This is a genomic window from Lysobacter sp. 1R34A (assembly GCF_051217035.1).
In the GTDB taxonomy this organism is placed as follows: Bacteria; Pseudomonadota; Gammaproteobacteria; order Xanthomonadales; family Xanthomonadaceae; genus Lysobacter.
The window spans coordinates 57672-161312 of sequence record NZ_JBPKJP010000003.1; the positions used below are offsets into that span (position 1 = coordinate 57672).

90 protein-coding genes and 1 pseudogene are annotated in these 103641 nt (G+C 68.9%); 50 read left to right on the plus strand and 41 right to left on the minus strand.

Annotated elements, in window-relative coordinates:
- Positions 1-169: 169 nt before the first annotated feature.
- Positions 170-742 carry a hypothetical protein gene (locus ACSAMQ_RS02110; protein WP_435394059.1) on the minus strand — a complete coding sequence of 191 codons (573 nt, stop codon included), beginning with the start codon at positions 740-742 and terminating at the stop codon, positions 170-172.
- 337 nt (positions 743-1079) lie between these two features.
- On the opposite strand from ACSAMQ_RS02110, the gene ACSAMQ_RS02115 reads away from it, so the two are divergent.
- On the plus strand, positions 1080-2876 hold the full coding sequence (locus ACSAMQ_RS02115; RefSeq protein WP_435394060.1) for an alpha/beta fold hydrolase: 1797 nt from the start codon (positions 1080-1082) through the stop codon (positions 2874-2876).
- 308 nt (positions 2877-3184) lie between these two features.
- Positions 3185-3718 (plus strand): hypothetical protein, encoded by a 534-nt coding sequence (locus tag ACSAMQ_RS02120; protein ID WP_435394061.1) that lies wholly within the window; start codon positions 3185-3187, stop codon positions 3716-3718.
- Between the two features lie 250 nt (positions 3719-3968).
- On the opposite strand, the gene ACSAMQ_RS02125 is transcribed toward ACSAMQ_RS02120, so the two are convergent.
- Positions 3969-4169, minus strand: a complete 201-nt coding sequence (locus ACSAMQ_RS02125; RefSeq protein WP_435394062.1) for a hypothetical protein — start codon at positions 4167-4169, stop codon at positions 3969-3971.
- Between the two features lie 187 nt (positions 4170-4356).
- Positions 4357-4833: a YybH family protein gene (locus ACSAMQ_RS02130; RefSeq protein ID WP_435394063.1), complete on the minus strand. Its 477-nt coding sequence runs from the start codon at positions 4831-4833 to the stop codon at positions 4357-4359.
- A gap of 634 nt (positions 4834-5467) precedes the next feature.
- Here ACSAMQ_RS02130 and ACSAMQ_RS02135 point away from each other — a divergent pair.
- From ACSAMQ_RS02135 to ACSAMQ_RS02160, 6 genes are all read left to right on the plus strand, one after another.
- Complete coding sequence (locus ACSAMQ_RS02135) at positions 5468-6409, plus strand: lipase family protein (protein ID WP_435394064.1); 942 nt, start codon at positions 5468-5470, stop codon at positions 6407-6409.
- A gap of 125 nt (positions 6410-6534) precedes the next feature.
- Positions 6535-6825, plus strand: a complete 291-nt coding sequence (locus tag ACSAMQ_RS02140) for a putative hemolysin (protein ID WP_435394065.1) — start codon at positions 6535-6537, stop codon at positions 6823-6825.
- Positions 6826-7077: 252 nt separating this feature from the next.
- Positions 7078-7617 carry a hypothetical protein gene (locus tag ACSAMQ_RS02145; protein ID WP_435394066.1) on the plus strand — a complete coding sequence of 180 codons (540 nt, stop codon included), beginning with the start codon at positions 7078-7080 and terminating at the stop codon, positions 7615-7617.
- 154 nt (positions 7618-7771) lie between these two features.
- Positions 7772-8266 (plus strand): hypothetical protein, encoded by a 495-nt coding sequence (locus ACSAMQ_RS02150; RefSeq protein ID WP_435394067.1) that lies wholly within the window; start codon positions 7772-7774, stop codon positions 8264-8266.
- 218 nt (positions 8267-8484) lie between these two features.
- Positions 8485-9276 carry a DUF1570 domain-containing protein gene (locus tag ACSAMQ_RS02155; protein ID WP_435394068.1) on the plus strand — a complete coding sequence of 264 codons (792 nt, stop codon included), beginning with the start codon at positions 8485-8487 and terminating at the stop codon, positions 9274-9276.
- A gap of 110 nt (positions 9277-9386) precedes the next feature.
- Positions 9387-10277 carry a LysR family transcriptional regulator gene (locus tag ACSAMQ_RS02160; protein ID WP_435394069.1) on the plus strand — a complete coding sequence of 297 codons (891 nt, stop codon included), beginning with the start codon at positions 9387-9389 and terminating at the stop codon, positions 10275-10277.
- Here ACSAMQ_RS02160 and ACSAMQ_RS02165 read toward each other — a convergent pair.
- Positions 10274-10906 carry a TetR/AcrR family transcriptional regulator gene (locus tag ACSAMQ_RS02165; protein WP_435394070.1) on the minus strand — a complete coding sequence of 211 codons (633 nt, stop codon included), beginning with the start codon at positions 10904-10906 and terminating at the stop codon, positions 10274-10276. The two genes, ACSAMQ_RS02160 and ACSAMQ_RS02165, sit on opposite strands and share 4 nt — an antisense overlap.
- Before the next feature lie 67 nt (positions 10907-10973).
- Between ACSAMQ_RS02165 and ACSAMQ_RS02170 the strand changes: the two genes are divergently transcribed.
- Positions 10974-11402, plus strand: a complete 429-nt coding sequence (locus tag ACSAMQ_RS02170; protein WP_435394071.1) for a VOC family protein — start codon at positions 10974-10976, stop codon at positions 11400-11402.
- Between the two features lie 73 nt (positions 11403-11475).
- On the opposite strand, the gene ACSAMQ_RS02175 is transcribed toward ACSAMQ_RS02170, so the two are convergent.
- The 3 genes from ACSAMQ_RS02175 to ACSAMQ_RS02185 all read right to left on the minus strand — a co-directional run bounded on the left by ACSAMQ_RS02175 (position 11476) and on the right by ACSAMQ_RS02185 (position 13298).
- Complete coding sequence (locus ACSAMQ_RS02175; protein ID WP_435394072.1) at positions 11476-11772, minus strand: hypothetical protein; 297 nt, start codon at positions 11770-11772, stop codon at positions 11476-11478.
- A gap of 149 nt (positions 11773-11921) precedes the next feature.
- Positions 11922-12785 carry a DUF1684 domain-containing protein gene (locus ACSAMQ_RS02180; protein WP_435394073.1) on the minus strand — a complete coding sequence of 288 codons (864 nt, stop codon included), beginning with the start codon at positions 12783-12785 and terminating at the stop codon, positions 11922-11924.
- Positions 12786-13004: 219 nt separating this feature from the next.
- Positions 13005-13298, minus strand: a complete 294-nt coding sequence (locus tag ACSAMQ_RS02185; RefSeq protein ID WP_435394074.1) for a cyclic-phosphate processing receiver domain-containing protein — start codon at positions 13296-13298, stop codon at positions 13005-13007.
- A 163-nt stretch (positions 13299-13461) separates the two neighbouring features.
- On the opposite strand from ACSAMQ_RS02185, the gene ACSAMQ_RS02190 reads away from it, so the two are divergent.
- From ACSAMQ_RS02190 to ACSAMQ_RS02205, 4 genes are all read left to right on the plus strand, one after another.
- Positions 13462-14604, plus strand: coding sequence for an alpha/beta fold hydrolase (locus ACSAMQ_RS02190; protein WP_435394075.1), 1143 nt, complete (start codon positions 13462-13464; stop codon positions 14602-14604).
- Between the two features lie 144 nt (positions 14605-14748).
- On the plus strand, positions 14749-15363 hold the full coding sequence (locus ACSAMQ_RS02195; RefSeq protein ID WP_435394076.1) for a hypothetical protein: 615 nt from the start codon (positions 14749-14751) through the stop codon (positions 15361-15363).
- A 161-nt stretch (positions 15364-15524) separates the two neighbouring features.
- A complete protein-coding gene (locus tag ACSAMQ_RS02200; protein WP_435394077.1) occupies positions 15525-15833 on the plus strand; it encodes a PAAR domain-containing protein in 309 nt (102 codons plus the stop codon).
- A gap of 517 nt (positions 15834-16350) precedes the next feature.
- Positions 16351-17682 carry a hypothetical protein gene (locus ACSAMQ_RS02205; protein ID WP_435394078.1) on the plus strand — a complete coding sequence of 444 codons (1332 nt, stop codon included), beginning with the start codon at positions 16351-16353 and terminating at the stop codon, positions 17680-17682.
- 224 nt (positions 17683-17906) lie between these two features.
- Here ACSAMQ_RS02205 and ACSAMQ_RS02210 read toward each other — a convergent pair whose 3' ends face one another.
- Positions 17907-19271, minus strand: coding sequence for a S41 family peptidase (locus ACSAMQ_RS02210; RefSeq protein ID WP_435394079.1), 1365 nt, complete (start codon positions 19269-19271; stop codon positions 17907-17909).
- 132 nt (positions 19272-19403) lie between these two features.
- The gene (locus ACSAMQ_RS02215) at positions 19404-20537 is read right to left on the minus strand and encodes a linear amide C-N hydrolase (RefSeq protein WP_435394080.1); all 1134 of its coding nucleotides are present in this window, start codon (positions 20535-20537) and stop codon (positions 19404-19406) included.
- A gap of 353 nt (positions 20538-20890) precedes the next feature.
- Between ACSAMQ_RS02215 and ACSAMQ_RS02220 the strand changes: the two genes are divergently transcribed.
- Positions 20891-21328 (plus strand): hypothetical protein, encoded by a 438-nt coding sequence (locus ACSAMQ_RS02220; RefSeq protein ID WP_435394081.1) that lies wholly within the window; start codon positions 20891-20893, stop codon positions 21326-21328.
- 95 nt (positions 21329-21423) lie between these two features.
- Positions 21424-22989, plus strand: a complete 1566-nt coding sequence (locus tag ACSAMQ_RS02225; protein WP_435394082.1) for a PhoPQ-activated pathogenicity-related family protein — start codon at positions 21424-21426, stop codon at positions 22987-22989.
- Positions 22990-23108: 119 nt separating this feature from the next.
- Here the strand turns inward: ACSAMQ_RS02225 and ACSAMQ_RS02230 are convergent, their stop codons facing one another.
- A complete protein-coding gene (locus tag ACSAMQ_RS02230) occupies positions 23109-24089 on the minus strand; it encodes a chitinase (RefSeq protein ID WP_435394083.1) in 981 nt (326 codons plus the stop codon).
- Positions 24090-24571: 482 nt separating this feature from the next.
- On the opposite strand from ACSAMQ_RS02230, the gene ACSAMQ_RS02235 reads away from it, so the two are divergent.
- Together ACSAMQ_RS02235 and ACSAMQ_RS02240 are read left to right on the plus strand one after the other, a co-directional pair.
- Positions 24572-25213 carry a hypothetical protein gene (locus tag ACSAMQ_RS02235; RefSeq protein WP_435394084.1) on the plus strand — a complete coding sequence of 214 codons (642 nt, stop codon included), beginning with the start codon at positions 24572-24574 and terminating at the stop codon, positions 25211-25213.
- A gap of 152 nt (positions 25214-25365) precedes the next feature.
- A complete protein-coding gene (locus ACSAMQ_RS02240; RefSeq protein WP_435394085.1) occupies positions 25366-25710 on the plus strand; it encodes a RidA family protein in 345 nt (114 codons plus the stop codon).
- Between the two features lie 55 nt (positions 25711-25765).
- Here ACSAMQ_RS02240 and ACSAMQ_RS02245 read toward each other — a convergent pair whose 3' ends face one another.
- The 5 genes from ACSAMQ_RS02245 to ACSAMQ_RS02265 all read right to left on the minus strand — a co-directional run bounded on the left by ACSAMQ_RS02245 (position 25766) and on the right by ACSAMQ_RS02265 (position 31528).
- Positions 25766-26596 carry a gamma-glutamyl-gamma-aminobutyrate hydrolase family protein gene (locus tag ACSAMQ_RS02245; RefSeq protein ID WP_435394086.1) on the minus strand — a complete coding sequence of 277 codons (831 nt, stop codon included), beginning with the start codon at positions 26594-26596 and terminating at the stop codon, positions 25766-25768.
- 37 nt (positions 26597-26633) lie between these two features.
- Complete coding sequence (locus ACSAMQ_RS02250) at positions 26634-27764, minus strand: carboxylate-amine ligase (protein ID WP_435394087.1); 1131 nt, start codon at positions 27762-27764, stop codon at positions 26634-26636.
- A 129-nt stretch (positions 27765-27893) separates the two neighbouring features.
- Entirely contained in the window at positions 27894-28754 is an 861-nt protein-coding gene (locus ACSAMQ_RS02255; protein WP_435394088.1) for an AraC family transcriptional regulator, read from the minus strand.
- 338 nt (positions 28755-29092) lie between these two features.
- A complete protein-coding gene (locus tag ACSAMQ_RS02260) occupies positions 29093-29914 on the minus strand; it encodes a hypothetical protein (RefSeq protein ID WP_435394089.1) in 822 nt (273 codons plus the stop codon).
- Positions 29915-30466: 552 nt separating this feature from the next.
- Positions 30467-31528 (minus strand): oxidoreductase, encoded by a 1062-nt coding sequence (locus tag ACSAMQ_RS02265; protein ID WP_435394090.1) that lies wholly within the window; start codon positions 31526-31528, stop codon positions 30467-30469.
- A 194-nt stretch (positions 31529-31722) separates the two neighbouring features.
- Here ACSAMQ_RS02265 and ACSAMQ_RS02270 point away from each other — a divergent pair, with 194 nt between their 5' ends.
- Complete coding sequence (locus ACSAMQ_RS02270) at positions 31723-33003, plus strand: MFS transporter (protein ID WP_435394091.1); 1281 nt, start codon at positions 31723-31725, stop codon at positions 33001-33003.
- Between the two features lie 30 nt (positions 33004-33033).
- Here ACSAMQ_RS02270 and ACSAMQ_RS02275 read toward each other — a convergent pair whose 3' ends face one another.
- Positions 33034-33720 carry a TetR/AcrR family transcriptional regulator gene (locus tag ACSAMQ_RS02275; RefSeq protein ID WP_435394092.1) on the minus strand — a complete coding sequence of 229 codons (687 nt, stop codon included), beginning with the start codon at positions 33718-33720 and terminating at the stop codon, positions 33034-33036.
- 76 nt (positions 33721-33796) lie between these two features.
- Between ACSAMQ_RS02275 and ACSAMQ_RS02280 the strand changes: the two genes are divergently transcribed.
- Positions 33797-34153, plus strand: a complete 357-nt coding sequence (locus ACSAMQ_RS02280) for a darcynin family protein (RefSeq protein WP_435394093.1) — start codon at positions 33797-33799, stop codon at positions 34151-34153.
- 50 nt (positions 34154-34203) lie between these two features.
- Here ACSAMQ_RS02280 and ACSAMQ_RS02285 read toward each other — a convergent pair.
- Positions 34204-34695 (minus strand): annotated as a pseudogene (locus ACSAMQ_RS02285) (YgjP-like metallopeptidase domain-containing protein); the annotation flags it as partial.
- Between the two features lie 79 nt (positions 34696-34774).
- Complete coding sequence (locus tag ACSAMQ_RS02290) at positions 34775-36601, minus strand: extracellular catalytic domain type 1 short-chain-length polyhydroxyalkanoate depolymerase (protein ID WP_435394094.1); 1827 nt, start codon at positions 36599-36601, stop codon at positions 34775-34777.
- Between the two features lie 186 nt (positions 36602-36787).
- Between ACSAMQ_RS02290 and ACSAMQ_RS02295 the strand changes: the two genes are divergently transcribed.
- Complete coding sequence (locus ACSAMQ_RS02295) at positions 36788-37339, plus strand: hypothetical protein (protein ID WP_435394095.1); 552 nt, start codon at positions 36788-36790, stop codon at positions 37337-37339.
- Positions 37340-37418: 79 nt separating this feature from the next.
- Here the strand turns inward: ACSAMQ_RS02295 and ACSAMQ_RS02300 are convergent, their stop codons facing one another.
- On the minus strand, positions 37419-38897 hold the full coding sequence (locus tag ACSAMQ_RS02300; protein WP_435394096.1) for a phospholipase D-like domain-containing protein: 1479 nt from the start codon (positions 38895-38897) through the stop codon (positions 37419-37421).
- 411 nt (positions 38898-39308) lie between these two features.
- Here ACSAMQ_RS02300 and ACSAMQ_RS02305 point away from each other — a divergent pair, with 411 nt between their 5' ends.
- From ACSAMQ_RS02305 to ACSAMQ_RS02315, 3 genes are all read left to right on the plus strand, one after another.
- The gene (locus tag ACSAMQ_RS02305) at positions 39309-39494 is read left to right on the plus strand and encodes a DUF6229 family protein (RefSeq protein ID WP_435394097.1); all 186 of its coding nucleotides are present in this window, start codon (positions 39309-39311) and stop codon (positions 39492-39494) included.
- A gap of 242 nt (positions 39495-39736) precedes the next feature.
- Positions 39737-42574: a type 2 lanthipeptide synthetase LanM family protein gene (locus tag ACSAMQ_RS02310; protein WP_435394098.1), complete on the plus strand. Its 2838-nt coding sequence runs from the start codon at positions 39737-39739 to the stop codon at positions 42572-42574.
- 50 nt (positions 42575-42624) lie between these two features.
- Entirely contained in the window at positions 42625-43845 is a 1221-nt protein-coding gene (locus ACSAMQ_RS02315; RefSeq protein ID WP_435394099.1) for a glycosyltransferase, read from the plus strand.
- 677 nt (positions 43846-44522) lie between these two features.
- On the opposite strand, the gene ACSAMQ_RS02320 is transcribed toward ACSAMQ_RS02315, so the two are convergent.
- From ACSAMQ_RS02320 to ACSAMQ_RS02330, 3 genes are all read right to left on the minus strand, one after another.
- The gene (locus ACSAMQ_RS02320; protein ID WP_435394100.1) at positions 44523-44951 is read right to left on the minus strand and encodes a hypothetical protein; all 429 of its coding nucleotides are present in this window, start codon (positions 44949-44951) and stop codon (positions 44523-44525) included.
- An 81-nt stretch (positions 44952-45032) separates the two neighbouring features.
- Entirely contained in the window at positions 45033-46457 is a 1425-nt protein-coding gene (locus tag ACSAMQ_RS02325) for an MFS transporter (RefSeq protein ID WP_435394101.1), read from the minus strand.
- Positions 46454-47449: an NADP-dependent oxidoreductase gene (locus ACSAMQ_RS02330; RefSeq protein WP_435394102.1), complete on the minus strand. Its 996-nt coding sequence runs from the start codon at positions 47447-47449 to the stop codon at positions 46454-46456. The genes ACSAMQ_RS02325 and ACSAMQ_RS02330 overlap by 4 nt, the downstream gene beginning before the upstream one ends.
- A 71-nt stretch (positions 47450-47520) precedes the next feature.
- Between ACSAMQ_RS02330 and soxR the strand changes: the two genes are divergently transcribed.
- The 4 genes from soxR to ACSAMQ_RS02350 all read left to right on the plus strand — a co-directional run bounded on the left by soxR (position 47521) and on the right by ACSAMQ_RS02350 (position 50607).
- Positions 47521-48000 (plus strand): redox-sensitive transcriptional activator SoxR, encoded by a 480-nt coding sequence (gene soxR / locus ACSAMQ_RS02335; RefSeq protein ID WP_435394144.1) that lies wholly within the window; start codon positions 47521-47523, stop codon positions 47998-48000.
- A 102-nt stretch (positions 48001-48102) separates the two neighbouring features.
- Entirely contained in the window at positions 48103-48612 is a 510-nt protein-coding gene (locus ACSAMQ_RS02340; RefSeq protein ID WP_435394103.1) for a DUF1993 domain-containing protein, read from the plus strand.
- A 524-nt stretch (positions 48613-49136) separates the two neighbouring features.
- Positions 49137-49691, plus strand: coding sequence for an Ig-like domain-containing protein (locus tag ACSAMQ_RS02345; RefSeq protein WP_435394104.1), 555 nt, complete (start codon positions 49137-49139; stop codon positions 49689-49691).
- A gap of 625 nt (positions 49692-50316) precedes the next feature.
- Positions 50317-50607 (plus strand): DUF6916 family protein, encoded by a 291-nt coding sequence (locus ACSAMQ_RS02350; protein ID WP_435394105.1) that lies wholly within the window; start codon positions 50317-50319, stop codon positions 50605-50607.
- 136 nt (positions 50608-50743) lie between these two features.
- On the opposite strand, the gene ACSAMQ_RS02355 is transcribed toward ACSAMQ_RS02350, so the two are convergent.
- From ACSAMQ_RS02355 to ACSAMQ_RS02370, 4 genes are all read right to left on the minus strand, one after another.
- Positions 50744-51295, minus strand: coding sequence for an N-acetyltransferase family protein (locus tag ACSAMQ_RS02355; protein ID WP_435394145.1), 552 nt, complete (start codon positions 51293-51295; stop codon positions 50744-50746).
- 49 nt (positions 51296-51344) lie between these two features.
- A complete protein-coding gene (locus tag ACSAMQ_RS02360) occupies positions 51345-51875 on the minus strand; it encodes a phage tail protein (RefSeq protein ID WP_435394106.1) in 531 nt (176 codons plus the stop codon).
- Positions 51876-51906: 31 nt separating this feature from the next.
- Entirely contained in the window at positions 51907-52437 is a 531-nt protein-coding gene (locus ACSAMQ_RS02365) for a phage tail protein (protein WP_435394107.1), read from the minus strand.
- A 64-nt stretch (positions 52438-52501) separates the two neighbouring features.
- On the minus strand, positions 52502-53032 hold the full coding sequence (locus ACSAMQ_RS02370; protein WP_435394108.1) for a phage tail protein: 531 nt from the start codon (positions 53030-53032) through the stop codon (positions 52502-52504).
- Between the two features lie 388 nt (positions 53033-53420).
- Here ACSAMQ_RS02370 and ACSAMQ_RS02375 point away from each other — a divergent pair, with 388 nt between their 5' ends.
- A complete protein-coding gene (locus tag ACSAMQ_RS02375) occupies positions 53421-60020 on the plus strand; it encodes a putative Ig domain-containing protein (RefSeq protein WP_435394109.1) in 6600 nt (2199 codons plus the stop codon).
- A 252-nt stretch (positions 60021-60272) separates the two neighbouring features.
- Entirely contained in the window at positions 60273-60923 is a 651-nt protein-coding gene (locus tag ACSAMQ_RS02380; RefSeq protein ID WP_435394146.1) for an HD domain-containing protein, read from the plus strand.
- Between the two features lie 211 nt (positions 60924-61134).
- On the opposite strand, the gene ACSAMQ_RS02385 is transcribed toward ACSAMQ_RS02380, so the two are convergent.
- Entirely contained in the window at positions 61135-61446 is a 312-nt protein-coding gene (locus tag ACSAMQ_RS02385; protein ID WP_435394110.1) for an HPF/RaiA family ribosome-associated protein, read from the minus strand.
- A gap of 207 nt (positions 61447-61653) precedes the next feature.
- Between ACSAMQ_RS02385 and ACSAMQ_RS02390 the strand changes: the two genes are divergently transcribed.
- The 4 genes from ACSAMQ_RS02390 to ACSAMQ_RS02405 all read left to right on the plus strand — a co-directional run bounded on the left by ACSAMQ_RS02390 (position 61654) and on the right by ACSAMQ_RS02405 (position 64210).
- Positions 61654-62397 (plus strand): sulfurtransferase, encoded by a 744-nt coding sequence (locus tag ACSAMQ_RS02390; RefSeq protein WP_435394111.1) that lies wholly within the window; start codon positions 61654-61656, stop codon positions 62395-62397.
- Between the two features lie 169 nt (positions 62398-62566).
- Positions 62567-63196: a hypothetical protein gene (locus ACSAMQ_RS02395; protein WP_435394112.1), complete on the plus strand. Its 630-nt coding sequence runs from the start codon at positions 62567-62569 to the stop codon at positions 63194-63196.
- A gap of 191 nt (positions 63197-63387) precedes the next feature.
- Positions 63388-63750, plus strand: coding sequence for a hypothetical protein (locus ACSAMQ_RS02400; RefSeq protein ID WP_435394113.1), 363 nt, complete (start codon positions 63388-63390; stop codon positions 63748-63750).
- Between the two features lie 31 nt (positions 63751-63781).
- On the plus strand, positions 63782-64210 hold the full coding sequence (locus ACSAMQ_RS02405) for a hypothetical protein (protein ID WP_435394114.1): 429 nt from the start codon (positions 63782-63784) through the stop codon (positions 64208-64210).
- A gap of 75 nt (positions 64211-64285) precedes the next feature.
- Here ACSAMQ_RS02405 and ACSAMQ_RS02410 read toward each other — a convergent pair whose 3' ends face one another.
- Entirely contained in the window at positions 64286-65581 is a 1296-nt protein-coding gene (locus ACSAMQ_RS02410; RefSeq protein WP_435394115.1) for a TIGR03862 family flavoprotein, read from the minus strand.
- 148 nt (positions 65582-65729) lie between these two features.
- On the opposite strand from ACSAMQ_RS02410, the gene ACSAMQ_RS02415 reads away from it, so the two are divergent.
- From ACSAMQ_RS02415 to ACSAMQ_RS02425, 3 genes are all read left to right on the plus strand, one after another.
- Positions 65730-67445, plus strand: a complete 1716-nt coding sequence (locus tag ACSAMQ_RS02415) for a serine hydrolase (RefSeq protein ID WP_435394116.1) — start codon at positions 65730-65732, stop codon at positions 67443-67445.
- Between the two features lie 514 nt (positions 67446-67959).
- Complete coding sequence (locus ACSAMQ_RS02420) at positions 67960-68586, plus strand: cold shock domain-containing protein (protein WP_435394117.1); 627 nt, start codon at positions 67960-67962, stop codon at positions 68584-68586.
- A 503-nt stretch (positions 68587-69089) separates the two neighbouring features.
- Positions 69090-70403 carry a PQQ-dependent sugar dehydrogenase gene (locus tag ACSAMQ_RS02425; RefSeq protein ID WP_435394118.1) on the plus strand — a complete coding sequence of 438 codons (1314 nt, stop codon included), beginning with the start codon at positions 69090-69092 and terminating at the stop codon, positions 70401-70403.
- A gap of 27 nt (positions 70404-70430) precedes the next feature.
- On the opposite strand, the gene ACSAMQ_RS02430 is transcribed toward ACSAMQ_RS02425, so the two are convergent.
- The 3 genes from ACSAMQ_RS02430 to ACSAMQ_RS02440 all read right to left on the minus strand — a co-directional run bounded on the left by ACSAMQ_RS02430 (position 70431) and on the right by ACSAMQ_RS02440 (position 79567).
- The gene (locus tag ACSAMQ_RS02430; protein ID WP_435394119.1) at positions 70431-71003 is read right to left on the minus strand and encodes a hypothetical protein; all 573 of its coding nucleotides are present in this window, start codon (positions 71001-71003) and stop codon (positions 70431-70433) included.
- A 213-nt stretch (positions 71004-71216) separates the two neighbouring features.
- Positions 71217-73568, minus strand: a complete 2352-nt coding sequence (gene pbpC, locus ACSAMQ_RS02435) for a penicillin-binding protein 1C (RefSeq protein ID WP_435394120.1) — start codon at positions 73566-73568, stop codon at positions 71217-71219.
- A gap of 80 nt (positions 73569-73648) precedes the next feature.
- Positions 73649-79567, minus strand: coding sequence for an alpha-2-macroglobulin (locus ACSAMQ_RS02440; RefSeq protein WP_435394121.1), 5919 nt, complete (start codon positions 79565-79567; stop codon positions 73649-73651).
- 328 nt (positions 79568-79895) lie between these two features.
- Here ACSAMQ_RS02440 and ACSAMQ_RS02445 point away from each other — a divergent pair, with 328 nt between their 5' ends.
- From ACSAMQ_RS02445 to ACSAMQ_RS02455, 3 genes are all read left to right on the plus strand, one after another.
- Positions 79896-80048 carry a hypothetical protein gene (locus tag ACSAMQ_RS02445; RefSeq protein ID WP_161786141.1) on the plus strand — a complete coding sequence of 51 codons (153 nt, stop codon included), beginning with the start codon at positions 79896-79898 and terminating at the stop codon, positions 80046-80048.
- Positions 80049-80096: 48 nt separating this feature from the next.
- The gene (locus ACSAMQ_RS02450; protein ID WP_435394122.1) at positions 80097-80567 is read left to right on the plus strand and encodes a hypothetical protein; all 471 of its coding nucleotides are present in this window, start codon (positions 80097-80099) and stop codon (positions 80565-80567) included.
- Positions 80568-80776: 209 nt separating this feature from the next.
- Entirely contained in the window at positions 80777-81763 is a 987-nt protein-coding gene (locus tag ACSAMQ_RS02455; RefSeq protein WP_435394123.1) for an LLM class flavin-dependent oxidoreductase, read from the plus strand.
- Positions 81764-82902: 1139 nt separating this feature from the next.
- Here the strand turns inward: ACSAMQ_RS02455 and ACSAMQ_RS02460 are convergent.
- The 4 genes from ACSAMQ_RS02460 to ACSAMQ_RS02475 all read right to left on the minus strand — a co-directional run bounded on the left by ACSAMQ_RS02460 (position 82903) and on the right by ACSAMQ_RS02475 (position 85447).
- Positions 82903-83373 carry an FKBP-type peptidyl-prolyl cis-trans isomerase gene (locus ACSAMQ_RS02460; protein WP_435394147.1) on the minus strand — a complete coding sequence of 157 codons (471 nt, stop codon included), beginning with the start codon at positions 83371-83373 and terminating at the stop codon, positions 82903-82905.
- 138 nt (positions 83374-83511) lie between these two features.
- Complete coding sequence (locus tag ACSAMQ_RS02465) at positions 83512-84063, minus strand: SRPBCC family protein (protein ID WP_435394124.1); 552 nt, start codon at positions 84061-84063, stop codon at positions 83512-83514.
- 43 nt (positions 84064-84106) lie between these two features.
- Entirely contained in the window at positions 84107-84538 is a 432-nt protein-coding gene (locus ACSAMQ_RS02470; protein WP_435394125.1) for an ArsR/SmtB family transcription factor, read from the minus strand.
- A 90-nt stretch (positions 84539-84628) separates the two neighbouring features.
- Entirely contained in the window at positions 84629-85447 is an 819-nt protein-coding gene (locus tag ACSAMQ_RS02475) for a helix-turn-helix domain-containing protein (RefSeq protein ID WP_435394126.1), read from the minus strand.
- Between the two features lie 144 nt (positions 85448-85591).
- Between ACSAMQ_RS02475 and ACSAMQ_RS02480 the strand changes: the two genes are divergently transcribed.
- Both ACSAMQ_RS02480 and ACSAMQ_RS02485 read left to right on the plus strand, forming a co-directional pair.
- Positions 85592-85996, plus strand: coding sequence for a hypothetical protein (locus tag ACSAMQ_RS02480; RefSeq protein WP_435394127.1), 405 nt, complete (start codon positions 85592-85594; stop codon positions 85994-85996).
- A 222-nt stretch (positions 85997-86218) separates the two neighbouring features.
- Entirely contained in the window at positions 86219-86863 is a 645-nt protein-coding gene (locus tag ACSAMQ_RS02485) for a hypothetical protein (RefSeq protein WP_435394128.1), read from the plus strand.
- 39 nt (positions 86864-86902) lie between these two features.
- On the opposite strand, the gene greB is transcribed toward ACSAMQ_RS02485, so the two are convergent.
- The 3 genes from greB to ACSAMQ_RS02500 form a co-directional block, all read right to left on the minus strand.
- Positions 86903-87418: a transcription elongation factor GreB gene (gene greB, locus ACSAMQ_RS02490; protein WP_435394129.1), complete on the minus strand. Its 516-nt coding sequence runs from the start codon at positions 87416-87418 to the stop codon at positions 86903-86905.
- A 10-nt stretch (positions 87419-87428) separates the two neighbouring features.
- The gene (locus ACSAMQ_RS02495) at positions 87429-87926 is read right to left on the minus strand and encodes a copper resistance protein NlpE (protein ID WP_435394130.1); all 498 of its coding nucleotides are present in this window, start codon (positions 87924-87926) and stop codon (positions 87429-87431) included.
- 128 nt (positions 87927-88054) lie between these two features.
- Positions 88055-89590, minus strand: a complete 1536-nt coding sequence (locus tag ACSAMQ_RS02500; protein WP_435394131.1) for a helicase HerA-like domain-containing protein — start codon at positions 89588-89590, stop codon at positions 88055-88057.
- Positions 89591-89853: 263 nt separating this feature from the next.
- Between ACSAMQ_RS02500 and ACSAMQ_RS02505 the strand changes: the two genes are divergently transcribed.
- From ACSAMQ_RS02505 to ACSAMQ_RS02520, 4 genes are all read left to right on the plus strand, one after another.
- Entirely contained in the window at positions 89854-91431 is a 1578-nt protein-coding gene (locus tag ACSAMQ_RS02505; protein WP_435394132.1) for a transglycosylase SLT domain-containing protein, read from the plus strand.
- Positions 91432-91630: 199 nt separating this feature from the next.
- Positions 91631-92320 carry a lysoplasmalogenase gene (locus ACSAMQ_RS02510; protein WP_435394133.1) on the plus strand — a complete coding sequence of 230 codons (690 nt, stop codon included), beginning with the start codon at positions 91631-91633 and terminating at the stop codon, positions 92318-92320.
- A gap of 106 nt (positions 92321-92426) precedes the next feature.
- Positions 92427-92891, plus strand: coding sequence for a hypothetical protein (locus tag ACSAMQ_RS02515; RefSeq protein WP_435394134.1), 465 nt, complete (start codon positions 92427-92429; stop codon positions 92889-92891).
- A 76-nt stretch (positions 92892-92967) separates the two neighbouring features.
- Positions 92968-94743 (plus strand): XVIPCD domain-containing protein, encoded by a 1776-nt coding sequence (locus tag ACSAMQ_RS02520; protein ID WP_435394135.1) that lies wholly within the window; start codon positions 92968-92970, stop codon positions 94741-94743.
- A 67-nt stretch (positions 94744-94810) separates the two neighbouring features.
- On the opposite strand, the gene ACSAMQ_RS02525 is transcribed toward ACSAMQ_RS02520, so the two are convergent.
- From ACSAMQ_RS02525 to ACSAMQ_RS02535, 3 genes are read right to left on the minus strand one after another with little or no spacing between them, the layout of a single operon-like run.
- Positions 94811-95803, minus strand: coding sequence for a hypothetical protein (locus ACSAMQ_RS02525; protein ID WP_435394136.1), 993 nt, complete (start codon positions 95801-95803; stop codon positions 94811-94813).
- A 38-nt stretch (positions 95804-95841) separates the two neighbouring features.
- Positions 95842-96690, minus strand: coding sequence for an archaetidylserine decarboxylase (asd, locus tag ACSAMQ_RS02530; protein ID WP_435394137.1), 849 nt, complete (start codon positions 96688-96690; stop codon positions 95842-95844).
- Positions 96687-97334, minus strand: a complete 648-nt coding sequence (locus ACSAMQ_RS02535) for an SCO family protein (protein WP_408950096.1) — start codon at positions 97332-97334, stop codon at positions 96687-96689. The genes asd and ACSAMQ_RS02535 overlap by 4 nt, the downstream gene beginning before the upstream one ends.
- 505 nt (positions 97335-97839) lie before the next feature.
- On the opposite strand from ACSAMQ_RS02535, the gene prmB reads away from it, so the two are divergent.
- The 5 genes from prmB to ACSAMQ_RS02560 form a co-directional block, all read left to right on the plus strand.
- A complete protein-coding gene (prmB, locus tag ACSAMQ_RS02540; RefSeq protein WP_435394138.1) occupies positions 97840-98769 on the plus strand; it encodes a 50S ribosomal protein L3 N(5)-glutamine methyltransferase in 930 nt (309 codons plus the stop codon).
- Positions 98770-99420: 651 nt separating this feature from the next.
- The gene (gene aroC, locus ACSAMQ_RS02545) at positions 99421-100536 is read left to right on the plus strand and encodes a chorismate synthase (protein ID WP_435394139.1); all 1116 of its coding nucleotides are present in this window, start codon (positions 99421-99423) and stop codon (positions 100534-100536) included.
- Positions 100523-101569, plus strand: coding sequence for a 2-hydroxyacid dehydrogenase (locus tag ACSAMQ_RS02550; protein WP_435394140.1), 1047 nt, complete (start codon positions 100523-100525; stop codon positions 101567-101569). Before aroC ends, ACSAMQ_RS02550 begins: the two co-directional genes overlap by 14 nt.
- Positions 101570-101671: 102 nt before the next feature.
- A complete protein-coding gene (locus ACSAMQ_RS02555) occupies positions 101672-102694 on the plus strand; it encodes an aspartate-semialdehyde dehydrogenase (protein WP_435394141.1) in 1023 nt (340 codons plus the stop codon).
- Between the two features lie 353 nt (positions 102695-103047).
- Positions 103048-103641 (plus strand): type IV pilus assembly protein FimV (locus ACSAMQ_RS02560; RefSeq protein ID WP_435394142.1); only part of this gene is annotated, 594 nt, incomplete at its 3' end.

The window sequence follows — 103641 nt, forward strand, 5'->3', positions numbered from 1 at the left end:
GAATCGAAGCCGGCGGCCACCCGGGCGCTGGCGCCGCCGGCCGCATCGGAAATGCGGCGGCCTGCATCGGGGCGCCGGGTGCGAAATCCGGATCGCCGACGAGGCAAAGGCGGCCGTGGCCGCCTTTGCGCAGTGCTTCCCGCGGATCGGTCCGCCGCCTGAGTTCCGATTACGGCGGCAGCTTGGTCCCCTGGTCGGCGATCGCCAGCCACTTGCGGCCGTCGTGGGTGTAGGTGACGCCGGTCAGGGCCTTCTGGCGATAACCGATGCGCGGGATCTCGTACACGGTTTCGTACAGGATGTAGGCCGAGTTGCAGCCGTCGACAACGCGATGGCGTTCGGTCCAGCTCCACTTGGCTTCGCGGTTGGTGAAGTGGCTGGCGAGCGCGGCCATGATCGCGTCGAGGCCGATGCGCACGCCGCCGCTGTCGAACACGGTGATGGCGCGTTCGTCGTGGACGGCGCGGAAGGTCTCGGCGTCGTAGTCGCGGAAGGATTCCATGTCCATGCGCTGGGCGATGTCGAACTGGCGGGCGCAGATCCGGGTCAGGATGTCGCCGACCCAGCCCGATGCGGCGGCTTGCGGCGCGGCGCTTGCAGATGCGTCGCTTGAAGGTGGGGCGCCTGCAGTTGCGGCGGGCGCAGAGCCGGCGGCGAACGCGGTGCTGGCGGTGGACAGGGCGAGCAGGGATACGGCGATCAGCGCCGAGGTGCGGGCGGGGCGGGGAGTGCGGTGGGTCATCGTCTTGTCTCGGTGGTTGGGACGACGGCGACCTTAGGCGCGCCGGCGGTTCCAATGCAGGCCCAATCGGTCGACGAGCAATGGAGCCAATTCGCGACGCGCGAGGACGATGGTGAGCGATTCGTTCGGGCCCGGGCTCGCACTCGCACTCGCGCGCGTCGAGCGCGGATTGCCGGCTGCAGCGTATTTACTGCGCGTTCGCCGCGTTCCGGTTGTTCCATCCGTGCGCTTTCGACCGACCGTTCTGACCGGAGTCCGCCGGCTTCTTCGTTGAATGAATCGGCGGGCTCGATCGGCGAGGACGCGGAGCCGCATCGTTACTCAGCCAGGGGGCGGGATGAACGCGCAAGTCGGGGAGCGTCCGCGGACGCTGGTGGTATTGCTGCACGCCTACATGCATACCGCGGCCAGGCTCGAATCGGTACAGGCGCTGGTTCGCGCCACCTGGCCGGACGCGGAGATCTACTGTCCCCAACTGCCGACCTCGCGTTTGTCGATGGCCGACCCGAACCGGATCGTTGCCGGCCTGCTCGCCGAGATCGATCGCAGATACGCCCAGGCGCAGGCCCAGGACGCGCTTTACGGCTCTATCGTGCTGGTCGGACACAGCCTCGGCGCGTTGTTGGCGCGCAAGCTGTATGTAGTGGCCTGCGGTGAGGTCGAAGGCGCGCCGTTCGAAGCGGAGTACCGGCCGGCCACCGTCGACGAGGCCGCGCCGGTTCCGGCGCGGCCCTGGGCCGGCTGCGTGTCGCGGATCGTGCTGTTGGCCGGCATGAACCGCGGTTGGCGGGTGTCGCATCATCTCAGCCTGGTAAACGCGCCCATCTGGAGCCTGGGCGCCTTGCTGTGCCATGTCGTCCACGCTGTCAGCCGGCGCTGGCCCCTGATCTTCGGTTTTCGCCGCGGCGCCGAATTCATCACTCAGCTGCGTATCCAGTGGCTGCTGATGAGACGCCGGGCCAGCGGCGCCGGTGCGTCCCGGCAGGGCGAGACCCGCGCACCGGCGGCGCCGGGCAGCGCCCTGACCATCCAGTTGCTGGGCTCGCGCGACGACATGGTCGCGCCCGAAGACAACGTCGACCTCGTCTCGGGAGGCGATTTCGTCTACCTCGACGTGCCGCACTCCGGACATGCCGACATCATCGACATGGCCGACCCGATCGTCGGCGCGGGCCGCACCCGCGCCTTCGTGCTGGCCCTGCAGGCCGACCTCGCGCAGCTGCAGCGCGAAGCCGTGGTGCCGTCCGACGAGCGTTTCGCCGCGCCCGACGAGAGCATCGAGCGCGTGGTCTTCGTCATGCACGGCATCCGCGATGTCGGCTACTGGACCCACAAGATCGCGCGCCGGATCAAGCAGCGCGCCGGCGACCGCCTGGCGACCTGGGCCACTGAGACCTCCAGCTACGGCTATTTCCCGATGCTGCCGTTCCTGTTTCCGTGGTATCGGCGGCAGAAAGTGGAATGGTTGATGGATCAGTACACCGAAGCGTTGGCGCGTTATCCGAACGCGAGGTTTTCCTACGTCGGGCACAGCAACGGTACTTATCTGCTGGCTCGCGCGCTGGAGCTCTACCCCTGCTGTCGGTTCGAGCGGGTGGTGTTCGCCGGCAGCGTGGTGCGCCGCGACTACGACTGGCGGCGTTTCCTCGGCGGCCCACAGCCGAGGGTCCGCGGCGTGCTCAACTTCGTTGCCACCGGCGACTGGGTGGTGGCGTTCTTCCCGAAGTTCTTCCAGCTTTTCAGGCTGCAGGACCTCGGCAGCGCCGGTCACGACGGATTCGTGCTTTCGCAGCCGGATACCGGCGTCAGCCAGGTGACTTATGTCAAAGGCGGGCACGGTGCGGCGATCGTCGAATCGGTATGGAACGTGATCGCCGGCTACATCATCGACGGGCGCGTGGACATGGATGAGATCCAGCCGGTGCCGCGGCGGCAGAACCGGCTCGTCAAGCTGCTCGGTCGCTGTCCGCCGCTGGTGTGGCTGGCGTTGATCGCCTTGGCGTACGCGCTGTGGCAAGGCATCGCGCTGGCGATCGGCCTGTTCGGCCTGGCGCCTTCCACCCAGGCCTTCGCCACCGGCTTCTCGTTCGCGCTGTATCTGTTGCTGCTGTGGCTGGTGGTGACGCGGGTCTAGCGAGCGGTTGGGGCTCAACGGCCGGGCTTGCCCAATCGGGCGGCAATCGCCGCGCCGGCTGCATCGGCGTCGCTGTCTTGCCCGTCGAGTTACCATGTGCCGCGGTCGCTGGTTGGTTTCCCTCCGCGACGTTCTCGCTCGCGCATCGTCCGCTCGCACCGATCCCGTCCGCCGGGTCTTCCCGGCAGCACAGCGCGTGTCGGCGCACGGTACCATCCAGGCCGCGCATGCCTTACTCCGAGCTCCAAGGCGGCGCTTCGGCGGCGCTTCGCATCGGAAGCACCTCACCTCAACAAAAGGACATTGTCTTGAAGAAATTTTATCGCTTCGCGTCGATTTGCCTGTTGGCCTTGCTCGCTGCGGCCTGCAGCAGTGGAGGGCGCACCACCCTGACCGCCGAGGAATACCTGCTGCAGAACGTTTCGGTATGGAACTCGGCGAGCACCCCGGCGGTGCGTTGGCTCGGCGGCGATCGCGCCGAGGAATTCAGCCAGGTGCTGCAGCAACGCAAGGGCATGAGCCGCTATCAGCCGCAGTTCGCCGGCCTGCGTCGCGAACTCGCCGCCAACACCACCGTGACCCAGGCGTTTCCGCCGCCGGAGGATGCCGCCGCCCTGCACGCGAGCATGCTCGACTATCTCAAGAGCGTCGACGCCGCGTTCGCCAAGCTGGAAGAAATGGGCAAGCTGCCGGACGGCTACAGCGACCAGCAGTTCGGTTCGCTGAGCGCCGACATGGAGCGCCTGATCGGCGAGGTGGACAGCAAGGCCATCGCCTGGAAAGCGGCGCAGAAGGCCTACGCCAAGCAGCACGGCATCGACTTGCGCGAAACCGGCGGTTGACCGGAGCGATGGGTGCATCGGGTGCCCATCACGGCGCTGAGTCACTCTGCGATGCAGGCGCACTGTGTAAAGAAAGGCCTGTCACTCGGCGGGCAGGCGCCCAATAAAACAGGCCCGCCATTCGGCGGGCAGGCGCCCCGATAAAGAAAGTCGCGCCATTCGGCGGGCAGGCACCCCGATAAAGAAAGGCCCGCCATTCGGCGGGCAGGCACCCCGATAAAGAAAGGCCCGCCGTTGGCGGGCCTTGCATTCAAGCGCTGTGGCAGGGCTTGGAGCACCAATAGCAGCCGTTGCTCTGGGCGAAGTGGCGCTTGGCGGCGACCACCGCCGACTGGCAGTGCAGGTGATACCCCAGCTCCTGTCTGTTGAAAGGCACGAACGGGCAGTCGGAGCGATGCACCTCGTGGTCCCCGTTCGGCTGTGCGTTGCGATTGACGTAGTACACGTACATGGCGGCTTCTGCGATCCCGTGGCATTCCCGAATGCCTGGATACCTCTCCGGCATCGCAATGCCTGCGACGACGAGTCGCCCAAGCCCCGGGGTGTGAGCCGGGTCCGTAACCGAGTCGCACCGCAGCGCGCCGCCATGCCGGCCTCATCCCTCATGCGGCCGGCCCCGCCGGTGCCTGCCGACTTCGTTACGGGTTAGCGATCGGCGTGGTGGTGTCGGCGCTCAATCGCCATTGGCCGCGCACCCGCGCCCAGTTGGCCACATCGATCGCGTGCAGGGTGATGCCGGCCGAGGGGACGGTGAACTCGATGCGGTCCACGACCACGGCGCTGGAGCACTGGCTGATGGTCTGCGCCAGCAGGGTGCGCTTGAACACGTACTCGTTCGCCATCACCGCACGATAGAAGGCGGTGATCGCCGGCTTGCCGTTGAGCACCTGGCCGAGGCTGTTGACCTGGACTGCATCTTCGGCGAAACCGGCCATGAAGCGATTGAGGTCGCGCCGGGCGAAGGCATCGCCGAGCGCTTCGGAAGTGCGTTCGAACTCGCGTTCGCATTGGCGATGCTGCGCGGCCATCGGGTCCTGCGCCGCTGCGGCGAGCGGAGTCAAACCGGACAACGCGAGCGTCATGCCGAAAGCGGCCATCGAAGTACGAGTTTTCATGTTCGGTCCTTGCGGTGTGGTTGGAGACTGAACGTTATCGAAGGCCTCCGAGCGAGGATGTACCCGGATCGCGAATGGATCTGCCCAAGTTGCTCAATGCGTGATGCGTTCTGTCGCGTGGCGAGCGGGCGACGGAGAGTTCGTCTGTCTGTGGTGCATGAGGAAGGTCTGTTCTCGATCGCGAAGTCGGTCGTGACAGCAACTGCACACCCCGCGTTGCAGATCCTTGTCTGCGTCCGGCTATGCGGGAGGCTTGCCCCTTCTGCGAAGCGGACGCGGTTTCAGGCGGCATCGGCATAGGTTTCCGTGCTGCCGGCTGGGAACTGCTCGCACCCTTTGCCAGGACTCGCCATCCGAGGAGCACTTACCCTTTATTTGGGGCAGGGGGCTGCTCGTGATCGAGAAATCGACCGCACCACAACCCGCGATAAGGCCGGCGCTCGCGCCGCTGAGGCCGCGCCGCATGGCAGACCGCCATCTTGAAATCTTGAGGTCCGTCACGATTCGAATGGCCGGCTTCTCGCCACGGCGAGGGTAGCGGCGACATCTTGGCCGGTCCTCGGGCCCCATTGCGTGCTGTGGTGGCGAGAGCGGTGCGCTCGACCGCTCGCATTGCCTACCGAGAGGAACTCCGATGACTGCCACCGACGCATCCGCCCAGCCGGCGCTCGACGCAACGCTCACGATCGCGCTTGCGGTCGCTTCCAGGGCCGCTTACGACTATTACCAGAACCAGCCGTTCCAGTCGCCCGACGGCTACCAGCAGATCGACGCCTGGACCGGCTGGGACGCGTTCCTGGTCGACGGGTCGGAAGAGAAGTACGGACTGGTGTTCCAGGCCATCGCCGATCCCGGAACTATGATCTTCGCGTTTCGCGGCACCGACTCGGACATGGACATCTACGAGGACATACGTTTCCTCACCACCGAATTCGTGCCGAGCAGCGGTACGGTCGCGCCCACGCCGCACGTCGCCTCCGGCTTCTACAGCATCTACGACGACAAGGGCGGCGCGATGAGCCAGTCGATGCGGCAGCAGTTGTTCGCCCTGCTGGCCAACTACCAGCCGAGCCAGCTCTACGTCACCGGGCACAGCCTGGGCGCCGCGCTGAGCCAGTTGTTCTCGCTCGACCTGGCGATCAGCCAGCCGATGAGCGCGACCAATATCAACTTCGCCAGCCCGATGGTCGGCACCAGCGACTGGCAGACCGCCTACAACGCCACGATTCCGCCGGCGAACAGCATCCGCGTCTACAACTACTGGGACTACGTGCCCACCTTGCCGCCGAGCGATCTGGGCTTCCATGCGGTGGGTTCGGCGTTCCAGACCGCTTTCTACGTCAAGGGCGAGTGGTTTCCGCACGAGCTGTCGCGGCATTCGGTGGTCAACCTGACCACGGTGCTGAGCCATGCCCTGCCGGCGCAACCGCAGCAATGGGTCGGCGAGTTTCCCGATTTCGTCGAACCCACGTGGACGATGCTGAGCCAGCTGCCGCCGGCCGGCGGCGACGTGAGTTGGGTCGACAAGATCGGCGAACACATGCGTTTCGAGCGCTCGCTGCGCGCGGCGGCCTGAGCGCTCGCCAACCGGCGGGCAGCGCGCCCGCCGGGTCCATCGGCAGCCTCGACCGCACTTGGCGTCTTGACCGGGCCTTGTCGGGCGCCGGGTATAGTGAACCCCCGTTCCCGAAGGCCCTCGCCATGCGCAACCTGCCTCGTTTCACCCTGTTGCTGACCGCCGTTATGGCGTTGGCCGCCTGCGCCATGCCGTCGGAAAACCCAGCGGCCGATACCGCGGCCACGGACCGGACTCCGCCCAAGATCGGCATGCCGAACCCGGCCTCGGTGCATTGCAAGGATCTCGGCGGCACGCTGGAGATCCGCACCGGCAAGGACGGCGGACAGTTCGGCGTATGCACCTTGCCCGACGGCAAGGTCTGCGAGGAGTGGGCGTTGTTTCGCGACAAGAAATGCGTGACGCCGACCGAGTAGGCACGACCGGTCGGCATCGGTGAGCCCGCGCCGGCCGGCACCGGCATGGGAGCCGGCCCGGGCGCGGACGCCCGGACGATCCCTATCCAAGCGGGTCGACCGGTCGGACGCGGAACACGGCGTCGCACGGTTACCGACCGCAAGCCGATTGGATCGGATGCGGCGGCGCGCTATCGTAGCGGCGAAGGATCGTCCGCACCGGCCCAGGGAGAGCGCCCGATGTTCCGTACGAATGCAACCCGTCTGCTGTGCGTGGCGGCCGTCCTGCTGATGGCGCCGCCTGCGGGTCACGCGCTCGAGAAGGCGCGCCTCGACGCAGCTGTCCAAGCGCATCTGGCTTTGTTTTCGACCGACGATATCGTCGAAGAACGTTTCGCCAGTCGCGCCAGCGCGACCGACCTGGACGGCGACGGCGCCGAAGAAATCCTGTTCCTGGCGACCGCGCGCTGCGTCGGCGCCCATTTCGATTGCCCCAACGAATTGGTGCTCCTTGCCGCGGCCGCGAACGAACCGGCCGAGGCCGGCAAGCGCGTGGAACCGGACGTGCTCGCCGCGGCCCGAACCGGCTATCGGCAGGCCGGCGCCGAGCAGATTCCCGGCGATGTCCGCGCCATACGCGTCTCGAAGGGAATCATCGAGGTCGTCTTCCAGGTCGAGCAGGATTCGCCGATCTGCAAGCGCTCGTTCTCGACCGAAAGGGGTAGACAAGCCACCACGCATTGCCCGGCCCCGGGCCGCTATGAGCGGCGGTACCGTTGGAGCGGCGGCAAGTTGACGAAAGTGTCGTCTTGACGGCTGTTCCGATCCGGCCGCAAGCCCAGAGTAGGAGCTGCGCAAGCTGCGACCGCGGCAAGGCGCGCGGCGGCGTTTGGACTTGGGACCGGAATCGTCATGCTCGCGCCTTGCGCCGTTCCTGCGCCGGGGCGCCATGAGCCGGTTCGGATGGATGCTGGCGGCATTCGCGCTGATGCCGATGGCGGTGCAGGCGCATGTCGACCGTGTGCTGCATCTGCGCTCCGACGGCAGCGTCGTGGGGGTTCCGCCGCGGTTCGGCCCGATCGCTCTCGATCTGCGGTTTCCCCGGAACCAGCCGCCGCTCGTCGCGCTCAGGATCGGCCCGCACGGCATCAGGCTGCCGAACTGCATCGCCAAGTTGATCGCTTCGCGGCGCCGCGAAGACATCGAACTGAGCGGTTCCTGGTATCACGAACAAAGCAGCCTTCCGTATTACATCTCGGTCGACTTCTATGCACCGGGCGTAAAGCATGAGCGACTGTCGGTCAACCCACACGTCAACGTGCTTTTCAGTCTGCACGATGCCCGAGTCCTCTCGGTCAGCGAACTGAGGTCGGGTTGGTTGTGGTTCGGCCAGAGCTATCGCCGATTGGAGCCCGAGCAACTGTGCCGCAAGCACGAGCTGCGTTCGGCGCGGTTGCCATGAGCCGCCGCCGTATGCCGCCATCGCTGGTCCTGCAAGCGCGTCCCGAGGGCTTGCCCGGGGCGATCGGGCATGGCGCGAAGCGCTGCGCGCTTGCGGCATTGCTTGCGCTCTGCACGGCCTGCAATGGAGCGGGCGATGAGGCGCCGACCGAGCGTGGCGGAACCGGCAAGAACCCCGCGGCCCAGCAGAGAGGGTCGACCGAGCCGGCCCCAGTCGAGGTGTTCGAGACCGAGCACTACGCGATAGCGACCACGGCAACGCCGGAACAGACCCAGGCGATCGGTGCCGCGGTGGAAAGCTTGCATCGCGCCTACAGCGACTTCTTCGCCAACACGCTCGGCGCCGAACCCAAGCCGGGCCGCCTGCAACTGCGCCTGTATCGCAACCGCAGCGAGTTCGTCGCCCACAACCGCAGCCTGCCCTGGGCCGAGGCCTATTACCGGGCGCCGATCTGCCACGCTTATTACGCGGGCAGCGGGCAGAACCCGTATCACTGGATGGTCCACGAGGCGACCCACCAGTTGAACCACGAGGTCGCCGGCTTCAAGAACCGGCGCTGGATGAACGAGGGGCTCGCGACCTATTTCGGTGCGAGCCGGATCGACGACGGCCGCTTGCGTCCCGGCACCGTCGACCCGACGGCTTATCCGATCTGGTGGCTGAGCCGGACTCGGCTGAGCGGCGATCTTCGGCGCGACATCGAGCAGCGGCGCTGGATCCCTTTGCGCGACTTGCTCGCCGATACCGGCCCTGAGATCGGCCGTTACCTCAATCTTTATTACGTCGAGTACTGGAGCCTGAGCCATTTCCTGTTCCACTACCGCGGCGGCCAATACGCGCAAGGCTATCGGGCCCTGATCCGCGACGGCGGTTCGCCGGAAGCGTTCGAACGCCGGATCGGTCCGATCGAGCATGTGCAGGAGGAGTGGTACGGTTATCTGCGCGACAAACAGGCCGAAGCCGCTGCGCCGGCGCAGGACGAAGCTTGGTTCGTGCCCGCGCGCGGGTAGCGTTCCGAAGCCGTCGCGTGCGGTTGCTACACTCCGCAGTGGGGCTCGACTCGCCGCCCGCACCCGACTCGCCAGCCGCAACGCCCTGTTCTTACTCATACGGAGCCGCGATGGCCCATACCCGGATCAATCTCGGTTCGCTGAAAGTGTTCGAGGCGGCGGCGCGTGCGCTGAGCCTGACCCGCGCCGCCGAAGAGCTCAACGTCACCCAGGCCGCGGTCAGCCAGCAGGTCCGGCAGCTCGAAGCGCAGTTGGGCGTGGAACTGTTCCGGCGCTTGCCGCGCGGGCTCGCCCTCACCGATGAAGGCCTGGCATTGCTGCCGGTGCTGCAGGAAGCCTTCGATCGCATCGACGGTGCGCTCGACCGGGTCGGCGACGGCCTGGCGCGTGAAGTCGTGCATGTCGGCGCGGTCGGCACCTTCGCCAGCGGTTGGCTGTTGCCGCGCCTGGCCGATTTCACGCATCGCCATGCCGCGGTCGACGTGCGCGTGAGCACCCACAACAACCGCGTCGACCCGGCCGGCGAGGGCCTGGATTACGCCATCCGCTACGGCCGCGGCAACTGGCCGGGCATGGAAAGCCGCTTCCTGATGCCCGCGCCGCTGGCGCCCTTGTGCACGCCGAGCCTCGCCGCGCAATTGCGCGGCCCGGCCGAGCTGTCGCGTTTTCCGCTGCTGCGTTCCTACTTCGTCGACGATTGGCGCCTGTGGTTCGAAGCGGCGCGGGTCGTACCGAAGGGGCCGGTCAACGGCCCGATCTTCGATTCCTCGCTGACGATGGTGCAATGCGCCTTGCAGGGGCTCGGCATTGCCCTGGCGCCGCCGGCGATGTTCGCGCGCGAACTCGCCGAAGGCCGGTTGCTGCAGCCGTTCGAGCCGATGCTCGACGCCGGCGGTTATTGGCTGACCCGGCTCGCCCTGAAGCCGGCCAGCGCCGGAGCCACCGCCTTCGCGGCCTGGCTGGAAGGCGAGTGCGCCCAGCAGACCGGCGATACCCGCTAGCTTTCCGACTTGCGCTTGCGCGCCGTGTTTTCGTCGTTCTTGCCCAGCACTCGCTGCAATAGCCACAGCATCGCCGCCTTGACCGCCTCGGGGTCGCCGCCGGCGTCGATCTCCAGCGCGGCGCGATCGAAGGCGGCCGACAGCAGCTTGGACAGGGCGTCGATCGAGACTTCGCCGCCGCCGACTGCGGCGGCGAGACCGGCATGCAGGGTCTCGGCCGCGTTGGACTCGTCGATCGCCGCGATCTCGGCCAGGCCGAGCACGGCCGGACCTTCCAGCAACAGCAGGCGGGTGCGGCCCGGCACGGCCATGGCCCGCAGATAAGCCTCGCTGCCGGCGATCAGCGCCTCGCGCGCGCTCAGCCCGGCCGGCGCCGAAGCGACGATGTCGTTGCGAACCGCCTCGGCCTCGCGTTGCAGCACGTGCCGGAACAGGTCGCGCTTGTCGGTGAAGTGGTGATAAAGCGCGCCGCGGGTGATGCCGGCCGCGACCGACACCTCCGGCGTCGAGGTGTCGCCGTAGCCCTTACTGACGAACAGCGCCCGCGCGGCCTCCAGCAGGGCATGTCGGGTCGCTTCGGTGCGTTCGCGGTTGGAACGGGGCGATCGGGGCGGATGGGTTTGTTGCATACATACAGCCTGTATGTTAATTTGAAATTGCATACAGACTGTATGTCGATTTCAGGAGGCCGACAAGATGAAAGTCACCAGCTATTACCCCGTCATCATGACCGACGACGTCGCCGGTACCGCCGCGTTTTACCAGGCGCATTTCGGCTTCGCGCCCCTGTTCGAGGCCGATTGGTACGTGCATCTGCAGTCGGCGCAGGACCCGTCGATCAATCTGGCCGTGCTGGACGGGCGCCACGAGACCATCCCCGAGTCCGGACGCGGCCGGGTCGGCGGCTTGCTGCTGAATTTCGAAGTCGAGGATGTCGACGCGGTCCATGCCCGGTTGCAGGACGCCGGCCTGCCGATCCTGTTGAGCCTGCGCGACGAAGCGTTCGGCCAACGCCACTTCATCACCCGCGATCCCAACGGCGTGCTGATCGACATCATCAAGCCGATTCCGCCGAGCGCCGAGTTCGCCGAGCAGTACCAGGCGAGCGCCTTGCCGACGGCGTGATCGTGCGAGCGATGCGATCGAGGCTGAGCCGCGGAATACGGCTTCCACCGGCTGAGATCGCAGCGGAGACGGCCTAGCGGCTTCGGCGCCCCCTCCACGCTGCGATCAGCAGCGCGACCCCAACCGCCGCCAGGGCGATGCCCATGGGCAGTGCATACGGCCCCGGCGTGGGCACGACCTGCCAATAGGTATGGCTGGCCGATTGCGTCAGCAGCATCGGCCGATTGCCCAACACGTGGGCGAGGATCGCGCTCGCACCGAGCGCGGTCAGTACCGCGCCGGACAGGGCCAGGAGGATTCGCCTGATCAGGCGGGGTCGGCGTCTCGATGTCTGCATGAGCGGTTGCATGGCGACACTGGAAACCCGCATGAGAGCCCCCTCCATCGAGAGGGGACGCAGGGCTCGCTTTCGCCGGATCGGATATGGACGGCAAGCATAGCCGTTCGTCGGACTTACGCGTCGACACCAGGCCACGCGTATGCGCGACCGCGGCCGTTACGAAGCTGCAGGACGCGCACTCACTTCAGCTGCGGCGGATACATCTCGCCGTACTTCAGCTCGGTATCGACGAAAGTGGTGAGGTTGATCGGGCAGTTGTAGTACTCCGAGTGCGCGCACAGGAAGCTGTAGAGCATGTTCAAGTTGAGCGTCATCGCGGACGGCGGTTGGCCGGCCGGGAAGTGCGTCTCCAGCGAGCGGCCGCCGCCGTAGGTGGTCTTCTTCGAGGTCTTGTCGGTGAAGAACAGCAGGACGTGGTTGATCTTCGTCCAGTCCTTTTCCTTGTTGAAGGCGCGCAGCTTGTAAGTCTTGCCGTGCAGCGGCAGCTCGACATCGCCGACCCAGTACATCAGGCCGGTGTGGTTGCGCGAGTCCAGATGGCTCACTCCGACCGGCGCGCTCTTGCGCGTGAAGGTCGCCGCGACAACGCCCTTGGGGTCGTAGGGGAAGAAGCTCAGGCTCTTGAAGCGCTGGGCCGGCAGTTTCGGGTTGTACAGCCAGGCCTTGATCGATTTTTCGTAGACGGTGCCGCGCACGATCAGTCCGTTCGCCAGGGTCTGCTGCTGGTCCTTGGCCTTCAGCAGGTCGACCTCGGCGAACCCGGGACCGCGCAGCAGGGCGCGGCCGTTTTCGTAGGAGACGCTGACCCGGTCCTTGCCGCCGGCCTGTTCGGCCCAGCGGATGTCGGCGGGCGCGCGCGCCGCTGCGAGGTGCACGGCCTCGCCGGGATCGACCACGGCGACGTCCTGGATCGCGTACATGCCGGTCGGCCCGCTGGCGTACTGGGTGATCCCGGCGCGGAAATCGTCCCAGTCCTTGCGCGGATCGGCGATCGCGAGGGCAGGCAGGCCGAGCAACAGGATCGAGCAGAGCAAAGAGCGCATGGCGGGGTCCTGGGGAGCGTGAACGGGCGGTTGGGGACAGCGCAGGCTAACGCGGCAAAGTGGCCGTGTGTTGCGCCATCTTGATGATTCGACGAACGGGGAGGGCGCGAATCGACAAGGGCGGTGCGCGCACGGCCGGCGATGTTGGATGGACGGGGGCTCATCCCGTACTGGACAGGCCCCGGCCGTCGCGAGGCGGGACGGAGACGCGATGTCGGTTCAAGCCTGGCTGGCGCGCCCGATCGCGCGGATGCCGGCCTCCATGCGCAGGCGTGCGGACGGATTTGCGGCGTGCACGCCGATCGCCGGCGGCCGGAATCCGCGGGTGACCGCCGCTTCTTCTATCCAGACGATCACGTCGTAGCCAGTGCCGCGCGCGTCGTCGCCGAGGTCGTGATCGAGGCTGATCTCGGCGACTTCGCCGGTTTCGATCAGGGCGGTGGCCTCGTCGGGCCAGAACACGGGCCCCCGTCCTTCCGGGGTGACGCGCTCGTCGTCGAGGTACGTACGCATCGTGGCGGGCCTTGGAAGTCAGCGGCCATGCTGCCACGGCGCCGCGTTGCCGGAAACGTTTTGCCACTGCAACCGCACCCGGCTCCACCGTATCCCTTGCGCCGGCCGCGCGAATTGCGCGCGCTTGCCGCAGTGCGGCGAAATCACCGTGGAGACCTCCGAAATGCTTAGCGATTGGCACAAACAAGCGAAGACCTGGATCGTCGCGGCCGCCCTGGCCGTGATCGCCGCCCCCAATGCCGCAGCGCAACCGGCGGCGAAGCCGGCCAGTCGCGCCGAGGCGACCCGATTGATCGCCGATCTGCGCCGGATCGTCACCCCGGAAGGCGTGGAGCGCAGCGAGGCGGTGAAGATCGGCGGGATCGAGCAATGGGTGACGATCCGCGGCGTCGACAAGCGCAATCCGGTGCTGTTGATGCTGCACGGCGGGCCGGGCTTCGTGGAAATGCCGTACAGCTGGTACTTCCAGCGCGGCTGGGAGGACTATTTCACGGTCGTGCAGTGGGACCAGCGCGGCGCCGGCAAGACCTATCTGCTCAACGATCCGGCCAAGCTCGAACCGACGATGACGCGCGAGCGCCTGGTCGAGGACACCGAGGAGATGGTGGCCTGGCTGCGCAAGGAGTTCGGCAAGGACAAGATCTTCCTGCTCGGCCATTCCTGGGGCAGCGTGCTCGGCCTGGAAGTCGCCCAGCGCCGGCCGCAGTGGCTGCATGCCTACATCGGCCTGGGGCAGGTCACCAACTCGCCGGAAAGCGAGCGCCGCGGCCTGAAGTTCGCGCTCGAGCGCGCCCGGCGCGACGGCAATGCCGAAGCGCTGCGCGAACTCGCCGCGATCGAGGGCTATGCGCAGCCCGGCCGGCCGCTCGCGCTCAAGGACCTGTACGTGCAGCGCAAATGGCTCGGGCATTACGGCGGCGCCCTGCGCGGCCTGCAGGGCTACGACACGGTCTCGGCCGCGGTCGCGCTGGCGCCGGAATACAGCGATGCCGAGGTCGCGCGCATCTGGGAGGGCAACGAGTTCTCGGAAAAGCGTTTGCTGACCGAGGCGCTGCAGCGCGACTACAGCTCGGTCGTGCGACTGGACTGCCCGGTGATCCTGTTCAACGGCCGCGACGATTACAACGTCTCCTCCGAACTCGCGGCCGAATGGTTCGGGCGCCTGCAGGCGCCGTCCAAGCAACTGGTCTGGTTCGAGCGGTCCGCGCACGTCATGTTCACCGAGGAGCCGGGCAAGACCCTGGTCTCGCTGGTGCGCTATGCCCGCCCGATCGCCGAGCGGGCCGGAGATGCCGCGCCCGAATGAGCGCTCGCGCACGGTTCCGGACATTGGCGGGCGGCCGGTTGTCCTCCTGATCCGGCCTGGCGGCGTTACCTGGAGGATACGCCGCCAAGGCGGCGTGCCCTTCCGCTTCGGGGCCTCGCCGCCCCCACGCCGCCGAGCCCGCCCATGTCGCCTTTGCTGTCCGCCGAACTCGCCTGGTACGTCACCGGACGTTTCTATCGCACGCCCGCCGGTTCCCTGGCCGATTACGGGTATTTCCTGCACCTGTCCGGCATCGAGGGCGCGCTGTTCTGCGGCGCGGTCGGCGAAACCACCGCGTATTTCACCTTCGCCGCGCGGCCGTTCGTCGCTCCGGACGTCGACAACGGCGCGCTGACCCTGGGGCTGGACCCGGCCGGCGAATTCTCGGTGTATCTGCAGCGCGAACCGGCCGGCGATTTCGACCGGCCCGAGTCGTTCGCGCAGGGCGAACGCATCGCTACCTTCCGCCGCACCGGGCTGGTGGTCGGCACCACCCTGGCGGCGCAGATCGGCGCGACCTCGACCTCGGTGTTCGCCAACAACGTGTTCAGCGCGCGCCTGATCGACAGCGCGCCGTTCGAGTTCGGCGGCCGCCGCTACGACTTCGGCAACATCCTCGGCGGCGTCACCCAGTTCGGCACCGCCGCGACCACGCCGATCGCTTTTCCGGCGACGCCGCCCGCCGTGCCGGTCTACGACCTGGTGCTGCCGTTCACCGGTTCGGCCATCGCTCTGTCGACCGCGCAGCCGGAACGGTGAGGGTAGGCGCCGTTCGAATGCTCCTGCGGATCCTGGGCAACACCGTTCGACATGACCTGTGTCCGGCAACGGGTGACCAGCGGTCGCGCGGCGATTCACGCCGCGATCGTTACGCCGTTTCCTTGGCTGAGGTCTGACGGAGTCGAGAGCGGAGGTGGGCGATGGTTCGGCATTGGATAATGGTCGGCGACACGACCAGCTGTGGCGGCACGGTACTGACCGGTTCGGCGCCGGACCGCCCCGGCGGCTTCAGTTGGGCGCGCGTCGGCGACGAAGTGCACTGCCACGAGCACGGTCTGACGATGATCCTGACCGGCGATCCGACCCATCGCGTGGAGGGCCGCCCGGCCGCGCGCCACGGCGATTTCTGCCTGTGCGGCTGCATCCTGATTTCCCTGCGCCAGGTACGTTCGATCGTCGAATCCGAACGCGGCTACGGCTTGATGCCGTACGGGCCGATGACGGATTGAAGGGCGCAAGGGCGCTGCAACCGCAGTTCCCGCACAGCGAGCTCGTCTTCGACCCGGCGGCTTCGGCCGCGCCACGCGAATCTTGGCGGGCGGTTGCATCGCGTCGAGGCGAGCGGCTGCGGCTTGGGCCGGCCTGAGTTGCGCCGCCTAAGGGTGGGAGCGGCGCGAGCCACGACCATGGCCTACGCCTGCAACATGCACAATGCCGAGGCGGCGTCGCAACCCACTTGCGTCGTGACCCAATACCGATTCGCACGAATTCCGTGACATTCGTCGCGCCGGTTTTTTGATGCGGCGCATCTCGGGTTCACCGCTTCGTCATGCGCATAGCCGGCGGCTATCGCAGCTATCGAATAAAACGATTTAACCCGCCCGCGTACGAGGTCTAGCCTCGGAGGGAGCGCCGTGTCCGCGGTGCCGGCAGCGACGCCTTCCACTATCAGGGAGCAAGACCATGAGCCAGCAGAAGTCTCCACGGCTTCGGCCACTGTGGCTGTTATGCGCATGCGCGCTCGGCGTGTCCGGCATCGCGCTGGCGGCCGATCCGCCGAGCAGCTACATGCCGGTGGTGATCAAGGAAACCTTCGCCGCGATCAAGTCGCGGATGGAACGCGACAAGCCGGCGGTGATGCAGCGCCATCGCAGCCTGCTCGAGCAACGCTACGATTTGGGCAACAAGCCGGTGCGCGGCGTGACCATGTCGGGCGGCAAGCCGGTGCAGGGCGGGGTGCGCGCGCGGCTGCCGGCGGGCACCACCTGGGAAGAGCTCGGCGCGATGAGCCCGGAACAGATCCGCGAGCGCGGGCTGTTTCCGGCCGGGTTCCTGCCGCTGCCGCATCCGAATCATGCCGAAGGCGGCATGGTGTTTCCGCAATTCCACATCGATGCGATCAAGCGCGCCGAACAGCGCGACCTGACCCGCTTCGACCTGGATTTCGACCTGCCCGATCATCTGCTGCCGGATTTTCCGGCGCCGATCTTCCTGACCACGCGGCCCGACCTCGGCGATGTCTCCAAGGGCCAGTTGGTGACGATCAACAACTACTTCGAGCTGTTCAACGGGGTGTTGAACCCCAAGCAACTCGAAGGCCTGCGCCTGCTGGTGACGCCGTTCGCGCAGCAACAGTTCAATCAGACCGAGGACCGGCGTTCGGCCTTGCCGAGCCGCGGCATCGCCTGCCTGGACTGTCACAGCAACGGCCATTCGGTCGCGGCGACGCACCTGGTCGGCGACATCCGGCCGCAGCCGTTCCGGCACCGCATCGACACCCCGACCTTGCGCGGCGTCAACATCCAGCGTCTGTTCGGTTCGCAGCGGGCCTTGAAGTCGGTCGAGGACTTCACCGAGTTCGAGCAGCGCGCCGCGTATTTCGACGGCGACCCGGTGATCGCGACCAAGAAGGGCATCAACATCCTCGATCGCGGCCACCAGGTGCACGCGATGGGCGAGTTCCAGGCGCTGCTGGATTTCCCGCCGGCGCCGAAGCTCGATCTGTTCGGCCGCCTCAAGCCCGATGCCGGCGAGGCCGAGAAGCGCGGCGAGGCGCTGTTCTTCGGCAAGGCGCAGTGTTCGGCCTGCCACACGCCGCCGTATTACACCGACAACAGCATGCATAACCTGCGGGTCGAGCGCTTCTTCAAGCCGCACATGATCAACGGCCGCTTCGCCAGCGCCGACGGGCCGATCAAGACCTTCCCGCTGCGCGGCATCAAGGATTCGCCGCCGTACCTGCACGACGGTCGGCTGTTGACCCTGGAGGACACGGTGGAGTTCTTCAACGTCGTGTTGCAGACGCGGCTGGAGAAACAGGAGAAGGAAGACCTGGTCGCGTTCTTGCGCCAGTTGTGATCGGGCGCAGAGCGTCGGCAGCCCGGCCGGAGGCGGATGATAGGGGTCGCCGGTGCGGGCTGCGACGCTCTGCACAGGCAACAAACGCGGAGTCGGCGCGGTTGTGAATCCGCCGCGTTCAACGACGGCGCGCGGCGCGATGCCGCGCGTCGCCGGTCATGGGTGCGCAGATCCTTCGCGACGAGATCGTTCGTGCGACGACCGTCCGGGCCGCAGCCGCGGCCTCAGCGCCGGTAGCGATTGCTGCTGCCGTCCGGGCGCAGGGTTTCCAGTGCGGCGACTCGGCCGTCGCGGTCGCGCTCGAAGCGCACGCGCAGGCTCGGGTCGCCGACGACGTAGAACAGGTCGCGCTCCAGCGCCGCAAGCGGCTGCTGCGGGCGTTTGCCGTTGCGCAGATACAGGCGGCCGGCCTCGGCTTCGACGCGCATGCGATCGTATTGGCCGGTGTAGTCGGCGTGGACCAGGGCCGGTGCGGAGGCCGACTCGGCGCGCACCGCATCGAGCGCCCAGCGCGTATCGGCCGCATCGCCGCCACGCAGGCCTTGCTTGAGCAGGCTTTCCAGGGCCAGCGTCTGCGCTGTGCGCAAGGCCTCGCGTTGCGGTACGGCGACGTCGGGCGCGATGCCGCTGCCCTCCCAGTTGCGATGGGTGATCGGGCTGGTCGGCGAACCGGTCGCGACGAACACGCTGAAGCCGTTGCCGGCGTCGATCTCGGCCCCGGGATTGGCGGCGCCGGCGCTGGTCTCGCCGATCACCGTCGCGCGGCCGACGTTCCTGAGCGTATACACCAGGGCCTCGGCGGCCGAAGCGGTGCGCGGGCTGGTCAACAGGTACAGGGGCACGTCCAGCCGCGGCGTCGGGTACCAGTCCGACGGTGCCTCGGAGGTGCTTTCGATGCGATCGCCGTCGCGCCAGCGGAAACGGCTATAGATGTCGGCGCCTTTCGGGGTGAAGGCGCTGACCAGATAACCGACCGAGGCCGGCGAGCCGCCGCCGTTGTCGCGCAGGTCGATGATCAGCGCATCGGTGGAGGCCAGCAATTGCAGCGCCGCCTCAAGCGCGACGCGCGCCGGCGCGCGCGGTTCGCCGAAGCGGAAGTCGGCGAACTCCTTGAGGTCCAGATAGCCCAGGTTGCCGGGCAGGATCTCGACCCGATGCACGCCGTAATTGCGGCGGCGCGCGTAGTCCACGGGTTCGGCGAGGTTCGGTCCCGCTCCGATGCGCACGCGCGGCGCCGGGCCGGGGCCCGGGCGCGAACCCGGACGGGCCGCCTGCGCAGGCCCTCGCTGTTCGGGCGCCAGCCAATTGACCCGGAAATGGCCGTCGTGGGACTTGATGCGCTCGGTCAGGGCGGTGGCTAGGTCGCGCGGGTCGGTGTAGCGGTCGAACTCGCCCTGGGCCGCGGCCCGGCGCAGGCTGTCGCCGATCTGCGCCGCGCGCTCGACGTCGTAGTAATGGTCCTGGATGCTGCGGGCGACGTCGGCGACGGTGTCGCGCGGCGTCGCCGCGGCGGCATGGGCGGTGCCCGAGAGGCACAACAGCGAGAGCGGAACGAGCAGGCAATGAATCAGACGCTGGGCGATGCGCATGAGGGTCTCCGGAGTAGGCCGCCGCGACGCAGGGTTGCGCTGCGGCGGACGGCGAGGGGCCATGTCTGCGTGGATGCTGCCGGGCGCCGATGCGTCGCAGGCCGGGCCCGCGACGCTTGCCGCCGCCCCCGCTCAGGCGAAGCCGCTGCTGACGTCGGTGTACCAGGTGCTCGACCCGGGCATGATCGGGATCGATTTGAGCTCCTTGGGTTTGACGCTGCCGCCGCCGAAATCGACGGTGGTCAGGTCGACCATCTGCAGGCTGCTGTTGAAGGCGCTGCTGAAGTAATAGGCGAAGTTGCTGTGATCGCGCACCACCTGCCACATCGTCCAGTCGCCGACGGTGGGGTGGATGGACGGCGGCTTCGCTTTGATCAGGGCCGTGCCGTAAGGCGTGGCCTGGATCATCTGCACCATCTGCATGGCGACGTTGACGACGGTCTGGCTGCTGTCGGTGGCGCCGGCCTTGGGCGCGGTCGGCAACCAGCCGGCGCCGTCGGAGGGCAGCAAGTGGAAGCCCTTGCGGAAGGTCGCGGCCTTGACGAAGCGCGAGGCCGACATGATGTCGCCGGGCAGGCCGAGCAGGCCGCTGCCGACCGGCGGGCCGGCCTTGGCCGAGGTCGAGGTGCCGTTGCCTTCGACCCTGAGGTGGTCGTAGCTGGCCAGGTTGGTGCGCTGCCAATCGTAGGGCGGCGCATTGGTCAGCACGCCGTCGCTGGTGGCGCCGTTGTCGTAGTCGGGCGGATAAATGTTGGTGGCGCCGTCGATGAATTCGATGACGACGCTAGCGCCGCTGGAGTCGGTGACTATGAAGTGCAGCGGCAGGTAAGTCTTGGCAGTGCTCGGCGGGCCGACGATCTCGACATTGGGCAGAGCCAGGAGCAAGTCGGCGACGCTGGAGAACTGGCTCATCGCCCAGGCGCCGAGATCGGAGAATTCCAGGGCGTCGTGGGCGCCGCCGTGAGCGCTCGGGTATTGCGTGCCCGGCAACCACAGCGCCGCGCAGGACAAGCCGACTTCGTTGATGCCGTCGACGAAGCAGGCGAATTCCGGCATCGACTGCGGGTCGGCGATGCCGACGAAACCGTAGGTGCCCGTCCACGAGTGCGACCGGTTGGAGAACAGGGGGAACTGCTGTTGCGCGGGGACGCGGTACAGGTTGCTCGCCAGCGTGCCGGTGAGTTCCATGCAGCGCGCGGAGAGGTATTGCACGGTATTGCTGGAGGCCGGGACGGCCGGAACGCCGAGCAGGAAATTGGTGCACATGGTGATCTCCTTGGCCATGAGCTGAGCGGATGGATGATCGGATCGCATGGGTCGCCCGACCGTCGCGACCTTCGCAGGCGAAGGCCGGCGGCCTTCGTGCGGCTCTTGTACTTCGCGATGAGGCCCGCGGTTGCGACAAGCCGCGCAGAATCGACGGTCGCGGCTGCAGGCCGGCGACCGCTCGTCGTCCGGTCGCATCGTGCCCATCCCGGCGGGGCCGCTCGGCGGCGATCGCGCCCGCGGCGGGCGCAACCGTTGCTTTCGGCACTCGCGTACGGTTTTAGCGCCGTGCACGATCGCGGCATGCCGAACCGCGCCGTCTTTCTCGTCCGTCCCGCCAGGCCCGAGGCCGCATGAGCTCGCAGCTCTCGCAACCCTGGTTGTTGTTCGCCGCGCTCCTCAACGCGCTGGCGGCCTTGGCCCATGTCGCGGTGATCTTCGGCGGCGGGGCCTGGTACCGCTTCTTCGGCGCCGGCGAAGCCATGGCGCGCATGGCCGAGGCCGGCCGCTCGTATCCGGCCGTGCTTACCGCCTGCATCGCGCTGGTGCTGGCGATCTGGAGCGGTTATGCGTTGTCGGGCTCGGGCCTGGTCGCGCCGTGGCCCTGGGCCAGGCCGGCGCTGTGCGCGATCACCGCGGTGTATCTGCTGCGCGGGCTCGCGGTCGTGCCGATGGCGGTGGCCTCGGTGCCGCAGCCGGCGACCCCGTTCTGGTACTGGAGCTCGGCGATCTGCTTCGCGATCGGCCTGGTCCACCTGGTCGGATTGGTCGGCGCCTGGCGCAGCCTCTGAGCCGCGCGGTCGGCCGATCTCTGCGCTGCCGCACAGGTCCGGCCCGGGTTTGCGTTTAGGCTGGGCGCCGAGACGGCAGGCGAGGGCTGTATGCGATGAACCGAGCGACGGATCGAGCGACAGATCGAATCACGGACCGAACCACGGGTCGTGCCACTGTTCTTGGCGTTCGACGGGCGACGGTAGGGCTGCTCGGCTGGTGTCTGGCGGCGATACTGCTCTCAGCGGGCACGACCGCCGTCGCCGCGGACTCAACAGCGGACCCGGCAGCGGCGTCGCACGGCGCCGGCCAGCGCATCGATTACAGCGAAGTCTGGCCGGATTATCGGCAGCGGCAAGCGCGCGTGCCGCTGCGCTACGAAAGCCTCGGCAACACGCCGCTGGAAGGCGTGGAGAAACGCAGCTTTCGCCTGGCGTCGCAGCGCTGGCCCGAAAGCGGCGGCGCCGTCCCGCCGGAATGGACGCATCGGGTCGATATCTATATTCCCGAGGTGGCGCGGCCGAAGTCGGCCCTGCTGGCGATCAACAACGGCAGCAACCGCGCCAACGGCAACGACCCGGTGCGGCCGCCGAGCGATTTCGACGAAGCCCTGGCGCTCGAAGTCGCGCGCAGCACCCACACCATCGTGGTCTCGGTGTCGGACGTGCCGAACCAGTACCTGACCCTGCCCGCAGAGACGGTCGCGAAGAAAGAGGACGTGCTGGTCGCCGCGACCTGGCGCCGCTTCCTCGACGAGCCGGCCGCCGACACGACCTTGCCGCTGCACCTGCCGATGGCCGAAAGCGCGGTCAAGGCGATGGACCTGGCAGAACGCGAACTGCGTGGTTGGCGGGTGCGTTCGTTCGTCGTCACCGGCGCCTCCAAGCGCGCCTGGGCCGCATGGCTGACCGCGATCGGCGACCCGCGCGTGGAGGCGATCGTGTCCTATGTCATCGACATGCGCATCGAGGCCCTGATCGAACACATCAATCGCAGCTACGGCGGCGGCTGGCCGATCGCCTTGCAGCCCTATCACCAGGAAGGCATCACCACGCGCTACCGGCAGCCCGGGTTCGACGACCTGATGAAGATCGAGGACCCTTACGCCTATCTGCGCACCCGGCATCGCCAGCGCCTGCGCATCCCGAAGTACCTGGTCAGCGCCAGCGGCGACGATTTCTTTCCGCCCGACGCGCAGCGCCTGTATCTCGACGATCTCCCCGGCGCCACCAGCCTGCGCGCGGCGCCGAACGCCGATCACGGCGGCGTGCGCCGGCACATGCGCGAAACCCTGATCCCGGCCCTGCAACGCTGGGGGCGCAACGAATCCCTGCCGAGCGTGCGTGCGCGTCTGGCCCGGCGCGGCGGCCAGTTGCGGCTCAGCGCGCGGACCTCTGAGCGGCCGGTCAGCGCCAGGCTGTGGGTCGCCGACAATCCGAACGGCCGCGATTTCCGCTACGCCTGCGGCATCCGTTATCGCGAATCGCCGTTGACCCCGACGCGCAACGGCGCCGACGCCGTTTTGATCCAGCCCGCGTCGGGCTGGTCGGCGGCCTTCGTCGAATTCGCCTTCGCCGACGGCTTCGTCGCCACCACGCCGGTGCACGTGTATCCGGAAACGACCTTTCCGCAGCGACCGCCGCCGAACGGCAGCGGCGCGTGTTCGATGGTGCCGCAATAGCGCCGCACTGCTGCGCCGCGTCGATGGCGTCTCGCAAGCGCGGTTCTTCCGGCGCCGCAAGGTCCGGCCGCGCGCGTCAGCGGCGGCCGGACCCGGCATCGATCAGGACGCGGCGGCGATCAACAGGTGAGGTTGTTGCCCGGCGGCACGCCGAGGATCGCGGCGAAATTGCGGTAGTAGGCGCCGCGGTTGAGCATCTGCTGGTGGCCCACGCCGCTGGCGTTGCATTCGATGCCGCCGTTGATCGCGCGGATGGTCTCGCCGAACGCGCGCAGATTGACCATCGCCTGGTGCGGTGTGTTGCTGGCGCCGCCGCGCTGGGTCATCCAGTACCACAGCGCGGTCTGCCAGGCGATCGCGGCATTGGTCGCGACCAGGTCCGGGTTGTTTAGCAGGTCCAGGCCGAGCGCGTTGCCGGCGGCGGCGTAGTTGTAGTTCCAACTGAGCTGGATCGGCCCGCGGCCGTAGTACTGCTTGTTGCCGCAGGTGCCGGCCGGCGCGCAGTAATGGTTCCAGTTGGCCTGGTTGAGTTCTCGGATGTGCACCAGCCCGCCGGTTTCCTGGTTGACGTTGGCGAGGAAGGCCGCGGCTTCCTGGCGGGCGATGGTGTCGCCGCCTTCGTGGGCGAAATTCGGATACGACTTGATCGCCGCGACCAGGCCGGCATAGGTGTAGAAGGGATTGCGGTTCGGGAACATCTGGTTGAACTGGGCCTGGGTGACGATGAAGCCGCCGCCGCCCGGCGGGCTGGTGTCGTCGCAACTGGTCGGCTGCCAGTACCAGGTGCTGATGGTCGGGTCGGTGCCGTCGCTGCCGTTGCTGCCGACGTTGACCAGCTTGTAGTACCGGCCGTCGGGCAGATATTTCACGACGGTGCCGAGCGGGTAGTTGATGCCGCGGCTCCAGTCGACATAGCTGCAGGCGGCGCTGGGCCCGGCCTGCGCAATTTCGCTCCTTGCGGCGGACAGGTCCTGTGGCGCTGCCTGCGGTGCGGCGAAAACGCTGTGGGCGCAGAGCAGGGCGGCGACGGCCCAGGCGCTGCGGTGGGGCTTGCCGCGAATCGCGGTCGGGTGGGGCACGGTCGGGTGGGGTGCGTTCATACGTATCCTCGGTTGTGGACTCTCGGTCCCCCCGGGGTACGCACGCGGTCGATCCGGATGCGAGGCGTTGGATGCGGCTTGCTTATGGTTATGGGCGCTGCCTCGGTCGGGCGCCGTCGCTGCGGCCGGTGCGATAGCCGGCCGTTCCCGGGTCAGGCAGGGGCCGGTCAAGGCCGCGTGCGGGTGGCGACGGTCGCGAGCGACCTGCGACCGACTGTAACGGTGCGGTCGCCGGCGAATCCGGGACGCGGTCGCGAAACGCGGCCAGGCCCGGCCGGCGCTCGTGCGCGAGCGGCCGAGGCGCGACCGCGGTCCCACTTGCGTTGCGATGCGGCAACCGTTCCGGGCCGTCGCGGGGTATAAAGCGGTCGGGGCGGCCAAGGCCCGGCCGATCGATACGGGCCGTCCTCACTGCACGAGGTGATGCGATGAAACGTGGCGCAAATGCAGTTCGCGCGGTTGCCGCAGTTCTCTGCGCGGCGATGTTGACGACGGCGCTGAGCGCCTGCGACGGCCAGGCCGAGCGCGAAGCGGCGCAGAAACCCGCGCGCGCCGGCGTGCCGATCGACCGCAACGCAACCGCCGAACGCTTGGCGAAGATGCGCGGCCAGGCGATCGCCGGCGACCAGGTCGCCCTGCACCAGAACGTCGAGGCGCTCGATCGCGACCTGCGCCGCGCGATCCGCCTGGTCGACCCGGCCCGCCGGATCGATCGCGAGAATGCGCGCATCGCGGCCAAGAGCGTGGCCGGCGTGCGTTCGGCGGTGTGGGTCGACGACGAAAACCTGTTGGCCATCGTCGACCGCAACGGCCAGCGCAGCTACGGCACCATCGATGCGATCTGCACCCGGCTCGAGCCGATGGGCGACACCCTCGGCGTGGTGGTCAATCTGCAGAGCGGCGCGGCCCAGACCGGCGACGAACTGGAAATCCTCAGTCGCAACTGCCAGCTCAAGCCCGGCGAACGCGCGGTGGCGCAGGCGCACCGGCAGATCGACGTGCTGCCGCCGGACGTGCGCGCCCAGCATCGCGCGAATGCCGACGCCGCCCTCAGCGGCCCGGACCGCAGCGGCGAGCGCGAGGAAAGCCAGCGCATCATCGAGGCCAGCACGCCGGAGCTGTAAACCGCCTAGTCGCGCGCGACGGCGCTCCTGGCCGGTCGGCGCCGATCATCCGCCGGGCCGTGGTTTCGAGCCGGCCGCCGGAGTGAGACGGCGTGCGTGTTCGCGGCGCCGCTTTGACCGACAATGGCCGCCTTACCCACGGGAGGTGATGCATGATCCAGCGATTCGACGTCGGCGCGCGTTTGTCGGAAATGGCGATCCATAACGGCGTCGCCTACCTGGCCGGACAGGTGCCCGACAGCGAGGACCTCGACATCGCCGGGCAGACCAGCGAAACCCTGGCTTCGATCGATGCCTTGCTCGCGCGCGCCGGTACCGACAAGACCCGCATACTGATGGCGCAGATCTTCCTGGCCGACATGGAGGATTTCGCCGGCATGAACGCAGTGTGGGACCGCTGGGTCGCGCCCGGGCACACGCCGCCGCGCGCGACCGTGCAGGCGCCGCTGGCCAATCCGAAATTCCGCGTCGAAATCGTGGTGACCGCCGCGCTGTAAGCGGCGGCTCGCTCGCGACCCTCGCCGCCATCGCGCGGCGCGGTCGCCATTCGAATCAGGGGGCGCCCGGCCCTGCGCCGGCCGCACCTGCTTCGGCCTGCTCGCGTTTGCGCGCCGCTTCCATGAAAGCCATCAGCAGGGGCCGTCCCGGCAACAGGTCGGGAAAACGCTGGTCGTGGAATTCCGGGTGCCATTGCACGCCGACCACGAAGCCGCTGCCGGCGCTGCGGATGCATTCGGGAATGCCGTCTTCCGACCAAGCTTCCACTTCCAGGCCCTCGCCGAGGCTCTTGATGCCCTGGTGGTGGATCGAATTGACCTGGGCCTGCGCTCGCGCCTGCGGGTACAGCTCGGCGAACCAGCCGCCTTCGCGGATCCGCAGCGAGTGCGCGTGCTCGTCGTAGCGCGCCGGAATGTAGTGCTGGCTGCGGGTGGCGCCGCCGTCGACCAGGTCCTGGTACAGGTTGCCGCCGTGGGCGACGTTGATCAACTGCATGCCGCGGCAGATGCCGAGCACCGGTTTGCCGGCCTCAATGAAGGCGCGCAGCAGGTTCAACTCGAAGCGGTCGCGCTCCGGATCGGTCGTCATCAGCATTTCGCTGGGACGCTCGCCATAGGCCTGCGGGTCGATGTCGGCGCCGCCCTGCAGGATCAGGCCGTCGAGCGAACGGGCGTAATCGCGCACCGACAAGTCGGTGGCCTGCACCTCGCCGAGCGCGTCGACGGTCGGGATCATCACCACCAGCGCACCGCTCGACATGACCCAGTGCGCCATCGATTGTTCGAGGTATTGCAGGGTCTTGTTGCGGAAACCGTACGACGGCGGCAGGTTGCGCATCAGCCGCGGCGACAGGCCGATCAGCAGTTTGCGGGCGGGCGCGGGCATGGCGGGTTCTCGGTCGTGGGCGGGCATCGTCGCAGCCTCAGGCAGCGGGTACGGTAGTGTGCAGCAGCCAGTCGACCACCGCCTTCAGCGCCGCCGTGCGGCTGGCGCCGCCGTCGCGTTGCTGGCGGTACAGCGCCAGCTGCGCATGCGCGCTGGTGCCGCGCGCCAGGATGTCGTCGATCGAGGCCAGGGCCTCGACGCAGTCCAGCGCCTGCGCGTCCTCGCGGCACAGCTCGCGCAGGCGTTGCAACTGGGCCAGGGCCGGTTCGGTGTTGCCGCGTTCGTCGATGAACTCGGCTTGCAGGCCGAAGCGCTTGGCGCGCCAGCGGTTCTCGTCGATGATCCGGCGCACGCCGGCGTTGCAGGCCGGCGCCTGTGCCGGATGCATGACCAGATGGCGCATCAGGCAGCGGTACAGGGCCGCGATCGCCAGGCTGTCGTCCAGGCGGGTGCAGGCATCGGCGATGCGCAACTCGACGGTCGGATAGTTCGGCGAGGGCCGGATCGCCCACCACAGCGAACTCGCATCGGCGATCGCGCCGGCGCGCACCAGCACCGCGGCGAAGGCGTCGTAGTCGGCCTCGCTTTCGAAGAAATCCGGAATGCCGGTGCGCGGCCACTCGTCGTACATCGCCTGGCGGTAACTCATCAGGCCGGTGCGCAGGCGGTCCCAGAACGGCGACGAGGTCGACAGCGCCAGCAACAGCGGCAGCCACGGCATCGCCCGATTCATCACCTGGACCCGGTCGACATCGTCGGGCAGTTGCACGTGCACGTGCAGGCCGCAGACCAGGCTGCGCCGGGCGACGATCTGGAAGTCCTCGACCAGTTGCCGGTAGCGCGGCTTGTCGGTTTCGGTCTGTTCGCGCCAAAGTCCCAACGGATGAGTGCCGGCGGCGAGCAGGGCGAGACCGTGTTCGTGGGCCAGTGCCGACAGACCGCGGCGCAGCTCGCCGAGTTGGCGCCGGGCCTGGCCGATGTCGCACAGGATCGGCGAGGCGATCTCGATCTGCGCCTGCAGCAGTTCGCTTTCGATCGATTCGCCGAACTCGGCGCGGGCCCGCTTCCACAACCGCGGCGGCACCTGCGAGGCCAGCAATCGGGATTCCGGGCGGACCAGGAAGAATTCTTCCTCGATGCCGAAACTGTAATCGCACTGCGCGCTCATCGCGGATCATTCCGCGACTGCGACCGGATCGATGTCGTCATGCGCCCAAGGTAGCGCCCCGGATGTAAGCGCGAGTTGAAGACAGGCGGCCGGCGCGCGGCCGCCTGTGTCGGGACTACGTGCGCGGGCTTACTTCAAGGGCAGGCAGATCGCGGTCTTCCATTCGGCCGGCGGCAGGCTCGAGGGGTCGTTGAGGTATTCCTCGTACACCGGCGCGTCGCCGGCTTCCTCGAAGCTCGCCGGCAACCATTGGCAGAACAGCCAGTCGTAGGCGCGGTGCAACTCGTTGTAGGGGCCGGTGTGCACGACCACGGCATGGCGACCGCCGGCGATCTCGACCCAGCGCATGCCTTCGCCGAGTTCGATGCCGCCGGGCGCGGTCAGGCAGGCGTCCGAACGCAATTGCTCCTGCGGGGTGTCGGCCGGGCTGTCGTAATAGATACCGAGGTAACGCGTGTCCTGATGCATCAGCCCGCGCGGGCCGGCCCAGGCGTACAAGGCGTTGAAGGTGTCGCCGATGGTCTGGTAATCGCCGGTGTGCGGCAGGGCGACGGTGCGGATCGGGGCGAGGGTGGCGATTTCGGCGCTGTACATCAGGCTCTCCAGGGTCGGGTCGAAGGCTGCGCGCGACAACGCGGGCAGGGCGGCACGACGCTTGCGGAACGCCGCCGGCGCACAGGCGTAGGTGGCGCCGAATGCGCGGGTGAATGCGGCCACGCTGCCGTAGCCGGCGCGGCTGGCGATCTGGCCGATGCTGTGTTCGCTGGTCAGCAGATCGTTGGCGGCGCGATGCAGGCGCAGCCGGCGCTGGGTGCTGGCAATGGTCTCGCCCATCAGGCCGTGATAGACCCGGTGGAAATGGAACGGCGAGAAATGCCCGGCTTCGGCGAGCTGCGCCAGCGTCAGCGGCTGGTCGAGCCGGCTCGACATGAAGGCGACGACCTTCTCGATGCGGGCGCTGTAGTGGTCGAAGGTGCTGCTGCGGTTCAAGCGGGGCTCCGGTGGCGTCGTGCTGCGCCAGTGTGGGCCGGCGGACTTGATCCAGGTTGCGGATTTGCCGGAAGCGCCGAGCTCGCGGCAGCGGTGGGCGCGACGGGCAAGGTGGCGAGGCGCCGCCTGCGGTGCGGTTGCGCATCGCTGGCGCAGGACATTGCCATGCGGCGAAGGGAGTGGCCAGCCAGGCCGTAATTGGCGTGCGTGCGGTGGCCGGCCACGGCGAAGCTCGCGCGCCTTTGATGGTTGCCGGGGAAAGTCCGCGTGGGCATGACCTCCGCACCGGCATCGGTGCGGAGGCGCGACGAGGCTCTGCCCAGCTCGTCGTCCGGCGATTACAGCTCGTCGATGGTGACCGCAGTGACCGGGCGGGTGGCGTTGACGCTGATGACCGAGGGGCTGGCCGTGGCTTCCACGCGCACCGCGACCAAACCGAGGCCGCCGACCGACACGCTGCCGCCAAGTTCGAGCAGCGCCGGCTGGTGCGTGACCAGCACGTTGCGGCTGCCGACGCCGGCCGCCCTGGACTGATTGAGGATCAGCGAGCCGCCGACCGGTACGGCGATCGGAATGCCGAGTACGGTCAGGCGCAAAGTCGCGCCGATCGGCACGGTGAAGTCGCGCGGCAGCGGCGAGGGCAGGTCGACGATGTCGCCGCCGCCCAGGCGCACCCGCGCGACCGTGGTGCCGGCCTGGCAGTGCAGGCGGGTGCTGCCGGACAGCGAATCGCAGGACAGCGAGCCGCGCACGCCTTCGGCGGTGACGATGTCCTGGATCAAGCTCACTCCGGCGGCTTCGGACGCGCCATCGAGCGCGGTCGCCCCGGTCGCCAGCGTGTAGTCGGCGCTTTGATGGGCGGCGGCGAGTTTGATCACGTCGACGATGCCGAGCAGCCCGAGTTCGATGTCGGCGACCGAATTGTCGTCGCTGCCGGCGCTGCTGCGTTGGGCTTGGCCGACGCAGGACAGCGGCAGGGTGGTGGAGAGGCCGAGCACGCTGACCGTCACGCTGCCGCCGACGCCGCAGGCGCGGACCGCCGCGCTCGACACTTCGCTGCTTTGCGCGGCGGCCTGTTGCGCGAACAAGCCCAGACTCAGGGCGCAGGCGAGGGCGCCCAGGCGAGCGGTCCGGATCGCCGGATAAACATGCTGATTCATGGTGATTCCCCTAGCGTTGGATGAAGACGCGGATGGCGTCGCGGCGACGCGCGGTGCGGCGCCTTCGACGGCGGACGCCGTCCTTTCATGACGGCGGTCTATCCCCCCGAACCAAAGCGCGGCCTGGCTTTGCGCCAGTGCCTTTCGAGTGTGCGGCCGGGTCGGAACCTAGTGCTTGTGCGCCAATGTCGGCACGTCCGGTGGCCGGGCAACGTCTCCGGCCGATCCGTCGCGCGACCGCATCCGGGCTCGGCGCCTCGGCCCTGAACGCCGCTGCGCCGCACTGGATGCGCGCTCAGAGTAGGAAAGCGGGCCGGCGCGAAACCATGATGCGAAGCGCAATAGCCGGCGGGCTTAAGTCCGCTTTGCTGTTCTGCGATCAGGTCGGCGCTTCGATCGTGCGCGCGCCGCGCCGGCCGGTCTGCGACGCTTGCGCATCGCGCCTACGGTTTCGCAGCGATATCCCATGCGGGCGCGTCCGGCAAACCGGAACATCGCTGCATTTGTTGCCGCTGCGGCAGCGATGTTTCCGCAACAGACAAAAACGCGCGCTCAGCCGAAACCGACGCGCTCGCTGTCGCTCAGGGCCGGCACGGTGGCGCGCCCGGTCGCCGCCGATGCCACCGCCGCTTCCAGCACCGCCATCACCGCGATCGCCTGCGCCGGCGTCACCGGGTTCTGGCCGTGGCCGAGCAGCGCATCGCGCACCGCCATGTAGTAGCGGCGCTGGTCGCCGGCCGGCGTCGGCAGACGGCGGCAGCCGTCGGCGTCGTGCAGGATCAGCTCGTCCTCGTCGCGCCCCCAGTCGGCCGCACCCGGGCGCAGGCCGGACAGCAGTTGCGCTTCCTGCCGGTCGGCCAGGGTCTTGACCACGCTGCCGCGGGTGCCATGCACCAGGAAACGCGGACTGCCGCCGGCGGCGAGCATGCTGCCGTGCAGGATCACCCGGCGCGTGCCGTATTCGAGCACCGCATGCGCCCAGTCGCTGACCTGCGCGCCCGCGCGCTGGGTCGCCAGGCTGGCGATCACCCGCTCGGGCAGCCCGAACAGATGCAGGGCCTGGTCGACCAGATGCGGGCCGAGGTCCCACCACAGCCCGCTGCCCGGGCCGGCCTGTTCGCGCCAGCGCTCGCGCACCTGCGGCCGGTAGCGGTCGATATGCGATTCGAAATGCGCGACCTCGCCGATCAAGCCGTCGTCGATGACCTGCCTGATGCCGAGATAATCGCTGTCCCAGCGCCGGTTCTGGAATACCGACAGCAGGCGGCCCTGGTCTGCGGCCAGTGCGGACAGCTCGCGCGCCTCGGCCAGGTCGAGGGTGAAGGGCTTGTCGACCACCACGTGCTTGCCGGCGCAGAGCGCGGCGCGGGCGAGCGGGGCGTGGCTGTCGTTCGGCGTGGCGACGACCACCAGGTCGGCCCGGCCATCGGTGGCCGCGGCGAACGGGTCGGCGAGCACCGCGACGTCGGCGTGGTCGGCCTGGACCTTGCCGGCATCGCGCGAGCCGACCACGCTCAGGCGCAGGCCCGGCGTCGCCGCGATCAAGGGCGCGTGGAAGGTCCCGCCGGCGAAGCCGTAACCGATCAGGGCGACGCGGATGGGGGATTCGCTCATGGGCGGGACTCGTGCGGGGGATGGCGACACCTTGCCGGATCGGCGCGCACGGGACCACTGGGCGTTCTGGCTGGAGGGTGTGCGCCCCGTGTGCGCAGGCCATGCCGGAGTCGGCTGTCCGCGCCTGGCAATGCTGCTCCCTGCGGGCGCCCGGATCGGGTAACAATTCACCGGTCCCCAAGCTGGAACACGCAATGAGCGCAGCAGCACCGGCGTCCGCCAATTCTCCGTCCCGCGTGCTGTTCGCCAGCCTGATCGGCACCACCATCGAATTCTTCGACTTCTACATCTATGCCACCGCGGCGGTGCTGGTGTTCCCGAAGTTGTTCTTCCCCTCGGCCGACCCTGCCTCGGCGACCCTGCAATCGCTGGCGACCTTCGCCCTGGCGTTCTTCGCCCGGCCGGTCGGTTCGGCGGTGTTCGGCCACTTCGGCGACCGCATCGGCCGCAAGGCCACCCTGGTCGCGGCGCTGCTGACCATGGGCCTGTCGACGGTGGCGATCGGCCTGTTGCCGACACACCAGAGCATCGGGATCGCCGCGCCGATCCTGCTGGCGCTGTGCCGTTTCGGTCAGGGCCTCGGGCTCGGCGGCGAATGGGGCGGCGCGGTGTTGCTGGCGACCGAGAACGCGCCGCCGGGCAAGCGCGCCTGGTACGGCATGTTTCCGCAGCTCGGCGCGCCGATCGGGTTTTTCCTGTCGACCGGCATCTTCCTGGTGCTGACCGACAGCATGGGCGACGAGGCCTTCTTCGCCTGGGGATGGCGGGTGCCGTTCCTGGCCAGCGCGGTGCTGGTGTTCGTCGGCCTGTGGGTGCGGCTGCGGATCAGCGAGACCCCGGCGTTCCAGCGCGCGATCGACCATCACGAGCGCGTGCGCCTGCCGATGTTCGAGGTACTGGTCAAGCATCCCGGCGCCTTGGTCGCCGGCACCTTCGCCGCGCTCGCGACCTTCGTGCTGTTCTATCTCATGACGGTGTTCGCGCTGAGCTGGGGCACCTCGCAGTTGGGCTACTCGCGCGAGCAGTTCCTGCAACTGCAGCTGGGCGGCGTGCTCTGTTTCGCCGCGACCATCCCGTTGTCGGCGATGTTCGCCGATCGCCGCGGCCGGCGCCTGGCGATGATCCTGTCGACCGTGGCGATCATGCTGTTCGGCATCGGCTTCGCGCCCTTGTTCGCCAGCGGCAGCGCCTGGGGCACCCTGCTGTTCCTCGGCCTGGGCCTGGGCATCATGGGCCTGACCTACGGGCCGCTCGGCACCATCCTCGCCGAGATGTTCCCGACCCCGGTGCGATACACCGGCGCCTCGCTGGCGTTCAACCTGGCTGGGATCTTCGGCGCCTCGCTGGCGCCCTATATCGCGACCTGGCTCGCCGGCCGCTACGGTCTGGCCTACGTCGGTTATTACCTCGCCGGCGCCGCGGCGCTGACCTTGATCGCGTTGATGGCGGTGCGCGAGGAGCGCAGCGGGGTCTGATCCGGACTCGACGACGGACGCCGGGCGCGGTCACCCGGCCGGCCGGAGCGATTCGGTGCGCTTGCGCGTCTTCGCCGTCGCTTCGGCGGCGCGCGGCTGGCCCAGATAGCCGAACACCGCGTGCAGCACGCGCCTTTGCAGCGGCGCGGCCTCGGTTTCGCCGCGTTCCCCAGCGGCATCGACGAGACTGCGGACGATGGCGATGGCGTCCAGGGCGAGCAGCTCGGCCGAGGTGGCGCCGTCGCCGGCGACGGCCGGCGCGTCGGGCCGTCGCAGCAGGCCGAGCACGCAGGCCTGCGCGGCGCGGTCGACCTGCAGATCGCGATCGCGCATCGGCAGCCGCCGCTCCTCGAAATCCAGCAGTCTCGCCAAGGCCGGCCGGTGCAACTGATGGGCGATCGCCGCGCGTACCAGGGCGACGACGCCGTCGGCATAGCTCGCATGGTTCGGCACCGCGGCCAGATCGGCGAGCAGGGTGGCGGTCTCGCGGTCGATGAGCGCCGCCGTCAACGCGTCCTTGTTGGGGAAGTACTGGTACAGCGAGCCGATGCTGACGCCGGCGCGCTCGGCGACGGCGTTGGTGTTGTACGCCGGCAGGCCGCCGCGCTCGAGAATGCGAGCCGCCGCTTCCAGGATCGCCGCAACGGTCTCGGCGGCGCGGCTTTGGCTGGGCTTTTTACGGGGTTTGAGGCTGATTTTGCGGCGCGGCGAAGGCATGGCGAATGCGAGTAGTTAATGTGAGCAATCGCTCATATTGTGTTCCCACTTTCCCCGCAACGCCAACGAGAACCTCATGAGCGAACGACAAGAGACTTTTCCCCTGACCGTATTCATGCTGGTCAAGACCCAGCCGGAATGGCTCGGGTTCGACATCGACACCCGGTTTCGCTTGCTCGAAGAATGGGTCGTCCCGATCCTGCGCAAGCACCGCGACGAGGTCAGCCTGCGCTTCTACGACATCGAGTTCTACAGCGCCCGAGTCACCGATCTGTGGCAATGGCAGGCGCGCAGCCACCACGCCTACGAACTCGTGGTCGAGGCGCTGCGCGAAACGCCGTTCTGGGATCGCTATTTCTCGATCGTCGAGATCCTGCCGGGCGTCGAGAACGCCTATGCGAGCAATTACGGCCGCGCGCCGCTCGCGGCCTGAGCATCGCTGTCGTCGGATCCCGGTGCGGCGCCGCTGGCGCGCTTGGTCGCGGCTTCGAGTTCGAGCTGGGTCAGGTACAGGCGCAGGTCGAACTCGTGCTGGTGATAGTCCGGGTCCATGTGCGCACACAGCTGGTAGAACGGCTTGTCGTGGTCGCGGTGTTTCAAGTGGGCCAGCTCGTGCACCGCGATCATCTCGAGGAATTCGGCCGGCGCATCGCGGAACAGGGTGGCGATGCGGATCTCGCGCGCGGCCTTGAGCCGACCGCCCTGGACCCGCGAGATCGCGGTATGGGTGCCCAATGCATGCCGCACCACGTGCAGCTTGTTGTCGTAGATCACCTTGTTGAGCGGGTCGCTCTTGCGCATGTAGCGGTCCTTGATCTCGACCACGTACTCGAACAGGGCCTTGTCGTCGCGCACCTGGTGGCGGCTGCCGTAGCGGTTGCGCAGCACTTCGCCCAGGCGCCCGCTGTCGATCAGCGCACGCACCTGGTCGAGTACGCGCTCGTTGTAGCCGCGCAGGTAGCGAAGGTCGTCCATGCGCCAACGATACGGCAAACCCGTCTTGGCTCGCGAGACGGGGGTGCGGGGCGCTGCGGCGCCGGTGCTGAATTGGGACTCAGGGCCGGTATTCGACCCGCAATTTCGCGCTCGCGCCGTGGTCGATCCACAGGTAGTGGGTGGCGCCCGGCGGCTGCTCGAAACGCAGGCGCAACTGGGTGCGGCCGCCGCGGTTGAGCGCAGTCAGGCCGGCCGCGCTGAAAGCAGTGCTGGTCTGGCGGCCGCCGCTGAAGCGCGCGAGTTCCGCCACCGCCGTTGCATCGGCGGCGGCCGAATAGTCGCTGGCTTCGATGGTGCAGGCGCCGAAGCAGCCGCTGCGCGCATCGACCAGCAGGCGATTGGCGGCCGGCTGGCTCCAGGGATCGCCGTAGGCGCTGCGGTAGGCGACGCTGAGCGAGGCCGCAACCACGGTCGCGCCATCGGGCAGGGCCGAGGTATCGAACGAGAGCAGGCTGCGGTTGTGTTTGCCGTCGCTGCCGCGGCCGATCGCCAGGCCATAGCTCGCTTCGAGTGTGCCGACCGCGGCGGCGCTGGCGTCGGCATTGGCCTTGACGTAGCCGTCATTGGCTTCTTCGTTGTCGAATTCCATCACCAGGGGCGGTCCGCTGGTACCGCCGCTGACCTCAACCTGGACTGCGAGCGAGACGGCGGTGTTGCCGGTCACGTCCTCGGCGCGCGCTTGCAGATGGTGGATACCGTTGCTGGCGGTGCTGCTGTCCCAGCTCGCCGCATAGGGCGCTTCGCCATCGCTGGCGAGCAGCGCGCCGTCGATGAGGAAATCCACGCGCTCCACGCCGACATCGTCGCTGGCGTTCGCGCCGAGGGCGACCACGCCGCTGACCGAGGCGCCGTCCGCCGGCGAGGTCAGCGCGACCTGCGGCGGATTCGGGTCCAGATCGTCCAGCCCCCAGAAGCGGCCGATGTAGTAGCTCGAACACAGGTTGACATCGAGCACGTAGGCGCCGGCCGTGCCGCACTGGCTTTCGCCGCTGCCGGGGTCGACCGGCGTGCCGTGGCCCATGCCGGTGATCGAGTAGGTTTCCACGCGCGACTGTCCGGCGGCATCGCGATACACCTTGTGCGGATAGCCGGCGACGTTGTCTTCGACGTCGGCGACCGCGTCGATGCCATGTACGTTGGTCCATTGCTGCAGACTTTCGGCTTGATTGGCCGGACGCACGACGTAGTCGGCGTCGCCGTGCCAGATCGAGACGATCGGCCAGGGGCCGGCGTGGCTGCTCGCTGCGCGCACCTTGTCGCCCCATTGCGCCGGCGTCAGGTCGGTGCCGGGCGACATGCACGAAAACGCCGCGCTGGAGCCCAACGCGCAGCGGTAGGGTATGCCGGCGACGATGGCGCCGCCGGCGAACACTTCGGGGTAGGTCGCCAGCATCACCGCGGTCATGGCGCCGCCCGAGGACAGGCCGGTGATATAGACGCGGTCGGCGGCGCCGGCGTGATCGCTGCGCATGCGCTCGATCATCTGCCGGATCGACAAGGCCTCGCCCTGGCCGCGCGTGCTGTCGCCGCTCTCGAACCAGTTGAAGCAGGCGTTGGCGTTGTTGGCGCTTTGCTGCTGCGGCAGCAGCAGGGCGAAATGCCAGCGCTGGGCGAGCGACTCCCAGCCGGTTTCGGCGTCGTAGCTCGCCGCGCTCTGGGCGCAGCCGTGCAGGGCCACGACCAGGGGCGCATCGGCCGGCAATCCGGGCGGCACGTATTTGTACATGCGCAGATTGCCCGGGTTGCTGCCGAAGCCGGTGACTTCGGTCAAGGCCAGCGCCGGCGCCGCCGCGCACAGCGCGCCGAGGGCGAGGGCGAAGCCGGCGATGCGTACGGCCGCGCGATGCGAACCCGGGCTCATGGAGGGACGGTGCAAAGCGGACATGCGATCGACTCCCAGGCCGGCAGCGAGTCCGGCGTGGCCGCAGTGAGCCACCGCGGGCCCGCGCGCGCCATCGTCCGATGGGGCACATTGCGCTGCAGCACGGGGCGGGGCCACCGCGTCGCGGGCTGGCGATGCGGCCGCGGGCCGCGATCGCGCGGAGGCAGACGCCGATCCGGAGCGGTGCACATGCACTACCTGTCTCAAGACTTGGCGTGGGCGATCGACGGCTTGCCGCCGTTGGCCAAGCCGCATTTCCTTGCCGCCATGCTCGCCGCGGGCGAAGAACATGCGCCGGTGCTGGCCGAATACCCGCAGGCGCGGCATGAAGATCCGGAGGCGTACTACCTCGGCTTGCGCGGTATCGGCGCTCTCGACGAGGACCTCCACGACCTGCTGTTCGCGCATTCCTTCCGCGAGCTGGCCTGCGGCGCCTGGCTGGCGGCCTTGGCGCCGCAACCGTCGTATCGCCCGCACTTGCTCGAAGCGCGCGCGCTGGATGCCTTGCCGAGGCCCACGGTGCCGTTGCGTCGCGCACCTGCACCGTCGCTACAGCAGCGTCTGCGGGAAGAGGACCAACGCATCCTCGAGCTCTACCGTCGCGAAGGCAGCGCCGCGGCGCTGGCGGCGATGAGCGGCAGCGCTACGGCGTTCTATCGCATGGACTATCCGGCCTGGCATCGCCTCGGCTGTCCCGGCCTGGAGGAATTCCTGGCCGGTCAGGGCGGCCGCGACGCTTGAATTCGCTGCACGGCGCGGTTGCCGACGGCCGCGACCGCACCAGGGCGAGGCGTTCCCGCGCCTTCGTTCGTTATCGCCGTCAGTAGCTCGACAGCCCGCTGGCTTCGCCGAAGCGGTACCACAGCTTGCGCCGGCCGGATTCGTCGGCGTAGCGCGGGTAATCGACGCTGATGCCGCGGCCGTCGCCGTTGCCCCAGCTCTGTTCGAAATAGGCGGCGGCCCGGCGCGCGACCGGCGCGTCGGACTCGGCCACCACCCGCGCGCTGGTTTCCAGGTTGTAGTCGTCGAGATTGCGCCGAGTGTAGTTGGCCGAGCCGGCGATCAGGTCGATGCGGCCGTCGCGGGCGGTCTTCAACAGCAGCTTGGCGTGGCATTGCTCGCCATGGGTGTCGCACCAGCGCAACGGCACGCCGGCCGCGTGCAGTTCGCTGGCGACCTGGCGATTGGGCACGCCATCTTTCTTGCGCCCGAACGCATCTTCGTTGGGGTCGAGCAGCACGCGCACGCCGACCCCGCGCTTGTGCGCAGCGACCACCGCGTTGACCAGGCCGCGATGGGAGAAATAGAACACCGCGATATCGATGCGGTCGCCGCCGCGCGCGCCGTCGATCGCGGCGAGCAGTGCGTCGCGGATACGGGCTTCGGTCAGCAACTGCACGCGCGGCGCCGACGTGGTGTCGACGATGCTCGGCGGCGGCGCGGCCACCGGCAGGCCGGGCGGCCAGCGGCCCTGCGACATCGCCACCACCGCGCGCTCGCTCATCAGCACGTCGAGCGCGGCGGCGCCGCGAAAACGCAGGGCGATATTGCCGTGGCGGCTGCTGCCGTCGTGCGGGTTGGCCGAGGAAATCAACGCGGTCCAGCCGTCGCCTTCGTCGACGACCAGGGTCTTGCGATGATTGGCGTTGAGATTGAACAGGGCGAGCCAACTGCGCAGGGTGACCTTGCCGGGCCCGAACGGATTGGCGAGCCAACCGCCCTGGGCATCGTTGTCGGCCCAGGCGCAGCACAACTGCCACAGGCCCGACCAGGCCGGGTTGGGCGTGCGCAGGCGGCGCAGGTCGGTGATCACCACCTCCACGCCGGCCGCGCGCAAAGCCTGCAATTGCGGCGATTCCAGACCGCCGTAGACGGTGTTGATCGGGTCGGTGATCAGCACCGCCTGCAACTGCGGCACGGCGCGCTTGCGGGCGATCAGCGCCGCGCTGAGTTCGCTGCTGAGGCGGCGGTGGCGCGGGCTGGCGGCATCGCCGCCGAAGTCGTTGAACAGGAACAGGTCGGCGACCACGCCGCGTCGGGCCTGGCCGATCAGGCGCAGGGTTTCGTCGAACACCTGCTGTTCGCTGTGGCCCTGCCGGTCGGCGTCGACCCAGGTGACGTCGGTCAGCAATTCGACCTGGTCGGCCGAGCGCAGCGGCCAGTGCTGGGCGATGCCGGGCGGCAAGGGCTTGTAGACGTGGTAGACGCTCGCCGCCAGCCAGGCCAGCGCGAAAACGGCGAGGGACGAGCGCAGCCAGCGGCGTCGGCGGGGAGCGGGCGGATCGAGTTCGATGTTCAAGCTATTCCTATTGGCGGGCGCCGTGTATTTCGTGACGAAGTTATAAGACTGGGCATGCGCGTTCGCAGTCGCGCGGCATCGACGCGGCACGAAGCCGGGATTGCCGCCGCGACGAAGCGGACGAGGCGGGATCCACCGCGGTCCAGACGACGTTACCGCGGTTGCGTTCGCGCAATCGATGGTGCATTGCAGCGTCGTAACTGACAGTTGACACCGACCGGTCCGAGCGCGCAGCGTGTCCGCGCGGAGTTGAGGCGTCGGAGTTCGATGGCGGCACGATCGCTCCGGAGCAAAGGGCTTCGCTTACGTTCGACGTCAACGATCGGGACCGGGCTAGCGCGGACTTCGATGAACGGATGTCCGGGATGGACTGTGACCGATTTCACTTATGTTGTGAACAAGGAGAGGTTTATGCAACAGATCGACGACATCGTTTCGGGCTGGCTGAGCGGTGCGGAAGGCGGCATGGAGAATCCCGCCGGTCCGCTGTACATCGAAGGCACGTCCGCGACCGAAGCCGCGTTGACCGACAGCAGCCTGCCGCTGTGGACGCGCTGCAGCAGCTGTAGCGCTTCCAGCGGCGGCCAGTGCTGCTAAGCCGTAGCTGAGCTGAACGCCTCGCTCCCGGCGGAAGTCGGGAGCGAGTTTCGCAGGCCGCGGCGCTATCAGGTTCGCCGTCGCCGTCACCCCACGACCGCAGTCGGGCCTCGCCGCAGCCGCGCCGCTGCGCGCGCGATAACCTCGTCGCCGAGCGCCGGACGACGGCCTGCCGTCGCGCGCATGCGCGCCGACCGGTCCGTGCATGCTACCCATCGATCCAGGCAGGACGCGTCGAACCGATGAGCGAAAACCGTAGCGGCGAATCGTTTTTACCGATCATCGAAGCCTTCACCCTGGACGCGCGGCGCGCTTTCGCCGCGAACCTGGACACCCTGGCGCCAGGCTTGCACCGCGACGAGATCGCCTTGCTGCGCGCGGTCGGCGAGCAAGGCCTCAACGACAACGCCCGGCTCAAGCTCAGCCGCACCCTGTTGCTGGAACTGCATGCGGCCAAGCTCGGCGGGCAACTGGAGGCCGACGACGATGCCGGCCAGTTCGCCCGGTTCATCGCACTGGCCACCCAACCCGAGTTCGACCCCCATCTGCGCCGGCGCTATCCGGCGCTGCACGAGCGCCTGCGCCGTTCGCTGGAATTGCAACGGCTCGCGCTGGAATCGTTGGCGGCGCGTTTCGCCGCCGATCGCGGGGCCTTGTCGGCATTGCTCGGCCGTCCGGCCGGGCGCCTGCTCGCGGTGCAGCCCGGCGAGGGCGATCTGCACGACGGCGGCCAGACCGTCGCCCGCCTGACGCTGGAAGGCGGGCGGGTGATGTACAAGCCGCGCTCGCTGAACATCGACCTGGCGCTGGACGCCTTCCTCGCCCGGGTTTTCGCCGACGATCCCTTGCGCATCCGCGTACCGCACGCGCTCGACCGCGGCGCCTACGGCTGGGCCGGCTTCGTCGAGCACCGCTATTGCGAGGGCGACCACGAACTCGCCGGCTTCTATCGGCGTCTCGGCCATTGGCTGGCGGTGATGCAATTGCTCGGCGGCACCGACATCCACCAGGAAAACCTGATCGCGGCCGGGCCGGTGCCTGTCGTGATCGACGTCGAGAGCCTGTTCGCGGTCGAAATCGAGCCGCCGCCGTCCGGACGCGGGCAGGCCTTCGATCTGGCCTCCGAGTTGATCCGCACCTCGGTGCTGCGCACCGGCATCGTGCCGTTTCGCGCGCCGGCGCTGGGCTTCGGCGGCATCGACTTGTCCGCGGCCGGCGGCTTGCCCGGCGAGCAGCCGCAGATCCGCGTGCCGACCATCGCCGACGAGGGCACGATGCAGGCGCGGCTGCAGGTGGTCAGCGCCGATTTCGGCCAATCGCAGAACCATCCCAGCCCGCATCCCGACGTGTCGCGCTATTGGGACCGCATCACCGACGGCTTCCTGGCCGCCACCGAGCGCCTGCGCGCGCTCGATGCGCAGGATGCGCTGGCGCCGCTGCTGCAGGGCTTTCTCGGCTGCCGGGTGCGCGACATCCGCCGCCCGACCCAGGCCTATGTCGAGATCATGCGCATGCTCTGGCATCCGGCCTCGTTGCACGACGAGCCCAAGGCGATCGAGCGCGCCCGCGACATCCTGGCGCGCAACGCCGCGGTGCTGCCGATCGCGCCGTCGGCGCCGGCCGAGATCGACGGCGAGATCGACGACATGCGCCGCGGCGACGTGCCGATCTTCGTCGCCTCGCTCGACACAGCGCGCATCGAGGAGGCGCTGCTGCACTGGCGCGGCATGCGGGTCGAGCTGGAAGAGCTGACCATCCGCAGCGCGCTGGTCACGGTCGACCTCAACCAGCGCCTGGGCCGGAACGAACGCGTGCGCAGCGACGTCTTCGCGCGCAATCCGCATGCCGAACACCTCGACGCGCGCCGTCGCGCGGCGGCGGCACGCGCGGTCGAACAACTGCTGCAACTGGCGGTGCGCGGCCGCGACGGCACGGTGACCTGGATCAGCCCGGTGCTCGGCGACACCGGGTGGGTGACGCGCCCGCTGCAGGCCGACCTCTACACCGGCCTGGGCGGGGTGGCGCTGGCGCTGGCCGGCTATCTGCACGAGGTCGGGCAGGGCCGCGCCGACCCGGTCGAGGGGACCGAGGCCGCGCTCGACGGCGCCATCGCGGTGATGCGCGCGATCGAAGCGCAGGATCGGCCGAGCACGGTCGGCGGCATGATCGGTTTCGGTGCGCAGATCTGGACCTGGGTCGCGCTGCACGATCTGCTGCGGCGGCCGCAGATGCTGGCATGGGCGGTCGAGCGCGCCGAGGCGATGGCCCAGGCCGGCTTCGACGGCGACCAGTACCTCGACCTGCTCGAAGGCGCCAGCGGCGCCATCGTGCCCTTGCTGCAGCTCGCCGAGGTCGACGCCGACCCGCGCTGGCCGGCGTTGGCGGCGCAGGCGGCGCGCTACATGGAAGCGCAGGCGATCGTCGACGACCGCGGCGCACGCTGGCCGTCGACTATCTTCGCCGAGCCGGTCGGCGGTTTCGCCCATGGCGCCAGCGGCATCGGCTGGGCGTTGACCCGGATCGGGCTCAGCGACGCCGGCGACGCCCGCGACCGCGCGCGCTGGCTGGCCTTGGCCGAACGCGCTTTCGCCTTCGAGGACAGCCTCTACGACGATGCGGCCGGCAGTTGGCTCGACGCGCGGGTCCCCGAGGAGCGCCAGTTCCTGCACGCCTGGTGCCATGGCAGCGTCGGCATCGGCCTGGCCGCGAGCGATCTTTACGCCCGCACCGGCGCCGAGCAGCACCTGCGCACCTTGCGCCGCGCCGCCGCCGCGGCCGGTCGCGACGGCTGGGGGCTGGGACATACGCTCTGCCACGGCGATCTGGCGCTGTGGGAACTGTTGACCCGCGCCGCGCGCCTGGACCCGCAGGGCAGCGCCCAGGTCGACCCGGTCGAGCACAGCGCCCAGATCGTCTCGGCGATCGAGGAGCATCGTGGCGCGGTCGGCAGCCGCGCCCGCGACGCCTTCACCCCGGGGCTGATGACCGGCGTGGCCGGCGCCATCCACACCCTCAACCGCATGCACCCGCAGTGCGGTCTGGCTTCGCCCTTGCTGTTCGAGCGGCACGCGCCGGCCTGACCGGCGCAGCCGCCACAAATCCGTCATCGGCGGGGCCTAGGCTGGGCAGGATGAACATCCTGATGCTGTCGGACGTGTACTTCCCTCGGGTCAACGGGGTGTCGACCTCGATCCGGACTTTCGCCCAGTCGCTGGCGCGCAGCGGGCACGCGGTGACCTTGGTCGTGCCCGACTACGGTCCGGGCAGCGGCCAAGAGCTGCACGACAGCGACGAATTCGAAATCGTCCGGCTGCCGGCGCGGGTGATCTTCTTCGATCCCGAAGACCGCCTGATTCGCGCGCCCGAACTGCGCAGGATTCTGCCGCAACTGGCGCAGCGGCACTGGGACGTGATCCACATCCATACCCCGTTCCGCGCCCACCGGCTCGGCGTGCAACTGGCGCAGCTCAGCGGCCGGCCGACGGTCGAGACCTACCACACCTACTTCGAGGAATACATCGGCCACTACCTGCCATGGGCGCCGGCGCCGATGCTGCGCTTCGTCGCCCGGCGGGTGTCGCGGATGCTCTGCCACGGCGTCGATCACCTGATCGTGCCCACCGCGCAGATGGTCGAGGTGCTGGACCGCTACGGCGTGACCACGCCATCGACAGTGTTGCCGACCGGCATCGACCTGGACGAATTCGCCCATGGCGACGGCTCGCGTTTCCGCGCCGAACACGGGATCGACGCACGGCGGCCGACCATCGTCACCGTCAGCCGGCTTGCGGTGGAGAAGAACATCGCCTTCCTGCTGCAGGTGGCGCGCCGTCTGGTCCCCGATTTCCCCGAGCTGATGTTCATCATCGCCGGCGAAGGCCCGGATGCGGAGCGGCTCAGGCGGCTGTCGAAAGAGTACGGCCTGGATCGCAACGTGCGCTTCTTCGGCAACCTCGACCGCCGCACCAGCCTGCTCGACGCCTATCGCGCCGGCGACGCCTTCGTATTCGCCTCGCCGACCGAGACCCAGGGATTGGTGCTGATCGAAGCGATGGCGCTCGGCGTGCCGATCGTCTCGACCGCGGTGATGGGCACGGCAACGGTATTGCGCGGCGCACGCAGCGCCGTGGTCAGCGAGGAAACCGTCGAGGCCTTCGCCGGCCATGTCGCCGAGGTGCTGCGCTCGCCGCAATTGCGCGCCGAACTATCGGCGGCCGGCCCGCTCGACGCACGCGCCTGGAGCACCGAAGGCCTGATGGAACAAGTGGTGGCCCTGTACCAGCGCCTGGCCCAGGCCAAACCTGCATCGACGGCCACAACCTCGACTGCGGCGACCGAGCTGTCGCGCTAGCCCCTGCGCAAGACCGAGACCGCCCGGTCGCAGCTCACGCCGCTCCTACAGAGTTCTTGTGGTTGCATGGCACCTGCCGCGGCCGTAAAGATTTTGCCGCAGCTGCGGTTGCGGTTGCCGTTGCTGTGCGTCGCCTCGCACTAGCGAGGCAAAAGAAGACCCGTAGGGCGGCCCGCAGGGATGCGGGCCGTTTTTCATCGGGACAGGGATGTCCCGTATGAAAAATCCCTGCGTCGGCACCGCTCATGCGGGCTTGTGATTCAAAACAAAGCATTTTTCTTTGGTTACCTTTCTTTTGTTGCTTATGACAAAAGAAAGTAACCCGCCCGTTTACGGGCGGAAGCTTTGGGTTTGATTTAGATCCTGATCTTCCACGAGGAATGCGTCGCGAGACCGTAGCAGCGATGTCGTGACTCACGTCGCTCCTGCCGGGCACACCCAAAGACGACGCGACATTGCTGCATGGCGGTCGCGGCTTGCGCCGCTCCTACCCTGGCGAAAGCGTGTCGCTTCAGGGAATGGCGGCGGCCTTGCCATCTCTGCGCGTCCCGCGGTCGCGACTCACGTCGCTCCTACAGGGTGCCTGCCGTTATCGCCGCACGAGGCCGTGGCCGTAAGAATTTTGCAGTTGCAGTTGCAGTTGCAGTGCAGTTGCCGTTGCTGTGCGTCGTTTCGCACTAGCGAAGGCCATCGAAGACCCGGAGGGCGGCCCGCAGGGATGCGGGCCGTTTTTCATCGGGACAGGGAGGTCCCGTATGAAAAATCCCGGCGTCGGCATCGAACGCGCGGGCCCTTGATTCAAAAAGAAGCATTTTTCTTTGGTTACCTTTCTTTGTTGCTTTAGACAAAAGAAAGTAACCCGCCGCTTTAGTGGCGGAAGCTTTGGGTTTGATCTTGATCTTGATCTTGATCTGAATGAGAAAAGCGCCGCAGCCCGCCGCAACGATGTCGCGGCTTGCGCCGCTCCTACCCCGGCAAAAGCACGTCGCTTCAGGGAATGACGGCGGCCTTCCCATCTCTGCGCGTCCCGCGGTCGCGGCTTGCGCCACTCCTACCCTGCGAAAGATCACCGCTTCGGTCGATAACGAAGGCGTTGCGAATTCCACGCATCCCTGTCGCGGCTCACGCCGCTCCTACAGGAAGTCAATGAGCTGCATTGCCAGAGCGAATGCGCGACCAAAGCGCGATCAAAGCGCCGCCTCGGTCACCCGCACCCGCGCCGCCAACACCAATCCCAACAAAGCCAGACCGAGCGCGATGCCGAACCCACACAGATAAGCCAGCGAGTGCGAACGCGTCATCAGCGCGGCGAACAGCGAGCCGCCGATCGCCAGCGCGGTGGCGGTGAAGATCGCATCGCCGAGGTGCAGCGCCGAGGAGTTCACGCCCTGCTGCTCGGGCGGCGACAGTTCGAGCATCAACACCGACAGGGTCGGGTAGATCATGCCCATGCCGAGGCCGGCGACGATCCAGCCGGCGACGCCGAGCGCGACCGGTGCTTGCGGCCATACCAAGGCGGCGATCGCGACCACGCCGAGCGCGACCATCGCCATGCCGGCCTGCAGGAAACGCTGCGGCGACGCCGCGACCGCGGTGCGTCCGCGATACCAGGAACCGCTCGACCAGCCGACCGCGCCCAGCGTCAACACCAGCCCGGCCCAGGTCGGCGACAGGCCGCGTTCCTGCGACAGCAACAGCGGGATGTAGGCCTCGGTAAGGAAGAACGCGCCGGCGCCGATGCCGCGCAGCGAGACCACGGTCGGCAGGCCGCGCGCTGCGCGCAGAGTGCCGCGCGGCAGCAGGCGCGAGGCCGCCCAGGCCAGCGCCGCAAGCGCGGGAACCAGCACCGCCGCAGCCGCCCAGCCGCGTTGCTGGCCGCCGTAATGCAAGGCCAGAAGGCTGGCCGTCGTCAGCAAGGCCCACAGCAGGCGGGTGCGCTGATCGTGGCCGGCATCGGCGGCGCCCGCGGTCGGGCCGAGACGACGCAGCGACGGCAACACCAGCCACGCCGCCAGCATCGCGACGATCGGCACCGACAAAAACACCCAGCGCCAGCCGGCGTGTTCGACGATCGCGCCGCTGATCGCCGGGCCGACCACCGCCGGGACCACCCAGGCCGCGGCGAAGGCGGCGAAGATCCTCGCCCGCAGGTGCGGCGGATAGACCCGGCCGACCACCACGTACAAGGCGACCGAGATCAAACCGCCGCCGAAGCCCTGGACCACGCGGCCGGCGATCAGCCACGGCATCGACGGCGCCAGGCCGGCCGCGATCAATCCCAGGGCGAACCAGGCGATGCCCTGGCGCAGCGGCGCGTCCGGGCCGCGCGCGTCGGCCCAGCGGCCGGCCGCGACCATGCCGACCACGCTCGCGGTGAGGGTGCCGCCGAAGGCGAGCGCATACAGCGCCAGGCCGTCGAGCGCGCGGGCGACGGTCGGCATCGCCGTGGTCACCGCCAGCGCTTCGAACGCGACCAGGGCCACCAGCGCAACCGCGCCGATGGTCAGGCCGCGGTAGCGCGGGGCGTACAGGCTTTCCGGTATCCCTGCCGGCGACGCCGGGTTGGAGGGCGCGGCGGCGAGTGCGGGGGCGAGGGCGTCGGCGTCGTTCATGCGCTGTGCTTCATCGCCATGGCTTCGTACACCATCAGCACCACCTTGCCGCGGCCGTGGCCACGTTCGACCGCGCGATGCGCGTCGGCGGCGCGGGTCAGTGGAAACATCTCGCGCACATGCACCAGCAGGCCATGGCGCACGTGCATGGCCATCAGCTCGTGCAGGTGCGCGCGGCTGCGCTGGCTGCGCAAGGTACGCAGGCCGAGGCGCCGGGCCTGGTCGGAATCGGACAGGGTGGCGATGCGCGACGGCGCCGCGCCGAGCGCAAGCCAGCCTTCGTGAACTTCGCTGCCGAGCGCGTCGAAGATCGCGTCGACGCCGTGCGGCGCCAACGCGCGCGCCTGGTCCAGGCCCTGGCGGTCCTCGAGCACGGGTTGCGCGCCGAGCGAGCGCAGGTAATCGTGATCGTTGGCGGCGGCGCTGCCGATCACCTGCGCGCCCCATGCGCGGGCTAGTTGCACCGCGACGCTGCCGATGCCGCTGGCGGCGCCGTGGATCAGCACGGTGTGGCCGGGTTCGACGCCGAGCACGCGCAGCGCGCCCAGCGCGCTCTGGCCGGTCGAGGGCAGGGCGCCGGCGACCGCCCAGGACATCGTCTCGGGCTTGTGCACGACCTGTTCGGCCGGCACGGTCAGCACCTCGGCATAACTCATCGCCAGCGCCCAGCCGAGCACTTCGTCGCCGACTTCCAGATCGCGCACGCCGGCGCCGACCTGGTCGACGATGCCGGCGAACTCGTTGCCGAGGCGGCGCGGAAACGCCTGCCCGGCGTCGCTCGCAGCAAGGCCGCGGCGCAGGGCGATGTCGCTGGGGCGCACGCCGGCCGCGCGCACGCGGACCCGCACTTCGCCGGGGCCGGCCTGCGGCATCGGCAAGTCGATGGCGTGCAGGACCTCGGGCGCGCCATAACGGTCGAATACCACCGCCTTGACCTGGCCCAGGCCGGCGAGGGAGTCGGGCGTAGCTTCACAAGCGTGGGGGAGGGCCATGGCTTGACGTCGAAATGAGACCGGATGCAGCATAGAACCTCAATATAAGTTGAGGTCAATAGCCGATGAGCATGACGATGGAGCTGACCGTGGGCCAAGTCGCGGAACGCTCGGGGGTGGCGGTGTCGGCCTTGCATTTCTACGAATCGAAGGGGCTGATCCACAGCCTGCGCACTGCCGGCAACCAGCGCCGCTACAGCCGCGACACCTTGCGCCGCATCGCCATCATCCGCGTCGCCCAGCGGGTCGGCATGCCGCTGGCGACGATCCGCGAGGCGCTGGACACCTTGCCCGATTCGCGCGTGCCCACCCGCAGCGACTGGTCGCGGCTTTCGGCGGCCTGGAAGGACGAGCTCGAACAACGCATCGCCAACCTGACCCTGATGCGCGACACCCTCGACCAATGCATCGGCTGCGGTTGCCTGTCGATCGACCGGTGCCGGTTGGCCAACCCCGACGACACCTGGGGCGAACAGGGCGCGGGCGCGCAACGTTGGGCGGCGGCCCTGCGGCAGGCCAAACCTCGCCGCCGCGCCAGATCGCCGGTCTGAGCTCGCGACGGCCTGAGCCGAGCCTGCCCCCTCGGTACGGCAGGGCGGCGGACACGCCGTCGTCGTACCATGGCGGCTTTCCCCTGCACGAATCCCCAGACCATGCCCATTTCGATGTATTCCGCGTCCGTCCCGGTGCTCAAGCAGATGCTCGGCAGCCTGGCCGAGATCCTGGCCCGTACCGAAGCCCACGCGACCGAACACAAGATCGACCACGACGCCTACCTGCAGGCGCGCCTGTTTCCGGACATGTTCCCCTTGCTGCGCCAGGTCCAGATCGCCTGCGACTTCGCCAAGGGCGTGAGCGCGCGCCTGGCCGACGTCGAAGTACCGGTGTACGACGACAAGGAACGCAGCTTCGCCGAACTGCAGGCGCTGATCGCCAAGACCATCGCCTTCGTCGACGGCCTCGAGCCGGCCCTGTTCGAAGGCGCCGAGGACCGCGAAGTGGTGCTGCGCCCCGGCACTCCGAAGGAGCGCCGCTTCGGCGGGCACGACTACCTGATCCATTACGGCCTGCCGCAGTTCTTCTTCCACGTCACCACCACCTATGCGATTCTGCGCGGGCTCGGCGTCAACATCGGCAAGCGCGATTTCATGGGAAAGTACTGAGGTAAGGCATAGTCGCGAGCCCGGCCGCCGGCGCCGGGCGCCGCAACCCGAATCGCCCCCGAAGGCCCGCATGCGCGGGCCTTCGTCGTTTGCGATCCGGCCGCCTGAAGGCCTCGCACCTCCGGGGTAGGAGCGGCGCGAGCCGCGATTGCGTTGCCGTGCGCTCGAACGCCACCCTCAGCGAGCGCGAATCGCAACGCTTGCGACGCCGCCATGTCTTATTCGACGCACTGCCTTGCGTAGCGGCTTTCGACAGTCGCACCTGTCCGCGAATCGCGGTCTTCGCCGAAAGCAGCCCAACTCTCCGGAAGGAATTTCGACCCGCGTCGCTCGCCGTCTCGGCCTCTGCGACGCCCGCCTGGGATCATGCTTTCCCGGTGGCGACAGGAGGTCGCAAGCGGGTCCGGACAGGGCGAGGCAGGAAGCACCATCCCCGCGCCGTCGCGATCGAACGGCGATCCAGCGCAGGCAAGCGCGTCCGGAACAGACGATAGATCCGTTTCCATCCAGACCAAGGAGTAGGCATGTTGTCCAAGAGTATCCAGGGGCCCGTCGTGCTGTGCCTGACGCTGCTCGCGTGCAGTGCCGGTGCGTTCGGCGCCCCGAGTTCGAGCGCGCAGCGCGGTTTCGCCGGCGAAGCGCAAGACCAGGCTTTCACTTTCAAACATACCGAGCAGCGTCCGTCCACGTCGATGTTCTCGCAGACCGGCCGCGGTGACTCCGACGGCGGCCATCCGGCCCGCCTGGTCGAAGGCAGCGTGCGCAGCTTCAAGCGTTACGAGCCGCTGGCGGCGGCCGATCTGGTCACCAACAGCGTCGACGGCGCGACTTCGACCGTCGCCTTGCGCGGCTCGATCGGCAGCGAGACGTCGTTGCGCTACAGCATCGTCGAAGCGCCGCGGCACGGTGTGGTGACCTTGCAGGACGGGCGGGCGACCTATACGCCCGATCCGGGGTTCGAAGGCGTCGATACCTACACCTATCGCGTCCATGCCGGCGATGCCAGCGTCGATGCGGTGGTGGCGGTGACCTCGATCCGCGGCCGGGCGCTGCCGCCGACCGCCGCCGCGGCCTTGTAACGGGCCGCCCGTATTGCCGTCGCCGCGATCGCCATCGCGACGGCGCAGCCGGTACCCCCACGGAGGAGGGAGGGGGCGGTTCTCCGCGCCAGACGCGAGAGCCGAGCACGCAGCTTCATGACCTGCGTCCGCGCAGATAGCGCGGCGGGTCCGCCGATCGCCGCGTCGTGGTGGCGACGGCAGGAGCGGCGTCTTCCCCGGTGTCGACCGGTCCGCGGCGCCCGCCGGCTTCGAGCCGGGCGGGTGCCGCGGCCGGCACGGCCCGAAGGTCTGGAATCTTTCATCTCCGTCAGTGATGAAAGCAGGGATGGGCAGGGATCGCCCGCGCTGTCGGCGGCTCCGGCCGTCGTCCGCCGCGAACTGGGATCGCGGCGGCGCGGCCGGAGCCGGCGGCGGTCGTTATCCGTGGCCGGCTATTCGTCGTGGCGCTTGGCCGCGCTCCCAGCCACGCCTCTCGCTCAGCCCTCCGTATTGCATGCGCATCCCGGCCCGGTTGCGAACCGGACGCCGTGGAAAGCCGATTGCGGCTCGCATGCAGGCGCGAGTCGGTCCCAAAACCGTCGGCAGGGCTTGCATCGGACGCCAGACACGACGACGATGCGGCCTCGGCTTGGGGAGGCCTGCGATGGACATATTGACCTTGGAACACTTCGCCGCGCATGTGAACGAGACCTACTCGGCGCAGCTCAACGACAGCGAAGTGCCGTTCGTGCTGGTCGAGGCCCGGGCGCTGAGCACCCGGCCGCAACAAGGCGAGCGCGCGCCGTTCTCGCTGCTGTTCCGCAACGGCTCCTCGTTCCTGTTTCCGCAGCAGATCTATGTGATGCGCCACGACTCGATCGGCGAAGTCGGCATCTTCCTGGTGCCGGTCGCGCGCGAGCGCGAAGGCTTTCTGTATCAGGCGATCTTCAACTGAGACCAGGCGCGAGCGCGGTCGCTCCATAGGCATCCAGGCCAGGACACCCCTTCGATAGCCGTGCCCGGCCGATACGACCGCAGCCGTTATCGTCCGAGGAGCGACGGGTCCGTGTCGCGCGCTGCGATGGACCGTTTCAGCCCTGGGCCGGCGTCCAACGCATCATGATATGGGTCGGCAGGGCTTCGACGACGCGGAAGCCGAGACGGTCGTACAAGCGCTGCGCTGAGGTATTGGCGGACTCTACGTGCAGGCGCATGCCGCGCCCGAGCGCGCCGGCCTGCTGTTGCGCCATCGCGATCAGCGCGCTGCCGAGGCCTTGCCCGCAAGTCGCCGGCGCCAGGCTGATGTCGACCAGCAAATGCTCGCGCGCTTCGCGCAGCAGATAAAAACGCCCGATCGGGCGGCCGGCCTGTTCGACGATCAGGAACTCGGCTTCGCCGTAATGGCGCAGGTAGTGCACGTGCTGGAGCATGAACTGTTGGTCGAGAAAGGCGTGCAGGGCCGGCTGCGGCCAGCCCAGTTCGGCGAACTCCGGCGCCCTCAATTCGCGGTACAGCGAGCGCAGCCAGTCGATGTCGTCGCCGTTTGCCGCGCGCAGACCGATCCCGCGCCCGGACAGCGACGCGGGGAGGGTTCCGATGCCGCCGCGTTCCTGCGGGAACGACAGCGGCGCGGCGCAGTGCATGGCGTTCAAGCGATTTGCACGAGTTCGAGCGATTCCAAGGCGCAAGCGATCAGGGGAACGAAGGGAAGATACCCTGCAGCGCGATGCAGAAGTTCATCGCCAGATACGGCTGCCGGTTCTCGTGCGGCTGGCCGCCGCCGGTGGGGCCGATCATGTTCGGCGGGAACGGCGAATCGGCGGTGGGGGCGGAAGTGAACGCCGAGGCCGCCGGACTGCCGAGCGCGACGCCGTTGGCCGGCGCCGACTGTCGCTTGCTCACGTCGTTCTGGTTGTAGATCTGCATCGCATGGCTATGCGCGGGCATCTCCTGGGTGGTCACGGTGACGCTGTTGGAGCCGAAGTTATCGCCGATCTGGTGCGGGGTGAGCCCCGGCCCCTGGCCTTGGTTGCAGCCGGTGCGGTTGACGAAGTTCGGCAGTTGGAAGGTGGTGGTGCCGTTGCCGCCGTACTGGGTGCCCAGCAGCGCGAACAGCGCGGTGTTCTGCTGGATTGCCAGGGTCGCGCCGTTGCAGAAGGCCCAGCCGCGCGGCGCGAAGTTGAAACCGAAGATCTGGATCTGGCCGATGAAAGGTTCGGTCATGGTGATGTCCTCTGGAATGCGATCGGCGAGATCAGTTCTGCTGCGGGAAGATACCGGCCCAGGCGATGCAGTACTGCACCGTCAAGGTCGGCATCTGATTGGCGTGCGGCTGGGTGTTGCCGGCCGGCGTCACCGCGCTGACGGCTTCCGGGATCGGCGGCAGCCCGCTGATATCGGTCAGATACATGGTGTCGCCCGACAGCGCGCCGGGCTGCACGTTCACCGCCGGCTTGTTCGAGGTGGCCAACGAAGTGGTCGCGAACATAGTGTGGGTGTGTGCGGGCATCTGGGTGGGCAGCAGAGTGACGTTCTCGGTGCCGCTGGCCTGGCCGATGACGTAGTTGCTCAGGCCAGGGCCGGTGCCGGTGTGGACGGGTACCCGGCCGCGCAGGTCGGGCATGGCGAAGTTGCTCTGTCCGTCGCCACCGTAGGTCGTGCCGATCAGGGCGAACAGGACCTCGTTCTCCGAGATCGACTGCAGGCGGCCGTCGCAGGGGTACCAGCCGGTGGGGGTGCGGCCGAAGCCGAATAGACGGATTTCTCCGACGAAGGGTTCGCTCATGATGTGTACTCCGGAACGGAATGCATTGAATGGCGCCGCGAGGGCGCGCGCTGGGCCGGCCGCGTCAGTTGCGCGATGGGTAAATGCCGGTCAGGGCGATGCAGAAATTGATCGCCAGGTAGGGCTGCAGGTTGGGATGCGGCTGGGTGCCGCCGGCCTGGCCGAGCACGGCCGGCGACAAGGCCACCTGCGGGCCGCCGACGTCGGCGTACAGCGGGATCGTGCAGTTGCCGTACAAGGAGTCGCGTGCGCCGCGTGAATTGGCGTTGGTGCTGGTGCCGACCAGGCCATGGTTGTGCGCAGGCAACTGCGTCGGCAGCAGGGTGACGTTCTCGACGCCGCCGGTTTCGCCCAACTGATAGGCGGTCGGGTTCCAGCCGCCGTCGACGGACTGGCCGAACCCGACCGGCGTGCGGCTGCGCAGGTCCGGCAACTGGAAGGTGGTCTGGCCGTTGCCGCCGTAGGTCGTGCCCAGCAGCGAGAACAAGGCCTGGTTCTGTGCGATCGGCAATGTTTGGCCGGCGCAGAACGCGAAACCCTTCGGGGCGAAATTGAACCCCACCGTGATGATCTGTCCCAGGAATACTTCTGTCATCTCTTCCCCCAGAGGATGTCGCCCGGGCCCCGTGCGAGCCCGGACTGCGTACCGGAGACCCGCTCGCGCGGCCCGCCCGCGCACGGCGGAGGGGGCCGATCCGAGCGGATCCGGCATGGCGCCGGAGCGCCATGACTTTCCTTAACGCAATGCCGCGGCGAAAGCGGCCGGTTCCGGCCCCGATTTGCGTACTAGATCAAGGATAGGGGTGCGCCGAGGCAATTCGGCGCGTGGGACCAGACCAGGTCGAACAGGCGGAACGTCGAGGGCGGCAGCGGAGGAACCGCGCCCCATCGGCGTCAGGGGATCGGAAATCATGCATCTGCATCGGGCACGTCGCGCGGGCATCTCGAATGTCGGGCGGCAGGGTAGGTACCTGCAACTAGGAGTGGGCCTGCTCCTGCTGTGTCTGGCGGGGCTGTGGTCCACGATGGCGGTCGCCGCGCCGTCGCCGCATTGCGGGCCGTTCAACATCTCCGTGGCTAATGGCGGCACGCAGATCATCAATGCCAGCGCCTGCGATGGCCCGGACGACGGCGGCATCGGCGGCATCCTGACCCCTCCAACACACGGCACCGCGACGACCAGTCCGTTCGGCCAGACGGTGACCTATACCCACCTCGGCAACACGGCGACCAGCGATACCTTCGTGTTCGACGATGGCCTTGGCAACGAAGTCACCGTCAACGTCACCATCGGCGCGCCGACCTCGCCGATCATCGTCAGCCCGGCCTCGATCTCGCCGGTGCTGGGCGTGCCCTTCAGCCAGGCGCTGAGCGCCTCCGGCGGCGTCGCGCCCTACAGCTTCGTGCATACCAGCGGCGTATTGCCGACCGGCCTGACCTTCTCGGGCGGCGCGTTCGGCGGCACCCCGACCCAGCGCGGCAACTTCGCGGTCAACATCACCGTGACCGATTCGAGCACGCCGACGCCACTGACGACGATCAAGTCGTACTCGATCCTGATTCCGATCGTCACGCCGGTGATCTCGCCGACGACCCTGCCGGCGATGGCGGTCGGCATTCCCTATAACACCACGCTGACCAGCAGCGGTGGCGTTGCGCCGTACACCTATACGGTGGAGGCCGCGCCGAACTTGTTGCCGCCCGGCCTGAGCCTGAGCAGCGGCGGCGTGATCAGCGGCACCCCGACCACGACCGGCACCTACACCTTCCGCATCGTGTCCGAGGACAACAGCACGTCGCAGGACGGTTCCGACAACAAGGGCAGCCGGCTCTATACCGTCACCGTCACGGCAGCGCCGGTCATCGTGGTCGACCCGGCCACGGTTCCGGGTGCGGCCGTGGGCGCCGCCTACAGCCAGACCTTCACCGCCAGCGGCGGCACTTCGCCATACACCTTCGCGATCTCCGCCGGCGCCTTGCCGGCCGGGCTGAGCCTGGCGAACAGCGGCGCCTTGACCGGCACGCCGACCGCGGCGGGCACCTTCAACTTCACCGTGCGCGCCACCGACAACAATGGTTTCACCGGCACTCGCGCCTACACCCTGACCGTTGCCGCGCCGACGACCTCGATCGCACCGACGACCCTGCCCAACGGCACCGTCGCGGCGGCCTACAGCCAGGCCATCACCGCCAGCGGCGGCATCGCGCCGTACACCTATGCGATCACCGCCGGCGCCTTGCCGGCCGGCCTGAGCCTGGCCAGCAACGGCACGCTCAGCGGCACGCCGACCGCGGGCGGCAGTTTCAACTTCACCGTCACCGCGACCGGCAGCAGCACCGGCACCGGTGCCCCGCATACCGGTTCGCGCGCTTACACCTTGGTCATCGCCGCGCCGACGATCACCCTGCCGGCGACCAGCCTGGCCAACGGCACGGTCGCGGTGGCTTATAACGCGACCCTCAATCCCGCCAGCGGCGGCACCGCGCCGTACACCTATGCGGTGGGCGTTGGCGCGCTCCCGCCCGGGATCAGCCTGAGCAGCGCCGGCGTGCTGTCGGGGACGCCCACCGCAGCCGGCACCTTCAACTTCACCGTCATCGCGACCGACAGCAGCACCGGCACCGGCGCCTACAGCTCGGCGCCGCGCGGCTATTCGCTGCAGATCGTCAACATCCCGCCGGTCGCCAACGCGGTCTCGGCGACCGTCGCCTACAACAGCGGCGCCAATCCGGTCAGCTTGAACATCACCGGCGGGGTGCCGGCCTCGGTGGCCATCGGTACGGCGCCGCTGCACGGCACCGCGATCGCCAGCGGCACCACCGTCACCTACCAGCCGGCCGCGGGTTATGCCGGGCCGGACAGCTTCACCTATACCGCGAGCAACGGTGCCGGTACCTCGGCCCCGGCGACGGTCACCGTCACGGTGAGCCCGCCCAGCATCACCGTGGCCGCATCCGGTCCGTTCACCGCGCAGATCGGCGTCGCCTACACCCAGACCTTCACCTGGTCCGGCGGCACCCAGCCGTTCAGCGGTTACAACGTGACCGGTCTGCCGGCCGGTTTGAGCGTCACCGGCACCACCGCCAACAGCGTGACCGTCAGCGGCACGCCGACCGCGGCCGGCACCTTTCCGCTCAACGCCAGCGCGACCGACAGCAGCACCGGCGACGGGCCGTTCACCGTCGGCCAGGCCTTCGTCCTGACAGTGAGTGCGCCGACGCTGAGCATGACGCCGGCCGCGGGCACCTTGAACGCGACCTACGGCAGCGCCTACAGCCAGGCTTTCGTCGCCAGCGGCGGCACGCCGGCCTATGCCTATGCCGTTTCGGCCGGTGCCTTGCCGGCCGGCTTGACCCTGGACGGCGCCACCGGCGTGTTGTCCGGCACCCCGACCGTGACCGGCCTGTTCACCTTCTCGGTGCGCGCCACCGACAGCTCGACCGGTGCCGGCGCGCCGTTCGCCCGCGCCCAGAACTACGTCCTGCAGGTGGCCGCGCCGACCATCGTGGTCGCGCCGCCCACGCTGCCGGGGGCGCAGGTCGCTGCGGCCTACAGCACCGATCTGAGCGCCAGCGGCGGCATCGGCCCGTACACCTATTCGGTGACCGCCGGCGCCTTGCCGGCCGGCCTGAGCCTGAGCTCGGCCGGCACCATCGCCGGTACGCCGACCTCGGGCGGCACTTTCAACTTCACCGTCACCGCCAGCGACGGCAACGGTCAGACCGGTTCGCGCGCGTATGCGCTGACCGTCGCGGCGGCGACCGTCAACGTCTCACCGGCGACCCTGCCGGCGGGCGGCGTGGCCCAGGCGTACAGCCAGACCCTGACCGCGTCCGGCGGCACTCCGGGCTATAGCTTCGCAGTCACCGCCGGCGCCTTGCCGGCCGGCCTCAGCCTGGCCAGCAACGGCGCCCTCAGCGGCACGCCGACTGCGGGCGGCAGCTTCAACTTCACCGTCACCGCGACCGACAGCAGCAGCGGCAGCGGCCCGTATACGGGTTCGCGCGCCTACACTCTGAGCATCGGCGCTTCGACCGTGGTGTTGCCGCCGACCTCGTTCCCCAGCGCGACCGTCGCCTCGGCCTACAGCGCCAACATCAACGGCGCCACCGGCGGCACTTCGCCGTACAGCTATGCCTTGGCCTCGGGCAGCCTGCCGCCGGGCATGAGCTTCAGCAGCGCCGGCCAGATCAGCGGCACGCCGACCGCGCCGGGCAGCTACACCTTCGCCGCGACCGCGACCGACAGCAGCACCGGAACCGGTCCCTACACCTCGGCGCCGCAGAGCTACACCCTGGTCGTCGTCGACATCGTGCCGGCAGCCAATCCGGTTTCGGCCACCGTGGCCTACGGCAGCGGCGCCAATCCGATCGCCTTGAACATCACCGGCGGCATCCCGGCGTCGGTGGCGATCGCGGCAGCACCGGCGCACGGCACGGCGATCGCCAGCGGCACCTCGATCACCTACCAGCCGGCCGCGGGCTACGCCGGCAGCGACAGCTTCACTTACACCGCGAGCAACGTGGCCGGCACGTCGGCGCCGGCGACGGTCACGATCACCGTCGCCAACCCGGTGATCACGGTGACCGCGGGCGGCCCGCTGACCGCGCAGGTCGGCGCCGCCTACACCCAGACCTTCACCTGGGCCGGCGGCACCGCGCCCTACAGCGGCTACAACGTCGCCGGCCTGCCGGCCGGGCTGAGCATCACCGCCACCACCGCCGACAGCGTCACCGTCAGCGGCACGCCGACCGCCGCGGGCAGCTTCAGCCTCAACGCCAGCGCGACCGACAGCAGCAGCGGCAACGGTCCGTTCACCCAAGGCCAGATCTTCACCCTGACGGTCGGCGCACCGACCCTGGCGATGACCCCGGCCCCGGGCAACCTGCCGATGAACTACGGCGCGGCGACCGCCATCAACTTCGCCGCGAGCGGGGGCTCGGCGCCGTACAGCTTCAGCCTCGCCAGCGGTTCGCTGCCCGTCGGCGTGAGCTTCAGTTCGGCCGGCGTGCTCAGCGGCACGCCGACGGTGCCCGGCAACTACAACATCGCCGTGCGCGTGCAGGACAGCAGCACCGGCAGCGGCGCGCCGTTCTCGCTGCAGCAGAACTACACCATCGTGGTGGGCACCCCGAGCATCGTGCTCGACCCGCCGAGCCTGCCGAACGGTACCGCCGCGATCGCCTACAACGCGGCCATCGCCGCCACCGGCGGCGTCGCGCCGTACAGCTTCTCGCTGCTCAGCGGCGCGTTGCCGATCGGGATGAGCTTCTCCTCGGCCGGCGCGCTTTCCGGCGTGCCGCGCTCGGACGGCAATTTCAGCATCACCGTGCAGGCCACCGACGCCAACGGCCAGACCGGCTCGCGGGTCTATACCTTCGCCATCGACCCGGCCAACGTAGTGATTTCGCCGGCGGCCTTGCCCGGCGGCGTGGTCGGCGTGCCTTACAACCAGAGCCTGAGCAGCAGCGGCGGCATCGCGCCGTACAGCTACTCGATCGTTTCGGGCAATCTGCCGGTCGGTTTGTCCTTCAGTTCCGCCGGCGTCTACAGCGGCACCCCGACCACCGCCGGCAGTTACACCGCCACCATCCGTTCCACCGACGACGCCGGCTACACCACCACCGCGCCGCTGACGATCGTGATCGTCGACGCGGTGCCGGTCGCGGTCGACGACAGCGCCAGCACCTTGTCGAACCAGGCGGTAACGATCCCGGTCACCGCCAACGACACCGGCATCATCGCCAGCGTCGCGGTCGCCTCGGCGCCGAGCCACGGCAGCGCGGTGGTCAGCGGCATAGACGTGGTCTATACCCCGGCCGGCAATTACTTCGGCAGCGACAGCTTCACTTACACCGCCAGCGGCCCCGGCGGCACCTCGGCGCCGGCCACGGTGACGATCACCGTCAACGCGTTGCCGGTGCCGCAAGGCCAGCCGCAGACGGCGACGATCCTGTCGACCCAGACCGCCACCATCGACGCGGCCGCCGGCGCCACCGGCAGCCCGTTCACCGGCGTAACCCTGTTGAGCCCGCCGTCGTCGGGCACGGCCGTGGTCAGCGGCACCCAGATCGTCTACACCCCGGCCAGCACCACGGTCGGCCCGATCGCCCTGGTGTACACGCTCAACAACGCGTTCGGCCCGTCCGCGCCGATCACCTCGACGATCACCGTCAACGCGGTACCGGTGGCGCAATCGCGGCGCGTCCGCACCATCGCGGGCGCGGCGGTCGCGGTCGATCTGACCGCCGGCGCGACCGGCGGCCCGTTCACCGCGGCCACCCTGGTGTCGTTGACCCCGGCGTCTTCGGGCAGTGCGGCGATCAGCGGGTCCGGCGGCGTGTACACGCTGCGCTATACGCCGGTCATCGGCTTCTCCGGCGTCGCCGTGGCGAGCTTCACCCTCAACAACGCCCATGCGACCTCGGCGGTGGCGACCATCGAAATCGAAGTGCTGCCGCGCAACGATCCTTCCAAGGACGCCGAAGTGCTCGGCCTGCTCAACGCCCAGGCTTCGGCCGCGCGGCGCTTCGCCACTGCCCAGATCGGCAACTTCCAGCAGCGCATGCAGGGCATGCACGAGGGCGGCAGCGACGGCGCGCGCTTCGACAACGGCCTGAGCTTCTCGATCGACCCGCGTTGCCGCGACGAAGCGCGGCGCACGCCGGGCAGCGATTGCCGCCAGCCCTTGCTCGCCGACGAGCAGGCCGCGATCGAGCCCAAGCCGCCGGTCGAAGGCAGCGGTACGCGCTACGGCATCTGGACCGGCGGCTCGATCAACACCGGCAACCGCGACGGACGCAGCGGCGGCTCGGCCGGCTTCGACTTCGAGACCAGCGGCATCAGCGCCGGCGCCGATTACCGCCTGCGCGAGGACTTCGCGCTCGGCGGCGGCATCGGCTACGGCCGCGACGACACCGACGTCGGCCAGCGCGGCAGCCGCAGCAAGGCCAAGAGCTACAGCGCGGTGCTGTACGCCAGCTACCATCCGGGCGAGAGCTTCTATCTCGACGGCCTGCTCGGCTACCAGTGGCTGTCGTTCGACACCCGCCGCTACGTCACCGACACCGGCGGCATGGTCCGCGGCGACCGCGACGGCACCCAGTGGTTCGCCTCGGTCTCGGCCGGCATGGACTACCAGCGCGACCGCCTGCACTTCACGCCGTACGCCCGTCTCGACGTGGCCCGCGCGCGCCTGGACGGCTATACGGAGCAGGGCGACGCCTCGTACGCGCTGACCCATCGGGACATGGACGTCGACACCACCACGACCAGCCTGGGCCTGCGCCTGGATTACCGTTACCCGGTGCGCCTGGGCACGTTCTCGCCCACGGTGCTGCTGGAGTACCAGCACGACTTCCAGGACGAGAGCTTCGCGACGATGAGCTATGCCGACATGGTCGGCGGTCCGTTCTACCGCGCCCGCCTGGAGGGTCTGGACCGCAACCGCTTCGTGTTCGGCATCGGCGCGGTGTTGCAGACCGAGCGCGACCTGGTCCTGCGCTTCGAGTACCGCGGCCTGTTCGGCAGCGGCAACGACGACGACAACAGCTTCATGATCAACGTCGAGAAGAAGTACTGATCGAACCCCTGGCGCGGCTCGGGCCGCGCCAGGGGGCAGGGTGCGATGCATTCGATGCGGGCCGGACACTCGCTCCGGTCGCGATGCGCAGGCCTCCCGCCGTCGTCCTCGCAAACACCGATACGCAACTTCCCAGTCGCCATCCCGCGAAGGCGGGGATTCAGGGCTTGACCGCGACGCGTGGCCAGGGCGATCGCCATCCCGGCATGCCAAGATGCCGCCATCGTCCCTGCGAAACCTGCCGCGATGTCGATGTCGTTCGCCGAACCCAGACCCAGCCTGCCCGAGGCCCTGCTCGCCGAGCTGCCGCTGCAGCTTCCGGCCGAGCAGCGCGCCGCGCTCGAAGCCGCATATGCGACGCCGGCGCGCGCCTATCACAACATCGGCCACGTCGCCGAAGTGCTGCGCCATTACCTCGACGTCGCCGCCGGCCCCGGCTGGCGGCAGCCGCGCGAGGTCGCGCTCGCGGTGCTGTATCACGACGCGATCTACGAGGCGGGGCGGCGCGACAACGAGGCGCGTTCGGCCGTGCTCGCGCGCGAACACATCGTGCGCTGGTTGGCGGATGCGGGCCTCGATGCCGATCGCGTGGCCGAACTGATCGAACTGACCGCGCGCCACGGCGCCATCGCCGCCGACCAGGTCGACGAGGAGACGCGCTTGTTCCTCGACGGCGACATGGCCATCCTCGGCGCCGAGCCGGCGGTGTTCGACGCCTACGATCGCGGCATCGCCTCGGAATACCGCGGCCATGTCCCCGGGCCCCTGTTCCGGCTGAATCGCCGCCGCTTCCTCAAGGGCTTGCTCAAGCGCGAGCGGATCTTCCTCAGCGACTACTACCACGCCCGTTACGACGCGGCGGCCCGCAACAATCTGCGCCGCGCGATCACCACCAAGCGCTGATCGCCCGCAGCGCGGCCGGCGCGGTGCGGCGGTGACGGGCAGGGCACTGCCTCGATTGCACCGAGCCTGGCGGCGGCTTTAACCACACGCGTTCAAATGCAGGTCTTCAAGACACCGGCGACCCCCGGCCGCACAGACAAAGGCCGCCGCATCGCTGCGGCGGCCCCTGCATCGGCGCCGGCGGTCCTCGCCGCCGGCGAGGTGAGTCGTATCAGCTGGACAACCGCCCCAGCGAACTGTCGAGCACGCGTTGCAGCTTGCGCGCCGCGCCGCTGATCGCTCCGCGCATCGTGTCGGCGTCTTCGGTGGCGGCCACCGGCGGGCGGCCCTCCAGACGCGCTTCGATGGTGCAGTGTTTGTCGCCGCCGCCGGCCTTGGCGCCGTTGACGTCGCGCAGGTGGACTTCGACCCGGGTGACCTGGTCGCGGTAACGCGAAAGGCTGTGGTCGACCACGCCTTCGACGTGCTGGGCAAGCGACTGATCGCCGCGGAGATGGTGGTCGGTGTTGAGCTGTACCTTCATGCAAACGCCTCCTGATGGAGCAGTTGAGAGGGCAACGCCGCCGCCCTTGCGGCGGCGTTTCACGCGGTCCGGGCCTGCTTGGCCGTCTTGTCCGGGCCGCGCAATTCCTGGGACCGCGGTTCGCGCGGAAGGTTCGCGGCTCGGTTCAGGTCCGACCCAGGGGCCGCATGTCAGTCTCGCGGAGACGCCGCGCGTTAGAATGGCGGCATGATCGTCAACATCGCCGCCTATCATTTCGCCACCGTCGAGGACCCGCCGCGATTGGCCGCTTGGGTCCGTGAACGGGCCGAAGCCGGCGAGTTGCGCGGCACCGTGCTGGTCGCGGGCGAGGGCATCAACCTGTTCCTGGCCGGCGCCGCCGCGCCGATCGAGGCCCTGCTCGACGGCCTGCGCGCCGACCCGCGTTTCGCCGGGCTGGTGGTCAAGTACAGCCACAGCCGCCAGCAGCCGTTCGCCCGGCTCAAGGTCAAGCTGAAGCAGGAAATCATCGCCTTCCGCCGCGAGCATTCCTCGCCCTTGCGCGAGCGCGCACCGAGCGTGACGCCGGACACCCTCGCGCGTTGGCTCGATCGCGGGCACGACGACGGCGGCCGCCGGGTCGTCTTGCTCGATACGCGCAATCGCGAGGAGGTCCAGTACGGCAGCTTCGCCGACGCGCTGACCCTGCCGATCGACAATTTCACCGAGCTGCCCGAGGCCCTGGCGCCGCATCGCGAAGCCCTGGCCGACGCCACCGTGGTCAGCTTCTGCACCGGCGGCATCCGCTGCGAAAAGGCCGCGCTGTGGCTGCGCGCCGACGGCATGGACAATCTGCTCCAGCTCGACGGCGGCATCCTCGGCTATTTCGAGCAGGTCGGGGGCCGTCATTACCAGGGCCGCTGTTTCGTGTTCGATGAACGCGTCGCCCTGGATCCGGCGCTGCAACCCTTGCACGACGACGCGGCCGCCTGAGCGCGGCCTTACGAACTATTAACGGCGAACGGTTAGGCTGCGCGTTCGCGCCGCGCCGGCACCCTCGTGCGGGCCTTCCCCCGGCGGCGCGAACGGACCTGCGCCGGCGTTGCCGGTGCGTCCGCGGCCCGCGGCAATCGCAACCAGGATTTTGTACAGAGGACCCCCGATGAACCGACGTCTGTTCCCCGCTTTGTCGACGCTCGCGCTCGCCGTCGTGGCGCTCGCCGCGTGCAGCCAGAGTGCGCCGGTCAACACGGCTGCCCCGCAGGAAACCACCGCGGCCCTGCCGCAGGCGCCGCAGGCGGTGCCCGACCCGAACGCCGAACCGGTTTCGCGCGCGGCTCCGCCGATGCTGCCGCCGGTCGCCCTGGGCACCTTCGAGCCCGGCAACCCGGTCGCCCAGGCGACCACCGGCAAACTCACCATCGACGATCTCGAACTCAAGGGCGAGAACGGCTCGTTGTACAAGACCGAGCGCGTCGCGCTGGTGCGCGGCGGCGACCAATACACCGCCGGCGAGACCTATGGCGCGGTCATGCAGGTCGAAGCCAGCCAGGCGATCGAACTGCGCCGGGTGATCGAGCAGGTGCCGCCGAAGGAAACCCCGGGCAACGCCTTCTGCGGCACCACCCCGACCGGATTCATCGCCCTGGCGAAAGTCACCGAGAGCACCGGCGACGTGGTCAAGCTGATCGCCCTGCAGGGCAGCGACGTCCCCGCCGCGACCGCGCAAGGCGTGGGCCTGTGCGCCTCGATGTTCTACATGGGCAAGGCGAGCGAGAAGCCGGCGGCCTGAGCACCGCGCGACCGCGTCGGTCGTTTGCGCAATAATCGGGGCTGGCGTCGCGCTCGCGTAGTCGCCGGGCAAGTCCATGAGGCTCGCCTGCGCGGCGAGACGGCGGCCTGCAAGCGTTGGGCGAGTGGCCATTGCGGTTCGCCGATATACAACCACCGACAGGACGGGCCGGACGGCCTGGGGAGATAACGATGGACCGTTGTCATGCGCTCGTCGCAGCGCTCGTCGTAGCCGGCCTGCTCCAGGCGGGCCCTGTATCGGCCACCGAAAGCGTGCCGGAGAAGGCCGTGGTCGTGACGAAGTCCACGTTCAAGGGCCGGTGGCCGTTGCCCTACGAGAGGGCGACGCTGACCTGCCGCCCGCGAGGGTATGCGAACACGATCGCCACGCCCGAAGGGCAGTTCGCCCTCAACGACGCGGCCCAGGCGGAAGGATTTCCAGCGTTGAAGACCTTGCGGCCGAAGGGCGGGCAGGCCTCCGCCAGCGAGGCCGGCCTGGACGAGCTCGCGAAGGCCGCGGACGCGTTCTGCACGAGGAGTTGGTCGCGTTCTTGAGCGCGCGCCACGCCAACCAGGGAGAGGTTCCATGCCGGGCTCGGCCGACAAACAAGCGCTGTTGAACGGGTTGAAGCAGCACCTGGCCGCCGAAATAAGCCGCCTCCAGGCCCAGCTCGAAATCCACGACAGCTCGCAGGACCGGATTGTCTTATCCGATTGCACGGACAACCTGCGTTCGCTCGAGCGTGAGCGGAATCCGGAGCAATCGCTCCTGGTCATCGAAATCGAAGAGAGCGAGTTCTATCTGGATCGGCTGAGCGGCACCAGGAGCTACCTGGACCTCGTGGCCAAGGTGCCGTATCCGCTGTCGGGAACCGCGCTGATCCAAAACCGCGAATACCGATTGGCGAAGCGCTCGCCGTGGCACGAGAGTGTCGGTCCGGGTGCGGAATTCAACGGCTCTACCCGACGCGACGAGCGCTGGACGAGCCGCTTGGTGGTCAAGTCGAAGCGCTGACCGGCCCGGCAGGGCCGTTGGATCGCGGCCCCGCGGTCGAAGCCGTAGCCGATCGCTCGGCTCGGTTCGTTCGGCTCAGTCGTCCGCAAGCCCAAGCAAATGTCGCGCCGCCGCGCGGCCGGCGATCAGGCCGCTCGCGAAGCAGGCGGTCAGCAGATAGCCGCCGGTCGGCGCTTCCCAGTCGAGCATCTCGCCGGCGAAGAAGGTCGCCTGCGCCGGGGCCTGGGCCGCGGAATCCGCCGCGGAACCGCGCGCGGCCGGCGCACGCAGGCGCAGTTGCGGGTCCAGCGCTTCCAGGCGCACGCCGCCGGCGCTGCTGATCGCTTCGGCGATCGGGCGCGCGCGCAGCAGGCGCAAGGGCAAGCGCTTGATCGTCTGCGCGACCACGGCCGGATCGTCGAGGCCATCCTTGCCCAATACCTCGAATATCAGCGCGGCCTTGACCCCGTCCAGGCCGGTCTGGCGCCGCAGATGCTCGCCGACGCTGCGGCCGCGGCGCGGCTGGGCGAAATCGCGCTGCAGGCGATCGAGCTCGCGGCCCGGCGCCAGGTCCAACCGCAACACGGTGTGGCCGTGCGCGGCGATGCGCTCGCGCAGCTCCGCAGACAAGGCATAGATCAGGCTGCCCTCGATGCCGGTCTCGGTGACCACGCATTCGCCCTGCAGGCTGTGTTCTCCGGCTTCGTCGCTCCAGTGCGCGATGACCGGTTTGAGCGGTGCGCCGGCGTGGCGGCCGGCGAAATGCGGGCTCCAGCCGATGTCGAAGCCGCAGTTCGACGGTTGCAGCGGCGCGACGTCGATGCCGCGCGCGCTCAACCACGCCGCCCAGGCGCCATCGGAACCGAGTTCGGGCCAGCTGCCGCCGCCGAGCGCCAGCACCGTCGCCGCGGCGCGCACCTGCGACTCGCCCTCGGGCGTGGCGAAGCGCAGCGCGCCGTCGTCGCTCCAGCCTATCCAGCGATGGTGAACGTGGAAGCGCACCCCGTCCTCGCGCAACCTGCGCACCCAGCCGCGCAGCAGGGGCGCGGCCTTGCGGTCCATCGGAAACACCCGCCCGGAGCTGCCGACGTAGGTCTCGACGCCGAATCCGCGCGCCCATTCGCGCAGGGCCTCGCCGTCGAACTGGTCGAGCCAGCGGCCTATCGCCTCGCTGCGCGCGCCGTAGCGGCGATCGAAAGCCGGCCGCGCTTCGCCGTGGGTGAGGTTGAGCCCGCCCTTGCCGGCGATCAGGAACTTGCGCCCGACCGAACCCATGGCGTCGAACAGGTCGACCTCGACGCCCATCGCGCGCGCGGTCTGCGCCGCCATCAGGCCGGCGGGGCCGCCGCCGATCACGACCAGGCCGGGCAGGGTGCTTGCGTTGACGGACATGGGTAACGGCAGGGCGGCGCGGTAGCGGCCGACCATTATGCCGCCCGTCGCGCCGTCCGGGCCGCGGGCGGCGCCCGGACACGACTTCCGGCCTCTGGCGCGCGCGGCGACTATCGCCGAGAGTGGGCGTTTTCCGGGAAGGACCACGATGCGAGCCAACGACTGGAAGGCGCACGGCGCCGGTCTGCTGTTGTGCGTGAGCGCCGCCGGTGCCGCCGCGCAGGCGCCCGAGGCCGCCGCCGCGAACGCTGCCGTCGCCGCGCCGGCGCTGCCCGAGCAGTTGCAGGATTTCGACGCCTACGTCGAAGCGGTGCGCAAGCAGTTCGAGGTGCCCGGCATCGCGGTGGCGATCGTCAAGGACGGCCAGGTGGTGCTCGAACGCGGCTACGGCCTGCGCGAGATCGGCAGGCCCGAACCGGTCGACGCCCACACCCTGTTCGCGATCGCCTCCAACACCAAGGCCTTCACCGCCGCCTCGCTGTCGATGCTCGCCGACGAAGGCAAGCTCAGCCTCGACGACCGGGTGATCGACCGCTTGCCCTGGTTCCGCATGGCCGACCCTTACGTGACCCGCGAGATGCGCCTGCGCGATCTGCTCGCCCATCGCAGCGGCCTGGGCCTCGGCGCCGGCGACCTGCTGTACTGGCCGGGCACCGACTACAGCAACGAAGACGTGGTCCGGCGCCTCGCCGAAGTGCCGCTGAGCGGCGGCTTCCGCGGCCAGTACGCCTACGACAACATCCTCTATGGCGTCGCCCAACGGGTGATCGAGGAAGTCAGCGGCCAGAGCTATCGCGACTTTCTCTCGCAGCGCATCTTCGCGCCGCTCGGCATGGACGAGACGCGCTACAACAGCGACGCTCTGCGCGCCGGCGACGCGGTCGCCAGCGGGCATGCCAAGGCCGATTTCAAGAACCTGCAGATCGCGCCGCGCATGACCTGGGCCAACGTCGCCGGCGCCGGCGGCCTGTATTCGAGCGTGCACGACATGAGCAAGTGGATGCGCGTGCAGCTCGACGGCGGCGTCTACGCGCGCGACGGCGACAAGGAACAACGCTTGTTCAGCGCCAAGCGCCAGCAGGCGATGTGGTCGGTGGTCACGCCGATGCCGATCGCCGAGCCGCCGGTGCCGGAGCTGGCGCCGGCGAAGCCCAATTTCGCCGGCTACGGCGAGGGCTGGCAGTTGACCGATTACCGCGGGCGCAAGCTGGTCTGGCATACCGGCGGTTGGCCCGGCATGGTCTCGCGGGTGACCCTGGTGCCGGAGCAGAAACTCGGCGTGGTGGTGCTGACCAACGCCGAACTCGGCGGCGCCTTCCAGGCGGTGACCATGCGCGCGCTCGACGCCTACCTCGGCGCGCCCAAGACCGACTGGAACGCGGCCTATGCCGCAGCCCTGGCCAAGAGCCGCAGCAAGGCCGACGACGACTGGAACCAGCACGTCGCCGCGCGTGCGGCGAACTCGAAGCCGTCGCTGCCGTTGCAGGCTTATGCCGGCACCTATCGAGACCCGTGGTACGGGGACGTCTTCGTCGAAGCCGCCGGCGACGGCCGATGGCGGCTGCGCTTCGGCCGCAGCAAGGACCTGGTCGGCGAACTCAGCCACTGGCAGCACGACACCTTCATCGTCCGCTGGGATCAGCGCTGGCTCAACGCCGACGCCTTCGTCAACTTCGCCCTGACCCCGGACGGCAAGGTGCGCGAGATGCGGATGGAGGCGATCTCGCCGCTGACCGACTTCAGTTTCGACTTCCAGGACCTGCGTCTGGCGCCGGTGGTGGCGGACCCGGCGGCGACCCCGATGAAGCCGGCGACGCCGAGGGTCGCGCCAGCCAGGCCGGCCGCGGGCGAGCGCGCGGGTTGAGCCAAGCGCTGCGGCGAAAGCCGCGGAGCCGGCGAGACCGGGCTGGCTGAACCGAGCTGGCACGACAACAGGCAAGACCGGGTCGGCGGACAGCCTTCGCCGTTGCCGATGCCTGCGCTTCACCCCACGACAGGTGCCCACGGGCGAGATCGATCCGACGACCGGCGGCGGTCGGTCGTCGGCGAGGTAGGGGGGCGGCGATCCCGCGTCGTTTTTAGTCAGGACTGGGTACCCGGTCGTCCCCGCCCGCATGTCTCCAGGATGCCGGCGGCAGCTTGTGGCGCATAGGGACCGTGCCCATTGCGTCACTTAAGGCCCTGCATCGCGGCGTCCCGCGATGCAGGGCCTTCTTCATTGCGGGCTGCGGCGCTGCCGGCATATCGCCAGACGGGCAGGGCATGCGGGCCTGGCAGCCCGAGGGCAGAAGTCCCCATGGCATGGTTGTGCGCCTAGAGGACCTTGATTCGGCCGCCCCACGGACGGATGCTGGCTCGGGATCGACCGAAGGATCGGCATGCGCACGCACGGCACCTTGATCAAATGGAACGATGAGCGTGGGTTCGGATTCATTGCCCCAGCCCAGGGCGGCGACGAGTTGTTCGTGCATATCTCCGCATTCGGCCGCGGCGCCGTGCGACCGCGCCTCAACGAATTGGTGTCCTTCGAAATTCACACGAAGAGCGACGGCACCCGCCAGGCCGTCCGGATCATGCGGGCCGGCGAAGGTCGGCCCGCCGCATCGGCGCGGCGTCGCGACCCAGACATTCCGGCGCGCAGTAGGTTTGGCATCGCGGCTCTGGCGATCGCGGCGATCGTCGCGGTAGGCGGATACGTCTACAGCCGGTCCTCGCCGGTGCCGTCCGAAGCGTTCGACTCCGCGCGCCCGTCGACACCGGCGACGATGCCGATGCGGGCCTCGGTCGCGGCATCGGTGAAAGATTCGCCCTCATCCGTGCCGAAAGCTGCAGCGCTGCGGTCGTCGACCGAATCGTCTGCGAGCTTCGCCTGTGACGGCCGCAGTCACTGTTCGCAAATGACGTCGTGCGCCGAGGCCCGCTATTTCCTGCGACATTGCCCGAATACGGAAATGGATGGCGATGGCGACGGCGAGCCCTGCGAACAGCAATGGTGTTCGCGCTGATGGCGCGACGATGGCGTCACGGCTCGCGATCCTCTTGAGCGCGAATTCATGGATCGCGACATGACTCTGAAGTCTTCGCATCCCCGCCTGCGCGGGGACGACGGATGGGGAAGTGTCGAAATGGCGGGCGACGGACCGGGCCGGCTGGGCAAAGACCGAAGTCTGGACGGGGATGCATGCCTGCGGACGCAGCTGGCCGCCGGTGAAGCGCGGTGGGCCCTGGCTCGCGGTGCGACTTTTGCCGTTCGTACCCGGCTTGCGCTCATCGGAAGAGCCGCAATTGATGGCTCGTCATCTCCGCGCAGGCGGGAATCCAGGGCTTCGCCGCGGCTAATCTTGAAGTCTATGGACTCCAGGTAAGCGCAGGGGACGACAGCAACAGAAAGGCATTGGATCAGCGCATTCACGCACACGGTCGCGTTGGCGCCCCGATCTTCTCGCCCGCTTTACCAATACCTGCGCATGCTGGGCTCGACCGCCGGTTTCGTCGAGAGGTTCAGATCATGATGCGTCCACTGCGATGCCTGACCGCGCTTTCGCTCGCGATCACGCTTGCCGCCTGCGGCGAAACCGCGACCCTGCAGGTCGCTGATGGCACCGGCCAGCGGCCGCAGCTGCCCGCGCCGAACAAGACCTTGTTGCCGACGGTCAACGTCGCGCCCGCGGTGGGCTGGCCGTCCGGCGGCAAGCCGGTGGCGGCGCCGGGCCTGGCGGTGACGGCGTTCGCCGGCGGGCTCGATCATCCGCGCTGGCTGCATGTGCTGCCGAACGGCGATGTGTTGGTCGCCGAAAGCAACGCGCCGGCGTCGGACAAGAAGGCTTCGGGCATCAAGGCCTGGGTTGCGGCGCGGATGATGAAGCGCGCCGGTGCGGCGGTGCCCAGCGCCGACCGCATCAGCCTGTTGCGCGATGCCGACGGCGACGGCGTCGCCGAGTTCCGCAGTGTGTTCCTGCAAGGCCTGCATTCGCCGTTCGGCATGGCCCTGGTCGGCGAGGATTTCTATGTCGCCAATGCCGATGCGGTGCTGCGGTTCCCGTATCGCGAGGGCGAGACCTCGATCGCGCAGGCCGGGGTCAAGGTCACCGACCTGCCGGCCGGTATCAATCATCACTGGACCAAGAACCTCATCGCCAGTGCCGACGGCCGCAAGCTCTACATCACCGTCGGTTCCAACAGCAACGTCGGCGAGAACGGCATGGCGATGGAGGAAGGCCGCGCCGCGATCTGGGAGCTCGACCGCGCCAGCGGCAAGAAGCGCTTGTTCGCGACCGGCCTGCGCAATCCCAACGGCCTGGCCTGGGAGCCGACGACGGGCGCGCTGTGGACGGCGGTCAACGAACGCGACGAGATCGGCAGCGACCTCGTGCCGGACTACATCACCTCGGTGCGCGACGGCGGCTTCTATGGCTGGCCCTATAGCTATTACGGCCAGCACGTCGACGTGCGGGTGAAACCGCAGAAACCCGAACTGGTGGCCAAGGCCTTGGTGCCGGACTACGCGCTCGGGCCGCATACCGCCTCGCTCGGCATCGCCTTCTCGCAGGGCACGAGCCTGCCGGCGCAGTTCGCCAACGGTCTGTTCGTCGGCCAGCACGGCTCCTGGAACCGCAAGCCCAAGAGTGGCTACAAGGTGATCTACGTCGCTTTCGACAACGGCCAGCCTGACGGTCAGCCGGTCGACGTATTGACCGGCTTCCTGGACGCGGCGGAAAACGCGCAGGGCCGGCCGGTCGACGTGCGCCTGGACAAACACGGCGCTCTGTTGGTCAGCGACGACGTCGGCAACATCGTCTGGCGGGTCACCGCGGCGAAGTGAGGCGCGGCCAACGGCGCTAGCGCGGCCTCAGTCGCAACCGTCGCGGCGGCCGTCGAACAGCACCGATTCCGGCCTGTTCGTGCGCCGCGGATGGAAGTCGCCCAGGCTCAGCTTGAGATGCTCGGGCGAGACTTCCACGCGCAGGAAGGTCTGGTCGTGATTGCGGTAGAAAATGACGCTGGTCTGCTCGGAGGCGCCGGCGGGCGGTAGGGACGGGCCCGCCATGCGCCAGAAGTTCATCGGCGTTGTCGGCACCTGGGCTTGGCCTGACTTGGCGGGGCCTGACTTCGCGGTGCCGGACTGCGGCGGTCGGGGCGCGTTCGGCCTGTGAACCGGCGCCGTCTCGGCGTCCGGCGTCGCCGCCGCGTCGCTCGGCGTATTGGGCCCCAACACCGCGTCGTGGCCGCTGCGTGCGAACTGCAGGCGCAGGCGGCGGTCGGGGTCGTCGCCGTCGGCGCGGTGCAGCGCGCCGACCAGCCAGTCCTTGCGCTCGGGTTCGGGCAGCAGCCGCAGGAACAAGGTGGCCGGGCCGTCGGGTCCGACGCGCTGGATCCAGCAGCCGCGGACCTTGTCGATGTCGTCCGGATAGTCCGCATGCACGGGCGATGCCTGAGCGCTGAAGGCGGCCCATCCGAGCGCGGCCAGGGCGATCGAGCGGCGCGAGGAGGTTATGAGCGATTGCGAACGAAACCTAGGACGCGACATGAAGGTTGCCTGCGCGAAGACGCGCTCACCATAAGCGCCGCGGGCGGTTTTCCATAGCCTGCGTGGCCGGCGAGCGGGGCGGGGTTCAGCGTCGCGCCGCGGGCTGCGTCATTGCACCACCGCGACCTCGATCTCGCGTTCGTCGCCGCGGCCGTGGTCGTCGACCACCGACAGGCGGAAATGCCCGGTGCGGTCCGGCGTCCAGGCCAGGGCGGCGCCGGGTTCGGCGCTGCCGAGGAAGGTGTTGCCGACGAACCAGTACAGGCGCGAGACGTCGGCATCGACGGTCGCGGCGAGGTTCAGAGCGACTTGCTCGGGATGCGACAGGCGCATCGTGTAGCGGGTGGCGCGATACGGCGAGGTGATGCTCGGCGGCGAGCCCAGCCAGTCCTGCGAACCTGCGCAGTCGTGTCCCGGCGGCGGGCGCCGGCGCGGAATGCCGGCCTGGACGAATACCCGCGCCAGGTCGGACGGCCAGAACTCGAAGACCTCCTGGCGCATCGTGCGCGGGTCGAACGGCCCGCAGGCCGGCCGGCCGCTGGCGATGTCGATGGCGAGGGCGCGGTGCACGGTGCTGATCCGGATCGGCGACTTGCCGGGGATGAACCAGGTCGTGCCGCGCTGTGGGCACCAAGCATTGGGCAGATCGCCGCTGGCGCGGCAGACCTCGACACGCTTGAGGTTCAAGGGCCACTGCCGCACCGGCTCGGCCAGATCGACCCGCGCCGCCTGCAGGCCGTCGACGATGTCGAAGAACAGCGGCGCGGCGGCTTCGACGCCGACCAGGGCGGGGTTGCTGGAGCCGTCGAAATTGCCCAGCCACACCACCAGCACGTAAGGCCCGACCAGGCCGGCGCTCCAGGCGTCGCGAAACGCCCACGAGGTGCCGGTCTTCCACGCCACCGGCAGGGGCCGCGAGGCCGACTGCGAGCCGGCATCGGGGCGCGGGTTGTGCAGCAGCATGTCGCGGGTGACGAAGGCGGCCTCGGCACTGAGCAGGCGCGCGCCTTCTTCCTGCGGGTCGTGTTCGCGCCAGCGCAGCGCGCGCAGACGGCCATCGTTGCCGAGCATCGCGTACATGCGCGCGAGTTCTTCCATCGTCACTTCGCCGCCGCCCAGGACCAGGGCCAGGCCGTAGTGATTCTGGCTGGCCAGGTCGCGCACGCCGGCTTGGCGCAGGAAATCGTAGAAGCTCGGCTGCCTGAGTTGCGCGGCGACACCGACCGCGGGGATGTTGCGGCTGCGCACCAGGGCCTCGGTCGCGGTCACCGGGCCCATGAAGCGGCCGTCGAAGTTTTCCGGCGTGTACGGCCCGAACGCGCTCGGCACGTCGCGCAGCACGCTGGCCGGGTGCAACACGCCCTGGTCGAGCGCGAGCGCGTAGATGAAGGGCTTGAGGGTGGAGCCGGGAGAACGCTTGGCATCGGTACCGTTGACCTGGCCCTGGATGCCGGCGTCGAAGTAATCCGCCGAACCGACCAGGGCGCGCACGCCCATGTCGCGGGTGTCGATCAGGATCGCGCTGGCGTTGCGCAGGCCGCGGCTGCGTTCGCGCTGCAGATGGTTGCGCACGCGCTCTTCGAGCAGGCGCTGCAGGCGGGTGTCGAGGGTGGTCTTGAGCTCGGGGCCGTCGTGCGGATGCCAGGCGCGTTCGGCCAGCACTCGGTCGACCAGGTGCGGGGCGCGGAACGGCAGCTCGCGCGCGCTGTGCAGGCGCAGCGGCAGGTTCAGCAGCGCGTCCTCGGCGGGGTCCTCGGGATGACGCTCGCGCCAGCGCGCATACAACCGTGCACGCGCCGCTTCCAGACCGCTGCCGATGTAGTGGGCGTCGTCGTCGCGCGCGCTCAGGCGGCCGCGCCGCGACGGCGCTTGCGGCAACACCGCCAGCGCCAGCGACTCGGGCAGGGTCAGGCGGTCGGACGGTTTGCGGTAATAGATCAGGCTGGCCGCGCCGACGCCTTCGATGTTGCCGCCGTACGGGGCCAGGTTGAGATAGGCCTCGAGGATTTCGTCTTTCGAGTAATACAGCTCCAGTTGCAGCGCGCGCGCGATCTGCACCAGCTTGCCGCGCACGTCGCGGGTCTGCAGGCGCCAGCGCAGGCGCGCGAGCTGCATGGTCAGGGTGGAGCCGCCGATGCGCGCCTCGCCGCTGGCGTAGGTCGACCAGGCGCCGCGCGCCAGGCTGACCGGGTTGACGCCGCGGTGCCAGCGGAACCAGGCGTCTTCCTGCAGCATTACCGCTTCGACCAACTGCGGCGAGACCTGCGACAGCGGCACCCACAGCCGGTAACGCTGGTCGCTCGCGAGGGTCAGCCGCAACAGGCGGCCCTCGCGGTCGCGGACCACCGTCGACAGCGGCACAGCCTCCGACAGCGACGGCCGCGGCCAAAAGCGCACAGCGACCAATACCGCAATGACGGCGGTGAGGCTCAGCAGCAGCATCCACCACGGCCGTCGCATGCTTTCTGTCTCGCCTCGTAGTCGCATGAATCCCGTCTCGCCCCGCGGGTGGATCTTCCCTGCCTCGCCCGACGAAACCTTCATGGCTTCGGCGCGTCGACCTGCAGTCGGCCGGCGGGGCCGCCTTGCGCGTACACCGAGCGCTCGTACATCGACTCGGCGTACACCGGCGGCACCACGAACTTGCCGGTGTTGTTGGCGCGCATCGCGTAGCGGAACTCGACCACCTCCGAGCCGACGCTGCCGTACAGCACGATGCGGTCTTCGCGTTGTTCGACGTGCTCCGGGGTGAAGCTGGAGTTGGGCAGGGCCAGGGTCTGTCGCGGTGCCGCGTTCTGCTCGCCGCCGTCGCGCGAAGGCTGGGCGTCTTCCTCGCCGCCGTCCTCGCAACCCTCGTCGCAGCCTTCGCTGTCGTCGCCGGCCGCAGGCTCGGCGACGGCCGCGGCGGCGTACTGCATCACCGGTTCGAACCCGCCCGGGAGCAGGTCGACGATGGCGATGCTGTCGCGGCCCGGCGCGCCGAGCGCACGCAGGCGCAGGCGCACGGTGATTTCCTGGCCCTGCTTGAGCGCGGTCACCGGTTTGCCGGCGGCATCGAGGTAGTCGCGCACCACTTCCAGGCCGCGGTCCTGCACCGCCTTCGGCGCCGCGCGGTCGTAGCCGCTCTGGTTGACCAGGTACCAGGCCGGGGTCGGGCCGGCCGGCGCCACCCACAGGCGCAGGTCGCCGCCGGCGAAGGCGCCCCGGGCGATCAGACCCTGGGCGTCGCCGATGCGGCGCGACTTGCCGTCCTTGCCGGCCGCTTCCAGCACCGGCGCGGCTTGCGCCGGTTGCGCGCGGGCGTAGGCGTCCATCGCCAGCACGGTCAGGGCCGAGGACAAGGTGTTGTAGCTGTTGTTGCGCAACGGATCGAGCAGTCGTTCCAGCGCCGCCGGCTTGAGCTGGTCCTTGGCCAGCGCGGCGAAGTGGCGGTTGAGCAGGTACATCGTCCAGGCCTGTTCGATGCCGCCGTCGTAGTAGTGCGAGTAGGCGCGCGGCGCCGCGGCCGCGTTGCGGTTGGCGCGGGCGAAGGCCTTGACCGCGAGCGGGCGCGCCGCCTTGTCTTGTTGCAGCAACTGATAGCTCGCCGCGATCAGCAGGCCGGCGCTGTCGTTCTCCCAGGTCTTGGGCTGGTCGCGCTTGATCTGCTCGTGCACCGAGCTGAGCAGGTTGCTGGCGGTGCGGCCCTGGCGCACCAGCAGGTATACCGCGAAGGCGCGGCTGCGCAGGGTCGCCAGGTCGTTGCCGGAGCGGTCGGCGGCCAGGGATTCGAGATAGCCGTTGAGCGACTTCAACAGGTCGTCCGGAATCGGCTGGCCGCGCTCGCGCGCTTCGATCAGGTACAGCGCGGCGTAAGCGGTGACGAAGGCGTCGGCCTCCGGCGTCGCCGTCCACGCGCCCAGGCCGCCTTCGCTGTTCTGGCGCGAACGCAGCACGTCGACGATGTTCTGCTTCGGTTGGCCCGCGCCCGGGCCGACCACCTTGCCGAGCTCAGGATGCGACCGCAGGACCAGCGCCGGGAACGCGCCGCTCAGCAATTGCTCGGTGCACTGGTGCGGGTAATCGCCGAGGTAGGCGGTCAGCCCGTCGAGCGCGACCAGCGGCGAGACCGAGGCCGACAGCTGGCGGGTTGCGCGTTGGTCGTACATTTTGCGCAGGGGTTGGATGACGGTGCGCTGGGTGGCGCGTCCGGCGATCAGGTCCTGGCGCGCGACCACGGCCGGGCGCAGCGACAGCTCGATCCGCCGTTGCGCCCTGAACGCGCCCGAGCTGGCCTGGATCGCCACCGGCATCGCGCCGAGGACGTGGCCGGCGCGCACGCGGAAGCGCACCGTGGTTTCGCCGCGCGGGGCGATCGACACCGGGGCCGGCGCCGCGCCGACCAGGGTCAGCGACGGCGGCAGTTGCAGCGCGACCGCGACCTTGGCCGCCGCCTGGGCGCCTTCGATGGTGTTGGCGACGCCGACCGGGAGGTCGAATTCGTCGCCGGGGGCGACATGGGTCGGCACGGTCGGGGTCAACACGAAGTCGCCGCGCACCAGCGCCTCGGTCTGGAACACGCCGACCCGTTCCGGCGTCACCGCGACCGCGACCACCCGCACCTGGCCGTTGAAATGATCGGGCAGGGTGAACTTGAACTGATGCTGGCCGTCGACGTCGACGATGCCCGACCACCACACCGCCGGTTTCTCCGATTTGCGCTTGAACGGATTGAGATGCTTGGCCATGCCGCCTTCGCCGTCGCCGCCCGGCGCGGCCTGGCCGGCGATGCGGCTGAACTCGGGCAGCAACAGGTCGAGGATCTGTGCGGTGTCGACTTGCAGCATCTTCTTGCGGAAGAAGTGATCGAGCGGGTCGCCGACGCGGTAGCGCGCGACCTGCAGGATGCCTTCGTCGACCGCGAACAGGACCACCCGCGCCTTGCCCTGGGTGACCACGTCGGCGGTCATCGGCGTGCCCGGCTTGGTCACCCGCGGCAGGCCGACCTTGAGCGGCTGGGTGCGCGCGTTGCGGTCGACCGCGAACGGCGCCACGCCGTAGGACAGCGGGCTCATGTAGATCTCGTCGGAATTCGGGTCGCGCAGGAACTGCACGTTGACGTAGCCGTTACCCTCGAAATCGGCCGGCACGACGATCTTCTGCACGCTGGCGTTGCTGTCGGCGCGGAACCAGGCATGGGCGTAGACGCGGTCGCGTTCCAGGGTGATCAGGCCGCTGCCGGCGTACGGCGCGCGCACGCTGATCTCGATGGTCTCCCCGGGCTTGTAGCTGGGCTTGGACAGATTCAGGCTCAGCTCGGCATTGCGTTCGAGCGAGCGCGACAGGTTGGCGGCGCCGGCGATCCGGTAGCCGACCTGGTTGAGCACCTTGCCGTCGGCGGCGCGCACTTCGAGCACGAAATCGCCAGGCTGGTCGGCGCTCAGCGCTACGTTCTCGCGGCCGCCCGCAAGAGTCAGCGCCTGGTCGCGACGGTCGAAGCGACGTTCGTGCGAGACGTAGCGGTAAAGGCCGGAGTCCTGCTTGGTCAGCACCGACACATAGCGCTTCTCGACCACCACCGCGCGCAGGCCGGCGACGGTCTTGGGCTTGCCGTCCTGGCCGATGGCGAGCAACTGCAGGGTGCGCTTGGCGCCGCGCTTGATGTAGTTCAGGTCGTCCTGCGACTTGATCCCGAGCAGATGATCGTTGCTCGACACCAGGGCGCTGGTTTGCGCGGCGACGTTGCGGCCGCTGCCGGGCTCGTAGGCGCGGGCGAGGAAACTCAGCTGATAGGTCGCACGCTCGTACTTGGTCAGGTCGAGCTTGAATTCGGCGCGGCCTTCGGCGTTGGTGGTCTGGTCGCTGAGCGATTCGTCGTAGCCTTCCTTGGCGCGCTGCGGGTCGAAGAACTGGTAGCCAGGATAGGCCGGGAAGCTCGGGAAGGCCGGGCGCAGCACCATGGTGCCTTCGACCCGGCGCTGCTGCGCGGGCGTGCCGAACAGGTTCTCGGCGTCGACCTGCGCCGACAGCTGCTCGGGCTTGATCCAGCCGTTGGCGTTCTCGGCCGACAGCCTCGCCTTGACCCGCATGATGTCGGGGGCGAACTCGCGCACCTGCACCGAGGTCGAGCCGATCGTGGTGCGCTGGTCGTCGCGGCCGAGCAGGAACAACTGCACCTGCCAGGTGCCGCTCGGCGCGTTGTCGCCCGGGGCGAAGCTGGCGCTCTCGAAACCGCTGGCGCTGAGCTTGAGCCGCTCGCGCTTGGCGACGGTGCCGCGCGGGTCGGTGAACTCCCATTCCAGCGGCAGGCCGGTCAGCGCGCGCTTCCAGTCGGCGGCGCGCACGATCATGCCGACGTTGACGGTGTCGCCGGGACGGTACAGGCCGCGGTCGGAGAACAGGTAGGCGTTGAGCGCGCCGGCCTCCAGGTCGTTGGGCTCGCCGCCGATATCGAAACGCGAATAGTCCAGGGCGCGGTCGCGGTCGCCGATCGGCAGGAACGAGTAATCCTCGCCCTGGCTCACGGTCAGCATCGCCGGCTGCTTTTCGCGCTTGAAGCCTTTCAGCGAAGGCAACTGGGCGCGGCCGCTGGCGTCGGTCTGCGCCTCGACCAGGGTTTCGCCGTTGCGAGCGACCGCGCGCACGCGCGCGCCGGCGACCGGCGCGCCGTTCGACAGCGATTGCACGAACACGTCGCGGCGGCCGTCTAGCGCCTGCTTGACCGCCATGCCCAGGTCGGTCAACACCACCAGGCGGCTGTCTTCTTCGCTGCCGGCTTCCTCGGCCAGGGTTTCCTCGGCGCTGCGCTTCCTGTCGTCGTCCTCGAGGGTGCGCAGGCTGAGCAGGAACACGCCGCGACGGCCGGGCTTGAGGTATTGGCCGAGGTCGACGCCTTCGTAATGAGCTTTGGCCGGGTCGGCGGCCGGCAGGGTCAGGCGTTTTTCCTCGCGCTCGACCAGGCTGTCGGCGGACAGGTTGTAGAAGCTGGGCTTGGCATAGCTGCCCTCGTTGTTGAAGACCAGGTGCTGGATCTGCTCGGGCAGGACCCGGGCGATTTCCAGGCGCGCGCCGGCGACGTTGCGCGAGACCAGACTGATCCGGCGCTCGCCGCGCAGCGACAGCAGCGCGCCTTCGCCGACGAAGCGCAGCAGCTTCGGGTAGTCGGGCACGGTCTCGACCGCGCGGTGGTTGGCGCCGAGCATGAAACCGCCGAACGCCTTGAGGCCTTTGTCGACGCGCAGGTAGATGCGGCGGCCGGGCGGCGCCTGGAACTTGAAGCTGTGGGTCTCGACGTACTCGCGCTCGGTCGGCACCGCGCTCAGCGGCAACGGCGTGGCGGCCTTGAGCACCGCCTCGTCGACATCGTCGCGGCTCCAGGTATAGGCGCCGCTCTGTTGCGCGGCGGGCCGGCGCGGATCCTTGACCGGCAGCAGCCAGGCGCGCACGGCGCCGGCGACGTCGCGGTCGCGCATGGCGTTGTTGAAGGTCAGCACCAGCGCCTGTTCGGGCTCGAAGCGTTCGTTCTCGACCAGGACCGCGGCGACGTCGCTGACCTCGACGCTGTACAGCGAAGGCAGGGCGACGGTGGCGCCGAGCGGCTTGGCGGTGCCTTTGCCGCCGAGGGTGCTGACGATGCCGGCGGCGATTTCGAGTTTGAGCTTGCCGCCGTTCTCCGGCAGGGTCAGGGGCTGCGAGTGGATCCAGGCCTTGAGCCGGCCCTTCTCGTCGTAGTTGACCGTGTACTTGGGCGCGGCCAGGGCGGTGCCGGCGCCGTCGGCGAGGGTGAGGGCGATGCGGCGTTCGAGCTGGGCGGCGTCGACCGGATGCGAGAACTTGAGCTCGTACACGCCTTTCTTGAGCGTCGGGTCCTGCGGGTCCTGGTAGAACTCGCTGTTGGCGATCTGCGCGTAGAACGGCGCAGTCTCGAATTCGAACCGGTACTCCTGCAGCCGCACCTTCGGCGCCAGGCTGAGCTTGGGATCGAGTTCGACCGTGTAGCGGGTCTTGACCGGCCAGTCGGCCGAGGGCTTGAACACCAGGGTCTTGTGATCTTCCCAGCGCCAGGCGCCCTTGAGTTCGGGGGTCATGGTCACCCCGGCCGGTGCCATGCCGACTTGCTTGATCGGCGCGGCGGTGTCGGAAAAGGTCAGGCGCAGACTGTCGACCTCGGCCGGCGCGCGCGTGTAATCGGTCAAGGCCGGGCTATGGACCTCGACTCCGAGCGCGCCGGGCACGACCGGCTTCGGCCGGGTGACGAGCCAGTGGCCGAGCGTGGCGACCGCGAGCAGGCCGAGCAGGCTGCCGAGGTACAGCGCCGGCCGTTGCCGCACGCGGGCGAGCAGGGCGGCGAGCCAGACCGGCGGGACCCAGTCGATCTGGCCGAACAGCGAGCGCGTGGCCCGCGTCCAGGGCGAAGGACGGCCGGCATCGCCAGCCTCCGCGTGGGGAGCCGGTTGCGACGGCGAGTCGGTGTTTTGCATTGCGGGTGTTCCAATCCGTGGTGCTGTGGCTAGTGCCGGGCCAGTGCGATCCGTTGCCTGGCCGGTCCCCGTGTTCGTCCCTTTCCCGACCGCGCCGGGCGCTTGCGCGCGCGGCTGCGTGATCGATCGATGGCCTAGACCGGAATGTTAGAAAAACGTTCCTGCCGTTCGTCGGAATCCTAAGGATTTTTTAACGCCGTGGGTACGGCCGTCGGGTGGGAGTCTTCGCGGGGACCTCGCAACAAGGAGACGAGGCGGTCCCCCCGGCACTTGGTCGCCTCGCCGGCGAGCGCTTAAGCTCGAGGCCGTTTGCAGCGCAGGAGTTCGGATGGACATCGTGGCGATCGTGATGGTGGCGCTGGGGCTGTACCTGGCCTTCAAGCTGGTCGGCTTCCTGCTGAAGTCGGCGATGTGGCTGCTGGTGCTGGCCGGGCTGTATTACCTGATCGCGCCGCTCGCCGGTTGGCCGGTGCCCTGGTAGCCCGGCTGCGCCGTCTTTTCGTCCCCCGTCGCCAGGAACCGATCCGCCATGAACGACCGTACCGACGCCGTACCCGCCGAGTGGCAGCACGACGCCCAGGACATCGGCCGCCTGATCCGCGCCGTATACGCCTGCATTTCCGGCCCGGCCGGCGCGCCGCGCGACTGGGCCCGCTTTCGTTACCTGCAACACCCGCGCGCGCTGAGCCTGCGTACCGTGGTCGAGGCCGACGGCTCGACCCGCGCGGCGGTGTTCGATGTCGACAGCTACATCGCGGACGTGGAACCGTTCTTCGCCGCCAACGACTTCCACGAGGTCGAGACCGAACAGCGCGTCGAACGCTTCGGCCAGATCGCCCACGTCTGGAGCAAATACGAGGCTCGGCCGACGGCGGACTCGCCGACCGTGCTCAAGCGCGGCGCCAACAGCATCCAGCTCTGCCACGAACGTGGGCGCTGGTGGGTGGTCAGCACGATCTGGGACAACGAGCGCGAGGGGCTGCGCTTCGATTTGTTCTGAGGTTTCTCGGTCCTCCCCCGTGCGCGGGGAGGGCGCCGTCGCCTGCAGGCGTGGCGGGTTCCGGCAGGCCAGGGTGGGCTGCGTGCCGACGGGCCGGGCATCGCCTCGCGATCCGCAACACAGCGTCGCACCCGAGTGCGTTCGAACGACGCTGAATTCCCTTCGTCGCGCCCCCATCTGGAAAGACTCCTAGTTGCGAGCGCGACCGCATGCTGCCGTTTTCCGTACTCGATCTGGCGCCCGTCACCGAAGGCAGCGACACCCGCCAGGCCTTCGCCAACAGCCTCGAACTGGCCCGTCATGCCGAACGCCTGGGCTATCGCCGCTACTGGCTCGCCGAACACCACAACATGCCCGGCATCGCCAGCGCCGCGACCGCGGTGCTGATCGGCTACATCGCCGGCGGCACCTCGACCATCCGCGTCGGCGCCGGCGGCATCATGCTGCCGAACCACGCGCCGCTGCAGGTCGCCGAGCAGTTCGGCACCCTGGCCTCGCTGTACCCGGACCGCATCGACCTCGGCCTGGGACGCGCGCCCGGCACCGACCACGCGACCGCGCGCGCCCTGCGCCGTTATTACGACGGCGCCGACAGCTTCCCGCAGGACGTCAGCGAACTGCTGCATTACTTCGAACCGGTGCAGCCCGGACAGGCGGTGCGCGCCGTGCCGGGCGCCGGCCTCGAGGTGCCGGTGTGGCTGCTGGGATCGAGCCTGTTCAGCGCGCGCCTGTCGGCTGCCCTGGGTCTGCCGTTCGCGTTCGCCTCGCATTTCGCCCCCGATGCGATGGACGAAGCCCTGAACCTGTACCGCCGCGACTTCCAGCCGTCGGCGCGGCTGCAGCGCCCGCATGCGATGCTGGCCCTCAACGTGGTCGCCGCCGACGACAGCGCCGCGGCGAGGCGCTTGTTCACCACCCAGCAGCAGGCCTTCGTCAACCTGCGCCGTGGTCGCCCGGGCCTGATTCCGCCGCCGATCGACGACATCGAAACCTTCTGGACCCCACTCGAAAAAGCCGGCGTCGCCCAGGCCCTGGCCTGCGCCGTGGTCGGCGACGAGGCCGAAGTGCGCGCCGGCATCGCCGCCTTCATCGAACGCCATCGCCCGGACGAGCTGATGCTGACCGCGAACATCTACGAGCACGCGGCGCGCTTGCGTTCGTTCGAGATTGCCGCGGGGGTATGCAAGTCGCTGTAGGTGTACTGCCCGGGGCAGGAGCGACGGTCGCGACTGCGCAATTCCGATCGCCTGCGCCGGCAGCCGCAAACTCGCGGTCGCGGCTTGCGCCGCTCCTACCCTGCGAGGGCGCGCCGCTGCGATGAACGACGACAGCCTCGTCATCTCTGCGCGTCCCTGTCGCGGCTTACGCCGCTCCTACAGGGGAGGGCGTCGCTGCGCGTCAGCTGTATGCGACTGCGGCCTTTGCTTCGGCTGTGCGCCGTCTCGCACTCGCGACGGCCAAAGAAGACCCGGAGGGCGGCCTGCATGGATGCAGGCCGTTTTTCATCGGGACAGGGATGTCCCGTATGAAAAAGCACCGCATCGGCACCGCTCGTGCGGGCCCTTGATTCAGAACAAAGCATTTTTCTTTGGTTACCTTTCTTTTGTTGCTTTAGACAAAAGAAAGTAACCCGCCGCTTCAGCGGCGGAAGCTTTGGGTTTGATCTTGATCTTGATCTATTGAAAGACAGAAGCGCCGCAAGACTGCCACAGCGATGTCGCGGCTTGCGCCGCTCCTACCCTGCGAGAGCACGCCGCTGCGATGAACGACGACGGCCTCGTTATCTTTGCGCGTCCCTGTCGCGGCTTACGCCGCTCCTACAGGGGAGGGCGTCGCTGCGCGTCAGCTGTATGCGACTGCGGCCTTTGCTTCGGCTGTGCGCCGTCTCGCACTCGCGAAGGCAAGAGAAGACCCGAAGGGCGGCCTGCATGGATGCAGGCCGTTTTTCATCGGGACAGGGATGTCCCGTATGAAAAAGCACCGCATCGGCATCGCTCGTGCGGGCCCTTGATTCAGAACAAAGCATTTTTCTTTGGTTATCTTTCTTTTGTTGCTTATGACAAAAGAAAGTAACCCGCCGCTTTAGTGGCGGAAGCTTTGGGTTTGATCTTGATCTTGATCTATTGAGCGAGAGAAGCGCCGCGAGATCGCCGCAGCGATGTCGCGGCTTGCGCCGCTTCTACTCCGGCGAGGGCGCGCCGCTGCGATGAACGACGACGGCCTCGTTATCTTTGCGCGTCCCCTGTCGCGGCTCACGCCGCTCCTACAGAGGACAGGCTCGCAGCGGCACGCTCACGTGCCAAACGCAATCGCCGAGGACCGAGCGCCATGCGCGTCAGCGCTTCTCCACCCGCAACAACTCCACCTCGAACACCAGCGACGCATCCGGCGGAATCACTCCGCCGCCGGCGCCTTCGCGGCCGTAGCCCATCTCCGGCGGCACCATCAGGATGCGCTTGCCGCCCTCGCGCATGCCGGCGACACCGTCGTCCCAGCCGCGGATCACGCGGCCGGCGCCGAGCAGGAAGTCGAAGGGCTTGCCGCGATCGAGCGAGCTGTCGAACTTGCTGCCGTGTTTGTCGGCGGCCTTTTCGTCGTACAGCCAGCCGGTGTAGTGGACGATCACCTGCTGGCCGGACTGGGCGACTTCGCCGGTGCCGACGCGCTCGTCGATGGCCTGGAACTGGGCGATGCGGCCGCTGAAGACCTTCGGCGCCGCGGCTTCTTCCTGCGCCGCCGGCTTGCGGCAGGCGCTTACCGCGACCACGGTCGAGAGCAGGGCCAGAGCCAGGGGCAGGGCGCGCAGGCAGCGGCGCAGGCGCGACGGAACGACGTTCGCGGACGAGGATGTGGAACGACCGATGGACACGCGCGACCTCTGGGTTATCGCCGACAGGACGCCAAGCTTAGCCGCTGTCGGCGAACCCGGTGCGGCGCCGTCCGCTCAAGCCGCGGGAATGCGCCGTTCGTACTCGGCCTCGACCCGGGTATGGGTGCGCCAGAAGCCCTGCGGTTGTTCGCCCGACAGCAAGGCGGTCAGGATGCTCAGGTGGGTATGCCAGCCGCCGGCGACGCTGACCATCATGGCGCGATCGGCCAGGCGGCTGTGGGTCACCACCAAGCGCACCCGATCGCCTTCCTCGCTGAGCTCGAAGCGCACTTCCGACGGCGGTGTGTCGCTCCAGGTATAGCTGAGCAGGCGTGGCGGGTCGATCGCGGTGATGCGGCCGTGTTGGCGGTGCTCGCCGCCGTACTGGGCGTATTTCGCCGGCGGCGGGTCGTCGTCGCGGGTCAGCCGGTTGTTGTCGAAGATCAGCTCGACCGAACCGCCCAGGCGCAGCTCCATGGCCCCGGCGGCGAGCCAGCGGCGGCGTTGTTCGGGCTCGGTCAGGTAGACCCAGACCCGCTCGATCGGGCCGGGCAGCAGGCGTTCTATGCGCACCGTGTCGGCTGCGGTGACGGTGCCGTAGTCGTCGTGAGTCGCGGACAGATTCATGGCGGTCTCCTGAGGCCGCGGACGCGGCCAGGGTGATGCGCGCTCAGGCGCGGGGTTTGCGCCGCGGGGCGGCGGCTTTCTTGGCGGCGGGCGGCTTCGCCTGCGGCGCAGATCGTTTCGATGGGGCCGGCTTGCGCGCCTGCGCCTCGTCCTCGGCGCGCAGCAGGGCTTCGAGGTCGTCCAGGCGCTGAGTCCAGTAGCGTTCGTAGTGGCGCAGCCACTCGAAGCCACCGTGCAGCGGCCCGGCGTCGAGGCGGCAGACGTGAGTGCGGCCGAGCACGGTGCGCTGGACCAGGCCGGCGCGTTCCAGCGCCTTGATGTGCTTGGACGCCGCGGCCAGGGTCATTCGATAGGGCTCGGCGAGTTCGCCGACGCTGTGCTCGCGCTCGGCCAGGCGATGCAGCATCGCCCGCCGGGTCGGATCGGCGAGAGCGTGGAATACGGCGTCGAGCCGTTCGGAGCGATAGTCAACCATGTGGTTGAATATCCGCCCGCCGGAGCCGATTGTCAACCGTTTGGTATAATTAAGCCGGCGCGCCGACCGGCTCTGGCCGCGCGCCGGCGATCAGTGCCCGGCCGACTGCGCCGGTTCCAGGCTGGCGCCGAACGCGCGCATCGCCTTGGCGGTGGCGGCGTCGGCGGGGAAGAACGACTCGATCGCCAGTTCCGACAGCGTTACTTCGAGCGGGGTGCCGAACACGGTGATGGTGCTGATGAAGGCCAAGTCGCCGAACTCGCTGCGCACGCGGAACGGCACCGCGACGTGCGCGGCGGCGGTCAGCTCGGTTTCGTCGTAAGGATCGTCGCAGGGATAGGCGACGAGCTCGTCGTACAGCGTCGACAGGACCGGATCGCGGGTGGTGTCGGCCAGATGGCGCAGGCGGTGCAGCAGGTGCGCGCGCCATTCGCCCAGGTTGATGATGCGCGGCGCCAGGCCTTCGGGGTGCAGGCTGACCCGCAGCACGTTCGACGGCCGGGCCAGCAGGAAGTCGGGAATGCCGGCCAGCAGCGGCGCGACCGCTCGGTTGTGCATGACCAGGTTCCAGTGCCGGTCGACCGCCAGCGCCGGATGCGGCTCGTGCCCGTACAGCACCATTTCGATCGCGGCATGGGCTTCGCGCAGGGCGGGGTCGTCGAGCGAGCGCTCGGCGTACATCGGCGCGAGACCGGCGGCGGTCATCAACTGGTTCCTTTCGCGCAGCGGCACGTCGAGGCGGTCGGCCAGGCGCAGCAGCAAGGCGCGGCTCGGCAGCGAGCGCCCGGTCTCGATGAAGCTGACGTGGCGGGTCGAGACCTCGGCCATTTCGGCCAGGTCGAACTGGGTCAGACGGCGACGCTGGCGCCAGTTGCGCAGCAGCTCGCCCACGGGGCGGAGATCGTTCATGCGCTCACGATAGCCCGAGGCGTCGGCCGGAGGCATTACCTGGCAGGTAATCGACCTGCGTCGGCTACGGCGGTGTGATGGCTTCCGAGATCCACACCGCCTTCAACCGCAAGCCCCTTCAATCGCAAGCCTCAGGAGTCGACCATGGCCATCGCCGCTCAAGTCCGTCCTTCTTCCCTGTTGCGTCGTGCGCTGGTCGCCGACGCCGTGGTGTCCGGCGCCGCCGGCGCCTTGCAACTGGCCGCCGCCGGGCCGCTGTCCGACCTGCTCGCGATCGATGCCGGGTGGTTGCAGCGCAGCGGCATGATCCTGTTCGTGTGGACCGCCTTTCTCGGCTGGCTGCTGACCCGCAAGGCGGTCTCGCCGACGATGGCGTGGACGGTGATCGGGGTCAACCTGGCCTGGGTCGCGGCCTCGATTTTGGTCCTGGTCGAAGGTGCGATCGCGCCGAACACGCTGGGCACCGCCTACGTGCTGGCGCAGGCGGCGGTGGTGGCGATCTTCGCCGAGCTCCAGTTCTTCGGCCTGCGCAGGCAGTCGCGTGGCTGAGGGCAGGGCCGGCGCACCGGCCTGTCGCATCGACCCCGCAGCACGCTGTCGCAGCGACGGCCCTCGCCCCGGCGAGGGCCGTCGTCGTTTCGGACGCCCGCATCGCGGCCGGCGGATCGCGAGCCGCCACCGCCGTGGCCTGGACGGGTTAGATTGCGCGTCAGACGAGTCGCTGGGCGCGAACGGTCGGGCGCCGACCTGCGCCGGCCGGGGGAGAACGCGATGAAACCGATCCTGTGCCTGTTCGCAGCGGCATGGCTGGGCGCTGCGCCGGCGATGGCCCAATCCGGGCCGATCCCGGCGATGAGCGCCGAGCAGGTCGCCGGCATGCTCGACGGCGGCACCCGCCTGGAGAAGCGCATCGACGGCGTCCTCAACGGCGACGGCGACATCGACACGGTCCTGGTCGGTCGCGGCGAAGACCGACGCAGCCTGACGGTGTGGCTGGCCTACCGCAGCGAAGTCGATTTCGGCCACCAGCCGGTCGGCACCCTGCAACTCGATCCATACCCGCTCGGCGACGCCGACCTGTCGATCCGCAAGGGCGTGCTGGTGATCGAGGACCTGACCGGCGGCACCACCGCGACCCAGTCGACCTATCGCTATCGTTACGATTCCAAGGCCGAGCGCATGCGCCTGATCGGCCTGGACGCGCAGAACTACAGCCGCACCAACAGCCACGGCACGGTCAAATTGAGTTGGAACCTGCTGACCGGCGACCGCATCGTCGAGCGCGGCGAGGTCAACGACTCGGGGCAGGGCGATCAGGCCATCGATTACGCGCCGGCCAAGCGCGAGAAGAAACCCAGCCCGCCGCTGTACATGGAGACCACGCCGACCCCGGATTCGCTGCTCGAAGCCCTGTAAGCCCGGGGGCCGGCGCATCCGCCCGGCGGCCGCCGCGGCTCACCCCGCGGGCGGGGCGCCGTACTGCACTTCGACGATGGCGAAGCGCTGCGGGCCGGCCGGCAGCATCGCCTCGAATTCGTCGTCGACGCGGCGCTTGAGCATGGCCCGCGCCAGCGGCGAGTCGATGCTGATGTGGCCGAGCCTGGCGTCGGTCTCGTCCGGGCCGACGATGCGATAACGCGCTAGCTCGCCGTTGGCGATGTTCTCGACCTCGACCCAAGCGCCGAAGAACACCGAGCGCGGGTCGCTCGGCGTGGACTCGATCACGTGCAGCAAAGGCAGGCGCTTGCTGAGGTAGCGCACGCGCCGGTCGATTTCGCCGAGCTGCTTCTTGCGGTAGATGTATTCGGCGTTTTCCGAACGGTCGCCCTCGGCCGCCGCGGCGGCCAGGGCTTTGACGACTTCCGGCCGGCGCACCCGCCACAGGTCGTCGAGTTCGTGCTTGAGGCGCGCGTGGCCCTCGCGCGTGATCAGCGCGGTGCTGTGTTCGGCAGGAGGGCGCCAGCGGGCCATGGGCGCTCGCTTACTGCGCCGCGCCGACGCGCTTGAGGGTGTAGTTGAGCTGCGAGTCGATCGCCTTGCCTTCCTGGTCGAGCAGACGGATCTCCTCGTTGGAGACGACTTCGAACAGGCGGTCCTGGTCGCTCTTGCTGTTCGGGTCCAGGCGCAGGCGCTTGCCTTCTTCCTCGGCGGTCCAGGTGCCGTCGCCCTTGGCGTTGCCGTCCTTCTTGCCCTGGTAGCTCTCGTCGATGGCATAGGTGCCGTCGGCCTTGAACTCGACCTTGGTGTCGATGCCGGCGCAGTCGGCGCAGGGCAGGGTGCCGCTGAAGCTGCCGGCGAAGGCGGCGACATCGAAGCCGGCCTTGGGCGCTTCGGCCGGGGCCGGTTCAAGAGCGGCGACGGGAGCGGCTTCCGCGGTCTTGGGAGTTTCGGCGGGAGCAGATGTCCCTTCGGTCGGCTTGTTGCAGGCGCTCAGGGCGAGCGCGGCGAGGCAGGCGAGAGCGAGCGATTGCTTGGTCATGAGCGACTCCGGATTGATGATGGAAACGATCGATGGACGGAAACTGCGGGTACTGCGAAGACTGAAGCAACAGGGGCAGACTGCCCGGGCGGCCGCGCAACGCGGCCGCGGCGGGGTCTGCGTGCGGGCTAGCGCTTGCCGCCGAAGATGCCGCCGAGCAGGCCGCGCAGGATCTGCCGGCCGATCTGGTTGCCGACCGTGCGCGCGGTCTGCTTGGCCATGGTCTCGACCATGCCCTGGCGACGCTTGGTGCCGAACACCGCGTCCTTGATCGACTGGCCGATGCCGCCTTCTTCCTGGTCGTCCTGTTCGCGGGTCTTGGCCGCGGGCGCGTCGGCCTGCACGGCGGCGGTCTCGGCGCGCTTGGCCAGCATCTCGGCGGCCGATTCGCGGTCGACCGACTGGTCGTACTTCGGCCCGATCGGGCTGCCGGCACGCAACTGCGCGCGCTCGGCCTCGGTGATCGCGCCCATGCGGCAGCGCGGCGGCGCCACCAAGGTGCGTTCGACCGGCATCGGCACGCCTTTGTCCTGCAGGGTCGAGACCAGCGCCTCGCCGGTGCCGAGCTGGGAGATCACCTCGGCGACTTTCAGCGCCGGATTGGGCACGAAGGTTTCGGCAGCGGTCTTGACCGCCTTCTGGTCGCGCGGAGTGAACGCGCGCAACGCATGCTGCACGCGATTGCCGAGCTGGCCGAGGATGTTGTCCGGGATGTCGTCGGGAAACTGCGAGCAGAAGTACACGCCCACGCCCTTGGAGCGGATGATGCGCACGACCTGTTCGACCCGCTGCTGCAGCGCCGGCGGCGCATCGTCGAACAGCAGGTGCGCTTCGTCGAACACGAATACCAGCTTCGGCCGGTCGAGGTCGCCGACTTCCGGCAGTTGTTCGAACAGCTCCGACAGCAGCCACAGCAGGAAGCTCGAATACAGGCGCGGCTTGAGGATCAGCGAGTCGGCGGCGAGGATGTTGATGACGCCGCGGCCATCGCTGGTGGTGCGCATTAGGTCGTTGAGTTCCAGCGCCGGTTCGCCGAAGAAATGCGCGCCGCCTTCCTGTTCCAGGCGCAGCAGCGCGCGCTGGATCGCGCCGACCGATTGGGTGCTGACCAGGCCGTAGCTGGTCGAGATGTCCTTGCGCTCGTCGGCGACCAGGCCGAGCAGGGCGCGCAGGTCCTCCAGGTCGAGCAACAGCAGGCCGCGGTCGTCGGCGAGCTTGAACACGATGTCGAGCACGCCGGACTGGGTGTCGTTGAGTTCGAGAATGCGCGCGAGCAGGGTCGGGCCCATTTCGCTGACCGTAGTGCGCACCGGGTGGCCCAGCTTGCCGAACAGGTCCCAGAACACGGTCGGGTTGCCGGCGGGAGCGAAGTCGGCGATGCCGATCTCGCCCAGGCGCGCCTGCAGCTTGTCGCTGAGCGTGCCGGGCATGGCCAGGCCGGCGACGTCGCCCTTCACGTCGGCCAGGAACACCGGCACGCCCTGGCGCGAGAAGCCTTCGGCCAGGGTCATCAGGGTCACGGTCTTGCCGGTGCCGGTGGCGCCGGCGACCAGGCCATGGCGGTTGCCGAGCTTGGTGTGCAGGAACACCTGGCCGCTGTCGGGCGTGGTCACGGCCTTGCCGATCAGGATGTCGTTCTGGGTTGCGCCGGGGGTCGAAGCCATATCCGCGTCCGTGATCCATGAAGAGAAGCGAGGGGCCGATTCTAGCGGCACCCTGGCGGGCTTCGTGAACCGCGACAGGGGCCGGCTCGTGCGCCGGCGCGACCGGGGTCGCGGTTCGCCGCACCGGCCGCCGCGTCGCGCCGTCCCAGCCGGGCCGAACCGAACCGACTCATGCCGAAAAGCCGGTGCCGTCGTGTTTTCTTGCCGCGCCCTGACCCCGCCGTTACCCTGGGCCCCCGCTACAAGGACCTGCCGCACGCCACATGCCTGCTTCCCTCCGCATCCCCGGCGCGCTCGCGCCGCTCGCCGCCGCGCTCGCGCTGTCCTGTCTTTCGCCCGATGCGGCCGCGCTGTCCAAGCGCGACCAGGCCGCCGTCGATGCCCTGACCCAGCGCATGCAGTCCGGCGAGGCCCGTTATCAGTCGGCCCTGGTCAAGATCCGCAACGCCGACCCGGCCGGCCGTCGCGAGAGCGATGCCGCGCTGGAGGACATGGAGGACGTGATCGCGGCCTGCACCAAGCAGAAGGGCTGCCAGCTGAGCACGATGCTCGCCGGCTACAAGCGCCTGCTCAAGGCCAACGCCGACGCCTCGGTCGCGGCCGGCGAGGATGACGTCGACGAGGGCGGCACGCTCGACAGCGAAGGGCTCGGCGCCGACGTGCCGGAAGCCGCGCGCGCCGCGGCGCTGCTCAGCGACGACGGCCAGCGCTTCGTCAAGATGGTCCAGTACAACCCGGCCGTGCAGGCCGGTATCCGCCGTTGGCTCACCGACATGCGCGGCTCTCTGATCCAGACCCACGAAAATTACCAGTACATGCGCCAGATGATGTGGCCGCAGTTCGAGCGCGCCGGCCTGCCGGAAGCGCTGCTGTTCGGGATCATGGCCAAGGAATCCAACGGCAAGGTCCACGTGACCTCGCGCGCCGGCGCCGCCGGCCCGCTGCAGTTCATGTTCGCCACCGGCAAGCGTTTCGGCCTCGGCGACGACGGCAGCGGCTTCGACACCCGCTACGACCCGCGCGCCTCCTCCGAGGCCGCCGCTTCGTACTTGAACGAACGCCTGGGCCAGCTCAACAACAGCATCGAGATGTCGTTGGCGGCCTACAACGGCGGCGAAGGCCGCGCGCTGCGCATCAACAACGCCAGCGGCGGGCGCAATTTCTGGGACGAGTCGGTCTACAACCAGTTCCCGGCCGAGACCCGCGACTACGTGCCGATGGTGATCGCGGCGGCCTGGCTGTACCTGCATCCGCGCGAGTACGGCCTGCGCTTTCCGAAGATCGACGCCAAGCCGGCGTCGCTGCGCCTGAGCAAGGCCAGCTCGATCTACGAGCTGACCATCTGCCTGGGCAACGGCGGCACCCGCGAGGGTTACATGCGCGCGCTGCGTAACCTCAACCCGCGCTACCAGCCCAGCAGCTACCTGGCCGCCGGCACGAGCCTCAACGCCACGGTCAAGATGGTCGGCCTGTACAACCGCTGGTGCACCCAGGGCAAGCGCGCCGAACTCGCCCACACCCTGGTGATGAGCGACGCCAGCAACGCCATCGTCCGCACCGGACCGCTGACGGTGCTGCCGTCGTCCGACGGCGCCGTCGACGGCACCGTGCCGACCGCGATCGCCGCCGGCGAGCCGGCCGGCCTGGCGACGCCGAAGCCGGCGCCCAAAAAGCCGGCCACCCCGCGCGACTACCGCGTCCAGCGCGGCGAGACCCTGACCGACGTCGCCCGCAAGTTCCAGTGCGACACCAAGCAGCTCGCCAAGGCCAACGGCATCAAGGCGCCGCGTTATATGGTCAAGCCGGGCCAGAAGCTCAAGCTCAACGGCTGCGGGCCGTAATACGGGTAGAGAGGCGAACGCATGGACGCGCCTGCCGACGACGCTTCACCGACCCAGACGGCCGCGGCCGCCTGGGATTGTCGAGGGCACGGCAGCGCAGCGGTTGTCGACAATATGCGGTCGCCACCCACTCGACCGATACCTTGGTCGACGCCAGTCCCGGTTCGCTGCAATAGGTTCGTGAGACAGTAGCGCCGGCATGACCAAGCGCATCGCAACGACCTCGTCTTCGCGTCCAAGCCCGTGGCTCGCAGCGATCGCGCTGTCGGCGCTGCTGGCGATCGCCGGCAGTTATCTGTCGCCGTGGCTGCACTATGTATTCAAGCCGCTGACCACGCTGTTGATCGTGGCGATGCTGCTCCGGCGCGGCGGCGAAGCCGAACCCGAGGCGGACCGCGGCTCCGGCTATCGGCGCGCGATCCTGATCGGCCTGCTGCTGTCGACCCTGGGCGACGTGTTTTTGATGTTGCCGGGCGACTGGTTCGTGTTCGGGCTCGGCAGTTTTCTCTGCGCGCATGTCGCTTATCTGGTGGGCCTGACCCGGCGCGCGCCGTGGTTCGCGGCGCTGTGGCCGTTTCCTGCCTATGCCGCGCTCGCCGCGGCCGTGCTGGCGGTGTTGTGGCCCCATCTGCCGGGCGCCTTGCGGCCGCCGGTGATCGCCTATGTGATCGTGCTCGCGGCGATGGCGGCGCAGGCCGCGGCGGTATGGCGCCATCGCGCCGACCGGGCGACTGCGCTGGCGGCCTTGGGCGGTGCATTCTTCGTCGTCTCCGACGCGACTCTGGCGATCGACCGCTTCGCCGCGCCGTTCGCGGCCGCCCCGGCGGCGGTGCTGGCGACCTACTGGATCGCCCAGACCCTGATCGCCCTGTCGGTGCGGCGCGGCTGACCGCGCCTTGGTCGTGTCGCGCCGGATCGGACCTGGAGCCGGGAATCGGTTTACTTAAGCGGGGGCGCGTGCTAAATCGCTGCGCATAGCCCGTATGGAGTCCGTCATGCTTACAGGATGTAACCGCGCCGCCGCGGCCTTGCTGACCTTGTTGTTGTGTTCCTGCGCGTCGGCCGGGGTGCGTTTCGACGGCCAATGGAGCTACCAGCAGAGCTGCGGCTGGAACCACACCGCCAACCTGGACCTCGCCGGGTCCGGCACGTCCTACACCGGCAGTTGGGACGACGGCACCCGCGTCGGCGGCGACAGCGGCAAGCTCAAGGGCGAGTTGCGCGACGACAAGCTGTACCTGCAGTTCTGCAGCGACACCGGTACGCCGGCCTGCCCGAGCTATGGCGAGGCTTCGGCTTATCTCGTGCGCGATAAGGCGACGGTGGTCTGGTATCGGAAGTCCGGCAGCGACTACCAACCGTATCTCACCTTGCACGAGGCCAAGGCCGGTCAGAAGGTGCCGATCGACGACCGGTGCCCCGACGACGAAACCAAAGACGACGAACCCAAAGACAACTGAGCCGCGGACCATCGAGTCCGAACAGACAGCGAAGCCGCGGGCGTTCCCGCCCGTGTCGCAGCAAGGAGGCTAGACCATGAACCAACCCGCACAAAACGCCACGGCGACGCCGCCTGCGGCTCCGCCGCCGCGCGTCATGACCGACGACGAACGCCGCGCGATCGCTTATTTCGCCATCGGCGTCGGCTCCGAGGGCAGCATCGGCGGCCGCGACGTCTCAAATCACCTGTCCTTCGCCGGCAACACCGTCAACGGCGTGATGCAGCCGGTCGGCAACAGCGGCTATTCGATCGGCACCTTGCAGACCGACCTCGGCCAGCATCCCGAAGTGGTGCCGTCGCTGGTCGACGCCTATCAGGACTGGGCCCGCGCCAACCATCCCGACCGCGTGCTCAGCGCGGCCGAGCGCGCCCAGACCATCGCCGACCTCGGCCGCAACGGCAACACCATTACCGCCCAGGGCGGGCGCGCGATGGACGCGCGCATCGAAGGCAACCTCAACGAATTCCTGCGCTCCGACGCCGGCGTCACCTACATCCATAACCGCGACGTCGCCCAGGCCAACGAACTGGTCGCCGGCGTCATGGCCCAGGTCAGCCAGACCGCGCTGTACCGCAATGCCACGCCCGACGACCAGGTGCGCCTGACCACGATGGTGGCCAAGGTCGAGAACCAGAGCGGCACTCGCTGGACCCCGGCCTTGTTGCGCGACATGAACAACGGCACCCATAACAGCGTCGCCGACGTCAGCGGCGCGATCGATCGCCTGCTGCCGCGCACCAGCGGCGACCGCGACTATATGGAAACCGGCCGCGACGCCGCGCTGCAGGGCGCCGAGGTGATGATCGCGCTGCGCAACGCCGACTCGCGCAGCCCGATGCACCAGACCTGGCAGGACGTGATGGCCAATCCCCTGGTCAACCCGCGCCAGACCGGCCAGGACCCGGCGCGCCCGCACCTGACCGCCGAATACGACACCGCCAAGAACCTGTTCCTGCAGAAAGCCGAGGCCCCGGCCCTGATCCACGCGCTCGACCAGGGCGGCGCCTATGCCTATGGCCGTCCGCAGCAGGAAGGCCAGGGCCGGGCCGGGCGCCCGACCGCCGGCCTGTACGCGTCCGGCAACGATTTCGTGGTCTGGAACCGCGACGGCAGCGGCCATTCCAATATCGGCGGGGTCTGGGCCGACGTCGATCGCAACGACCTGTCGAGGGTGCGCAACCGCGACGGCACCACCGACCTCAGCCAGACCCGGAACGGCACCACCACGCGCTTGTTGCACGTCGACCCGCATGCGCCGGTGCTGCGGACCACACCGGACCCGGCATTGCAGCCGGCTACTCAACAGCCGGCCACCCAAGCCCCGGGTGCGCAGACCCCGGCCACCCCGACGCCGGGCGTGCAGCCGCCGGCGGCGCCACAACCGGCAACGCAGCCTCATGCGAATGCGGCCGGACGCGCCGGCCCGGAAGACCCCTTGGTGCAGCAGGCGCGCGTCCAGGTCAATCAGCTCGATGCCCGCCTCGGACGCACCCCGGACCAGTCTAGCGAATGCATGATCTTCAGCGTCGCCTGCCTCGCCCGGCAGAGCGGCCTGGAACGCATCGACGGCGTGTTCCTGAGCCAGCAGACCGAGACCCAGCGCGCCGGACAGAACGTGTTCGTAGTGCAGGGCGCGGCCAACGATCCGGCCAGCCTGCGCGCGCACATGCCGACCGCGGAGGCGACCAATACGCCGGTGCAGGATTCACAGCAGCGCCTGAGCCAGCTCGGCCCGCAACAGGCGGCACTGCACGAACAACAACAGCAAAATCAGCAGCAGACATTGCCGCCGCACGCGCGGGGAATGTAAGCCCGGCGCGCCGTTGTCGCTCGAGGCGATGGCGGCGCGCTTACCGTGTCGCGCTTACCGTAGCGCGTTACTGCGGCGTCGTTTCGGGTGCGGCTTTCGCGGCCGGGGCGACCGCTCCGCGGGCCTTGTCCCACAGCCCCCCGGCGACTTCGCGCGCCTTGCCGGCGCCATGCATGACCGTGTCGTTCAAGGGCTTCCAGGCCTGTTCCTCGGCGAAACGCGCGGTCGTGCTCAGCACCTGCGGGCCTTGGTCCTTGACCGCTTCCCAGGTCAACACCGCGATCAGGCGCGGCATGAAGGCGAAGGAGTCGACGTCGCCGCCCTTGGCTTCGACCTTGGCGATGAAGCGCGCGAGCTCCTGGCGGACCGGTTCGGGCGCGCTCGGGTCCCGGCTCATCCGCTTGAGCGTGACCAGGCCGTCGCGGGTGCGGCCTTCCTGGAACGCCACGCCGGCGCGCGGCAGCTCGCTCATCCACGGCTGCTTCAACAACCGGCCGAGCGCATCGATATGCACCTGGGCGCGGTCCCAGCGTTTTTCGCTCACCGCCAGATACGTCAGCGCGGCGTGCAGGGTGATGACGTGCGCGACCGGCGGTTGCTCGGCGCCCGGGCTTTGCGGCGCGGCCCACACCTTGTCGCTCTCGGCCTGGGCCAGGTGCGGCCATTCCAGGCGCTGGAACACCACCGAGCGCAGCGAGTCCGCGGCGACGCGATCGAAGGCGCCGCAGCCGCGCGCCTCGACAATGTCGCTTTCGGCCAGTGCGATCGTGCTCTTGTCGGCCACCAGCGCGCCGTAGGCAAGCAGTACGTGCATCGCGCAGTAGTCGGCGTCGTCGAATTCGACCGGCGGCTGCTTGCCGCTCCATTCCATGCCCTTGCGATAGGCGCCGATCGCGCCGGGCAGGCCGTGGTCGGACAACTGCCGGTACTGGGTATAGGCGAGGCTGTCGCGCAGTTCGAGCAGTTGCTCGTTCTCGCTTTTGTCGCCGCAGGCGGCGAGGACGGCGATCAGCAACAGACAGGCCGCCCGGCGCAGCGCCGGGCGATGACGGGACGACATGGTTCCCCTCCTTGGGTGGCGACCGGGTAAACGGCGTATCAGTCGTTGCGGCGGGCCAGGGCTTCGCCCAGGCGCACCGCGGTTTCCGCGCCCAGGCCGTCGGCCAGGGCGGCGACGCCCGGCGGCAGCAGCACGATCACGGTCGAGCCGTAGTTGAAACGCGCCATCTCGGCGAAACGTTCGAGCGCGATGCCCTTGCCGCGATAGTCCTTGCGCTGGACGCGGTCGCCGTAGCGCGGGATCTCGACCCCGCTCCAGACCGTTTCCACGCCCGAGACCAGCAAGGCGCCGACCATGACCATCGCCATCGGCCCGAAGTCGGTGTCGAAGTGGCAGACCAGGCGTTCGTTGCGCGCGAACAGCCGCGGCACGTTGCGCACCGCGTCCGGACCGACGCTGAACAAGCGGCCCGGCACGTGCACGGTTTCGCGCAGGGTGCCGGCCCAGGGCATGTGCACGCGGTGATAGTCCTTCGGCGAGAGATAGACCGTGGCGAACACGCCGTCGTGGAACGGCGCGGCCGCCGCTTCGTCGCCGCCGAGCAGTTCGGTCGCGGTGAAGGACTGGCCCTTGGCCTGGAAGATCTCGCCGGCGCGGATCGGGCCGCACTGGCTGATGCGGCCGTCGGCCGGCATCAGCAGGACGCGCGGATCGGGATCGGGCACGCGCGCGCCGGGCTTGAGCTCGCGGGTGAAGAAGGCGTTGAAGGTCGGATAGGCCTGCGCATCGGACTCGGCGGCTTCGCCGAGGTTCACGCCGAACTTGCGCGTGACCGTATCGATCAGCCACCGCTTGACGCGCGGGTTGTCGGAGTAAGCCAGCGCGCGCGCGATCGAGGACAGCGCGCGGTGCGGCAGGGCATAGGTCAGAGTGGTGACGAGACTCACGGGGTCTTGGCCTCGGTCAGTGCGGCGAGGTCGGCGGCGATGGCGTTCGGGTCCAGCGGCGGTCGGATCAGGCCGGCCATGCGGCCCTGCGGATCGAGCACGGCCATGCTGGCGCTGTGGTCCATCGAGTATTGGTCGGCGGGCGCGCCGTCGGGCGCCGGCACCTTGCCGAACACCATGCCGAGCGACTTGGTGAAGGTCTCCAGCGCCGGGATGTCGGCGGTCGCGGCCAGAGTGTCCTTGTGGAAACCGTGGGCGTACTCGCCGATGCGGTCGGGCGGGTCGCGCTCGGGGTCGACCGAGACGAACAGCACCCGCGGACGGGTCGATTCGGGGATCGAGTCCCACTGCTTCTGCGCCACCGACAGCTCCGCCAGGGTGGTCGGGCAGACGTCGGGGCAGTGGGTGAAACCGAGAAACACCAGGGTCCAGTGGCCCTTGAGTTCGCCGGGAATGAGCTGGGTGCCGTCGGACTGGCGCAGCGAGAACGCCGGCAAGGTGCGCGGCGGCTCGAACAGGCGCACCGCCTTGGTCTGCGGCCAGGGCGAGGGGCGGGCGCTGCCGAAGTACTGCTTGGACGCCCACAGGCCGGCCGCGGCGGCGAGCGCGGCGACCAGGATGATGGCGGTGGTGCGATTGAACATGGCGATTCCGTCGATTGCGCCCGGGGATGATACCGGGCGCGGGGCGGGCTGGTTCGGTGGGGCGGGCTGGGGGATCAGGAACCAGGGGCGCAGGAACTAGGAACTAGTGGTGAGGAGTGAAAAAAGCATGGAAGCGAGGGGTGAGGAGCAGATCCCCTGGCCTTTTTCACAGGGGGCGTCTCCGGGTCGGTTTCGTCGGGCTTGGGGAGGCCAGGCATGCACGCGCGCTCGGTTCCCCAGCAAACCCTCCAGACACCCCCTTTTTAGAAGGGGGGCAGGGGGATTTGCTTTTGCCGTTGCCGTTGCCGTTGCCGTTGCCGAACCCCGAACCCCGAACCCCGAACCCCGAACCCCGAACCCCGAACCCCGAATCCCGAATCCCGAATCCCGAATCCCGAATCCCGAATCCCGAATCCCGAATCCCGAGTCCCGAGTCCCGAGTCCCGAGTCCCGAGTCCCGGGCCCACCCGCTATACTGCGCGCCTTGTTTTGCCCTGGACTCGCCGTGCCCGCTTCCGCCTCTTTCGAACAGCTGACCCTCGTCGACCTGATCCGCTACGGCGCCAGCCGCTTCGGCGCGGCCGGGCTGACCTTCGGCCACAGCTACGACAACGCGCTGGACGAGGCCACCCAGTTGGTCCTGCACGCGCTGCACCTGCCGCACGACCTGAGCCCGGTGTACGGCGCCGGCCGCGTGACCAGCGAAGAAAAGGCCAAAGTGCTGGAACTGTTCGAGCGTCGCGTCAACGAGCGCATCCCGGCCGCCTACCTGACCGGCGAGGCCTGGTTCGCCGGGCTGAGCTTCAAGAGCGACCGCCGCGCCCTGGTGCCGCGTTCGCCGATCGCCGAACTGATCGAGTCGGGCTTCGAGCCCTGGCTCGGCGGCCGCGAGGTCGAGCGCGCGCTCGACCTGTGCACCGGTTCGGGCTGCATCGCCATCGCCACCGGGCATTACCACCCCGATTGGCAGGTGATCGGCGCCGACATCAACGACGAAGCGCTTTCGCTGGCCGCCGAAAACAAGGTGCGCCTGCACGCCGACAACGTCGAGCTGCGCAAGTCCGACCTGTTCAAGGGGCTGCAGGGCGAGGTCTTCGATCTGATCGTGACCAATCCGCCCTATGTCACCAACGACGAGACCGACGCGCTGCCGAAGGAATATTCCTACGAGCCCGAGCTCGGCCTGCGCGCCGGCGACGATGGCCTCGACCTGGCGCTTAAGATCCTGCGCGATGCGCCCGATCACCTCAGCGAGCATGGTCTGCTGATCTGCGAAGTCGGCGAAGCCGAGCGCGCCCTGGTCGAACTGCTGCCGCAACTGCCGCTGGCCTGGGTCGAGTTCAAGGTCGGGCAGATGGGCATCTTCGTGGCCGAGCGCCACGACCTCGTCGAACACCACGACGAAATCAAACGACTCGCCGACGCGCGCGGCTGAGCGTGCGTCGGCGGCCGGTGGCGGGCGACGCGACGCGTCCCCGCAGCGCCTGAACGCTGATCCAGTACGCGCCAGGCGCCAGACCGGCCGGAATCCGCAAGCGTCCCGCGGCGTCTGCGTTCGTTTGCGCAACCTCGCGGATACCCCGGCGTAGGGTCGTCGACCCCGCCATCGCATCGCGGCTGCGCCCATCGTTGCAGCGGAAACCAGCGTCGTCGGCTATGGTGGGCGGCGCAGTTCGCGTCGGCAGTTCGCGCGGGATCGGTGTCTACGGCACATCAGCCTCGGGCTCGTTTTTCCTCACATTCGGGGAATTCGAGATGAGGCCGATGTCGGATGATACTGATGTCGGATGAGACTGAGGTCGCAGGCGATGCGGGTCGCGGTCGCAGGCCGGCGCGATCGGCCGGCATAGAATCCGCTGTCCTCGATCGCCGTCCCCTTGCGACTCGTCAAGCCGCGCGTCACCGCTGCGTCATACCATCGGCGTAGGCAGGTGGCCTGCGTTCGGCGCGCATCGCGATGGCGTCGACGCAGGACGCACCCCTGCCGCCGCGCACCGGCACGAGCGCCTCGCGCAAGCGACGCCCGCACCGGCTCCGCGCAACCCCCACGCCGGGCCGAGACCGGCACGCATCAGGACTTCGATCAGTGGCCAGCAACAGCTTCGGAAAGCTTTTCACGGTGACGACCTTCGGCGAGAGCCACGGTCCGGCGATCGGCTGCGTGATCGACGGCTGCCCTCCGGGCCTGGAAATCGTGCCGGAGGAATTCCGCCGCGACCTCGACCGCCGCGCCACCGGGCGCACCCGCCACACTTCGCAGCGACACGAAAGCGACGATATCGAAATCCTCAGCGGCGTCTATCAGGGCCGCACCACCGGCACGCCGATCGCCCTGCTGATCCGCAACACCGACGCGCGCAGCAAGGACTACGGCTCGATCGCCGAACAGTTCCGTCCCGGCCACGCCGACTACAGCTATTGGCAGAAGTACGGCCTGCGCGATCCGCGAGGCGGCGGGCGTTCCTCGGCGCGCGAAACCACCATGCGCGTGGCCGCCGGGGTGATCGCCAAGAAGTGGCTGGCCGAGCGGTACGGGGTCAGCGTGCGCGGTTTCATGTCGCAGATCGGCGAGATCGTGCCCAAGGCCTACGACCTGTCGGCGGTGGAAGAGAACCCGTTCTTCTGGCCCGCCGCCGATCAGGTCGGCGAGCTGGAGACCTACATGGACGCGTTGCGCAAGTCCGGCGACTCGGTCGGCGCGCGCGTCGACGTGGTCGCCGACGGCCTGCCGCCGGGCTGGGGCGAGCCGATCTACGGCAAGCTCGACGGCGATCTGGCCGCGGCCCTGATGAGCATCAACGCGGTCAAGGGCGTGGAGATCGGCGACGGTTTCGCGGTCGTGGCGTCCAAGGGCAGCGAGCATCGCGACCAGCTCTCGCGCGCCGGCTTCGCCAGCAATCATGCCGGCGGCATTCTCGGCGGCATCAGCACCGGCCAGCAACTGCGCTGCTCGACCGCCTTCAAGCCGACCTCCAGCCTGCGTCTGCCGGTGCGCAGCGTCGACATCCACGGCAATGAGGTCGAAGTGATCACCACCGGCCGTCACGACCCCTGCGTCGGCATCCGCGCCACCCCGATCTGCGAGGCCATGGTCGCGCTGGTGCTGATCGACCAGGCCCTGCGTCACCGCGCCCAGTGCGGCGATGTCGGCGTGGTCAGCCCGCGCATCCCGGCCCAACTGGAGCTCGATGCCGATGCCTGAGCGGCCGCGGGTCTGGGTGTCGCAACCGCTGTTCGACGACGTCGTCGCGCGCCTGGGCGAGCATTTCGACCTCGTCGCGACCGCGCAGGTGACCAAGCACGGTCCCGAGGCGATCGCCGTGGCGCTGCGAGACGTCGACGGCGCTCTGGTCACCCTCAACGACCCGATCGGGGCGGCCCAGGTCGCCGGCGCCGGCCGGCTGCGCGCCATCGCCAACGTCGGGGTGGGCTACAACAACCTCGACCTGCCGGCGCTGACCGCCGCCGGCGTGCTGGTCACCAATACGCCGGACGTGCTGACCGAGACTACCGCCGACTTCGGCTGGGCGCTGATGATGGCCGCCGCGCGCCGGATCGGCGAGGCCGAGCGTTGGCTGCGCGAAGGCCAGTGGCGGCAGTGGAGTTTCGATTCGCTGCTCGGCGGCGACGTGCACGGCGCGACCCTGGGCATCCTCGGCATGGGCCGGATCGGCCAGGCCATCGCTCGCCGCGCCGCCGGCTTCCGCATGCGCGTGCTGTACCACAACCGCAGCCGCCTGCCGGAAGCGGTCGAGCGCGAGTCGGCCGCGGCCTACGTCGGCTTCGAGGAACTGCTGGCACGCGCCGATCACCTGATCCTGGTGCTGCCGTACTCGCCGCAGGCCCATCACCTGGTCGATGCCGCGGCGCTGGCGCGGATGCAGCCGCACGCGACCCTGACCAACATCGCCCGCGGCGGCATCGTCGACGAGGATGCGCTGGCCGATGCGCTCGAACATGGGCGCCTGGCCGCGGCCGGCCTCGACGTGTTCGAGGGCGAGCCGGCGCTCAACCCGCGCCTGCTCTCGTTGCGCAACGTGGTGCTGACCCCGCACATCGCCAGCGGCAGCCTCGCCACCCGCCGCGCCATGGTCGCGCTGGCGGTGGACAATCTGATCGCGGCGCTGGGCCATGGCCCCGATGCCGGCCGCCCGCCGTCGCCGCTGAACGCCGCGCAGCTCGCCGAGCGCGCCGGCGCCGGCGGCCGCACAATGGGCGCACAGGGCGGACGATGAAGGCGCCGCTCCCGATTCTTTTCCGGCGCTCGCGCGCCGACCCGAGCAACACCCGCCGGAAATGGGTCCGGCGGCTCCCACAAGTCAGGTAAACAGGAACAGATGAACGCCAAGACGTCCTGCAATGTCGCTGTCGTCGGTGCCACCGGCGCAGTCGGTGAAACCATGCTGAAGGTGCTGGCCGAGCGCAAATTCCCGATCGGTCAGCTGCATGTGTTGGCGAGCGAACGCTCGGCGGGCGAGAAAATCCAGTTCGACGGTAAAACCATCGTGGTCCAGGACCTGGCGAAATTCGATCCGAGCGGCGTCGACATCGCGCTGTTCTCGGCCGGCGGTTCGGTGTCCAAGGAATACGCGCCGAAGTTCGCGGCGGCCGGCGCGGTGGTGATCGACAACTCGTCCGCGTTCCGTTACCAGGACGACGTGCCGCTGGTGGTCAGCGAGGTCAATCCGGAAGCGGTCAAGCGCCGCCCGCTCGGCATCATCGCCAATCCGAACTGCTCGACCATGCAGTTGATGGTCGCGTTGGCGCCGATCCACCGCAAGGCCAAGCTCGAACGCATCAACATCGCCACCTACCAGTCGGTGTCGGGCACCGGTAAGCGGGCGATGGAAGAGCTGGGCAAGCAGACCGCGGCGTTGCTGAACTTCCAGGAAGCCAAGGCCGAGGTCTACCCGGTGCAGATCGCCTTCAACGTGATCCCGCACGGCGGCGACTTCACCGACAACGGCTACACCACCGAGGAGATGAAGCTGGTCTGGGAGACCCGCAAGATCCTCGGCGACGACAGCATCGGCGTGAACGCGACGGTGGTGCGGGTACCGGTGTTCTACGGCCACTCCGAGGCGGTGCACATCGAGACCCGCGACAAGCTCGGCGCCGCCGACGCGCGTGCGCTGCTCGAACAGGCCCCGGGCCTGGTCGTGGTCGACGACCCGGTCGGCGGCGGATACCCGACGCCGGTCACGCACGCATCGGGACGCGATCCGGTGTTCGTCGGACGCATCCGCGACGACATCTCGCATCCGCGCGGCCTGTCGCTGTGGGTGGTGTCCGACAACATCCGCAAGGGCGCGGCGACCAATGCCGTGCAACTGGCGGAACTGGTCTGGAACGAAGCCTGAGCGACATATCGAGGCGAGTACGGATCGGGCCTGCGGGGCCCGGTTCGTTTGCGCAGCCGGCGCGCGCATCGGCACGGGCGGCGGACGCAGCGCCGGTTATCGGCCAGGCCGCTGGCATTGACCCGCCGATGTGGTGCACTCTGCACGGACACGGGTCGACGGCGATGCGCCAGGCATCGGGCCGAATCGGTTCAGGCGACAGGATGTCGAGTCGAACGCCGAATCGAGGGTCCATCTTCACCGCTGCGTTGCGCATTCCGCCCGCCGACCGCTAGAGTCGCCGCCTGACCAGGGTAATGGGATCGTCTGTGAGATCAGGTTTCGCACGCACCGCGTTGGCTCTCGCGTTGGCCTTGGCCAGTGGAGCGGCCGGCGCGCTCGGTCTGGGACAGATCGAGGTCAAATCGCGCGCGGGCCAACCGTTGCTGGCGGAAATCCCGGTCATATCCAGCGACAGCGACGAGCTGGCGCAACTGCGCGCCGGCCTGGCCTCGCCGGAGACCTTCCAGCGCATCGGCCTGGCGCCGCCGCAGGGCATCGTCACCGACCTGCGTTTCGTGCTCGCGCTCGACCAGGCCGGCAAGCCGGTGATCCGGGTCACCAGCACCCAGCCGGTGAACCAGCCGCTGCTGACCTTCCTGATCGAAGTCGATTGGGGGCAGGGCCGCCTGACCCGCGAGTATTCGGCCTTGCTGGATGCGCCGCGCACCGTGTCGGCGCCGATGCAGCCGCCCATCCAGGCCCCGACCGGCGCCGACGCCAACACCATCGAGCGCCCGCTCGATGCGCCGCTGCCGTTCGGCGCGCAACCGCAGGCGACCGATCCGCTGGCGGTGGAGAACCAACTCGACCGCTACGACCCGGGCAGCGCCATCGCCGCCGCGCCGCAGCCGGCGCCCGAACCCATCCCGGTCGAGCCCGATCCGGTGCCGCAGGCCGAGCCCGCC

Bases quoted from the DNA above. Each gene is read 5' to 3' on its own strand.
- ACSAMQ_RS02450 (WP_435394122.1), top strand. From the start codon at position 80,097: ATGAACGACCGTACCGACGCCGTACCCGCCGAGTGGCAGCACGACGCC.
- ACSAMQ_RS02110 (WP_435394059.1), bottom strand. From the start codon at position 742: ATGACCCACCGCACTCCCCGCCCCGCCCGCACCTCGGCGCTGATCGCC.
- ACSAMQ_RS02340 (WP_435394103.1), top strand. From the start codon at position 48,103: ATGCCCATTTCGATGTATTCCGCGTCCGTCCCGGTGCTCAAGCAGATG.
- ACSAMQ_RS02555 (WP_435394141.1), top strand. From the start codon at position 101,672: ATGAACGCCAAGACGTCCTGCAATGTCGCTGTCGTCGGTGCCACCGGC.
- ACSAMQ_RS02410 (WP_435394115.1), bottom strand. From the start codon at position 65,581: ATGTCCGTCAACGCAAGCACCCTGCCCGGCCTGGTCGTGATCGGCGGC.
- ACSAMQ_RS02365 (WP_435394107.1), bottom strand. From the start codon at position 52,437: ATGAGCGAACCCTTCGTCGGAGAAATCCGTCTATTCGGCTTCGGCCGC.
- ACSAMQ_RS02305 (WP_435394097.1), top strand. From the start codon at position 39,309: ATGCAACAGATCGACGACATCGTTTCGGGCTGGCTGAGCGGTGCGGAA.
- ACSAMQ_RS02240 (WP_435394085.1), top strand. From the start codon at position 25,366: ATGATCCAGCGATTCGACGTCGGCGCGCGTTTGTCGGAAATGGCGATC.
- ACSAMQ_RS02125 (WP_435394062.1), bottom strand. From the start codon at position 4,169: ATGTACGTGTACTACGTCAATCGCAACGCACAGCCGAACGGGGACCAC.
- ACSAMQ_RS02140 (WP_435394065.1), top strand. From the start codon at position 6,535: ATGCGCAACCTGCCTCGTTTCACCCTGTTGCTGACCGCCGTTATGGCG.
- ACSAMQ_RS02115 (WP_435394060.1), top strand. From the start codon at position 1,080: ATGAACGCGCAAGTCGGGGAGCGTCCGCGGACGCTGGTGGTATTGCTG.
- ACSAMQ_RS02330 (WP_435394102.1), bottom strand. From the start codon at position 47,449: ATGGCCCTCCCCCACGCTTGTGAAGCTACGCCCGACTCCCTCGCCGGC.
- ACSAMQ_RS02455 (WP_435394123.1), top strand. From the start codon at position 80,777: ATGCTGCCGTTTTCCGTACTCGATCTGGCGCCCGTCACCGAAGGCAGC.
- ACSAMQ_RS02250 (WP_435394087.1), bottom strand. From the start codon at position 27,764: ATGAGCGCGCAGTGCGATTACAGTTTCGGCATCGAGGAAGAATTCTTC.
- ACSAMQ_RS02500 (WP_435394131.1), bottom strand. From the start codon at position 89,590: ATGGCTTCGACCCCCGGCGCAACCCAGAACGACATCCTGATCGGCAAG.
- ACSAMQ_RS02505 (WP_435394132.1), top strand. From the start codon at position 89,854: ATGCCTGCTTCCCTCCGCATCCCCGGCGCGCTCGCGCCGCTCGCCGCC.
- ACSAMQ_RS02325 (WP_435394101.1), bottom strand. From the start codon at position 46,457: ATGAACGACGCCGACGCCCTCGCCCCCGCACTCGCCGCCGCGCCCTCC.
- ACSAMQ_RS02135 (WP_435394064.1), top strand. From the start codon at position 5,468: ATGACTGCCACCGACGCATCCGCCCAGCCGGCGCTCGACGCAACGCTC.
- ACSAMQ_RS02200 (WP_435394077.1), top strand. From the start codon at position 15,525: ATGGTTCGGCATTGGATAATGGTCGGCGACACGACCAGCTGTGGCGGC.
- ACSAMQ_RS02550 (WP_435394140.1), top strand. From the start codon at position 100,523: ATGCCGATGCCTGAGCGGCCGCGGGTCTGGGTGTCGCAACCGCTGTTC.
- ACSAMQ_RS02535 (WP_408950096.1), bottom strand. From the start codon at position 97,334: ATGTTCAATCGCACCACCGCCATCATCCTGGTCGCCGCGCTCGCCGCC.
- ACSAMQ_RS02390 (WP_435394111.1), top strand. From the start codon at position 61,654: ATGATCGTCAACATCGCCGCCTATCATTTCGCCACCGTCGAGGACCCG.
- ACSAMQ_RS02130 (WP_435394063.1), bottom strand. From the start codon at position 4,833: ATGAAAACTCGTACTTCGATGGCCGCTTTCGGCATGACGCTCGCGTTG.
- ACSAMQ_RS02425 (WP_435394118.1), top strand. From the start codon at position 69,090: ATGATGCGTCCACTGCGATGCCTGACCGCGCTTTCGCTCGCGATCACG.
- ACSAMQ_RS02510 (WP_435394133.1), top strand. From the start codon at position 91,631: ATGACCAAGCGCATCGCAACGACCTCGTCTTCGCGTCCAAGCCCGTGG.
- ACSAMQ_RS02480 (WP_435394127.1), top strand. From the start codon at position 85,592: ATGGCCATCGCCGCTCAAGTCCGTCCTTCTTCCCTGTTGCGTCGTGCG.
- ACSAMQ_RS02245 (WP_435394086.1), bottom strand. From the start codon at position 26,596: ATGCCCGCGCCCGCCCGCAAACTGCTGATCGGCCTGTCGCCGCGGCTG.
- ACSAMQ_RS02260 (WP_435394089.1), bottom strand. From the start codon at position 29,914: ATGAATCAGCATGTTTATCCGGCGATCCGGACCGCTCGCCTGGGCGCC.
- ACSAMQ_RS02485 (WP_435394128.1), top strand. From the start codon at position 86,219: ATGAAACCGATCCTGTGCCTGTTCGCAGCGGCATGGCTGGGCGCTGCG.
- ACSAMQ_RS02230 (WP_435394083.1), bottom strand. From the start codon at position 24,089: ATGAACGCACCCCACCCGACCGTGCCCCACCCGACCGCGATTCGCGGC.
- ACSAMQ_RS02470 (WP_435394125.1), bottom strand. From the start codon at position 84,538: ATGGTTGACTATCGCTCCGAACGGCTCGACGCCGTATTCCACGCTCTC.
- ACSAMQ_RS02350 (WP_435394105.1), top strand. From the start codon at position 50,317: ATGGACATATTGACCTTGGAACACTTCGCCGCGCATGTGAACGAGACC.
- ACSAMQ_RS02495 (WP_435394130.1), bottom strand. From the start codon at position 87,926: ATGACCAAGCAATCGCTCGCTCTCGCCTGCCTCGCCGCGCTCGCCCTG.
- ACSAMQ_RS02265 (WP_435394090.1), bottom strand. From the start codon at position 31,528: ATGAGCGAATCCCCCATCCGCGTCGCCCTGATCGGTTACGGCTTCGCC.
- ACSAMQ_RS02185 (WP_435394074.1), bottom strand. From the start codon at position 13,298: ATGCGTACGTACCTCGACGACGAGCGCGTCACCCCGGAAGGACGGGGG.
- ACSAMQ_RS02295 (WP_435394095.1), top strand. From the start codon at position 36,788: ATGCACTACCTGTCTCAAGACTTGGCGTGGGCGATCGACGGCTTGCCG.
- ACSAMQ_RS02475 (WP_435394126.1), bottom strand. From the start codon at position 85,447: ATGAACGATCTCCGCCCCGTGGGCGAGCTGCTGCGCAACTGGCGCCAG.
- ACSAMQ_RS02195 (WP_435394076.1), top strand. From the start codon at position 14,749: ATGTCGCCTTTGCTGTCCGCCGAACTCGCCTGGTACGTCACCGGACGT.
- ACSAMQ_RS02180 (WP_435394073.1), bottom strand. From the start codon at position 12,785: ATGCGCTCTTTGCTCTGCTCGATCCTGTTGCTCGGCCTGCCTGCCCTC.
- ACSAMQ_RS02160 (WP_435394069.1), top strand. From the start codon at position 9,387: ATGGCCCATACCCGGATCAATCTCGGTTCGCTGAAAGTGTTCGAGGCG.
- ACSAMQ_RS02235 (WP_435394084.1), top strand. From the start codon at position 24,572: ATGTTGACGACGGCGCTGAGCGCCTGCGACGGCCAGGCCGAGCGCGAA.
- ACSAMQ_RS02520 (WP_435394135.1), top strand. From the start codon at position 92,968: ATGAACCAACCCGCACAAAACGCCACGGCGACGCCGCCTGCGGCTCCG.
- ACSAMQ_RS02345 (WP_435394104.1), top strand. From the start codon at position 49,137: ATGTTGTCCAAGAGTATCCAGGGGCCCGTCGTGCTGTGCCTGACGCTG.
- ACSAMQ_RS02445 (WP_161786141.1), top strand. From the start codon at position 79,896: ATGGACATCGTGGCGATCGTGATGGTGGCGCTGGGGCTGTACCTGGCC.
- ACSAMQ_RS02290 (WP_435394094.1), bottom strand. From the start codon at position 36,601: ATGTCCGCTTTGCACCGTCCCTCCATGAGCCCGGGTTCGCATCGCGCG.
- ACSAMQ_RS02210 (WP_435394079.1), bottom strand. From the start codon at position 19,271: ATGCGCATCGCCCAGCGTCTGATTCATTGCCTGCTCGTTCCGCTCTCG.
- ACSAMQ_RS02225 (WP_435394082.1), top strand. From the start codon at position 21,424: ATGAACCGAGCGACGGATCGAGCGACAGATCGAATCACGGACCGAACC.
- ACSAMQ_RS02380 (WP_435394146.1), top strand. From the start codon at position 60,273: ATGTCGTTCGCCGAACCCAGACCCAGCCTGCCCGAGGCCCTGCTCGCC.
- ACSAMQ_RS02395 (WP_435394112.1), top strand. From the start codon at position 62,567: ATGAACCGACGTCTGTTCCCCGCTTTGTCGACGCTCGCGCTCGCCGTC.
- pbpC (WP_435394120.1), bottom strand. From the start codon at position 73,568: ATGCGACGGCCGTGGTGGATGCTGCTGCTGAGCCTCACCGCCGTCATT.
- ACSAMQ_RS02310 (WP_435394098.1), top strand. From the start codon at position 39,737: ATGAGCGAAAACCGTAGCGGCGAATCGTTTTTACCGATCATCGAAGCC.
- ACSAMQ_RS02220 (WP_435394081.1), top strand. From the start codon at position 20,891: ATGAGCTCGCAGCTCTCGCAACCCTGGTTGTTGTTCGCCGCGCTCCTC.
- ACSAMQ_RS02370 (WP_435394108.1), bottom strand. From the start codon at position 53,032: ATGACAGAAGTATTCCTGGGACAGATCATCACGGTGGGGTTCAATTTC.
- ACSAMQ_RS02440 (WP_435394121.1), bottom strand. From the start codon at position 79,567: ATGCAAAACACCGACTCGCCGTCGCAACCGGCTCCCCACGCGGAGGCT.
- ACSAMQ_RS02315 (WP_435394099.1), top strand. From the start codon at position 42,625: ATGAACATCCTGATGCTGTCGGACGTGTACTTCCCTCGGGTCAACGGG.
- ACSAMQ_RS02525 (WP_435394136.1), bottom strand. From the start codon at position 95,803: ATGTCGTCCCGTCATCGCCCGGCGCTGCGCCGGGCGGCCTGTCTGTTG.
- ACSAMQ_RS02360 (WP_435394106.1), bottom strand. From the start codon at position 51,875: ATGACCGAACCTTTCATCGGCCAGATCCAGATCTTCGGTTTCAACTTC.
- ACSAMQ_RS02385 (WP_435394110.1), bottom strand. From the start codon at position 61,446: ATGAAGGTACAGCTCAACACCGACCACCATCTCCGCGGCGATCAGTCG.
- ACSAMQ_RS02175 (WP_435394072.1), bottom strand. From the start codon at position 11,772: ATGCGGGTTTCCAGTGTCGCCATGCAACCGCTCATGCAGACATCGAGA.
- greB (WP_435394129.1), bottom strand. From the start codon at position 87,418: ATGGCCCGCTGGCGCCCTCCTGCCGAACACAGCACCGCGCTGATCACG.
- ACSAMQ_RS02355 (WP_435394145.1), bottom strand. From the start codon at position 51,295: ATGCACTGCGCCGCGCCGCTGTCGTTCCCGCAGGAACGCGGCGGCATC.
- ACSAMQ_RS02465 (WP_435394124.1), bottom strand. From the start codon at position 84,063: ATGAATCTGTCCGCGACTCACGACGACTACGGCACCGTCACCGCAGCC.
- ACSAMQ_RS02415 (WP_435394116.1), top strand. From the start codon at position 65,730: ATGCGAGCCAACGACTGGAAGGCGCACGGCGCCGGTCTGCTGTTGTGC.
- ACSAMQ_RS02400 (WP_435394113.1), top strand. From the start codon at position 63,388: ATGGACCGTTGTCATGCGCTCGTCGCAGCGCTCGTCGTAGCCGGCCTG.
- ACSAMQ_RS02165 (WP_435394070.1), bottom strand. From the start codon at position 10,906: ATGCAACAAACCCATCCGCCCCGATCGCCCCGTTCCAACCGCGAACGC.
- ACSAMQ_RS02515 (WP_435394134.1), top strand. From the start codon at position 92,427: ATGCTTACAGGATGTAACCGCGCCGCCGCGGCCTTGCTGACCTTGTTG.
- ACSAMQ_RS02190 (WP_435394075.1), top strand. From the start codon at position 13,462: ATGCTTAGCGATTGGCACAAACAAGCGAAGACCTGGATCGTCGCGGCC.
- ACSAMQ_RS02270 (WP_435394091.1), top strand. From the start codon at position 31,723: ATGAGCGCAGCAGCACCGGCGTCCGCCAATTCTCCGTCCCGCGTGCTG.
- ACSAMQ_RS02275 (WP_435394092.1), bottom strand. From the start codon at position 33,720: ATGCCTTCGCCGCGCCGCAAAATCAGCCTCAAACCCCGTAAAAAGCCC.
- ACSAMQ_RS02405 (WP_435394114.1), top strand. From the start codon at position 63,782: ATGCCGGGCTCGGCCGACAAACAAGCGCTGTTGAACGGGTTGAAGCAG.
- ACSAMQ_RS02170 (WP_435394071.1), top strand. From the start codon at position 10,974: ATGAAAGTCACCAGCTATTACCCCGTCATCATGACCGACGACGTCGCC.
- soxR (WP_435394144.1), top strand. From the start codon at position 47,521: ATGACGATGGAGCTGACCGTGGGCCAAGTCGCGGAACGCTCGGGGGTG.
- ACSAMQ_RS02215 (WP_435394080.1), bottom strand. From the start codon at position 20,537: ATGTGCACCAATTTCCTGCTCGGCGTTCCGGCCGTCCCGGCCTCCAGC.
- ACSAMQ_RS02280 (WP_435394093.1), top strand. From the start codon at position 33,797: ATGAGCGAACGACAAGAGACTTTTCCCCTGACCGTATTCATGCTGGTC.
- ACSAMQ_RS02420 (WP_435394117.1), top strand. From the start codon at position 67,960: ATGCGCACGCACGGCACCTTGATCAAATGGAACGATGAGCGTGGGTTC.
- ACSAMQ_RS02150 (WP_435394067.1), top strand. From the start codon at position 7,772: ATGCTGGCGGCATTCGCGCTGATGCCGATGGCGGTGCAGGCGCATGTC.